This window comes from Cellulomonas sp., from assembly GCF_015234515.1.
Taxonomy (GTDB): Bacteria; Actinomycetota; Actinomycetes; order Actinomycetales; family Cellulomonadaceae; genus Cellulomonas.
The window spans coordinates 1-115,343 of record NZ_JADGMY010000011.1; the positions used below are offsets into that span (position 1 = coordinate 1).

Annotated in this window: 101 protein-coding genes, 1 tRNA gene and 1 pseudogene (1 of these 103 running past the window's edge); 67 read left to right on the top strand and 36 right to left on the bottom strand. The window is 74.5% G+C overall.

Features of this window, described 5'->3' with window-relative positions; translation table 11 throughout:
- Nucleotides 1–90: 90 nt before the first annotated feature.
- Nucleotides 91–810 (bottom strand): IclR family transcriptional regulator, encoded by a 720-nt coding sequence (locus IR158_RS03450; RefSeq protein WP_291809558.1) that lies wholly within the window; start codon nucleotides 808–810, stop codon nucleotides 91–93.
- A 118-nt stretch (nucleotides 811–928) separates the two neighbouring features.
- Here IR158_RS03450 and leuC point away from each other — a divergent pair, with 118 nt between their 5' ends.
- From leuC to IR158_RS03475, 5 genes are all read left to right on the top strand, one after another.
- A complete protein-coding gene (gene leuC, locus IR158_RS03455) occupies nucleotides 929–2,392 on the top strand; it encodes a 3-isopropylmalate dehydratase large subunit (RefSeq protein ID WP_227575769.1) in 1,464 nt (487 codons plus the stop codon).
- A 28-nt stretch (nucleotides 2,393–2,420) separates the two neighbouring features.
- On the top strand, nucleotides 2,421–3,089 hold the full coding sequence (gene leuD, locus IR158_RS03460) for a 3-isopropylmalate dehydratase small subunit (protein ID WP_291809565.1): 669 nt from the start codon (nucleotides 2,421–2,423) through the stop codon (nucleotides 3,087–3,089).
- Between the two features lie 154 nt (nucleotides 3,090–3,243).
- The gene (gene murA, locus IR158_RS03465) at nucleotides 3,244–4,575 is read left to right on the top strand and encodes a UDP-N-acetylglucosamine 1-carboxyvinyltransferase (protein WP_291809567.1); all 1,332 of its coding nucleotides are present in this window, start codon (nucleotides 3,244–3,246) and stop codon (nucleotides 4,573–4,575) included.
- A gap of 49 nt (nucleotides 4,576–4,624) precedes the next feature.
- Nucleotides 4,625–5,359, top strand: a complete 735-nt coding sequence (locus IR158_RS03470) for a 1-acyl-sn-glycerol-3-phosphate acyltransferase (protein ID WP_291809570.1) — start codon at nucleotides 4,625–4,627, stop codon at nucleotides 5,357–5,359.
- A complete protein-coding gene (locus tag IR158_RS03475; RefSeq protein WP_291809573.1) occupies nucleotides 5,356–6,375 on the top strand; it encodes an NAD(P)H-dependent glycerol-3-phosphate dehydrogenase in 1,020 nt (339 codons plus the stop codon). The genes IR158_RS03470 and IR158_RS03475 overlap by 4 nt, the downstream gene beginning before the upstream one ends.
- 48 nt (nucleotides 6,376–6,423) lie before the next feature.
- Here IR158_RS03475 and IR158_RS03480 read toward each other — a convergent pair whose 3' ends face one another.
- Nucleotides 6,424–7,656 (bottom strand): PLP-dependent transferase, encoded by a 1,233-nt coding sequence (locus tag IR158_RS03480; protein WP_291809575.1) that lies wholly within the window; start codon nucleotides 7,654–7,656, stop codon nucleotides 6,424–6,426.
- A 74-nt stretch (nucleotides 7,657–7,730) separates the two neighbouring features.
- Between IR158_RS03480 and IR158_RS03485 the strand changes: the two genes are divergently transcribed.
- Nucleotides 7,731–8,903: a D-alanine--D-alanine ligase family protein gene (locus tag IR158_RS03485; protein ID WP_291809578.1), complete on the top strand. Its 1,173-nt coding sequence runs from the start codon at nucleotides 7,731–7,733 to the stop codon at nucleotides 8,901–8,903.
- 10 nt (nucleotides 8,904–8,913) lie between these two features.
- Here IR158_RS03485 and IR158_RS03490 read toward each other — a convergent pair whose 3' ends face one another.
- Entirely contained in the window at nucleotides 8,914–9,387 is a 474-nt protein-coding gene (locus tag IR158_RS03490; protein ID WP_291809581.1) for a DUF3515 family protein, read from the bottom strand.
- Nucleotides 9,388–9,480: 93 nt separating this feature from the next.
- On the opposite strand from IR158_RS03490, the gene IR158_RS03495 reads away from it, so the two are divergent.
- A complete protein-coding gene (locus IR158_RS03495) occupies nucleotides 9,481–10,467 on the top strand; it encodes a thiamine-phosphate kinase (RefSeq protein WP_291809584.1) in 987 nt (328 codons plus the stop codon).
- 25 nt (nucleotides 10,468–10,492) lie between these two features.
- On the opposite strand, the gene IR158_RS03500 is transcribed toward IR158_RS03495, so the two are convergent.
- Both IR158_RS03500 and rpmB read right to left on the bottom strand, forming a co-directional pair.
- On the bottom strand, nucleotides 10,493–11,017 hold the full coding sequence (locus IR158_RS03500; protein ID WP_291809587.1) for a GNAT family N-acetyltransferase: 525 nt from the start codon (nucleotides 11,015–11,017) through the stop codon (nucleotides 10,493–10,495).
- A gap of 119 nt (nucleotides 11,018–11,136) precedes the next feature.
- On the bottom strand, nucleotides 11,137–11,328 hold the full coding sequence (rpmB, locus tag IR158_RS03505; RefSeq protein WP_046528726.1) for a 50S ribosomal protein L28: 192 nt from the start codon (nucleotides 11,326–11,328) through the stop codon (nucleotides 11,137–11,139).
- 428 nt (nucleotides 11,329–11,756) lie between these two features.
- Here rpmB and IR158_RS03510 point away from each other — a divergent pair, with 428 nt between their 5' ends.
- From IR158_RS03510 to rsmD, 5 genes are all read left to right on the top strand, one after another.
- Complete coding sequence (locus IR158_RS03510) at nucleotides 11,757–13,241, top strand: DAK2 domain-containing protein (protein ID WP_291809603.1); 1,485 nt, start codon at nucleotides 11,757–11,759, stop codon at nucleotides 13,239–13,241.
- Between the two features lie 40 nt (nucleotides 13,242–13,281).
- Nucleotides 13,282–15,486: an ATP-dependent DNA helicase RecG gene (locus IR158_RS03515; RefSeq protein ID WP_291810124.1), complete on the top strand. Its 2,205-nt coding sequence runs from the start codon at nucleotides 13,282–13,284 to the stop codon at nucleotides 15,484–15,486.
- Between the two features lie 90 nt (nucleotides 15,487–15,576).
- Nucleotides 15,577–16,263 (top strand): ABC transporter ATP-binding protein, encoded by a 687-nt coding sequence (locus IR158_RS03520; RefSeq protein WP_291809606.1) that lies wholly within the window; start codon nucleotides 15,577–15,579, stop codon nucleotides 16,261–16,263.
- Nucleotides 16,260–17,894 carry a DUF6297 family protein gene (locus IR158_RS03525; RefSeq protein WP_291809608.1) on the top strand — a complete coding sequence of 545 codons (1,635 nt, stop codon included), beginning with the start codon at nucleotides 16,260–16,262 and terminating at the stop codon, nucleotides 17,892–17,894. Before IR158_RS03520 ends, IR158_RS03525 begins: the two co-directional genes overlap by 4 nt.
- On the top strand, nucleotides 17,891–18,463 hold the full coding sequence (gene rsmD / locus IR158_RS03530) for a 16S rRNA (guanine(966)-N(2))-methyltransferase RsmD (RefSeq protein WP_291809611.1): 573 nt from the start codon (nucleotides 17,891–17,893) through the stop codon (nucleotides 18,461–18,463). The genes IR158_RS03525 and rsmD overlap by 4 nt, the downstream gene beginning before the upstream one ends.
- Nucleotides 18,464–18,484: 21 nt before the next feature.
- On the opposite strand, the gene IR158_RS03535 is transcribed toward rsmD, so the two are convergent.
- From IR158_RS03535 to IR158_RS03545, 3 genes are read right to left on the bottom strand one after another with little or no spacing between them, the layout of a single operon-like run.
- Nucleotides 18,485–19,669, bottom strand: a complete 1,185-nt coding sequence (locus IR158_RS03535; protein ID WP_291809614.1) for a SpoIIE family protein phosphatase — start codon at nucleotides 19,667–19,669, stop codon at nucleotides 18,485–18,487.
- Nucleotides 19,670–19,676: 7 nt separating this feature from the next.
- On the bottom strand, nucleotides 19,677–20,471 hold the full coding sequence (locus tag IR158_RS03540) for an alpha/beta hydrolase (protein ID WP_291809617.1): 795 nt from the start codon (nucleotides 20,469–20,471) through the stop codon (nucleotides 19,677–19,679).
- A 9-nt stretch (nucleotides 20,472–20,480) separates the two neighbouring features.
- Complete coding sequence (locus tag IR158_RS03545; protein WP_291809620.1) at nucleotides 20,481–21,452, bottom strand: DJ-1/PfpI family protein; 972 nt, start codon at nucleotides 21,450–21,452, stop codon at nucleotides 20,481–20,483.
- 70 nt (nucleotides 21,453–21,522) lie between these two features.
- Between IR158_RS03545 and IR158_RS03550 the strand changes: the two genes are divergently transcribed.
- Both IR158_RS03550 and bla read left to right on the top strand, forming a co-directional pair.
- On the top strand, nucleotides 21,523–22,203 hold the full coding sequence (locus tag IR158_RS03550) for an HD domain-containing protein (RefSeq protein ID WP_291809623.1): 681 nt from the start codon (nucleotides 21,523–21,525) through the stop codon (nucleotides 22,201–22,203).
- 99 nt (nucleotides 22,204–22,302) lie between these two features.
- The gene (gene bla, locus IR158_RS03555; RefSeq protein WP_291809626.1) at nucleotides 22,303–23,250 is read left to right on the top strand and encodes a class A beta-lactamase; all 948 of its coding nucleotides are present in this window, start codon (nucleotides 22,303–22,305) and stop codon (nucleotides 23,248–23,250) included.
- A gap of 31 nt (nucleotides 23,251–23,281) precedes the next feature.
- Here the strand turns inward: bla and IR158_RS03560 are convergent, their stop codons facing one another.
- The 3 genes from IR158_RS03560 to IR158_RS03570 are packed head-to-tail and all read right to left on the bottom strand — an operon-like array spanning nucleotide 23,282 to nucleotide 25,787.
- Nucleotides 23,282–24,511 carry a saccharopine dehydrogenase NADP-binding domain-containing protein gene (locus IR158_RS03560; RefSeq protein WP_291809629.1) on the bottom strand — a complete coding sequence of 410 codons (1,230 nt, stop codon included), beginning with the start codon at nucleotides 24,509–24,511 and terminating at the stop codon, nucleotides 23,282–23,284.
- A 4-nt stretch (nucleotides 24,512–24,515) separates the two neighbouring features.
- Nucleotides 24,516–25,136 (bottom strand): hypothetical protein, encoded by a 621-nt coding sequence (locus IR158_RS03565; protein ID WP_291809632.1) that lies wholly within the window; start codon nucleotides 25,134–25,136, stop codon nucleotides 24,516–24,518.
- A gap of 51 nt (nucleotides 25,137–25,187) precedes the next feature.
- Nucleotides 25,188–25,787, bottom strand: coding sequence for a GNAT family N-acetyltransferase (locus IR158_RS03570; protein WP_291809635.1), 600 nt, complete (start codon nucleotides 25,785–25,787; stop codon nucleotides 25,188–25,190).
- A 61-nt stretch (nucleotides 25,788–25,848) separates the two neighbouring features.
- Here IR158_RS03570 and coaD point away from each other — a divergent pair, with 61 nt between their 5' ends.
- From coaD to mutM, 6 genes are all read left to right on the top strand, one after another.
- Nucleotides 25,849–26,355, top strand: coding sequence for a pantetheine-phosphate adenylyltransferase (gene coaD / locus IR158_RS03575; protein ID WP_291809637.1), 507 nt, complete (start codon nucleotides 25,849–25,851; stop codon nucleotides 26,353–26,355).
- The gene (locus tag IR158_RS03580; protein WP_291809639.1) at nucleotides 26,352–26,852 is read left to right on the top strand and encodes a hypothetical protein; all 501 of its coding nucleotides are present in this window, start codon (nucleotides 26,352–26,354) and stop codon (nucleotides 26,850–26,852) included. The genes coaD and IR158_RS03580 overlap by 4 nt, the downstream gene beginning before the upstream one ends.
- A gap of 197 nt (nucleotides 26,853–27,049) precedes the next feature.
- Complete coding sequence (locus tag IR158_RS03585; protein WP_291809642.1) at nucleotides 27,050–27,589, top strand: DUF177 domain-containing protein; 540 nt, start codon at nucleotides 27,050–27,052, stop codon at nucleotides 27,587–27,589.
- 2 nt (nucleotides 27,590–27,591) lie between these two features.
- Nucleotides 27,592–27,789, top strand: a complete 198-nt coding sequence (gene rpmF, locus IR158_RS03590) for a 50S ribosomal protein L32 (RefSeq protein WP_291809644.1) — start codon at nucleotides 27,592–27,594, stop codon at nucleotides 27,787–27,789.
- Nucleotides 27,790–27,835: 46 nt separating this feature from the next.
- Nucleotides 27,836–28,561 carry a ribonuclease III gene (gene rnc / locus IR158_RS03595; RefSeq protein ID WP_291809646.1) on the top strand — a complete coding sequence of 242 codons (726 nt, stop codon included), beginning with the start codon at nucleotides 27,836–27,838 and terminating at the stop codon, nucleotides 28,559–28,561.
- Nucleotides 28,562–28,564: 3 nt separating this feature from the next.
- The gene (gene mutM / locus IR158_RS03600) at nucleotides 28,565–29,536 is read left to right on the top strand and encodes a bifunctional DNA-formamidopyrimidine glycosylase/DNA-(apurinic or apyrimidinic site) lyase (protein WP_291809649.1); all 972 of its coding nucleotides are present in this window, start codon (nucleotides 28,565–28,567) and stop codon (nucleotides 29,534–29,536) included.
- Between the two features lie 52 nt (nucleotides 29,537–29,588).
- On the opposite strand, the gene IR158_RS03605 is transcribed toward mutM, so the two are convergent.
- Entirely contained in the window at nucleotides 29,589–30,533 is a 945-nt protein-coding gene (locus tag IR158_RS03605) for an NAD(P)-dependent oxidoreductase (protein WP_291809652.1), read from the bottom strand.
- 85 nt (nucleotides 30,534–30,618) lie between these two features.
- On the opposite strand from IR158_RS03605, the gene IR158_RS03610 reads away from it, so the two are divergent.
- Complete coding sequence (locus tag IR158_RS03610; protein ID WP_291810126.1) at nucleotides 30,619–31,245, top strand: response regulator transcription factor; 627 nt, start codon at nucleotides 30,619–30,621, stop codon at nucleotides 31,243–31,245.
- Between the two features lie 55 nt (nucleotides 31,246–31,300).
- Here the strand turns inward: IR158_RS03610 and IR158_RS03615 are convergent, their stop codons facing one another.
- The 5 genes from IR158_RS03615 to IR158_RS03635 are packed head-to-tail and all read right to left on the bottom strand — an operon-like array spanning nucleotide 31,301 to nucleotide 39,241.
- Nucleotides 31,301–33,073, bottom strand: coding sequence for a GAF domain-containing protein (locus IR158_RS03615; protein WP_291809655.1), 1,773 nt, complete (start codon nucleotides 33,071–33,073; stop codon nucleotides 31,301–31,303).
- Complete coding sequence (cydC, locus tag IR158_RS03620; RefSeq protein WP_291809659.1) at nucleotides 33,070–34,950, bottom strand: thiol reductant ABC exporter subunit CydC; 1,881 nt, start codon at nucleotides 34,948–34,950, stop codon at nucleotides 33,070–33,072. Before cydC ends, IR158_RS03615 begins: the two co-directional genes overlap by 4 nt.
- The gene (gene cydD / locus IR158_RS03625; RefSeq protein WP_291809662.1) at nucleotides 34,947–36,638 is read right to left on the bottom strand and encodes a thiol reductant ABC exporter subunit CydD; all 1,692 of its coding nucleotides are present in this window, start codon (nucleotides 36,636–36,638) and stop codon (nucleotides 34,947–34,949) included. Before cydD ends, cydC begins: the two co-directional genes overlap by 4 nt.
- 19 nt (nucleotides 36,639–36,657) lie before the next feature.
- Complete coding sequence (gene cydB / locus IR158_RS03630; RefSeq protein WP_291809664.1) at nucleotides 36,658–37,707, bottom strand: cytochrome d ubiquinol oxidase subunit II; 1,050 nt, start codon at nucleotides 37,705–37,707, stop codon at nucleotides 36,658–36,660.
- A 10-nt stretch (nucleotides 37,708–37,717) separates the two neighbouring features.
- Nucleotides 37,718–39,241, bottom strand: coding sequence for a cytochrome ubiquinol oxidase subunit I (locus tag IR158_RS03635; protein ID WP_291809666.1), 1,524 nt, complete (start codon nucleotides 39,239–39,241; stop codon nucleotides 37,718–37,720).
- Between the two features lie 470 nt (nucleotides 39,242–39,711).
- On the opposite strand from IR158_RS03635, the gene IR158_RS03640 reads away from it, so the two are divergent.
- The 12 genes from IR158_RS03640 to IR158_RS03695 all read left to right on the top strand — a co-directional run bounded on the left by IR158_RS03640 (nucleotide 39,712) and on the right by IR158_RS03695 (nucleotide 51,655).
- On the top strand, nucleotides 39,712–43,002 hold the full coding sequence (locus tag IR158_RS03640; RefSeq protein WP_291809668.1) for an Rne/Rng family ribonuclease: 3,291 nt from the start codon (nucleotides 39,712–39,714) through the stop codon (nucleotides 43,000–43,002).
- Between the two features lie 307 nt (nucleotides 43,003–43,309).
- Entirely contained in the window at nucleotides 43,310–43,618 is a 309-nt protein-coding gene (gene rplU / locus IR158_RS03645) for a 50S ribosomal protein L21 (RefSeq protein WP_291810127.1), read from the top strand.
- A 58-nt stretch (nucleotides 43,619–43,676) separates the two neighbouring features.
- A complete protein-coding gene (gene rpmA, locus IR158_RS03650) occupies nucleotides 43,677–43,931 on the top strand; it encodes a 50S ribosomal protein L27 (protein WP_291809671.1) in 255 nt (84 codons plus the stop codon).
- Nucleotides 43,932–44,039: 108 nt separating this feature from the next.
- Entirely contained in the window at nucleotides 44,040–45,557 is a 1,518-nt protein-coding gene (gene obgE, locus IR158_RS03655; RefSeq protein WP_291809674.1) for a GTPase ObgE, read from the top strand.
- A gap of 76 nt (nucleotides 45,558–45,633) precedes the next feature.
- Nucleotides 45,634–46,782 (top strand): glutamate 5-kinase, encoded by a 1,149-nt coding sequence (proB, locus tag IR158_RS03660; RefSeq protein ID WP_291809676.1) that lies wholly within the window; start codon nucleotides 45,634–45,636, stop codon nucleotides 46,780–46,782.
- 76 nt (nucleotides 46,783–46,858) lie between these two features.
- Nucleotides 46,859–48,163, top strand: a complete 1,305-nt coding sequence (locus IR158_RS03665; protein ID WP_291809679.1) for a glutamate-5-semialdehyde dehydrogenase — start codon at nucleotides 46,859–46,861, stop codon at nucleotides 48,161–48,163.
- Nucleotides 48,164–48,284: 121 nt separating this feature from the next.
- The gene (locus IR158_RS03670) at nucleotides 48,285–48,440 is read left to right on the top strand and encodes a hypothetical protein (RefSeq protein WP_291809681.1); all 156 of its coding nucleotides are present in this window, start codon (nucleotides 48,285–48,287) and stop codon (nucleotides 48,438–48,440) included.
- 2 nt (nucleotides 48,441–48,442) lie between these two features.
- Complete coding sequence (gene nadD / locus IR158_RS03675) at nucleotides 48,443–49,060, top strand: nicotinate-nucleotide adenylyltransferase (RefSeq protein WP_291809684.1); 618 nt, start codon at nucleotides 48,443–48,445, stop codon at nucleotides 49,058–49,060.
- Nucleotides 49,061–49,991: 931 nt separating this feature from the next.
- Nucleotides 49,992–50,321 (top strand): hypothetical protein, encoded by a 330-nt coding sequence (locus IR158_RS03680; protein ID WP_291809686.1) that lies wholly within the window; start codon nucleotides 49,992–49,994, stop codon nucleotides 50,319–50,321.
- Nucleotides 50,322–50,389: 68 nt separating this feature from the next.
- Complete coding sequence (rsfS, locus tag IR158_RS03685; protein ID WP_291809689.1) at nucleotides 50,390–50,773, top strand: ribosome silencing factor; 384 nt, start codon at nucleotides 50,390–50,392, stop codon at nucleotides 50,771–50,773.
- Complete coding sequence (locus tag IR158_RS03690; protein WP_291809692.1) at nucleotides 50,770–51,468, top strand: histidine phosphatase family protein; 699 nt, start codon at nucleotides 50,770–50,772, stop codon at nucleotides 51,466–51,468. Before rsfS ends, IR158_RS03690 begins: the two co-directional genes overlap by 4 nt.
- Nucleotides 51,469–51,582: 114 nt before the next feature.
- A tRNA-Ala gene (locus tag IR158_RS03695) sits at nucleotides 51,583–51,655 on the top strand.
- Between the two features lie 67 nt (nucleotides 51,656–51,722).
- On the opposite strand, the gene IR158_RS03700 is transcribed toward IR158_RS03695, so the two are convergent.
- Nucleotides 51,723–52,343, bottom strand: a complete 621-nt coding sequence (locus tag IR158_RS03700) for an AEC family transporter (RefSeq protein ID WP_291809695.1) — start codon at nucleotides 52,341–52,343, stop codon at nucleotides 51,723–51,725.
- A gap of 658 nt (nucleotides 52,344–53,001) precedes the next feature.
- Between IR158_RS03700 and IR158_RS19325 the strand changes: the two are divergent.
- A pseudogene (locus IR158_RS19325) lies at nucleotides 53,002–53,529 on the top strand (glycoside hydrolase family 11 protein); the annotation flags it as partial.
- 439 nt (nucleotides 53,530–53,968) lie between these two features.
- On the opposite strand, the gene IR158_RS03710 reads toward IR158_RS19325, so the two are convergent.
- Nucleotides 53,969–54,205, bottom strand: a complete 237-nt coding sequence (locus IR158_RS03710) for a hypothetical protein (protein ID WP_291809708.1) — start codon at nucleotides 54,203–54,205, stop codon at nucleotides 53,969–53,971.
- Nucleotides 54,202–54,702, bottom strand: coding sequence for a MarR family transcriptional regulator (locus IR158_RS03715; protein WP_291809711.1), 501 nt, complete (start codon nucleotides 54,700–54,702; stop codon nucleotides 54,202–54,204). Before IR158_RS03715 ends, IR158_RS03710 begins: the two co-directional genes overlap by 4 nt.
- 128 nt (nucleotides 54,703–54,830) lie before the next feature.
- Between IR158_RS03715 and IR158_RS03720 the strand changes: the two genes are divergently transcribed.
- Nucleotides 54,831–57,506, top strand: a complete 2,676-nt coding sequence (locus tag IR158_RS03720) for a phosphoenolpyruvate carboxylase (RefSeq protein WP_291809714.1) — start codon at nucleotides 54,831–54,833, stop codon at nucleotides 57,504–57,506.
- 94 nt (nucleotides 57,507–57,600) lie between these two features.
- Here the strand turns inward: IR158_RS03720 and IR158_RS03725 are convergent, their stop codons facing one another.
- The 3 genes from IR158_RS03725 to IR158_RS03735 all read right to left on the bottom strand — a co-directional run bounded on the left by IR158_RS03725 (nucleotide 57,601) and on the right by IR158_RS03735 (nucleotide 60,108).
- The gene (locus IR158_RS03725) at nucleotides 57,601–59,097 is read right to left on the bottom strand and encodes an AAA family ATPase (protein WP_291809717.1); all 1,497 of its coding nucleotides are present in this window, start codon (nucleotides 59,095–59,097) and stop codon (nucleotides 57,601–57,603) included.
- Between the two features lie 76 nt (nucleotides 59,098–59,173).
- Complete coding sequence (locus IR158_RS03730) at nucleotides 59,174–59,680, bottom strand: NUDIX domain-containing protein (protein ID WP_291809720.1); 507 nt, start codon at nucleotides 59,678–59,680, stop codon at nucleotides 59,174–59,176.
- A gap of 35 nt (nucleotides 59,681–59,715) precedes the next feature.
- Nucleotides 59,716–60,108 carry a VOC family protein gene (locus tag IR158_RS03735; protein WP_291810129.1) on the bottom strand — a complete coding sequence of 131 codons (393 nt, stop codon included), beginning with the start codon at nucleotides 60,106–60,108 and terminating at the stop codon, nucleotides 59,716–59,718.
- A 119-nt stretch (nucleotides 60,109–60,227) separates the two neighbouring features.
- Between IR158_RS03735 and IR158_RS03740 the strand changes: the two genes are divergently transcribed.
- The gene (locus IR158_RS03740; protein WP_291809723.1) at nucleotides 60,228–61,250 is read left to right on the top strand and encodes a sigma-70 family RNA polymerase sigma factor; all 1,023 of its coding nucleotides are present in this window, start codon (nucleotides 60,228–60,230) and stop codon (nucleotides 61,248–61,250) included.
- A gap of 93 nt (nucleotides 61,251–61,343) precedes the next feature.
- Here the strand turns inward: IR158_RS03740 and IR158_RS03745 are convergent, their stop codons facing one another.
- Together IR158_RS03745 and IR158_RS03750 are read right to left on the bottom strand one after the other, a co-directional pair.
- Complete coding sequence (locus IR158_RS03745) at nucleotides 61,344–62,981, bottom strand: DEAD/DEAH box helicase (RefSeq protein ID WP_291809726.1); 1,638 nt, start codon at nucleotides 62,979–62,981, stop codon at nucleotides 61,344–61,346.
- A gap of 153 nt (nucleotides 62,982–63,134) precedes the next feature.
- Nucleotides 63,135–63,563 (bottom strand): alpha/beta-hydrolase family protein, encoded by a 429-nt coding sequence (locus tag IR158_RS03750; RefSeq protein ID WP_291809729.1) that lies wholly within the window; start codon nucleotides 63,561–63,563, stop codon nucleotides 63,135–63,137.
- A gap of 98 nt (nucleotides 63,564–63,661) precedes the next feature.
- Here IR158_RS03750 and IR158_RS03755 point away from each other — a divergent pair, with 98 nt between their 5' ends.
- Complete coding sequence (locus IR158_RS03755) at nucleotides 63,662–64,294, top strand: CYTH domain-containing protein (RefSeq protein WP_291809733.1); 633 nt, start codon at nucleotides 63,662–63,664, stop codon at nucleotides 64,292–64,294.
- Nucleotides 64,295–64,331: 37 nt separating this feature from the next.
- On the opposite strand, the gene IR158_RS03760 is transcribed toward IR158_RS03755, so the two are convergent.
- On the bottom strand, nucleotides 64,332–65,393 hold the full coding sequence (locus IR158_RS03760) for a glutathione S-transferase C-terminal domain-containing protein (protein ID WP_291809737.1): 1,062 nt from the start codon (nucleotides 65,391–65,393) through the stop codon (nucleotides 64,332–64,334).
- 182 nt (nucleotides 65,394–65,575) lie between these two features.
- Here IR158_RS03760 and IR158_RS03765 point away from each other — a divergent pair, with 182 nt between their 5' ends.
- From IR158_RS03765 to holA, 10 genes are all read left to right on the top strand, one after another.
- Nucleotides 65,576–67,336 (top strand): hypothetical protein, encoded by a 1,761-nt coding sequence (locus IR158_RS03765; RefSeq protein ID WP_291809741.1) that lies wholly within the window; start codon nucleotides 65,576–65,578, stop codon nucleotides 67,334–67,336.
- A gap of 43 nt (nucleotides 67,337–67,379) precedes the next feature.
- Nucleotides 67,380–68,171 (top strand): LLM class F420-dependent oxidoreductase, encoded by a 792-nt coding sequence (locus IR158_RS03770; protein WP_291809744.1) that lies wholly within the window; start codon nucleotides 67,380–67,382, stop codon nucleotides 68,169–68,171.
- Nucleotides 68,172–68,284: 113 nt separating this feature from the next.
- Nucleotides 68,285–70,315, top strand: coding sequence for a metallophosphoesterase (locus IR158_RS03775; RefSeq protein ID WP_291809747.1), 2,031 nt, complete (start codon nucleotides 68,285–68,287; stop codon nucleotides 70,313–70,315).
- 129 nt (nucleotides 70,316–70,444) lie between these two features.
- Nucleotides 70,445–72,052 (top strand): D-alanyl-D-alanine carboxypeptidase family protein, encoded by a 1,608-nt coding sequence (locus IR158_RS03780; protein WP_291809750.1) that lies wholly within the window; start codon nucleotides 70,445–70,447, stop codon nucleotides 72,050–72,052.
- 18 nt (nucleotides 72,053–72,070) lie between these two features.
- Nucleotides 72,071–72,751 (top strand): metal-dependent transcriptional regulator, encoded by a 681-nt coding sequence (locus IR158_RS03785; RefSeq protein ID WP_291809753.1) that lies wholly within the window; start codon nucleotides 72,071–72,073, stop codon nucleotides 72,749–72,751.
- Between the two features lie 147 nt (nucleotides 72,752–72,898).
- The gene (leuS, locus tag IR158_RS03790; protein WP_291809755.1) at nucleotides 72,899–75,814 is read left to right on the top strand and encodes a leucine--tRNA ligase; all 2,916 of its coding nucleotides are present in this window, start codon (nucleotides 72,899–72,901) and stop codon (nucleotides 75,812–75,814) included.
- Nucleotides 75,811–76,791 carry a DegV family protein gene (locus IR158_RS03795; RefSeq protein WP_291810130.1) on the top strand — a complete coding sequence of 327 codons (981 nt, stop codon included), beginning with the start codon at nucleotides 75,811–75,813 and terminating at the stop codon, nucleotides 76,789–76,791. The genes leuS and IR158_RS03795 overlap by 4 nt, the downstream gene beginning before the upstream one ends.
- 123 nt (nucleotides 76,792–76,914) lie before the next feature.
- Entirely contained in the window at nucleotides 76,915–77,961 is a 1,047-nt protein-coding gene (locus tag IR158_RS03800; protein ID WP_291809758.1) for a helix-hairpin-helix domain-containing protein, read from the top strand.
- On the top strand, nucleotides 77,958–79,499 hold the full coding sequence (locus tag IR158_RS03805) for a ComEC/Rec2 family competence protein (RefSeq protein ID WP_291809761.1): 1,542 nt from the start codon (nucleotides 77,958–77,960) through the stop codon (nucleotides 79,497–79,499). Before IR158_RS03800 ends, IR158_RS03805 begins: the two co-directional genes overlap by 4 nt.
- A 177-nt stretch (nucleotides 79,500–79,676) precedes the next feature.
- Nucleotides 79,677–80,603, top strand: coding sequence for a DNA polymerase III subunit delta (holA, locus tag IR158_RS03810; RefSeq protein WP_366928405.1), 927 nt, complete (start codon nucleotides 79,677–79,679; stop codon nucleotides 80,601–80,603).
- Between the two features lie 33 nt (nucleotides 80,604–80,636).
- On the opposite strand, the gene IR158_RS03815 is transcribed toward holA, so the two are convergent.
- Both IR158_RS03815 and IR158_RS03820 read right to left on the bottom strand, forming a co-directional pair.
- Nucleotides 80,637–81,257: an EAL domain-containing protein gene (locus tag IR158_RS03815; protein ID WP_291809765.1), complete on the bottom strand. Its 621-nt coding sequence runs from the start codon at nucleotides 81,255–81,257 to the stop codon at nucleotides 80,637–80,639.
- A gap of 118 nt (nucleotides 81,258–81,375) precedes the next feature.
- On the bottom strand, nucleotides 81,376–82,104 hold the full coding sequence (locus tag IR158_RS03820) for an EAL domain-containing protein (RefSeq protein WP_291809768.1): 729 nt from the start codon (nucleotides 82,102–82,104) through the stop codon (nucleotides 81,376–81,378).
- 196 nt (nucleotides 82,105–82,300) lie between these two features.
- Between IR158_RS03820 and IR158_RS03825 the strand changes: the two genes are divergently transcribed.
- Together IR158_RS03825 and IR158_RS03830 are read left to right on the top strand one after the other, a co-directional pair.
- On the top strand, nucleotides 82,301–82,426 hold the full coding sequence (locus IR158_RS03825) for a hypothetical protein (RefSeq protein ID WP_291809770.1): 126 nt from the start codon (nucleotides 82,301–82,303) through the stop codon (nucleotides 82,424–82,426).
- Nucleotides 82,427–82,585: 159 nt separating this feature from the next.
- Nucleotides 82,586–83,914 (top strand): helix-turn-helix transcriptional regulator, encoded by a 1,329-nt coding sequence (locus IR158_RS03830; RefSeq protein WP_291809772.1) that lies wholly within the window; start codon nucleotides 82,586–82,588, stop codon nucleotides 83,912–83,914.
- 107 nt (nucleotides 83,915–84,021) lie between these two features.
- On the opposite strand, the gene rpsT is transcribed toward IR158_RS03830, so the two are convergent.
- Together rpsT and IR158_RS03840 are read right to left on the bottom strand one after the other, a co-directional pair.
- On the bottom strand, nucleotides 84,022–84,282 hold the full coding sequence (rpsT, locus tag IR158_RS03835; RefSeq protein ID WP_227575704.1) for a 30S ribosomal protein S20: 261 nt from the start codon (nucleotides 84,280–84,282) through the stop codon (nucleotides 84,022–84,024).
- A gap of 144 nt (nucleotides 84,283–84,426) precedes the next feature.
- On the bottom strand, nucleotides 84,427–84,945 hold the full coding sequence (locus tag IR158_RS03840; RefSeq protein ID WP_366928406.1) for a type II toxin-antitoxin system PemK/MazF family toxin: 519 nt from the start codon (nucleotides 84,943–84,945) through the stop codon (nucleotides 84,427–84,429).
- Nucleotides 84,946–85,034: 89 nt separating this feature from the next.
- Between IR158_RS03840 and IR158_RS03845 the strand changes: the two genes are divergently transcribed.
- Genes IR158_RS03845 through IR158_RS03855 form a run of 3 tightly spaced genes read left to right on the top strand, consistent with a single transcriptional unit; the run spans nucleotide 85,035 to nucleotide 88,374 of the window.
- Nucleotides 85,035–86,615, top strand: coding sequence for a circularly permuted type 2 ATP-grasp protein (locus IR158_RS03845; protein WP_291809776.1), 1,581 nt, complete (start codon nucleotides 85,035–85,037; stop codon nucleotides 86,613–86,615).
- Nucleotides 86,609–87,538, top strand: coding sequence for an alpha-E domain-containing protein (locus IR158_RS03850; RefSeq protein ID WP_291809778.1), 930 nt, complete (start codon nucleotides 86,609–86,611; stop codon nucleotides 87,536–87,538). Before IR158_RS03845 ends, IR158_RS03850 begins: the two co-directional genes overlap by 7 nt.
- A complete protein-coding gene (locus IR158_RS03855) occupies nucleotides 87,535–88,374 on the top strand; it encodes a transglutaminase family protein (RefSeq protein WP_291809780.1) in 840 nt (279 codons plus the stop codon). The genes IR158_RS03850 and IR158_RS03855 overlap by 4 nt, the downstream gene beginning before the upstream one ends.
- On the opposite strand, the gene IR158_RS03860 is transcribed toward IR158_RS03855, so the two are convergent.
- Nucleotides 88,358–89,110: a methyltransferase gene (locus tag IR158_RS03860; protein WP_291809782.1), complete on the bottom strand. Its 753-nt coding sequence runs from the start codon at nucleotides 89,108–89,110 to the stop codon at nucleotides 88,358–88,360. The genes IR158_RS03855 and IR158_RS03860 overlap by 17 nt on opposite strands.
- Before the next feature lie 28 nt (nucleotides 89,111–89,138).
- Nucleotides 89,139–89,876 carry a maleylpyruvate isomerase family mycothiol-dependent enzyme gene (locus IR158_RS03865; RefSeq protein ID WP_291809784.1) on the bottom strand — a complete coding sequence of 246 codons (738 nt, stop codon included), beginning with the start codon at nucleotides 89,874–89,876 and terminating at the stop codon, nucleotides 89,139–89,141.
- Nucleotides 89,877–90,038: 162 nt separating this feature from the next.
- Between IR158_RS03865 and lepA the strand changes: the two genes are divergently transcribed.
- Together lepA and hemW are read left to right on the top strand one after the other, a co-directional pair.
- Nucleotides 90,039–91,934, top strand: coding sequence for a translation elongation factor 4 (lepA, locus tag IR158_RS03870; protein ID WP_291809787.1), 1,896 nt, complete (start codon nucleotides 90,039–90,041; stop codon nucleotides 91,932–91,934).
- Between the two features lie 31 nt (nucleotides 91,935–91,965).
- Nucleotides 91,966–93,204: a radical SAM family heme chaperone HemW gene (gene hemW, locus IR158_RS03875; RefSeq protein WP_291809790.1), complete on the top strand. Its 1,239-nt coding sequence runs from the start codon at nucleotides 91,966–91,968 to the stop codon at nucleotides 93,202–93,204.
- Nucleotides 93,205–93,219: 15 nt separating this feature from the next.
- On the opposite strand, the gene IR158_RS03880 is transcribed toward hemW, so the two are convergent.
- Nucleotides 93,220–93,600 carry a DUF4870 domain-containing protein gene (locus tag IR158_RS03880; protein WP_291809793.1) on the bottom strand — a complete coding sequence of 127 codons (381 nt, stop codon included), beginning with the start codon at nucleotides 93,598–93,600 and terminating at the stop codon, nucleotides 93,220–93,222.
- Complete coding sequence (locus tag IR158_RS03885; protein ID WP_291809795.1) at nucleotides 93,597–93,974, bottom strand: DUF4870 domain-containing protein; 378 nt, start codon at nucleotides 93,972–93,974, stop codon at nucleotides 93,597–93,599. The genes IR158_RS03880 and IR158_RS03885 overlap by 4 nt, the downstream gene beginning before the upstream one ends.
- Before the next feature lie 207 nt (nucleotides 93,975–94,181).
- On the opposite strand from IR158_RS03885, the gene IR158_RS03890 reads away from it, so the two are divergent.
- Nucleotides 94,182–95,150 (top strand): hypothetical protein, encoded by a 969-nt coding sequence (locus IR158_RS03890; protein WP_291809797.1) that lies wholly within the window; start codon nucleotides 94,182–94,184, stop codon nucleotides 95,148–95,150.
- A 69-nt stretch (nucleotides 95,151–95,219) separates the two neighbouring features.
- Here the strand turns inward: IR158_RS03890 and IR158_RS03895 are convergent, their stop codons facing one another.
- On the bottom strand, nucleotides 95,220–96,089 hold the full coding sequence (locus tag IR158_RS03895) for a DUF3097 domain-containing protein (RefSeq protein WP_291809799.1): 870 nt from the start codon (nucleotides 96,087–96,089) through the stop codon (nucleotides 95,220–95,222).
- Nucleotides 96,090–96,272: 183 nt separating this feature from the next.
- Between IR158_RS03895 and hrcA the strand changes: the two genes are divergently transcribed.
- The 3 genes from hrcA (at nucleotide 96,273) to IR158_RS03910 (ending at nucleotide 99,259) form a co-directional block, all read left to right on the top strand.
- The gene (hrcA, locus tag IR158_RS03900; protein WP_291809801.1) at nucleotides 96,273–97,295 is read left to right on the top strand and encodes a heat-inducible transcriptional repressor HrcA; all 1,023 of its coding nucleotides are present in this window, start codon (nucleotides 96,273–96,275) and stop codon (nucleotides 97,293–97,295) included.
- 87 nt (nucleotides 97,296–97,382) lie between these two features.
- Nucleotides 97,383–98,504 (top strand): molecular chaperone DnaJ, encoded by a 1,122-nt coding sequence (dnaJ, locus tag IR158_RS03905; protein WP_291809803.1) that lies wholly within the window; start codon nucleotides 97,383–97,385, stop codon nucleotides 98,502–98,504.
- Nucleotides 98,501–99,259 carry a 16S rRNA (uracil(1498)-N(3))-methyltransferase gene (locus IR158_RS03910; protein ID WP_291809804.1) on the top strand — a complete coding sequence of 253 codons (759 nt, stop codon included), beginning with the start codon at nucleotides 98,501–98,503 and terminating at the stop codon, nucleotides 99,257–99,259. The genes dnaJ and IR158_RS03910 overlap by 4 nt, the downstream gene beginning before the upstream one ends.
- A gap of 83 nt (nucleotides 99,260–99,342) precedes the next feature.
- On the opposite strand, the gene ppdK is transcribed toward IR158_RS03910, so the two are convergent.
- Nucleotides 99,343–102,057 carry a pyruvate, phosphate dikinase gene (gene ppdK, locus IR158_RS03915; RefSeq protein WP_291809805.1) on the bottom strand — a complete coding sequence of 905 codons (2,715 nt, stop codon included), beginning with the start codon at nucleotides 102,055–102,057 and terminating at the stop codon, nucleotides 99,343–99,345.
- Nucleotides 102,058–102,288: 231 nt separating this feature from the next.
- Here ppdK and IR158_RS03920 point away from each other — a divergent pair, with 231 nt between their 5' ends.
- From IR158_RS03920 to IR158_RS03960, 9 genes are all read left to right on the top strand, one after another.
- On the top strand, nucleotides 102,289–103,290 hold the full coding sequence (locus IR158_RS03920; RefSeq protein WP_291809807.1) for a PhoH family protein: 1,002 nt from the start codon (nucleotides 102,289–102,291) through the stop codon (nucleotides 103,288–103,290).
- Entirely contained in the window at nucleotides 103,287–103,739 is a 453-nt protein-coding gene (ybeY, locus tag IR158_RS03925; RefSeq protein WP_227575688.1) for an rRNA maturation RNase YbeY, read from the top strand. Before IR158_RS03920 ends, ybeY begins: the two co-directional genes overlap by 4 nt.
- Complete coding sequence (locus tag IR158_RS03930; protein WP_291809809.1) at nucleotides 103,736–105,115, top strand: hemolysin family protein; 1,380 nt, start codon at nucleotides 103,736–103,738, stop codon at nucleotides 105,113–105,115. The genes ybeY and IR158_RS03930 overlap by 4 nt, the downstream gene beginning before the upstream one ends.
- Entirely contained in the window at nucleotides 105,112–106,032 is a 921-nt protein-coding gene (era, locus tag IR158_RS03935; protein WP_291809810.1) for a GTPase Era, read from the top strand. Before IR158_RS03930 ends, era begins: the two co-directional genes overlap by 4 nt.
- Nucleotide 106,033: 1 nt before the next feature.
- Nucleotides 106,034–107,626 carry an alpha/beta hydrolase gene (locus tag IR158_RS03940; RefSeq protein ID WP_291809812.1) on the top strand — a complete coding sequence of 531 codons (1,593 nt, stop codon included), beginning with the start codon at nucleotides 106,034–106,036 and terminating at the stop codon, nucleotides 107,624–107,626.
- Between the two features lie 88 nt (nucleotides 107,627–107,714).
- Nucleotides 107,715–108,608, top strand: a complete 894-nt coding sequence (locus IR158_RS03945; RefSeq protein ID WP_291809814.1) for a protein phosphatase 2C domain-containing protein — start codon at nucleotides 107,715–107,717, stop codon at nucleotides 108,606–108,608.
- Nucleotides 108,605–110,062 (top strand): FHA domain-containing protein, encoded by a 1,458-nt coding sequence (locus tag IR158_RS03950; protein WP_291809816.1) that lies wholly within the window; start codon nucleotides 108,605–108,607, stop codon nucleotides 110,060–110,062. The genes IR158_RS03945 and IR158_RS03950 overlap by 4 nt, the downstream gene beginning before the upstream one ends.
- Nucleotides 110,059–111,564 (top strand): serine/threonine-protein kinase, encoded by a 1,506-nt coding sequence (locus IR158_RS03955; protein WP_291809819.1) that lies wholly within the window; start codon nucleotides 110,059–110,061, stop codon nucleotides 111,562–111,564. Before IR158_RS03950 ends, IR158_RS03955 begins: the two co-directional genes overlap by 4 nt.
- On the top strand, nucleotides 111,561–115,343 hold the 5' portion of the coding sequence (locus IR158_RS03960; RefSeq protein WP_291809822.1) for a fibronectin type III domain-containing protein. The gene runs 2,259 nt beyond the window's last position; the window shows 3,783 of its 6,042 coding nt (coding positions 1–3,783); its start codon is at nucleotides 111,561–111,563; its stop codon lies beyond the right edge, outside the window. The genes IR158_RS03955 and IR158_RS03960 overlap by 4 nt, the downstream gene beginning before the upstream one ends.

Genomic DNA, 115,343 nt, shown 5'->3' on the forward strand with positions numbered 1-115,343 from the left:
CCCGGGCGCCCGCGCAGCCCAGGACCCGACGGCGCAGCACGGAGCCCGGGGTCGGTGCGCTGCACCGGTCCCCGGGCCCGACGTGCGTGCTCAGTCCGCGGTGCGCCGCAGGACCTCGGTGAGGCGGTTCGCGGCCGAGACCACGGCCGCGGCGTGCAGGCGGCCCGGCTGCCGTGAGAGCCGCTCGAGCGGTCCGGAGACCGACACGGCAGCGACGACGCGGCCGGACGGCCCGCGGACGGGTGCGGACACCGACGCGACGCCGACCTCGCGCTCCGAGACCGACTGCGCCCAGCCCCGGCGCCGGACGCCCGACAGGATCGTCGCCGTGAACTTGGAGCCCTGCAGCCCACGGTGCAGCCGGTCGGGCTCCTCCCACGCCAGCAGCACCTGCGCGGCGGACCCGGCCTGCATGGTGAGCGTCGCGCCGACGGGGATCGAGTCGCGCAGCCCGATGGGGCGCTCGGCGGCCGCCACGCAGATCCGCTGGTCGCCCTGACGGCGGTAGAGCTGTGCGCTCTCCCCGGTGTGGTCGCGCAGGAGCGCCAGGACGGGGCCGGCGGCGGCCAGCAGCCGATCCTCCCCGGCCGCGGTCGCGAGCTCCGACAGGCGCGGCCCCAGCACGAACCTGCCCTGCAGGTCGCGCGCCACGAGACGGTGGTGCTCGAGCGCAACTGCGAGGCGATGGGCCGTCGGGCGTGCAAGATGGGTGGCGGCGACGAGCTGTGCGAGGGTCGCGGGTCCGGCCTCCAGGGCGCTCAGCACCGACGCGGCCTTGTCCAGGACGCCGACTCCGCTAGAGTTGTCCATAGGTCGATATTGGCGTCTCGAAGGCTGAGATGCAAGCCGGAGGGCACATGGCCCTCGGCGGATGGTCATCGACTCGGTGACCCGGGAGGCCCCCGCCCGGACGAGAGGAACGACGAACATGGCCGGCACGCTGGCGGAGAAGGTCTGGGAGGCGCACGTCGTGCGCCGTGGCACGGACGGTGCGCCGGACCTGCTGTACATCGACCTGCACCTGGTGCACGAGGTCACGAGCCCGCAGGCCTTCGAGGGGCTCCGCCTCGCCGGTCGGCCGGTACGTCGTCCCGACCTCACCCTCGCCACCGAGGACCACAACACGCCGACGCTCGACATCGACCTGCCGATCGCCGACCTGACCAGCCGGACACAGATCCAGACCCTGCGCAACAACGCGGCCGAGTTCGGCGTGCGGCTGCACTCGCTGGGCGACGCGGACCAGGGGATCGTGCACCAGGTGGGGCCGCAGCTGGGGCTCACGCAGCCCGGGCTGACCGTCGTCTGCGGCGACTCCCACACCTCGACGCACGGCGCGTTCGGCGCCCTCGCGTTCGGCATCGGCACGAGCGAGGTCGAGCACGTCCTCGCGACGCAGACCCTGCCGCTGGCACCGTTCAAGACCATGGCGATCACCGTCAACGGCGCGCTCCCGATCGGCGCGAGCGCGAAGGACATCATCCTGGCGATCATCGCCAAGATCGGCACCGGCGGCGGCCAGGGCTACGTCCTGGAGTACCGCGGCGAGGCCATCCGCAACCTCTCGATGGAGGGGCGGATGACGATCTGCAACATGTCGATCGAGGCCGGGGCCCGCGCGGGGATGATCGCGCCGGACGAGACCACGTTCGAGTACCTCAAGGGCCGCCCGCACGCTCCCGAGGGTGCCGACTGGGACGCGGCCGTCGAGTACTGGCGCACGCTGCGCACCGACGACGACGCGGTCTTCGACGCCGAGGTCGTGCTCGAGGCCGCCGACCTCGAGCCGTTCGTCACCTGGGGCACCAACCCCGGCCAGGGCCTGCCGCTGTCCGGCAACGTCCCGGTCCCGGAGGAGATCGCCGACGCCAACGAGCGCGTGGCCGCCGAGCGGGCGATCGAGTACATGGGCCTGGTCCCGGGACAGCCGCTGCGCGACATCAAGGTCGACACGGTCTTCATCGGCTCCTGCACCAACGGGCGCATCGAGGACCTGCGGGCCGTCGCCAAGCTCGTCAAGGACCGCAAGAAGGCCGACGACGTGCGCGTCCTCGTGGTCCCCGCCTCGGCGCGCGTGCGGCTGCAGGCCGAGGCCGAGGGGCTCGACCAGATCTTCCTCGACTTCGGTGCCGAGTGGCGCAACGCCGGCTGCTCGATGTGCCTCGGCATGAACCCCGACCAGCTCGCGCCGCAGGAGCGCTCGGCGTCGACGTCGAACCGCAACTTCGAGGGGCGCCAGGGCAAGGGTGGACGCACCCACCTCGTCTCGCCGCTCGTGGCGGCGGCCACGGCCATCCGCGGCACGCTGTCGTCCGTCGCCGACCTCGGCGCCGACGTGGCCGTGCCGGACGGCAGCCCGCTGACGCCCGACGACGCGCTGCAGACCGTCTGACGCCCCCCGAGACCCAGGTAGGAACATCATGGAGAAGTTCACCCAGCACACCGGGGTCGGCGTCCCGCTGCGTCGCAGCAACGTCGACACCGACCAGATCATCCCCGCCGTGTACCTCAAGCGGGTCACGCGCACGGGGTTCGAGGACGCCCTGTTCGCCGCCTGGCGGGGCGACCCTGCCTTCCTGCTCAACCAGGACGCCTACCGGTCCGGGTCGGTCCTCGTGGCCGGGCCCGACTTCGGCACCGGCTCGTCGCGTGAGCACGCCGTGTGGGCGCTGAAGGACTACGGCTTCCGGGTCGTGATCTCGGCACGGTTCGCGGACATCTTCCGCGGCAACTCCGGCAAGCAGGGGCTCCTCGCGGCGCAGGTCGCCCAGGAGGACGTCGAGCTGCTCTGGAAGATCCTCGAGACCAGCCCGGGCACCGAGGTGACGGTCGACCTCGCGTCCCGGACGGTGACGTGCGACGACGTCGTCGTGCCGTTCCAGGTCGACGACTACACGCGCTGGCGCCTCATGGAGGGGCTCGACGACATCGGGCTCACGCTGCAGCACGCCGACGAGATCACCGAGTTCGAGCAGCACCGGGAGTCCTGGCGTCCGGCGACGCTGCCTGCCAAGCACCTGCCGCCGGTGGCCGTCCGGCCCGCACGCCCGGTCGTGACCGTGGACCTCGGTCCGACGCGCGGCGCCTGAGCTCACCGACGCCCCTGACCTGGGGTGTCGCCGGGGGCGGGCGCGCGGTTGCGACCGGGCGCCCGCCCGCGCCGGTTGTGAGGGTTCTGCGAGGACCGCAGATCAAGACACGCAGATGGAGCGCGGGGGCCGCTCCGTGGGAGACGATGTGCACATGAGCGACCTGCTGTACGTCGACGGTGGCAACCCGCTGAGGGGCGGCATCACCGTCCGAGGGGCCAAGAACTTCGTCTCCAAGGCGATGGTCGCCGCACTCCTCGGCGAGACGCCGAGCGAGCTGCGCAACGTGCCGCAGATCCGGGACGTCGCCGTGGTGTCCGGCCTGCTCCGGCTGCACGGTGTGAAGGTCGAGATCGACGACGACGCCGGCACCATCAGCCTCGACCCGACGGACGTCGAGTCCGCACACGTGGCGGACATCGACGCGCACGCGGGGTCCAGCCGCATCCCGATCCTCTTCTGCGGCCCGCTGCTGCACCGCCTCGGGGAGGCCTTCATCCCCGACCTCGGTGGGTGCCGCATCGGCGACCGGCCGATCAACTTCCACCTCGACATCCTGCGCCAGTTCGGTGCGGTGGTGGACAAGACCGACAACGGCATCCGGATCCGCGCGCCGTACCGCCTGCAGGGCACGAAGATCGCGCTGCCGTACCCCAGCGTGGGGGCGACCGAGCAGCTGCTGCTGACCGCGGTGCGCGCCGAGGGCATCACCGAGCTGGCGAACGCGGCGATCGAGCCCGAGATCATGGATCTCATCAACGTGCTGCAGAAGATGGGCGCGATCATCTCGGTCGACACCGACCGGGTGATCCGGATCGAGGGCGTCGACCGGCTCGTGGGATTCCAGCACACGGCGCTGGCCGACCGCATCGAGGCCGCCTCCTGGGCGTCCGCCGCGCTCGCGACCGGCGGTGACGTGTACGTGCGCGGGGCCACCCAGCCGGAGATGACCACGTTCCTCAACACGTTCCGCAAGGTCGGCGGCGAGTTCGCGATCGACGACGACGGCATCCGGTTCTTCCACCCGGGCGGCGACCTGCGCTCGCTCCAGCTCGAGACCGACGTGCACCCCGGGTTCATGACCGACTGGCAGCAGCCGCTCGTCGTGGCGCTCACGCAGGCGCGTGGACTGTCGATCGTCCACGAGACCGTGTACGAGAACCGCTTCGGGTTCGTCGACGCGCTCGTCGGCATGGGGGCCACCATCCAGGTCTACAAGGAGTGCCTGGGCGGGCGACCGTGCCGCTTCGGTCAGCGCAACTTCTACCACTCGGCCGTCATCTCGGGTCCCACGCCCCTGTCGGCGGCCGAGATCGAGGTGCCCGACCTGCGGGGCGGGTTCAGCCACCTGATCGCCGCGCTCGCGGCCAAGGGCACGTCGGCGGTGCGGGGCATCAGCCTGATCGACCGCGGCTACGAGCGGTTCACCGACAAGCTCGAGGCACTCGGGGCGCAGTTCAGCCGCGAGGACACCGGGCGTCGCTGACCCGGACGGCGGACCGCGAGCGGCCCCGCCCCGGCTACCATCGGTTCCCGTGCCGTCGCCGTCGCGCTCCAACCTCGCCTACCGCAACGTCGCACGGATCGTGCGTGCGCTCCTGTTCGCGACGACCCGCCCTGACTGGCACGGTGCCGAGCACCTGCCCGCCGAGGGCGGGTTCATCGCCGTGGCCAACCACATGACCGAGGTGGACCCGCTGACGTTCGCGCACTACCTGTGGGACCACGGGCACGTGCCCCGCGTGCTGGCCAAGTCGTCGTTGTTCCGCGTGCCCGTCGTCGGACCGCTCCTGCGGGCCACGGGGCAGATCCCCGTCCACCGTGAGACCGCCGCTGCGGGGGACTCCCTGCGGTCGGCCGTCACGGCCGTCGAGGCGGGGGAGTGCGTCGCGGTCTTCCCCGAGGGGACGCTCACGCGGGACCCCGACCTGTGGCCCATGACGGGCCGCACCGGTGTGGCCCGTCTGGCGCTGACGACCCGTGCGCCCGTCGTGCCCGTCGCGCAGTGGGGCATGCAGGACCTGCTGGCGCCCTACGGCAAGGTGCTCAAGCCCTTCCCTCGCAAGAAGGCCACGGTCGTGGCGGGGCCGCCTGTCGACCTGTCCGACCTGTACGACCGGCCGCAGGACACCGCGACGCTGCGCGAGGCCACCGACCGCGTCATGTCGGCCATCACGGACCTTCTCGAGCAGGTCCGCGGCGAGCAGGCGCCCGCCGAGCGGTACGACATGCGCCGCAGGCGCGCGGCCGGCGACGAGGCGGCGGCGTGAGCGCGCAGGACGCCCCGCTGCGCGCCACGGTGCTCGGCTCCGGCAGCTGGGGGACGACGTTCGCGGCGGTCCTGGCCGACGCGGGCTGCTCGGTCACCGTGTGGGGGCGCGATGCGGCGACGGTGGAGGAGATCGCGCGCGACGGCCGCAACACGCGCTACCTGCCGGGCATCGAGCTGCCCGCCGGGGTGACGGCCACGCTCGACGCACGCGCCGCCGTGGCCGACGCCGACGTGCTCGCGGTCGCCGTCCCGTCGCAGCGGGCGCGCGAGGTCCTGGCCCCGCTCGCGGACGCGCTGCCCGCGCACGCGGTGGTCGTCTCCCTGATGAAGGGTGTCGAGCTGGACACCGACCAGCGGATGAGCGAGGTGGTGGCGCAGAGCCTGCGCATCGACGCGAGCCGTGTCGCAGTGCTGTCGGGGCCCAACCTCGCGCGGGAGATCGCGCAGCGCCAGCCGACGGCCACCGTCGTCGCGTCGACGAGCGACGCGACCGCCCAGCTCGTCGCACGTGCGTGCGCCTCCTCGTACTTCCGGCCGTACACCAACCCCGACGTCGTGGGCGTGGAGCTGTGCGGTGCCGTCAAGAACGTCATCGCGCTCGCGGTCGGGATCTCGCAGGGCCGGGGGATGGGCTTCAACACGATGGCGACCGTCATCACGCGCGGCCTGGTGGAGATCGCGCGGCTGGGGCTCGCGCTGGGGGCCGACGCGGACACGTTCCCGGGTCTCGCCGGGATGGGTGACCTCATGGCGACCTGTGCGTCCCCGGACTCGCGCAACCACACCCTCGGTGTGCACATCGGGCGCGGCATGAGCCTCGACGAGGCCGTCGTCGCGACGGGCGGCACCGCCGAGGGGGTCAAGTCGTGCCGCTCGGTGCTCGCGCTCGCGACCTCGTTGGGCGTCGAGATGCCGATCACGTCGGCGGTGGTGCAGGTGCTGCACGAGGACCTGCCGGTCGACCGCCTCGCCGGGCTCCTGCTGGCGCGCCCGCACAAGGCGGAGCGGGTCTGACCGACAGGGGCTCGGACGACGGAGCGTCAGGTCCCTCGCCCGAAGGGGTCAGACCCAGGTCGTGCGCCCCGCCGCCCGCAGTGCGCCGTCCAGGTCCGTCCACAGGTCCTCGACGTCCTCGATCCCGACGGACAGGCGCACGAGGTCCTCTGGCACGGTCGGTGACTCGGTCGCGAACCGGCGGCGGCGCTCGAGCGTCGACTCGACCCCGCCCAGGCTCGTGGCCGGCACCCACAGGGCGACCGCGTCGACGAGCGCGTCGGCACCGGCAGGGCCGCCGACGGGCCGCAGCCCGATGATCGCCCCGAAACCGTCCATCTGGGCCGCGGCACGCGCGTGGCCCGGGTCGTCCGCGAGGCCGGGGTAGCGGACCTCGACGACCTGCGGGTGGGTCGCGAGCCGGCGCGCGAGCTCGCCCGCGTTGGCCTGGGCCCGCTCGACGCGCAGGGCGAGGGTGCGCAGGCCCCGCAGCGCGAGCCACACCTCGAACGGCCCGGCGATCGCGCCGTGGGTGGTCCGGTGGGCGACGATCCGCGCGTGCAGGTCGTCGTCGTCCGTCACCGTGGCCCCGAGCACGACGTCGGAGTGCCCCGCGAGGTACTTGGTGACCGAGTGCACGACGACGTCCGCGCCCAGGGCGAGGGGTCGCTGCACCAGGGGGGTGGCGAAGGTGTTGTCGACCACGACGACCGCCCCGGCGTCGTGCGCCGCCGTGACCAGCGCAGGGACGTCCGCGACCTCGAGCATCGGGTTGGTCGGGGACTCCAGCCACAGCATCGCGGCGGGCTCGTCCTGCCCGCGCACCGCGGCGACCACCGCGTCCGTGTCCGCGACGTCGACGGCGTCGACGCGCAGCAGACCGCGCTCCGCCTGCTCGCGCAGCAGCACGAGCGTGACCTGGTACGCGTGCCGCGGCACGACGACGCGCCCGCCGACCGGCACGAGGGCCAGGACCGCGTCGATGGCCGCCATGCCGGAGGCGAACACGGTGGCGGGCGGACCGTCGACCCGCCGGGCGGTGGCGGCGTGGTCGGTGCGCTCCAGGGCGGCGAGCGCGTCCTCGAACGGCTCCCACGCAGGGGTGCCGATGCGGCCGTAGAGGTGCTCGCCGGGCGCCGGCGCGCCCTGGGAGACGAAGGTCGAGGTGAGCACCAGCGGGGGGTTGAGGCTGCCGCCGGGCACCCGGGCGGGACGTCCCGCGCTGACGGCGAGCGTGCGGGGGGACACCCCGGACGGGTGCGCGGGTCGAAGGGCCGGGGAGTCGGGCGCCGGGGTCGTCACGCGTCGCAGGGTACGCCGGACGGGACCGCTCGCGGGCGTCCGGGGGGCGACCGGGAGGGTAGGGTCTGTGCGCGATGGACGCCACGAGGATCCCCCCGGCCGACGACGGCACACCCACCCACGGTGACGGTCCCACGGCGGCTCGTCGCCCACGGGTCATGGTGCTCTTCGGGGGACGCTCCGGCGAGCACGCGATCAGCTGCGCGACCGCCGGTGGCGTGCTGCGTGCGATCGACCGGGACCGGTACGACGTCGTCGCGGTCGGGATCACGCGCGCCGGGCAGTGGGTGCTCGCGGACGACGACCCGGACCACTGGGCCATCCGCGACGGGCGGCTCCCGCAGGTCGAGGACACGTCGACGCACGTGCTGCTGCCGCAGGGCACCACCGACCGTGAGGTGCAGGTGCTGCGCGACGGGCGGCTGGAGACCCCGCTGGAGGCCGTGGACGTGGTCTTCCCGCTGCTGCACGGGCCGTTCGGCGAGGACGGCACCCTGCAGGGACTGCTCGAGCTCGCCGACGTGCGTTACGTGGGGTCCGGCGTGCTGGCGTCCGCGGTCGGCATGGACAAGCACATGATGAAGCTCGTGCTGGCCGGCTCCGGGCTGCGGATCGGTCCGTTCCGCGTGCTGCCGGCGGGTCGCACCGTGGACGCGCAGACCGTGGACACCCTCGTCGCGGAGCTCGGTCTGCCGCTGTTCGTCAAGCCCGCACGCGCCGGGTCCAGCCTGGGGATCACGCGCGTCCAGGACCCGGCCGAGCTGCCGGCGGCGATCGCCGCGGCCCGCGAGCACGATCCCAAGGTCATCGTCGAGGCGGCGCTCGTCGGCCGCGAGATCGAGTGCGGCGTCCTCGGTGGCCGCGCGGGCTCGCCCGCGCGCGCCTCCCTGCCGGGGGAGATCGTCGTGACGGACGCACGTCACGCCTTCTACGACTTCGAGGCGAAGTACCTCGACGAGGCGGGTGTGACGCTCGCCTGCCCGGCCGAGCTCGCCCCGGAGGTCGTGGCGCGCGTGCAGGACGTCGCCGTGCGGGCGTTCGAGGCCGTCGGGTGCGAGGGCCTCGCGCGCGTCGACGTGTTCGTGGGCCACGACGGTGAGGTCGTCGTCAACGAGATCAACACCATGCCCGGGTTCACGCCCTACTCGATGTACCCGCGGATGTGGGAGGTCTCGGGACTCGGCTACGACGAGCTCGTCGACGAGCTCGTCGGCCTCGCGCTCGAGCGACCCCTCGGCCTGCGCTGAGCCGTCGGCGTCACAGGCAGGAGCGCTGCTGCTCCGTCAGCGCGACGGCGGGGCCCAGCAGGTCGACGAACGCCGTCGAGCGCGTCGTCGCGACGGCCTGCGGGACCACGACCTGCACCGCGGGCTCGCGCCCGTAGGTCGTGAAGGTCCAGTCGCCGTCGTCCTCGACGACCACCCAGTCGATCGTCGGGCCCCGGGGTGTGCTCACGGACTGGCACCGTTCGGTCGTCGGCCCCAGCGGCTCGACCCCGCACCGCAGGACGACGGCCGACCGCGGGTCGCCCCACGCGGACGTCGCCTGCGCGTCGGTGTCGACCTGCTCCAGCCCCTCGCCGAGCGACCGCGGCAGGGCCAGCACGACCGAGGCGCACACGGGGTCGGTCGCGAACGGTGCGACGCTGACGGGGACGGTGGGTGCGCACGCGGACAGGACGACGAGCGCGCACGCCGCTGCGGTGGTCGCGACGGTGGGGCGGTGGAGCACGCGTCCACGCTACCCGTCGTGGAGGCGGCGCACGGCCGGGTCGTCGCGGCGCGGGTGGGCACGGCGCACGACCCGACGGTCTAGCGTGGGCGGGTGCCTGCCGAGAGCCCCGTCGTCGCCGATCTCTCCGAGCAGGACCTGCTCGACCGCATCTTCCCCCACCTGCCTGTGGGGTCCCGCACCCTCGTGCCGCCCGGTGACGACGCGGCCGTGGTGGTCGCGCCCGACGGCAGGTACGTGGTGACCTGCGACGTGCTGGTCGAGGACGTGCACTTCCGCCGCCGGTGGTCCAGCGGCGAGGACGTCGGGCGCCGTGCCGCCGCGCAGAACCTCGCGGACGTCGCCGCGATGGGAGCCCGGCCGGTGGCGCTGGTCGTCGGGCTCGTCGTGCCGGGTGGGACGCCGGTGGCGTGGGTCGAGGGGCTCGCGCGCGGGCTGGGCGACGCCTGCCGGCCGCTGGACGTCGGGGTCGTCGGGGGAGACCTGTCGGCGGGTCCGGCGATCGTCGTGTCGGTCACCGCGCACGGCGACCTCGAGGGGCGCCCACCGGTGCTGCGCAGCGGCGCGCGCGCCGGTGACGTGGTGGCGCACGCCGGCCGACGCGGCTGGTCGGCAGCCGGTCTCGCGCTGCTGAGCGCGGGGCTGCCCGAGCCGGACGCTGGTCTGACCGCCGCCTACCGGGCACCGGCACCACCCCTGGACGCGGGCCCGGCCGCGGCTCGCGCCGGGGCGACGGCGATGCTCGACGTCTCCGACGGCCTGCTGCGCGACGCCTCCCGGATCGCGCGCGCCAGCGGTGTGACCCTCCGCCTCGAGGATCCCCTCTCGGCGTTCGCCGAGGACGCCGCGCGACTCGCCGCCGCTGCCGACGTGCTGGGCGCGGACCTCACGCAGTGGCTCCTCACGGGCGGCGAGGACCACGGGCTGCTCGCGACGTTCCCCCCGGACGTGCCGCTCCCGGAGCCTTTCCGCGCGATCGGGGTGGTGTCGAGCCGCGGGGCGGACGTCGTGCTCGTCGGCGGTGAGCCGCCGCGAGCGGTCACGCCGGGCTGGGACCACTTCGGCGACCCGGGCGCCTGAGCGGGGAGAGGTCGGGCCGCGGCCGTCAGCCCCTGCGGTACCGCACCTCGAGGAGCTCGGCGCCGCCGACGGTCTCGAGGCGCTCGACGCCGTCGGGGGAGAACCCGTGGCGGCGGTAGAAGTGGCGGGCGCGGGAGTTGTCGGCCAGGACCCACAGCGACATCGGCGTCCGCTCGCCGACCTCGGCCAGGACCGTCCGGATCAGGTCGCGGGCGACACCGTGACCCCACGTGCCCGGGTCGAGGTAGATGGCGTAGATCTCACGCTCGCCGCGCCGTGCGTCCTCGTCACGGCTCGGCCCGTACGACGCGAACCCGAGGACCCGGCCGTCGGCCTCGGCGACGTAGGTGCGCACGTGCTTGTCGGGTCCCTGGGCGAGGTGCTCCGTCCAGCCCTCGACCCGGGACGCAGGCTCGAGCGAGCGCAGGTGGTCGTCGGGGACGATGCCCGCGTACGCCTCCTGCCACGACCGGACGTGCACGCCCGCGATGTCGGCAGCGTCGCGCGTCGTCGCGGGGCGGATGGTGACCTCGTCGATGTGCTCGACCATGGCGACCACCCTGCCACAGGTGCTCGGCAGCACGAAGGCCCACGAGCAGTTGCTCGTGGGCCTTCGGCGTGTCGGGCGTGCGTCGCGTCGGGTCACCCCGACGCGATGGTGCGGTGCGGTCAGACCGCGCGCTGCACCTTGCCGGCCTTGAGGCACGACGTGCACACGTTGAGGCGCTTCGGGGTGCCGGCGACGACCACCCGCACACGCTGGATGTTCGGGTTCCAACGCCGCTTCGTACGCACGTGGGAGTGCGAGATGCTGTGCCCGAAGCTCGGGCGCTTGGCGCAGACGTCGCAGTTGGCAGCCACGGTCTTCTCCTGGTTCTGTCCTGTCGCGGGCCGACGGGCGGCCCGGGGGGTCGTGCACGTGTCCCGCGCTCCTGCGCGTCGACCCGGCCCGAGGGCCAGGACCGCACGACGGTGCGTCGGAAGGGTCTGTGGGGGTGCCGGACGGTGTCCGGGCAACCGGGCAAGACTAGCCCATCGTCGGGGCAGCACCCAAATGTGGGCGGCGTGCGGCACAGTGGGCGCCGACGGTCCCGCGGGCTGTGGTCGACACCGTCGGTCGTCGATTCCGTCGGTCACAGGTTCCGTCGGTCGTCGATCCCGTCGTTCGTCGATCCCGTCGTTGCGTCGATACCGTCGTTCGTCGACCACCGCGGTCGTCGACCCACCGGCGGACGCCGCAGCACGTCACCCGCGCCGGACCGGCGCAGCGAGCGGAGAGGGAGGTGCGCGTGGAGGTCGCGGCTCGACAGGTCGTGCTCGACGGCGACGCCGTGCGCGCGTGGGCGGCCGGGGCGCTCACCGCGTGCCGGGCCGCCCGGGAGCTCATCGACGCCGTGAACGTGTTCCCCGTCCCGGACGCGGACACCGGCTCGAACGTCACGTTGACCGTCGCGGGCGGTGCGGCGGCCGTCGCAGCGGACCGTGGGCTCGACGGACCGACGGAGCTCCTGGAGACGTTCGCCCACGGTGCCGCCAGGGCCGCGCGCGGCAACTCCGGGATCATCCTGAGCCAGTGGCTCGTCGGCCTGTCGGCGGGCCTCGCGGCGGGGCCGCCGGCGGGCGGGGACGGCACGGCGGCTCTCGTCGGCGGCCTCGAGCGGGCCGCCCGTGCCGCACGGGACGCGGTGCCGGACCCCCAGGAGGGGACCGTCCTCACCATCGCCCGGGAGGTCGCGACGCACGCGCGCCGCGGCATGCGGCACACCGCGGGTTCGCCCGCCGACGTCCTTGCGGCTGCGACCGAGGCGGCCCGCGCCGACCTGGACCGACTCAGCGCGAGCCACGACGTCCTGCGTGCGGCGCGCGTGGTCGACGCAGGCGCGTGCGCGCTGCTCGTCGTGCTGGACGCGCTCGTGCACACGCTGCGCACCGGTGGGCTGGCCCTGCAGGAGGCCGACCTCGACCTCGCGTGGCTGCCCCGGGCGGGTCCGGACGTCGTCGCGGGGTGCGCGCCGGCGTCGGGTGGCGCGTACGAGGTGATGATGCTGGTCCGTGCCACCTGGCCGGGAGTCGCCGGCCTCGCCGTCGCGCTGCAGGGCGTGGGGGACGCGGTCGCCGTCGTCGACGCCGGGGGGTCGCGGCACGCGCACGTGCACTGCGACGACCCGGCCGCCGCGATCGGGCTCGTGCCCGAGGCCGCGCGGGAGCAGGTCGTGGTGCGGCGGGTCGACGAGCCGACCCCGGCCGACCGGGGGCTCGTCGTGCTCACGCCGTCGCCCGGGTTGTCGGCCTGGTACGCGACGTGCGGTGCGGTGACGCTCGTCGGCCCCGACCCCGACGTCGAGCAGGTCGCCCGTGCGGCCGTCGACACGCGCGCCGGTCGGGTCGTCGTGGTCGGCGCGGGCGTCGTGCCGGTGGCCGCTGTGCCCGCCGATCCGCGCTTCGACCTGCTGGCGACGGCAGGGGACGGCCCGGCGGCCGTCGCGTGCCTCGCCCTCGTCGCGGACCCGCAGGTCACGCCCGAGGCGGGCGGTGACGCCCTGCGACGTCTGCGCTGCGGCACGCCCGCCTGCGCCGACGAGGTGCCGGGGGTCGTGGCCGCGCTGCTCGCGGACGTGCACGGTGCGCAGGGGGTCACGCTCGTGCACGGCGTCGACGTCGACGGCGCGACAGCGCGCGCCGCGGCGGACGTCCTGCGTGCGGCGCACCCTCAGCTGGAGGTGGTCGTCGCCGGCCCGGCCGCCGGCGCCGCGTGGTGGGTGGGGGTCGACTGACGTGCTCGCCTCGGACCCGCTGACCGTCCCCCTGACGCGCATGAACGCCCGCACCGCCAAGGCGCTGGGCAAGCTCGGCCTCGAGACCTCCGGCGACCTGCTGCGGCACTACCCGCGCAGGTACGCCGAGCCCGGCACGCTCACCGACATGGCGAGCCTGCGCGTGGGCGAGCACGTGACGGTCGTGGCGGAGGTCGTGCGGACCTCGCTGCGCCCGACGGCGCAGGGGCGCGGCCTCCTGCAGTCGACCATCACCGACGGGCACAGCCGCATCGAGCTGACGTTCTTCGCGTCGCACGTCAAGAAGCTGGAGTGGCGCCAGGGGCAGCTGCGCCCGGGGCGGCGCGGGCTGTTCACCGGCGAGGTGTCGCTCTACCGGGACACGCTGCAGCTCATGCACCCGGAGTGCCGGCTGTTCGGTGCCGACGACGACGCGCACGAGGAGGACGAGGCGCTGGTCGAGGCCGGGCGGCCGATCCCCGTGTACCCGGCGGTCGCCGGGTTCGAGTCGTGGAAGGTCGCCCAGGCCGTGCGCACGGTGCTCGACCCCCTGCGTGAGGAGGACGTGCCGGACCCGGTCCCCCCGCACCTGCGGGCGCGTGACGCGCTGCCGACGCTGGTCGAGGCCCTGCGCCTGGTCCACGTGCCGCAGGACGAGGCGGACTGGCAGCGGGGTCGCGCGCGGCTGCGGTACGAGGAGGCCCTCGTGCTGCAGGCCGAGCTCGCGCGCCGCCGGGCCCGCGTCGCACGCGAGGAGGCCGTCGCGCGTCCCGCGCGTGCGGGCGGTCTGCTCGAGGCGTTCGACGCCCGGCTGCCGTTCACCCTGACCGCCGGGCAGCGCGCGGTCGGCGAGGAGATCGCCCGGGAGCTCGCGGCCCCGCGGCCCATGCAGCGCCTGCTGCAGGGGGAGGTCGGCTCGGGCAAGACCGTCGTCGCACTCCGCGCCATGCTGCAGGTCGTCGACGCCGGCGGGCAGGCGGCGCTGCTCGCGCCCACGGAGGTGCTGGCGGCGCAGCACGCCCGCACCCTGCGGGGGCTGCTGGGCGATCTCGCCGAGGGCGGGTTCCTCGGGGGCGCTGCACTGGCCACGCGTGTCGCGCTGCTGACGGGCTCACTGCCGACGGCGGCGCGGCGCGGTGCGATGCTCGACGCCGCGAGCGGGTCCGCCGGCATCGTGGTGGGCACCCACGCGCTGCTGTCGCAGGACGTGCAGTTCGCGGACCTGGGACTGGTGGTCGTCGACGAGCAGCACCGGTTCGGGGTCGAGCAGCGTGACGCGCTGCGCGCGAAGGCCGGCCGGACGCCCCACACGCTGGTCATGACGGCGACGCCCATCCCGCGGACCGTGGCCATGACGGTGTTCGGCGACCTCGAGACGTCGGTGCTCAGCGAGGTGCCCGCCGGTCGGCAGGGCATCACCACGCACGTCGTGCCCGCCGACAACCCGCGGTGGACCGACCGCACCTGGCAGCGGGTCCGTGAGGAGGTCGACGGTGGCGGGCGCGCCTACGTGGTGTGCCCGCGCATCGACGGCGACGCGGTGGCCGGCGACGCGGCGGACGAGGACGGCACGGACCTGGTGCTGGACGCCGGACCGACCGTCGGTGCCCCCGACGTGGGCGCGCGCCGGCCGCTGCGGGCGGTGCTCGACGTGGCCGAGGAGCTGCGCGCGCGCCAGGACCTCACCGGTGTGGGCGTCGGTGTCCTGCACGGTCGGCTCGCCCCCGAGGAGAAGGACCGGGCGTTCGCGGCGTTCGCGACGGGAGAGGCGCCCGTCCTCGTCTCGACGACGGTCGTCGAGGTCGGCGTCGACGTCCCCGACGCCACGGTCATGGTCGTGCTCGACGCCGACAGGTTCGGGATCTCGCAGCTGCACCAGCTGCGCGGCCGGGTCGGGCGGGGGACCCGCCCGGGCCTGTGCCTGCTGGTCAGCGCGGCGCAGCCGGGGACGGACGCCCACACACGTCTCGAGACGCTCGCGGCGACGACGGACGGCTTCGAGCTCGCCGCGCTCGACCTGGAGCTCCGGCACGAGGGCGACGTGCTGGGCGCCGCCCAGCACGGGCGCGGCAGCTCGCTGCGGCTGCTGCGGGTCACCCGGGACGCCGACGTCATCGCGCGTGCCCGCACCGACGCACGCGCCCTCGTCGAGCAGGACGGTGACCTCGAGGCGTGGCCCGCGCTGCGTGCCGCCATCGAGGCGTCGCTCGCGGGGGAGCGGGAGGAGTTCCTCGACCGGGCGTGAGCACGTGCGCGCCGACTCGGTGTGCAGGCCGGTCGCGGGGCGCCGCACCGCGGGGTCGGCCCACCACCCGACGCTGACTACCCTGGCGGCATGGCTCCCGTGGTGCGTGCTCGTGACTTGCAGGTCGGCTACGGCACGGCGCCCGTGTGCGGCCCTGTCACCTTCACGCTCGAGGCGGGGGCCGCGGTCGCGCTCGTCGGCGCCAACGGGTCCGGCAAGTCCACGGTCCTCAAGACCGTCCTCGGGCTGCTCGAGCCGCTCGGCGGGGACGTCCAGGTGCTCGGCCGCCCCGTCGACGAGCGTGAGACGTCGTTCCGGCGCGAGGTGTCCAGCGTGCTCGACGACGACGCGTACTTCCCCGCCCTGACGGTGTCCGAGCACCTGTACCTCACCGCCCGGGGCCACGGCGTGCTCGGAGCGCAGACCGAGGTCGCAGCGCTCCTCGAGGAGTTCGGCCTCGCGGACCACGCGCGGGCCACGCCCGTGTCGCTGTCCTCGGGTCAGCGCCGCCGCCTCCTGCTGGCCGCCGGGTTCGCCCGTCCCCGGTCGTTGCTCGTGCTCGACGAGCCCGAGCAGCGGCTGGACCAGCGCATGCGTGCCCGACTCGCGGATCTTCTGCGCGCCGAGCGCGACGCCGGCGGCGCCGTGCTCATCGCGACGCACGACCCCGACCTCGTCGCCGCGGTCTGCACGCGGGCCGTGCACGTCGCCGACGACGAGTCCCTGCTCCTCGAACCTGCCGACGCGGCCGACCGGATCGCCAGGGTCGCCCTGTGACCGACGTCGACGCCCTCGCGGACGACCCGGGCGACCTGCGCGACGATCCTCAGGTCGGCGACTTCGAGCTGGGCGAGGTGCCCTCCGCGCGCGAGATCCGCCGGTTCACGGCCAAGGCCGCGCAGGCCCGCGCCCGCGTCGGTGCGGGATCGTTGCTGACGGAGCTGTACACCGTGGCGGTGAGCGTCGTGCTGTCGGTGCTCATCGTGCTGGGGATCGTCCAGCAGCTCGGTGACGGGCTGCCCGACGCACCGCCGACGCTCGAGCCGGGCGGCCTCAGCCTGCCCGTGCTCGTCGCGACGATCCTGCTGGCGGCCGTCGGCGCGCTCCTGTCCACCGCCGGACGTCTCGGTCCCGTCGGCGCCGAGGGAGCGCAGGCCGCGTGGTGGTTGCCCCTGCCCGTGGACCGCCGTGGTCTGCTGCGCCCCGCCGCCGCCCGCGTCCCGCTCGTGGCGGCGCTCGCCGGGGGCGTCGTCGTGGTGGTGCTCGAGGCCGGCCTGCTGGAGCGCGGGGGCGTGGAGCTCGTCCGTGCGGGCGTGCTGGGCGCGGTGGTCGCCGCCCTCGTCGTCCTCGTGGCGGCCGCCGCGCAGTCCGGTGGAGTGCCGCGGCGCCGGACCGCGCTGGTCGGCGACCTCCTCCTCGTCGCCGCCCCCGTGCTCGCCGCCCTGGTGGTCCTGAGCGGGCGCACACCCCGCGCCCTGCCGTCGGTGACGTGGGCGGTCGTGGCGGCGGTGGTCGCCGTCGTGGTCGTGCTGGCCGTGGTCGTGGACCGCCGCCTGGGCGCGCTGCCGGGGCGCACGCTGCGCGAGGGCGGCTCCGCCGCCACCCACGCGGTCGGCGCCGTCGTGTCGCTCGACTCGCGTGAGCTGGGGCGCGCGCTGTCCGGTGGTGTGGCGGCCGCGTCCCGCCGCCGGACGTCGCGGTTGTCGACCGTCCGCGGCCCGATGACCGCGCTGGTGACGGCCGACCTGGTCGTCCTGCGCCGGTCGCTGCGGCACGTGGTGCAGATCGTCGTGGCGGCGGGCCTGCCCGTGCTGGCCACGGTGGTGCCCCAGCTCGCCGGTCCCGTCGGCATCCTGGTGACGGTGCTGCTGGGGGGCTGGATGATGTCGAGCGCGAGCGCCGAGGGTGCGCGGTGGGCCGAGATGGCGCCCGTGATCGACCGTCTGCTGCCCCTCGGGGACCGCACCGTGCGGCGGCTGCGGATGGTCGTCCCCGGGCTGGTCGCCCTGGTGTGGTCGGTCGTCGTGTTCTCCGCGGTCGGCCGCTGGGCGGGTGCGACGCAGGACTGGCTCCTGCTGGGGGTCAGCGCAGCCCCGGTGTGGGCTGCTGCCGCGGTCCGCGCCGCCTACCGGCCGGCCCCACGCTGGGACAAGCCGCTGGTCTCGACGCCCGCGGGCGCGCTGCCCATGGGGGTGCTGCAGGTGATCGCCCGCGGCCCCGATCTCGTGGCGTTCTGCCTGCTTCCCCTGTGGATCGCGATCGCACTCGGCACGGTGACGACGATCATGGTGACCGGGCAGGTCTGGCTGTCGGTCATCGCCGTGATGATCGCGTCGTCGACGGCGGAGAAGGGCTGGATGGAGCGCATGCTCGAGGAGCAGGACCAGCGCAAGGCCGGTGCCCCGTGACGCGGATCGTCGCCGGCAGCGCGGGCGGCCGTACCCTCGCGGTTCCGCCATCCGGGACGCGTCCGACGAGCGAGCGCGTGCGCGAGGCGCTGTTCTCGCGGCTGGAGCACCTCGACGCCGTCGACGGCGCACGCGTGCTCGACCTGTTCGCGGGGTCCGGGGCGCTCGGTCTGGAGGCCGTCAGCCGTGGCGCGGAGCGCGCTGTGCTCGTCGACGCCGCGCGGGGGGCCGTCGACGTGTGCCGCCGCAACGCCCGCACGCTCGGGCTCGCCGACCGCGTCGACGTCGTCGCCGACAGGGTCGACCGGTACCTCGCCCGCGTCGCCCCGGACGGGGGACCCGCGGTCGAGGCCTTCGACCTGGTGCTCCTCGACCCGCCCTACGACCTGCCCGACGACGCCCTCGCGACGGCCGTCGCCGGTGCGGCGCGCTGCACCGCACCGGGGGGCGTGGTCGTCGTCGAGCGCTCGTCGCGCGCGGCGGCGCCGACGTGGCCGCTGCCGCTCGTCGACCTCGACGACCGGCGCTACGGCGAGACCCGGGTGTGGTTCGCGGAGCACCCCGTCTGAGGGCCGCGGGCCGTGCCGACCTCACTCCACGGCGACCGTGACCACCGCGATGTCGTCGCGCGCGTCGCCACCCTGGTGGCTCATGAGGTCGGCCATGATCGCGTCGGTCACGTCGGCGGCGCACCCCCGGTGCTGGTCGACGACGGTCTCGAGGCGCTCGTTCCCGTAGAACTCCCCGCGCCGGTGCCTGCCCTCGGTGACGCCGTCCGTGAAGAGCACCAGCGCGTCGCCGGGTCGTAGGGGGACCTCGGTGTCGGTGAACGTCGGCGCCGGCAGGACCCCCAGCAGCGGGCCGTGCTGCCCGACCGTCGCGGGTCGCCGGCCGCGCCGCCGCAGCAGCGGCAGCGGGTGGCCGCCGCACGCGACCGTCGCGCTCCACCGGTGGTCGGCGCGGCGCAGCCGCGTGACGACCACCGTGCAGAAGCGGTCCGTGTCGGCACGCCGCAGCGCCTCGTCGAGCGTGCGCAGGACGTCGCTCGGGGCGTCGTGCTCCACGGACGCCGCCCGCACCGTGTACCGGGCGAGCGCCGTCACGGCGGCGGCCTCGGCGCCCTTGCCCTGGACGTCGCCGAGCACGACCACCCAGTCGTCGGTGGCGACCTGGAACACGTCGTAGAAGTCGCCGCCGACGTGCCGCCCGTCGCCGGCAGGCCGGTAGGCGGCGGCGACGTCGAGACCCGGGACGTGGGGCGGCGTCGGGGGGATCAGGGTCTGCTGGAGGGTCTGCGCGAGCTGCAGCGCGCGCGCCTCGGACTCCTGGGCGCGCCGCTTGGCCGCGAGGACCTCCTGCTCGTACCGCCGCCGCTCGGTCGCGTCGAACACCGCGGTGCGGATGACGACCGGCGCACCCTCGGCGTCGCGGTCGAGCACCGAGTTCACCAGGACGGGCAGACGGCTGCCGTCGGCGCAGACGATCTCGAGGGCGATCTCCCGGGCGGTGCCCTGCATGCGCAGCGTCGGCGCGTAGTGGGTCTCGTGGTAGATCCGCCCGCCGACGGGCAGCAGGTCGACGAACCTCCGGCGTCCCACGAGGTCCGCGCGGCGCAGCCCGGTCCAGGCCAGGAACGTCTCGTTGACCCGCACGACCAGGCCGTCCGGCGTCGTCGACAGGTAACCGCACGGTGCGCGGTCGTCCAGCAGCCCGAGGGTGTCCTGTCGCAACGCCTCCTGGAAGGCGGCGTCGGTCGCGTCCGGCGGGGTCGTCACGGCGACCTCAGCGGACGAACCCGGCGATCGCGGACGTCGTCGCGTCCGGTGCGCTGAGCTGGGGGCAGTGGCCCGTGGCGTCGAGCAGCACGAGGCGGGCGCCGGGGATCGCGTCGCGCACGTACTCGCCGACGGCGACGGGCGCGATGACGTCGTCCCTGCACTGCAGGACGAGGGTCGGCACGGTGACGTGCGGCAGGTCGGCGCGGTTGTCGGACAGGAACGTGACGTGCGCGAACCTCCGGGCGATGTCCGGGTCGGACCGGCAGAAGCTCGCCGTCAGCTCGGCGCCCAGCTCCGGGCGGTCCGGGTTGCCCATGATGACGGGCGCCGTCGCGGCCGACCAGCCCAGGTAGTTGCTGTCGAGGGAGTCGAGCAGCTCCACGATGTCCGACTGCGTGAATCCACCGGTGTAGCCGTCGTCGTCGATGTAGCGCGGCGACGGGCCGACGAGCACGAGCTTGTCGAACCGCTCGGGCTCCGCCACCGCGGCCAGGACCCCGATCGTCGCCGACACGGAGTGGCCGACGAGGACGACGTCGTGCAGGTCGAGCTCGCGCAGGATGGTCAGGACGTCGTCGGCGTACCCCTGCAGGGAACCGTGCCGCACCGGGTCGTACGCGGACGCGTCCGAGCCGCCGGCACCGACGTGGTCGAAGGTCACGACCGTGAACGCGTCCTCGAAGCGCGGCGCGACGTGGCGCCACATGTTCTGGTCGCAGCCGAAGCCGTGCGCGAAGACGAGCGGCTGCGCCCCCGCAGCCCCGGAGACGTGGATGTCGTGCCGGTCGACGACGCTCACCCGTCGAGGCTAACCGCCTCCGGACGGTGCCGCCGGTGCGCCGAACGAGCGCCGGTACGCCGTCGGCGTCGTCCCCAGGTGCCGACGGGTGTGCAGGCGCAGGTTGTCGCCCGTGCCGAGCCCGGTGCGCCGGGCGACCTCCTCGACCGGCATCGTCGGGTCGGCCTCGAGCAGCTCGCGCGCGCGGTGGACCCGCTGCTCGCTGAGCCAACGGAGCGGCGAGGTCCCCGTCTCGTCGCGCCAGCGGCGCTGGAGCGTGCGTGTCGAGACGTGGGCGTGGTGGGCGAGGGCGTCCAGCGTCATCGCCTCACCCAGGTGCTCGAGCGCCCAGGCCCGGGTGTCGGCGAGCGAGCCCCCGGCGACGTCAGGCACCGGTGCCGCGACGAACTGCGCCTGACCGCCCTCCCGGTGGGCGGCGACGACGAGCCGCCGTGCGACCTCCCGTGCCGTCCGGGCGCCGTGGTCACGGCGGACGACGTGCAGGCACAGGTCGATCCCGGCCGCCATGCCGGCCGACGTGAGCACGTCCCCCTCGTCGACGAACAGCACGTCGCGCTCGACGACGACGGCCGGGTGGCGCGCCACGAGCTCGTCCGTGTGCCGCCAGTGCGTCGTCGCGCGGCGACCGTCGAGCACCCCTGCGGCCGCGAGGGCGAACGCGCCGGTGCAGATGGACACGAGGCGGACGCCGCGGTCGTGCGCCGCGCGCAGCAGCTCGAGGGCCGGGCCCGGAGGCGGCGCCCAGGTGGGCCAGAAGCCCGGGACGACGACGGTCCGAGCCGCCGCGAGCGCCTCGGGCCCGGCGTGCGGGGTCACGCCGTAGCCCGAGCTCGTGGTCACCGGCGCGCCGTCCGCGGTCACGAGCTGCACGGAGTACGGCGCGTCGGTGCCCGCGAACACCTCGAGCGGGATGGTCATGTCGAACGCGACCACACCGGGCAGCGCGAGGACGGCGACACGGTGGCGCTGCGGCTGGCCCATGGCGCGATCCTACGGACGTACGGCGTTCACGACACTGGTCCGCGGTGCGCGAGGGCGCCACGATCGAGCCATGACGACGCCTGCCGCACTCCCGCCGGCCCTGGACGACCTGCTCGACGCCGGCCGTCTGGTCCTCCCGCCCGGCGACGTCCCGCGCGCGGCGCTCGCGCTCGCGCGGGACCTCGAGCCCGACTACCTGCTGCACCACAGCGTGCGCAGCTGGGTCCTCGCACGGGTCGCGGCCGCGGAGCGGGGGTGGCAGCAGGGCGACTTCGACGACGTAGCGCTGTTCGTCGCGTGCGTCCTGCACGACACCGGGCTGCACCTCCCCTCACGCGCTGACCGGCGCTTCGAGGTCGAGGGCGCCGACCTCGCGCGGTCCTTCGTGATCTCCCAGGGACTGCCGACGAGCACGGCCGAGACCGTGTGGGATGCCGTCGCCCTGCACACGTCGGTCGGCATCGCCGAGCACAAGCAGGCAGAGGTCGCACTCGCGCGCGCGGGCATCGCCATGGACTTCGGGTTCGGCGCGGACGCCGTCCCGGACGCCCTGGCGGCGGTGCTCACCACGGAGCTGCCCCGCCTGGACCTGACGCGCCGGATCGTCGACGCGATCGTGGCGCACGCCGCCGGCAGCGACGTGCGCGCGCCCGCCGCGAGCCTGCCGGGCCTGCTCGTGCGTGAGCGGCGCGAGCCACCGCACGTGACGTCGATGGAGCGCGCGGCCGCGGCGGGGCGCTGGGGCGTCTGACGTCCGCGGCGGGGGTGGTGCTCCGGCACCGGTTCGACCGTCGCACGGGACCCGAGCCCGCGTGGGCGGATGTCGGTGGCCTGCCGCAGCATGGTCGCCATGCTCAGCACGTCGATCACGAACCGTGTCCTCGTCGTCCTCGCCACCGCGGGCATCGCCGTGACCGCGGGGTGCGGTGCCCCGTCGCGGGAGGCACCGACGGCGGTCCCCGCGACGAGCAGCGCCCCGGTCCCGACGACCACGCCGTCGCCGACCGCCACGGAGGTGCCGCTCGAGCTCGAGGAGCTCGAGGCCCGCTACGACGCCCGCCTCGGCGTCCACGCCGTCGACACCGGCACCGGGGCCGCGGTCGCGTGGCGCCCCGACGAGCGGTTCGCGTACGCGTCGACGATCAAGGCGCTCGCGGCCGGCGCCGTCCTCGACCTCGTCGGCGTCGACGGTCTCGCCCGCGAGGTGCCGGTCCGGGCCGAGTACATCGTGACGTACTCGCCGGTCACCGAGACGCGTGTGGGCGGCACGATGACGCTCGCCGAGGTGGCGGAGGCGGCCGTCACACGCAGCGACAACGCCGCAGGCAACCTGCTCTTCGAGGCGCTCGGCGGCCCGGCGGCGCTCGACGAGGCGCTCGCGGCCCTCGGCGACGACGTGACCGTCGTCGCCCGCACCGAGCCCGACCTCAACGAGGCGACGCCGGGCGACGAGCGCGACACGACGACACCGCGGGTCCTGGCCGCGGACCTGCGCGAGTACGTCCTGGGGACCACGCTGACCGATGACGAGCGTGCCGTCCTGACCGCCTGGCTCACCGGCACGCAGACCGGCGACACCCTGGTGCGCGCCCAGCTCCCGGCCGACTGGGTGGTCGGTGACAAGTCCGGCACCGGGGGGTTCGGCACCCGGAACGACGTCGCGGTCGTGTGGCCGACGGACGGTCCGCCGATCGTCGTCGCCGTCATGTCCGACCGCGCGGACCGCGACGCCGAGCCCGACGACGCCCTCGTCGCCGCGTCGGCGGCCGCCGCGGTCGCAGCCCTCGGGCGGTCCTGACGTCGCGCCTCGTCCGCCGTTCCCCGAAGGCTCAGCGCACGGACGCCACGTACCGGTGACCGGCTGCCCGGAGCCGGGCGACCAGCACGTCGCCGACGCCCGTCGCGGGCGTGAGCGACCCCGCACGGTCCGGGAGCCGGTCGCCGTCGAGCGCCAGCGCCAGCGCCGCCTCCCCGAGCATCACGGCCGTCGCGGAGTAGCCGGGGTCGCCCCGGCCGGCGGCCAGCGCGCGGTAGTGCCGACCGGTCGTGGTCACCGCGTGGAGGTCCATGCGGAACCACCCGGCGCGTCGGGTCTCGGCGTCCGGGCCCGTGCCCGGGGCCGGCAGCACGCGGTCGAGGAGCGCACGGGTCGGCGGCACCGCGAGCGCCGCGAGCGCGAGCGGCAGACCGACCGTCAGCCCGGCGGCCCTGGCCGCCCCGCGCAGCCCGGAGCCGGTCGCGGCCACCTCCTGGTAGCGCAGCTCGCGGCCGTACGCCCAGCCCTGCAGCGCGTTCGACCGCCGCACCACGCGCGTGTTGAACGACCCCATCGGCGACGTCGCGACCCAGCGGCCGTCGACCGTGCGACCGGGCGCCGGGGTGTCCGAGGGCTGGGGCACGTCCGGCTCGGCGGCGCGGTCCGGGCTCAGTGAGAAGGGGTCGGCGAGCAGGCGGCGGACGGCCGGGTCCCGCCCGGCCAGCTCGGCGATGCCGCGCACCGACGCGACGGTGCCGCCGCTGACCCCACCGCGCGCGCTCGCGACCAGGCGGACCCGGCCCAGCGAACCGGCGTCGTCCGCCGCGACCTGCCGGTGCAGCACGAGGACGGCGAGGTCGGACGGGACGGCGTCGTACCCGCACGCGTGGACGAGACGCGCCCCGGTCGCGTGGGCCACCTCGTCGTGCGCGTCGGCTGCCTGCCGGACGAACGGCACCTCGCCCGTCAGGTCGGCGTAGTGGGTCCCGGCGCGGGCGCAGGCCTCGACGACCGGGAGCCCGCGCTGCAGGTACGGGCCCACGGTGCTGACCAGGACGCGCGTCGCCGCCGCCAGCGCACGCAGGGAGGGGGCGTCCGCGGTGTCCGCGACCAGGACCGGCCACGCGTGGGCGCGCTCGGGCAGGGTCGCCCGCATCCGCACCAGCCTCTCGCGGGACCGCCCGGCCAGCGCGATGCCGGTCCCGGCAGGGGCGTGCCGTGCGAGGTGCTCGCACAGGAGCGTCCCGACGAACCCGGTCGCCCCGAGGACGACGACGTCGTGCTCGCGTGCGGTGCCGACCATGCGGTCAGGTTGTCGCTGCCCGCGGGGGAGTGCAACCGCGGGCCCTGTCGGCGGTCGTCGCGACGAAGCGGTCCAGCACGGCGACCCAGCGCTCACGGGCCTCGTCCCTCGCCTCCGGCGTGGGCAGTCCGGTCTGCGTCGCGACGAGCGAGGCCGTGGTGCCGCGGCGTGGCTCGCTCGTCACGGCGACGGGCCACCCCTCGCGCGACCGGGCGCGCCACGTGATCCGCCGTTCGGTGCCGCTGACGCGCGGCTCGCCCACGATGCAGCTGCGCACCTCGTCGTCCTCGACGGCGAACCGCGTCCACGCCGCCATGAGGTCGGCCATGTCCCACGGTGTCGCTCGGCTCACGCTGGTCTGGAACGTGCCGTCCGACCGTTGGCCGGGCAGGCGCCGGCCGATGTGCTGCTCGTACGCGACGGTGACGGACTGGGCCCACCACGCGGCGGAGGGCGTCGTGCCCTCGAGCTCGGCGGTCACACGTGCGGCGATCGCGCCGTGATCGAGGTGCTCGGCACCGCACGACCCGAGAAGCTCGAGCCACGCGTCCCAGGTCCGGCCCGTCGCCCGTTCGACCTGCTCGATCCGGTGGTGCGTCATCGTGGTCCCTCCTGCGTCGAGCATGCGCTCTGCACACGGGGACGCACCACCCGGCCGGTCGCCCGCGGCGCCCGCTCAGCCGTGCAGCACGGTGAGCAGGGGCCCGTCGTCGCCGAGCACGTGGCTGCCTGCCGTCGAGAAGCCGTGCCGCTCGTAGAACGGCACGTTGCGGGGATCCGTCGTCCCGAGCCACGGCGTCCCGGCGGCGGCGCCCAGGGCGTCGATCCCGTGGTCGAGCAGCTCGCCGCCCCGACCGCGCGACTGGTGCGCCGGGTGCACCGCGAGGTAGTTGAGGTAAGGACCCGGGGCCGCCGGGGCGAGGGCGGCCGCACCGCCCAGCGCCCCGAGCACCTGCGTCGCCCTCTCCGGGCCGACGAGGGCGCGCAGCACGCCGGCGGGTGACGGCAGCGGCGACGCGGCCGGAGCGGCGACGTCCGCACCCGGCAGCCGCCACGCCGCGAGCGCGACCGGGACGTCGTCGACCGTCAGGATGTCGACCCGGCCCGCCGCGAGGTAGCGCTCGAGGGACGGACCGAGCCAGGCCGCGCACGCGTCGGCCCGCGTGTCGTCGTCCGGCAGCACCCAGCGCATCAGCGGGTTGTCGCGGTAGGCCAGCGCGCACACCGTGCGCAGGACCGGCAGGTCGGCGCACGTCGCGGGGCGGACGTGGCTCACAGCGGAACGCTAGCGCGTCACCGTCGGGTCCGGCAGGGGCCGGTGACGTAGGTTGGCGTCCGTGAGCACCGCCGTCTGCCCGGGGTCGTTCGACCCGATCACGCTGGGTCACGTGGACGTCGTCCGGCGCGCCCGGTCGATGTTCGACGAGGTCGTCGTGGCCGTGGCGCACAACGCCTCCAAGCGGTCGCTGCTGCCCCCCGACGAACGGGTCCGGCTGGCGGCGGACGCGCTGGCGGGGTGCGAGGGCGTGCGGGTCGTCTCGACGGACGGGCTGCTCGTCGACCTCGTGCGGGACGTCGGGGCGTGCGCGGTGGTCAAGGGGCTGCGCAGCGGTGCGGACCTGGACGCGGAGCTCGCGATGGCACTGATGAACCGGCACCTGTCCGGCGTGGAGACGGTCTTCGTCCTGGGCGACCCGGCTCGCGCGCACATCGCGTCGTCCCTGGTCAAGGACGTGGCACGGCACGGTGGACCGATCGACGACATGGTGACGCCCGAGGTGGCGGCAGCGGTGCGACAGGCACTGGCGCCGTCCCGGGGCGTCGGGGGAGAGGACGGACGATGACCGAGCACGTGGACGACGGCGTGGAACGGACGGAAGGCGTCGGCGGCGTGCTCGACGCGCTCGAGGACGCGGTGACGCAGGCACGGGCGATGCCCATGTCCTCGTCCGTCCTGGTGAACCGGGCGGAGATCCTGGAGCTGGTCGACCAAGTGCGCGCGGCGCTGCCCTCCCAGCTGCACCAGGCCGACGAGGTCCTGGCCGACGCGGACGCCGCGCGGGCCGCGGCGCAGGCGGAGGCCGAGGCGGTCCTGGCCCGTGCACGGAGCCGTGCGGCCGCGCTCGTGGAGCAGGAGAGCGTCGTGACGGCGGCGCAGTCCCGGGCCGCCGAGATCCTCGCCGAGGCGCAGGAGACGGCCGAGGCGCTGCGCCGGGACGCGGACGACTACTGCGACCGTCGCCTGGCGGACTTCGAGATCGACCTGGGCAAGGTCCTGTCGCAGGTGCAGGCAGGACGCGCGAAGCTCGCGGGTCGGCTGGTCCCGGGCGAGGGCGTGTAGCGGCCGTGGCCGCGGCGGGCGCCGTCGGTTTGGGACAGCGCACCGCGTGCCGTAGAGTTCTCGGTTGGTCCTGCCGGTCGTGGCGTGGACCGAGCCGTCATTGCCGCAACTAGGTGCCGCGCGCCCGCGCACGGTGCCACCTGGAACGAGGGGAACGGACCGTGCGCCCAACCCACCTCGATCCCAGCTCGCCGTTCGTGCTCGAGACACACGAGCTCGGCCGACGTCCGGGATCGATGCGGACGGTGCAGCGGACCGTCGCGGCACCCGACGAGCTCGGTAGCGGCATGATCGGCATCCCTGCCGGGAGCGACCTGGAGCTGGATCTTCGGCTCGAGGCGGTCATGGAAGGGGTCCTGGTCTCCGGATCGATCCGCGGCGAAGCCGTCGGGGAGTGCGTGAGGTGCCTGGAGCGGGTGGTCGAGCCAGTCGACGCACCGCTGCAGGAGCTGTACGTGTACCCCGAGCGTGCCGACGCAGCGGCGGCGAGCGGTGACGAGGACGAGGACGTGCGTGAGCTGGAGGGCGACCTGGTCGACCTCGAGCCCGCGCTGCGAGACGCGGTCGTGCCTGCGCTGCCCTTCCGGCCCCTGTGCCGGGTGGACTGCCCGGGCCTGTGCTCGGAGTGCGGGGCGCGGCTCGCCGACGACCCGGACCACGCGCATGAGACGATCGACCCCCGGTGGGCGGCCCTCGGCGGCCTGCAGGGCACTGACGACGAGAAGAGAGAGAGCTGACCGTGGCGGTTCCGAAGCGCAAGATGTCGCGCAGCAACACCCGTGCGCGTCGGTCGCAGTGGAAGACCACTGCCACGACGCTCACCAGCTGCCCCCAGTGCAAGTCGCAGACGCGGCCGCACATCGCGTGCCCCTCGTGCGGTGCGTACAACGGCCGTCGCTACGTCGAGGCCGTGCGCAGCGAGCACGAGACCGTCTGACCCTCGCGGTGGCGATGACCGGCAGATCCGTTCCGACCGGCGTCGCATGAGCACGGCAGCGGACACGCTCCTGGAGAAGCTCGGGGTCCCCCTGGACCCCGAGCTTCTCGTGCTCGCGCTGACGCACCGCTCGTTCGCCCACGAGGCCGGCGGCATCCCCACCAACGAGCGCCTCGAGTTCCTGGGCGACACGGTCCTGGGGCTCGTCGTGACCGAGCACCTCTATCGCACGCACCCCGACAACTCCGAGGGTGACCTGGCGAAGATGCGTGCGGCGACCGTGTCGCAGCGTGCCCTGGCGCAGGTCGCGCGGACGCTCGACCTCGGCAGCTACGTGCTGCTGGGCAAGGGTGAGCTCGCCACCGGCGGCAGGGACAAGGACTCGATCCTGTCGGACACGCTGGAGGCCGTCTTCGGCGCCGTCTACCTCGCGCACGGACTCGAGACGGCACGCGTCCTCGTCGACCGGCTCGTCCGGCCCACCCTCACCGCCGCCGCCGGGCTGGGCGCCGGGCTCGACTGGAAGACGTCGCTCCAGGAGCTGTCCGCCGCGCTCGGTCTCGGTGCGCCGTACTACGAGGTCACGGGCGAGGGCCCGGACCACGCCCGCACGTTCACGGCCCACGCCGTCGTCGGTGGCGAGATCCGCGGCTCGGGCACCGGCCCCGCCAAGAAGATCGCCGAGCAGGAGGCGGCGTCCGCCGCCTGGGCCGCGCTGAGCGCGCTGCGCGACACCGCGACGGACGAGGTCCCCTCGGGCGACGCGGGCTGACGCGTGCCCGAGCTCCCCGAGGTGGAGACGGTCCGCGACGGGCTCGCGCGGCACGTCCTGGGCCGGACCGTCGTCGACGTGGACGTGCGGCGCGACTACTCGGTGCGCCGCCACGAGGCCGGCCCGCTCGACTTCGCGGCGCGCCTGACCGGGCGACGGCTGGAGGCCGCGGTGCGGCGCGGCAAGTTCCTGTGGCTCCTGCTGGACGAGGGCGCCGGGAGGGGTGACGACGCCCTGCTGGCGCACCTCGGCATGAGCGGGCAGCTGCTCGTCCGCGGTGCCCACCTCGCCGACGCGGGGGCCTCCGGGGGCACCACGGACGTGGTCGTCGCGCCGGGATCGGTCGGCTGGGTCGAGCACCCGCACCTGCGGGTCCGGCTCGGGCTCGACGACGGCTCCGCGCTCGACTTCGTCGACCAGCGGACGTTCGGCCACCTGTCCGTCCCCGACCTGGTCCCGACGCCGGACGGTGCGCCCGGCGGCCTCGGCTCCGCGCGGCAGGCGCTGCCGGTGCCGGTCGCCCACATCGCGCGGGACCTGCTGGACCCGGCGCTGGACCGGCGCGCGGTCGTCACCGCCATGCGGGCACGACGCACGGAGGTGAAGCGTGCGCTGCTCGACCAGACGCTCGTCTCCGGCGTCGGCAACATCTACGCCGACGAGGCGCTGTGGCGGGCGCGGCTGCACGGGGCCCGGCCCACGGCGGCGCTGCGCGCCACGGACGTCGAACGGCTGCTCGACGCCGCGGCCGAGGTCATGACCCAGGCGCTCGAGCAGGGCGGCACGAGCTTCGACGCGCTGTACGTCGACGTCAACGGGGCGTCCGGCTACTTCGACCGGTCCCTGGCCGTGTACGGGCAGGACGGCCGGCCCTGCCCCCGGTGCGGGACCCCCGTACGTCGCGACGCGTTCGCCAACCGCTCGTCGTTCACCTGCCCCCGGTGCCAGCCGCGTCCGCGGCCCCGCCGCGCCTGACGGTCCGGTCGGTCGGTGCCCGACCAGCCGCCCGGCGCGCGGGGACCAGGCGTCAGCGCGGCACGACGTTGCGCAGGGGAGTGCCCGCGAGGAAGCGCCCGACGTTGTCGGCGACGAGCGACTCCCAGCCGACCGGGCGGCCGCCTGCCGCGTGCGGGCTGACCAGGACGCGGGGCTCGTCCCAGAGCGGCGAGGACGCGGGCAGGGGCTCTGTGGCGAACACGTCGAGGGCTGCGCCGGCGATGCCACCGGTCCGCAGCGCGTCCACGAGCGCGTCCTCGTCCAGCGTGGACCCGCGACCGGCGTTGACGACGAGCGCGCGTCGCGGCAGCAGGCCCAGCACGTCCCGCCCGATGGCGTGGTGGGTCGTCTCGAGCGCCGGCAGGAGCCCCACGAGCACGTCCGTGCGGGGCAGGACGTCCGGCAGGCCCTGCGGGGTGACGACGGGGAACCCGTACCGGTCCCCGGCGGTCGTGGCGACGCCCGTGACGTGCGCACCGAGCCCCACGAGCAGCGGCGCGAGGCGCGCGGCGATCGAGCCGAATCCCCAGACCGTGACGTTGGCGTCGATCAGCGTGGTCACGCGGTCAGAGGTGTGCAGCGGCTGCAGGCCACCCAGCTCGTCCGCCCAGCGGTGACCTGACTGGGCCTGCACCATCGCGGGCACCGACCGCACGGACGCGAGCAGGAGGGCCAGCACGTGCTCGGCGACCGTTGCGTCATGCAGTCCGCGTCCGTTCGTCACCACCACGTCGGGGGCGAAGCCCGCGGCGAGCACGGCGTCGGGCCCGGCGGCCAACGTCTGGACCCAGCGGGCGTGCGGTGTCGCCACCGCGAGCTCGGCGAGGCGGTCGGCGGGGTTGCCCCACACGACGACCGCGTCGGCGTGCGCCGCCTCCGGCGGGGGCGGGGCTGTCACGTCGTAGCGGACGGCGGTGACGCCCGACGGCAGCGTGGGCGCGCCGTCGACGGTCGTCGGGAGCAGGATCAGGGTCATGGGTCGATACGATGCCACGGTGTCAGCCACGAGCCAGTCCACGCCGACGCCCCCCGGGGGCGGTCGGCCAGGGTCCATCTCCGTCATGATCGTCGACGACCACGAGGTCGTCCGCCGCGGGATAGCCGAGGTCGTCGAGCGCACGGACGGCATGACCGTCGTCGCGGAGGCGGGCTCGGTGGCCGACGGCGTCCGTCGCGCCACGCTGGTGCGGCCCCAGGTGCTGCTGGTGGACCTGCAGCTGCCCGACGGCACGGGCATCGACCTGATGAAGGCGGTGCGCGAGACGCTGCCCGACGCGCGTGCGATCGTCCTGACGTCGTTCGACGACGACGACGCCCTCGCCCAGGCCCTGGACGCCGGCGCGGCCGCCTACCTGCTCAAGAGCGTGCGCGGAGCCGAGATCACCGACGTGATCCGCGCCGTGGCCGCCGGACGCACGCTCCTGGACGACCGGACCGTCGCGCGTCGCCGGGCCGGGCACGAGGACCCCACCGAGTCGCTGACGCCGAGCGAGCTGCGTGTCCTCGACCTGATCGGTGAGGGCATGTCCAACCGCGAGATCGCCGAGCGGCTGGGCGTCGCGGAGAAGACCGTGAAGAACCACATCACGTCGCTGCTGTCGAAGATGGGGCTGCAGCGCCGCACGCAGGTGGCGGCGTGGGTCGCGTCGCGCAAGAACTCCGGCTGGCGCGCCGAGCCCGGGCACTGAGGTCGCGCGGTGTGGTGCACGCGTCGCGCACCACACCGGCACCGCCGGCGACGGCTCAGCCGAGCGGGGCCTGCCAGGTCAGCAGGGAGCCCTTGCCGCTGGGGGCCGCACCCAGGCTGAACGTGCCCCCGTGCTGACGGGCCCGCGACGCGAGGTTGCCGGTGCCCGAGCTGCGCTCACGCTCTGCCGGCAGGCCCGCACCGTCGTCCTCGACGTCGACCTCGACGGACCCGGTCGGTCCCGAGCCGCGGACCGCGACGCGCACGCTCACCGACGAGGCGTGCGCGTGCCGGGCGGCATTGGCCAGGCCCTCCCGGACGACCGCGACGACGTCGTCGGTGAGCTCCTGCTCGAGACGCTCGTCGATCCGGTCCTCGGCCTCGCCGTCACCGGGTGACAGGTCCTCGCCGTCCAGCGAGAGGACCAGCGACGGCGCGAACCCGAGCCCCGTGCGGGCCAGCGACGTCTCACGACGCAGCCTCTCGACCAGACCGGTCGCCGCGTCGGGGTCGCGCAGCGCGTAGACGATCTGGCGGATCTCACGCACCGAGCTGTCGACGTTGTCGAGGGCATCCTCGACGATGCTCATGAGCTCCTGCGGGTCGACGCCCCGGGCCGCACGCCGACGCACCGTCTCCAGCTGCATGCCCGTGGCGAACAGCTGCTGGATCGCCAGGTCGTGCAGGTCGCGCGCGATGCGCTCGCGCTCGTCGAGCAGCGCGGCGACGTCCTGCGCGTGCCTGGCCTCGGCGAGGACGTACGCGAGCGCCGCCTGCGCCGCGAACGACTCGGCGGTCGCGAGGTCGCTCTCGTCGAACGGGATGGCACCGATGCGCCGCATCAGCACCAGGACCCCCACGCCGCGTCCGGAGGAGTGCAGCGGCGCGAACATCGCCGGCCCGAAGGCACGCATCTCGTCGAGCTTGACGGTGCGGGACGCCGACAGCGACGGCGTGAGCAGGCCGTGCCCCTCCTCGAGCACGGTCCAGGCACGGCCGCCGCGGGGCATGACCAGGCCGGTGAGCTCCGCGGCGCGGTACCCGTCGGCGAGCTCGATGAACAGCTCCCCGCCCATCCCCGGCAGCGCGAGTGCCGCGGTGTCCGCACCCGCGACCTCCCGCGCGGTGCGGGCGACGTGCTCCAGGGCGGACTCCTCGTCCACGCCCTCCAGGAGCATCGTGGTGATGTCCTGACCGGCACGCAGCCAGTGCTCGCGCCGCTCGGACTCGGCGTACAGCTGCGCGTTGGCGATGGCCACCCCTGCCGCCGCGGCGAGTGCCAGGACCATGTGCTCGTCCCGGGTGGTGAACGTCCCACCGCCCTGCTTCTCGGACAGGTAGAGCTGGCCGTAGACGTGCTCGCCCACCTTCACCGACGCGCCGAGGAAGGACCCCATCGGCGGGTGGTGCGCGGGCCAGCCCTGGAACGACGGGTGCTGGGTGAGGTCGTCGAGGCGCAGGACGCCGTCCACGGGGATCTGCCCGAGCACACCCTGGGCGTGCGGGGGGTGGCGCATCGCCCGCGCGACGGCCGTCGGGACACCCGTGTAGACGAACGTGGTGGACGTGCCGGTGTCGTCGAGGACGTTGATGGCCGCGAACCGGGCGGACGTGAGCTCGGCGCTGACCTGGACGAACCGGTCGAGCACGGCCGGCAGCTCGAGGTGTCCCGCGACCGCCAGCATCGCCCCGAGCAGGTCGGTCAGCGCGTCACCGGTGAGGGGCGCGGGGTCCGGTGCGGTGTCGACGATGACGCCCCGTTCGAACGGCGCCCCCGCGACCGGCAGCCGTCCGGCGACCTCACGCATCTCGCCTCGGTGCTCGCTCACGACGTCTCCTGCTCCTCGGCCTGCACGGCCTCACCGTAGCCCGGCACGTCCGCCGTCAGGTCCTCGTGGGTGCCGCGCGCCGCCACACGTCCGCCGGCGAGCCACAGCACCTCGTCCGCCGCGGCGAGCGGCGCGAGGCGGTGGCTGACCACCAGGACGCCGCGCGCGGTGCCGTGCCGCGTCGCCGGTGCGTGCCACAGCTCGTCGAGGACGGCGTCCGCGGTGCGCGGGTCGAGGTGCTCGGCAGGTTCGTCGACCAGCAGCAGGGGTGCGTCGGACACGAGCGCGCGGGCCAGCAGGAGGCGGCGGCGCTCCCCGCCGGACACAGTGCGCGCGTCGGACCCGACGACCGTGTCGAGGCCCTCGGGCAGATCGTCGAGCCACGGCCCCAGGCCGACCCGGCGCAGCGCGTCCGTCGCCTCGGCGGGCGTCACGTCGCCGCGGGCCACGCGCAGGTTCTCCAGGACGGAGGTGCCGAACACGTGGGCGTCCTCGCCCGTCATGACGACGTCGCCCGCCATGTGCCCGCCGTCCGCGCTCCCGAGGGCGACCCCGTCGAGCGTCACGGTCCCCGCGACGGGAGGCAGCAGACCCGCGAGCGTCAGCAGGAGCGTCGTCTTGCCCTCCCCGCTGGGTCCGGCGACGGCCAGGCGCCTGCCGGGCGCGAGCGTGAGGTCGACGTCCGTCACAGCCGGCACGCGACCCGGCCAGCCGCAGGCGAGGCCGGTCGCGACGAGGACCGGGCCTCGGGGGCGGGCGGTCGTGGTGTCGCCGGCGACGGTCGACGGGGTGCTGCTGGACAGGGTGCTGCCGGACGGGGTGCTGCCGGACGGGGTGCTGCGCACGGCGGTCCTGGGCTGCGCGGGTCCGGCGCTGTCGACGAGGGCCAGGACGCGAGCCGCGGCGGCCCGCGAGCGCTGCACCTGCACGGCGGCCGCCGGCAGCAGGGACGTCGCCTCGAAGGCGGCGAGCGGTGTCAGCACGATGACCGCCAGCTCGACCGGGGTGAGCAGACGCGCGGCGACGGCCGGCACACCGGTCACGAGTGCGGCGACCACGGCCACGCCGACCGCGAGCTGGCCGATGGCCGCCGCGAGCGCCGTGGGCCGAGCGCCGGCGTCCGTCGCGCGTGCGAGGTCGGTGTCGGCCGCGTGCAGCGCGTCGAGCTCGCCCCGCAACCGACCGGAGACCGCGAGCGGGCCGGCGTCGTCGAGCACACCGAGCGCCGTCGCGCTCATGCGCGCCCGCGCCTGCACGCCGCGCTCCTCCGCCGTGCGGGCCCCGCGTGCCGCGAGCCACGGCGCGAGGACGCCCGCGGCCAGCAGGCAGACCGCGAGGGCGAGCCCCGCAGGCGGCCAGAACAGCGCCATGGCGATCGACGTGCCGGTCCCGAGCGTGACCGCCACGGCGGCCGGCAGCAGGCCGCGGACCACGACGTCGCCGACGGCGTCGACGTCGGCGCCGACGCGCGCGAGCAGGTCACCGCGGCGCACCGAGAGCAGGGCCTGGGGCGACCCGGCGGCGAGGCGTTCGTAGAGCGTCACCCGCAGGTCGGCCATGCCGCGCAGGGCGATGTCGTGCGACACCAGGCGCTCGAGGTAGCGCATCAGCCCGCGTCCGATGCCGAAGGTCCGGACCGCGACGGTCGCGACCGACAGCTCGAGGACCGGAGGCATCTGCGAGGCGCGCGCGATGAGCCACGCGGCCACGGCCGCGAGCGCGACCGCGGACCCGAGCGCGAGGGTCCCGAGCAGGACCGCCAGGGCGGCGCGCCGCGGGTCGACGTCGAGCAGCCGGACGGCGCGTCGCAGCGTGCCGCGAGGCGGAGGGGCCGGGGCGGCCGCGGCCGGCGCGGGGGACCGCAGGGACGCGCTCATCGCCGCACCTCGTCGGCGGCGAGGGGTGCGCCGTGGGCTGCGGCGTCAGGCGCCGACGTGACGTGCACGACGTCGTCCGCGCGGCTCGCGAGCGACTCCCGGTGGGCGACGAGGAGCACGGCGCAGCCGGCGTCACGCAGCGCCTCGAGGGTCGCGAGCACGACCTGCTCGCCCGCCGCGTCGAGGTGTGCCGTCGGCTCGTCGAGCACGACGACGGGGCTGGGCCGCAGCAGGGCGCGCGTGAGCGCGAGGCGCTGCCGCTGGCCCACGCTCAGCCCGGTCCCGCCACCGCCCAGCGCCGTTCCCCAGCCGTCCGGGAGCGACGCGACGACCGTGTCGAGACCGGTGAGCGCGGCCGCGCGGTCGCGCTCCGCACGCGTGGTCGCCCCGAGGACCTCCTCGACCGTCCCCGGCTCCAGCACGGGCCGTTGCGGCAGCCACGTCACCTGACGCCAGTAGTCGTGCACGTCGACGTCGGCCAGGTCCGTCGCCGTGCCGTCGGCGGCGACCAGCGCGACGTGCCCCACGTCCGGCGGGAGGAGGCCGAGGAGCACCTCGACCGTGGTGGACTTCCCCGCCCCCGAGGGTCCGACGAGCGCGACGACACGCCCCGGGACGAGGTCGATGTCCACGGGCGCCGGTGCCCAGCCGCCCCGGGAGCGCACCGCCACGCCACGCGCGCGCACCGTCCCGCGCGTGAGGTCCGGCGCAGGTCGTGTCCCTGCCTCCGCGACGGGCACCTCCAGCACCGCGAACGCGCGGTCCGCCGCCGCGACACCGTCGGCCGAGGCGTGGAAGTGCGCGCCGACCTGACGCAGCGGCTGGAAGACCTCGGGTGCGAGCACCAGCACGGCGAGCCCGGTGACGAGGTCGACGTGGCCGTAGACGAGCCGCAGGCCGACGCCGACCGCCACGAGCGCGACCGCGAGCGTGGTCAGCAGCTCGAGCACCATGCCGGACAGGAAGGCGATCCGCAGGGTGCCCATGGTGGCGCGCCGGTGCGCGTCCCCGAGCTCGCGGACCCGCGCGGCCGGCCCGCGCTCCCGGCCGAACGCCCGCAGCGTCGACAGGCCGGCGAGCAGGTCGAGCACCTGGGCGCCGAGCCGCTGCATCGTCGCGAGCCCGCGCTCCGAGCGGCCCTGCGTCATGACGCCCACGAGCCACATGAACAGTGGCACCAGCGGCACGGTGCCGGCCAGGATCGCGGCCGAGACCCAGTCCAGACCGAGCACGACGAGCAGCGTCGCGGGGGTCAGCGTGGCGGCGAGCACGAGCTGCGGCAGGTACCGCACGAAGTACGGCTCGAGGGCGTCGAGGCCGCGTGTCGCCAGCGTCACGAGGCCGGCGCCGTCGGCGGGCGCGGCGCGCCGGGGACCGACGGCCGCGGCGTGCGCGACCACACGCTCGCGGAGCTCGGCGACGGCCCGCGTCGCGGAACGGTGCGCGTAGCGCTCCTGGACGCCGGCGGTCAGCGCGCGGAGCACGACGACGACGACGAGCCAGCCCGCCAGCGGGGCGACCTGCGCGAGCGAGGCCCCGTCGGCGACGGCCGATCCCAGCGCGTGCGCGAGGAGCAGCGCCTGCGCCACGACGAGCGCGCCGGTGAGCAGGCCGAGCGCGACCGTCAGGGCGAGGTACCCGCGTGCGGACCGCGCGTACCGCAGGAGCCGGGGATCGAGAGGCTTCACGCCGTCCAGCAGACCACGGTCAGGACCGCGAGACGACGCGGGCGAAGGTCAGGCCGGTCGCCTCGGGGATGTGCTCGATCGTCAGGCGCTTGCGGAAGACCCAGTAGGTCCAGCCCTGGTAGAGCAGCACGACCGGGGTGAGGATCGCGGCGACCCACGTCATGACGGTCAGCGTGTAGTCGGTGGACGAGGCGTTGTCGACCGTCAGGGAGTTCGCGGGGTCGAACGCGGGCATGACGTCGGGGAACATCGAGCCGAAGATCAGCACGACCGCGGCGACGATGGCGACGGCCGACGCGGCGAACGCGACGCCCTCACGACGCAGCCGGGTGGCGGCGACGACCAGGACGAGCGCAGCGGCGGCGACCAGCACGGCCGCCCACGTCCAGCCCTTGCCGCTGTACGCCAGCTGGGCCCACACGGCCCACACGCCGGCGACGACGAGGGTCACGACGGAGCTGCGTGCGGCGAACGCCCCGGCGCGCTCACGCATCTCGCCGTCGACCTTCATCGCCAGGAAGACCGCACCGTGGGTGAGGAAGATGCTGAGCGTCACGACCCCGCCGAGCAGGGCGAACGGGGACAGCAGCGCGAAGAAGCCACCGACGTACTGGTGGTTCGCGTCGAGCTCGACACCCCGCACCAGGTTGGCGAACGCGACGCCCCAGAGCAGTGCGGGGAGGAACGAGCCGAAGATCAGCGCGCGGTCCGCCCAGCCCCGCCAGACGTGGGAGTCGATCTTGCCGCGCCACTCGAACGCGACGACGCGCACGATGAGGGCGATGAGGATGAGGAACAGCGGGAGGTAGAAGCCGGAGAACAGCGTGGCGTACCACTCGGGGAAGGCCGCGAAGGTCGCGCCGCCCGCGGTCAGGAGCCACACCTCGTTGCCGTCCCAGACGGGACCGATGGTGTTGATCATCAGCCGGCGCTCCTTCTCCCGGCGGGCCTTGTCGCCCCGGGGCAGGATCGCGAGCAGCATGCCGACACCGAAGTCGAACCCCTCGAGCACGAGGTAGCCGGTCCAGAGCACGGCGATGAGGAGGAACCAGACGACGGGGAGGTCCATGGCGGGCTCCTCAGTAGGCGAAGGACAGCGGACGGTCGATGCCGTCGGTGTCGTCGGCGGGTGGGTTGGCCTCGGGGCTGGGGTCGTGCTCGGTGTCCGCGACGCCCTCGACGGCGTACCGCTTCATCAGCCGGAACCAGACCACCATGAGCACGCCGTACAGCAGCGTGAAGCCGATCATCGAGAACAGGACCATGCCGGGGCTCACGACCTCGCTGACGCCGCGTGCGGTCAGCAGCCACACGCCGTCGACGCCGGACGCGTCCGGGTTGGGGGCGACCACCCACGGCTGACGGCCCATCTCGGTGAAGATCCAGCCGAACGCGGACGCGAGGAACGGTGTGGCGATGGCCGCGAGCCCGAGCCGCCCGAACCACACGTTGCCGGTGACGGAGCCCTTGCGGCGCAGCAGCCACAGCGCGGCGAGGGACAGGGCGGCCGAGCCGGCGCCGAACCCGATCATCAGGCGGAAGGACCAGTAGGTCACCGCGAGGTTCGGGTAGAAGCGCGTGTCCTCGTCGATGCCGGACGAGACGCCGTTGGCCTCGTCCCACTCGGTGATCCAGTCCCGGTACTGCTCCTGCAGCTCGTTCACGCCGCGGATGGGTGCGTCGAAGTCGTTCGTCGCGAGGAACGAGGTGAGGCCGGGGACCTCGAGGAGGTGCCGCACGCCCTCGCAGTCGTTCGTGAAGTCGCCGATCGCCAGGATCGAGAACGGTGCACCCTCCTGCGAGACGCACAGGCCCTCGGCTGCGGCCATCTTGGCGGGCTGCTGCTGGAACATGAGCTTGGCCTGCCAGTCGCCGGACAGTGCGACGCCGGCGCCGGAGACGAGCATCGTGACCAGCCCGAGGACGACCGCCGGCCGGTAGACGTCGCGCGCCTTGTCGACCTGGCCCGAGCGCACCAGGCGCACCATCCACCAGGCGGCGATGCCCGCGACGAACGTGCCGGCGGTGAGGAACGCGGCCGCGATCGTGTGCGGGAACGCGGCCAGGAGCGTCGGGTTGGTGAGGACCGCGACGATGTCGGTCATCTCCGCACGGCCGGACTCCATGTTGAAGGTGGTGCCCACCGGGTGCTGCATCCACGAGTTCGCCGCGAGGATGAAGTAGGCCGAGAGGTTGGTCGCGATCGCCACCGCCCAGATGCACGCGAGGTGGATCTTCTTGGGCAGCTTGTCCCAGCCGAAGATCCACAGGCCCAGGAACGTCGACTCGACGAAGAACGCGGCGAGCGCCTCCATGGCCAGCGGCGCCCCGAAGACGTCACCGACGAATCGCGAGTACTCGGACCAGTTCATGCCGAACTGGAACTCCTGCACGATCCCGGTGGCGACGCCGATCGCGAAGTTGATCAGCAGGAGCTTGCCGAAGAACTTCGTCAGCCGCAGCCAGCGCTCGTTGCCCGTGCGGACCCAGGCGGTCTGCATGATGGCGACGAGCGGCGACAGCCCGATCGTCAGGGGGACGAAGATGAAGTGGTAGACGGTCGTGATGCCGAACTGCCAGCGGGCCAGGTCGAGGGCGTCCACGGGAGTCTCCGGGCGTGTGCGAGGGCGGGTCGTGCTGCCGGACGGGTCGCGGCGTGCGCCGCAGCGGGCGCGCACCTCGGGTGCACGTCCTTCAACGAAACGCTAGGACGAGCGTGTGCGGGCGAGGGGGACGAAGGTCCCGGGTGCTGACGACACGTCGCGAAACTCACCCACGTGCGGACGGCGGACGCGGGGTCCTGTGCGATACTCGTCACTGGTCCTGACGCCCACACCGTCGGGGCCAGTGAGCTCGCCGCAGCAGTGACCGTGCAGGCCAGCCGCCGCCCCGCCCTCGGCGGGCTCCAGCCCGGAGCCCCGAGACGGCCTGGCAGGCGATGGCGCCGGACGGGCGGCAGCCGCAACCGACGACTTCCGTCGCCGTACCGGGTCACACCGGCCGCGAGCGACGACCGACCGCCCGGGGGCGCACGTCGTGTGGGCGGGGCCACCGGTGCTCAGGAGTACGCGCTTTGTCTCCCGTGAACAGCCCCGAGAACTCCGACGCAGCGAACGCACCCGATGCCGCCGAGGCGGCTCCCCGGAAGCGTCGTCGCCGCGTCGTCCGTGACGTCGTGACACCGGGCGCCGACGCCCCCGTCGCGACGCAGGACGCCGAGACCGTACCCACCGAGCCCACCGGCGGCGGCGATTCCGTCGCACCCGAGGTGGCGCCCCAGGTGCAGGTGCCCGACGTCGAGGCGCCCGAGGAGCCCGAGCCGGTACAGGCACCTGCGCCGACCCGCGCACGCCGCTCGCGCCGCGTGACGCGCACGGTGGTGCTCGACGACGTCGCCGCTGCCCCGGTGCAGCAGACGCCCGTCCAGGACGCGCCCGTGGATGTCGAGACGCCCGACGACGAGGTGACCGCACCGGCCGAGGTCGAGGAGCCGGCGACCGACGACGATGCCTCCGTCGACGTCGCGCCCGCCGACGAGCCCGAGGCCAGCGGTGTCGCCGACGCACTGGCCGAGGACGCCGCCGAGCGCGCGCCGCGCCGGCGCCGCTCCGGTCGGCGTGGTGGCCGCACCGGCCGCTCCGCGCAGGACGCGGACGACGAGCAGCCGACCGCAGCCGACGTGCCGGCCGACGAGGCCGTCGTCGCGTCGGACAAGGAGCGGTCGGACGCGCCGCTGGACGTGCTCGCCGAGCTGGGCCCGGTGCGGACGGAGGAGCCGGTGTCGCGTACGCGCCTGGCGACGACGGCCCTGCTCTTCCAGGCACCCGACCCGGAGCCGCGCACGCGCAGGCGGCGGGCGCAGGCCTCGGCAGGCTCCCCGCAGGAGATCTCGGACGCCGCACGCACCGACGTGGACGAGGCCGCCCGGTCGGGTGCCGAGGAGTCGGGCGCGGACGCGGCCGTCGAGGCCGCCGCGGAGAGCGCCCCCGCCGAGGGTGCCGGCCGTGCGCGCCGCCGCCGCGGCGGACGGGGTCGCAAGGCCCAGGTGGAGGACGAGGCCACCGAGCCCGAGAACCAGGACGAGAGCCAGGACGAGCCGCAGCCGGACGTCGTGGAGACCGACGTGACCGACGGTGACGACGACGGTGCCGACGACGACGGTGACGACGACGGCACGTCGCCGCGTCGCCGTCGGCGTCGTGGCGGTCGAGGACGCCGGGGCCGGGCCGACGCGCCGGGCGGCGACGACACCGCCGACGAGCCTGCGGCGCAGGACGAGCCGGACACCGAGGCCGAGGCGCCGGCGAGCGAGGACGCGGGCGAGGACGACTCGACCGGGTCGAGCCGTCGTCGCCGTCGCCGTCGCCGTGGCGCTCGCGGCGAGGTCGCCGACGAGCCCCGCCGCCGTTCGAGCGGTGACGAGGTCACGGCGCTGCGGGGGTCGACGCGTCTGGAGGCCAAGCGCCAGCGCCGCCGTGAGGGGCGTGACGCGGGACGGCGTCGCCAGGTCATCACCGAGGCGGAGTTCCTTGCACGGCGTGAGGCGGTCGAGCGCGCGATGGTCGTGCGCGAGGTCGACGCGCGCACCCAGATCGCCGTCCTCGAGGACGGTGTGCTCGTCGAGCACTACGTGTCGAACCAGGCGCAGGCGTCGATGGTCGGCAACGTGTACCTGGGCCGCGTCCAGAACGTGCTGCCGAGCATGGAGGCCGCGTTCGTCGACGTCGGCAAGGGTCGCAACGCGGTCCTGTACGCGGGCGAGGTGAACTGGGACGCCGCCGGTCTGGACGGGGGGCAGCCGCGCCGCATCGAGCAGGCGCTGAAGTCCGGTGACGCGGTCCTGGTCCAGGTGACGAAGGACCCGATCGGTCACAAGGGTGCTCGGCTCACGAGCCAGATCACGCTCGCGGGCCGGTACCTCGTGTACGTGCCCGGGGGCGGCATGACGGGTATCAGCCGCAAGCTGCCCGACATCGAGCGCTCGCGCCTCAAGAAGATCCTGCGCGACCTCGTCCCCGACTCCGCCGGCGTGATCGTGCGCACCGCGGCCGAGGGCGCCACGGAGGAGGAGCTGCGCGCCGACGTCGCGCGCCTGCAGGGCCAGTGGGAGGCGATCGAGAAGAAGCGGAAGACCGCGAACGCACCGGCGCTCCTGCAGGGCGAGCCCGACATGGCGATCCGGGTCGTCCGCGACATCTTCAACGACGACTTCTCGTCGCTCGTCGTGCAGGGGGACGACGCGTGGTCGACGATCTCGACCTACGTGGGCGAGCTCGCCCCGGACCTCGCCGCGCGCATCGAGAAGTGGACGGGCACGCAGGACGTCTTCACGGTGCACCGCGTGGACGAGCAGCTCGCCAAGGGCATGGACCGCAAGGTCTGGCTGCCCTCGGGCGGTTCGCTCGTCATCGACCGCACCGAGGCGATGACCGTCGTGGACGTCAACACCGGCAAGTTCACCGGTGCGGGCGGCACTCTCGAGGAGACCGTCACACGCAACAACCTCGAGGCGGCCGAGGAGATCGTGCGTCAGCTGAGGCTGCGCGACATCGGCGGCATCATCGTCATCGACTTCATCGACATGGTGCTCGAGTCCAACCGCGACCTCGTCCTGCGCAGGCTCGTCGAGTGCCTGGGGCGTGACCGGACCAAGCACCAGGTGGCCGAGGTCACGTCGCTGGGGCTCGTGCAGATGACCCGCAAGCGTGTCGGCCAGGGTCTGGTCGAGGCGTTCAGCGAGACCTGCGAGCACTGCCACGGGCGCGGGTTCATCGTCCACACCGACCCGGTGGGCAAGGGCGGGCGTCCCGAGACGCACGCGCAGCCGGCCGCGGAGCCGGGCGAGTCCAAGCGTGCGCGACGCAAGCGCGGCTCGGCCGAGCCGGCCGGTGTGCAGCATGCGACCGTCCCGGTGCTGCCGGAGGCGCGCGAGGCGGTCAAGGCGACGCTCGCGACGATCGCGGCCGCGGCTGCCCACGCCCACGAGCAGGGGGTCGGCCCGGACGACCTGGGCACGGACCCGGGGGCGGGTGAGGGTCCCGCCGGCGACGCGTCGGTGGGCCTCGCGACGGCGCCCGACGAGACTCCCGTCGCCGGTACCAGGCGGCTGGGGACGCTCGACGTCATGGCCGAGCTGGGCACCGCAGGCGTCCAGCCTGCTGCGACAGCGGGCCCCGCGACGGCGGCAGCCGACGCGGGCGCGGTCGAGACGGACGCGCCGCTCGAGCTGCACACGGTCGCCCCCGAGGTGTTCGAGGACACCGACGGGGAGCCCGAGGCCGACGGTGGGCACGACGCCGACGGCACGCCGCAGGCGGCGAGCGACGCGGCCACGGACGGCGCTCCGGCGCCGGCCGACGGCTGACCCGTCGCGCGACCACCGTCCGACAGGGCGGTCCCGCCTCGCTCGTTTGACCGGGCGCGAGCGGGTCCGTACCCTAGAACGTCGGTGCGTCGCGCGCGTGCCGGGAGCCGTGCGTACCGGGTTCCCCGAGGATTCTCGGGGTGGGCGTACGCAGGTCCCGGTCCAGGCGCCGCGGATGACACCGCCGACGCGAACCCCTTGCCCTCGTGGCTGGGCGGTGCGCGGGTACCGGCGGGTCCGCGGCACCGACGAGCAGGACGCACGAAGCACCGATGAGCAGGTCCGACGAGCAGAGATGAGCAGCAACGTGGTGTACGCGATCGTGAAGGCTGGCGGCCGCCAGGAGAAGGTCGCCGTCGGCGACGTCGTCGTCGTCGACCGCCTCGCCGCCGGGGCGGGTTCGTCGGTCCAGCTGCCGGCGCTCCTGCTCGTCGACGGTGAGAAGGTCACCACCGACGCCGCGGCGCTGGCCAAGGTGACGGTGACGGCGGAGGTCGTGCGGGACGAGAAGGGTCCCAAGATCGACATCCTCAAGTACAAGAACAAGACCGGCTACCGCAAGCGCCAGGGTCACCGTCAGAAGCTGACCCGCCTGAAGGTCACCGGCATCAAGTGAGCCCGCGCCGCTCACGCGGCCGTCCACCCTTTCGCAGCATCCGGAGAGCAGGTCAGTCATGGCACACAAGAAGGGCGCGAGCTCCTCGCGCAACGGTCGCGACTCGAACGCCCAGCGTCTCGGCGTCAAGCGCTTCGGCGGTCAGGTCGTCAAGGCCGGCGAGATCATCGTCCGCCAGCGCGGCACGCACTTCCACCCCGGCGAGAACGTCGGCCGTGGCGGGGACGACACCCTGTTCGCGCTGACCGCCGGCTCGGTGGCGTTCGGCACGCGTCGCGGCCGCAAGGTCATCGACATCGTCGCGTCCCTCTGAGGTCGCGACACACCCCAGCTTTGCGGTCGGAGGGGCGCACCGGTCCGGTGCGCCCCTTCGGCGTATGAACGATCGAGATCTGCACCCGCAGACGAAGGAGGTCCAGCCGTGGCGACGTTCGTCGACCGTGTCGTGCTGCACGCGACCGGCGGTGACGGTGGGCACGGCTGTGCATCCATCCACCGCGAGAAGTTCAAGCCGCTCGCCGGCCCCGACGGCGGCAACGGCGGCAACGGCGGGTCGGTGATCGTCGAGGTCGACCCGCAGGTCACCACGCTGCTGCCGTTCCACCACCAGCCGCACCGGCGCGCCGCGTCGGGCACCCAGGGGATGGGGGACCACCGCAGCGGTTCGACCGCGGAGGACCTCGTCCTGCCCGTCCCGGACGGCACGGTCGTCAAGTCGCCCGACGGCACGGTCCTCGCGGACCTGGTCGGTGCGGGCTCGCGGTACGTCGTCGCAGCAGGCGGTCGCGGGGGCCTCGGCAACGCGGCGCTCGCGTCGCCGCGCCGCAAGGCGCCCGGGTTCGCCCTCCTCGGCGAGCCGGGCGACGAGGCCCAGGTCGTCCTCGAGCTCAAGACCATCGCCGACGTCGCCCTGGTCGGCTTCCCCTCCGCGGGCAAGTCGAGCCTCGTCGCGGCCATCTCCGCGGCGCGGCCGAAGATCGCCGACTACCCGTTCACGACGCTCGTGCCGAACCTCGGGGTCGTCCAGGCCGGTGACTTCCGCTACACGGTGGCTGACGTGCCCGGGCTCATCCCCGGGGCGTCGCAGGGCAAGGGGCTCGGTCTGGAGTTCCTGCGGCACATCGAGCGGTGCGCGGTCGTCGTCCACGTGCTCGACTGCGCCACGCTGGAGTCGGGGCGGGACCCGGTCTCCGACCTCGACGTGATCGAGGCAGAGCTCGCCGCGTACTCCGAGGACCTCGAGGTCGCTGCGGGCGGCGTGCCGCTCGTCGAGCGTCCCCGCGTCGTCGTCCTCAACAAGATCGACGTGCCCGAGGCGCGCGAGCTGGCCGACCTGGTCCGCGCGGAGCTCGAGGGGCGCGGCCTGCCCGTGTTCGAGATCTCCGCCGCCAGCCACGAGGGCCTGCGCACGCTGACGTTCGCGCTCGCCGAGCGGGTCGTGGCCGCACGCCGGGCCGCCCCGGCCCCCGAGGCGACGCGGGTCGTGCTGCGTCCGCGCGCCGTCGACGACTCGGGCTTCACGGTCAAGCGCCGCGAGGGCGGCGGTCAGGTGTGGTTCTCGATCCGCGGCGAGAAGCCCGAGCGGTGGGTGCGCCAGACCGACTTCGCGAACGACGAGGCCGTCGGGTACCTCGCGGACCGGCTCGCGCGGGCCGGCGTCGAGGACGCCCTCTACAAGGCCGGTGCCGTCGCGGGCGACGAGGTGCGCATCGGACCGGACGAGAACTCGGTCGTGTTCGACTGGGAGCCCACGCTGCTGACCGGGTCGGAGCTGCTCGGCGGGCCCCGCGGCAGCGACGTCCGGCTCGAGGACCGGTCGCGGCCCACGCGCGGCCAGAAGCGTCGCGAGTACACCGAGCGCATGGACGCCAAGGCGGCCGCGCGTGCCGAGATGTGGACGGAGCGCGAGCAGGGCGTCTGGACGGACCCGGACTCCTGACGACAGCCTCCCGGACGTGCCCGAGGCGCGTCCGGGAGCCGGTCGCTGCACGAAGCGGCCCACGGGGCGAGGCATCATGGGTGCCGTGAGTGCCGCCGCCCTGTCGGGACGTGACCAGCTGCCCGTCGCGGGCCGCATCGTCGTCAAGGTCGGTTCGTCGTCCCTGACGACGACTGACGGGCACCTCGACCCGCAGCGGCTCGCCGCCGTGGTCGACCTGCTCGCGGCGCGCCGCGCCGCCGGCACGCAGGTGGTGCTGGTGTCCTCGGGTGCCATCGCGGCGGGCATCGGCCCGCTCGGTCTGGCCGCGCGGCCGCGGGACCTCGCCACGCAGCAGGCGGCGGCGTCCGTGGGCCAGGGCCTGCTCGTGGCCCACTACACGCGGGCGTTCGCGGCCCACGGCACGACGGTCGCCCAGGTGCTCCTCACGGCCGAGGACACCTGGCGTCGCGGGCAGTACCGCAACGCGCACCGCGCGCTGACCCGGCTGCTCGACCTGGGCGTCGTGCCCATCATCAACGAGAACGACGCCGTGGCGACCGACGAGATCCGCTTCGGCGACAACGACCGGCTCGCGGCGCTCGTCTCCCACCTGGTCCACGCCGACGCGCTCGTGCTCCTCACGGACGTCGACGCGCTGTACACGGGCCCGCCCTCGCGGCCGGGGTCCGAGCGCATCGGGGAGGTGCGCACGCTGGGCGAGATCGAGGGGATCGACGTCACGGCGCGCGGCAGTGCGGTGGGCACGGGCGGCATGGTCACCAAGCTGGAGTCGGTGGCCATCGCGACGCAGTCGGGCATCCCCGTGCTCCTCACGTCCGTGGCGCACGCCGCGGCAGGGCTGACGGGTGCCGACGTCGGCACGTGGTTCGCCGCGACGGGACGCCGGCGCTCGATCCGCCTCCTGTGGCTGGCGCACGCCGCGCGGACACGGGGCCGGCTCGTGCTCGACGAGGGCGCCGTGCGTGCGGTCGTCGAGCGGCGCACGTCGCTGCTGCCCGCCGGGGTCACGGGTGTCGAGGGCGCGTTCGAGGCAGGCGACCCCGTCGAGCTGGTCGACCCGGCGGGCGAGGTCGTCGCCCGCGGCCTCGTCGCCTACGGCGCCGAGGAGGTGCCGCAGCTGCTGGGGCGCAGCACGGGGGAGCTCCGCGCGGCGCTGGGTCCGGGGTACGACCGTGAGCTCGTGCACCGCGACGACCTCGTCCTCGTGCGTCGACGCCGCTGAGCGGCCACCCGGCGCGACCCGGCCCGAGGCGCGGACGGTCGCCGTCCCGCGCCGGTGCGCGGCTAACCTGGACGGCATGACCACGTCGCTGGAGCAGTCGACGCCCGCCGTCCTGGACGACCCCGAGGTCGCCGTCCTCGCCGTCGCGCGTCGCGCGCGGGAGGCGTCGCGCGCGCTCGCGACCGCGACCCGTGCCACGAAGGACGCCGCCCTGCGCGCGCTCGCCGATGCGCTCGTCGCCGCCACGGACCGGGTCCTGGCCGCGAACGCCCTGGACCTGGAGCGGGGACGCGCCAACGGCATGTCGCCCGGGCTGCTCGACCGCCTCGCGCTGAGCCCCGAGCGCGTCGCCGCGATCGCCGACGCCCTGCGCGAGCTCGCGGCGCTGCCCGACCCGGTGGGCGAGGTGGTGCGTGGCTCCACCTTGCCCAACGGGCTGCGGCTGCAGCAGCTGCGGGTGCCGATGGGCGTGGTCGGGATGATCTACGAGGCCCGCCCCAACGTCACGGTCGACGCCGCCGGACTCGCGCTGAAGAGCGGCAACGCGGTGATCCTGCGCGGCGGGTCTGCGGCCGCGAGCAGCAACGCGGTCGTCGTGGAGGTCCTCGCGGACGCCCTCGTCGCCCAGGGGCTGCCCGGTGACCTGGTCCAGTCGGTGGACGCGTGGGGGAGGCCCGGCGCGGTCGCGCTGATGCACGCGCGCGGCCTGGTCGACGTGCTGGTGCCGCGCGGCGGCGCCGACCTCATCGCGACCGTCGTGCGGGAGGCAACGGTCCCGGTGATCGAGACGGGGGTCGGCAACTGCCACCTGTACGTGGACGCGAGCGCCGACCAGGCCGACGCCCTGGCCATCCTCCTCAACTCCAAGACGCAGCGCGTCGGGGTGTGCAACGCGGTGGAGACGCTGCTGGTGCACCGCCAGGTCGCCGACACGTTCCTGCCGTCCGCGCTCGCGGCGCTCACGCAGGCGGGGGTGACGGTGCACGGCGACGACGCGACGCTGCGTCATGCTCCGCAGGGCTCGACGACCGCCCCGGCGACGGACGCGGACTGGGGTACCGAGTACCTCTCCCTGGACCTCGCGGTGCGTGTGGTCGACGGTCTGGACGCGGCGATCGAGCACGTGCGGCGGTGGTCGACCGGTCACACGGAGGCGATCGTCACGCAGGACCTGCGCGCGGCCGAGCGGTTCGTCGCGGAGGTCGACGCCGCCGCGGTGATCGTCAACGCCTCGACGCGGTTCACCGACGGCGGCCAGTTCGGCCTCGGTGCGGAGATCGGCATCTCCACCCAGAAGCTGCACGCGCGCGGTCCGATGGGCCTGGCCGAGCTCACGACGACCAAGTGGGTCGTCCACGGCGACGGCCACGTGCGCCCCTGACCGGCCCGTGGCGTGGTCCGCGCTCCCAGGGCGGCGTGCGAGACTGGGTCGTTGCGGCACCGGGGGAGCGACGCCAGCCGCGACCACGGAAGAGACCGAAGAGGACCAGCAGGAGGACGATGTGCACGCCACCCTGATCGCCGCAGCCGAGACGGCCGCCGAACACTCCGATGCGCTGCCGTTCGCGCCCGCCGTCTTCGGCGTCGGCGCCTTCGCGGGGCTCGTGGCGATGCTGCTGGTCACGTATGCCTTCCGGTCCGTCGGGACGCGCCACTGACGGTGCCGGCCACCGGAGAGGTCCCCATTCGCCCACGCCTCGGTGTGATGGGCGGCACGTTCGACCCCGTGCACCACGGGCACCTGGTGGCCGCCAGCGAGGTCGCCGCCCGGTTCGACCTCGACGAGGTCGTGTTCGTCCCCACGGGCAACCCCACGTTCAAGCAGCACATCGACGTGTCGCCCGCCGAGCACCGCTACCTCATGACGGTGATCGCGACCGCGTCGAACCCCCGGTTCACGGTGAGCCGCGTGGACATCGACCGCGCGGGACTGACCTTCACGGTCGACACCCTCCGTGACCTCAAGAACGAGCGTCCGGACGCCGACCTCTTCTTCATCACCGGTGCGGACGCCATCGCGCAGATCCTGACGTGGAAGGATGCTGCGGAGCTGTTCGACATGGCGCGGTTCGTGGCAGTCACCCGTCCGGGCCACGCGTTGTCGGTGGACGGCCTGCCCGCCGGGCGGGTCGACGTGCTGGAGGTCCCCGCCCTGGCGATCTCCTCGTCCGACGTCCGTGCGCGTGCGCGTGCAGGGGCGCCGGTGTGGTACCTCGTCCCGGACGGGGTTGTCCAGTACATCGCCAAGCACAGGTTGTATCGAGGTCGTCATGAGTGAACCCGGAGAGCGCCGTCGCCGTCGTGAGATGGAGCGTGCGGCCCAGGACGGTGGGCAGGCCCCTGGCGGCCCGCCCTCCCCGCCCGCGGGGGACGACGCGGCGCCGAGCTCGCGTCGTGCCATGCGCAGCAGGTTGGTGACGCCACCGGCCGGCACCACGTCGGCAGGGCCGACGGGCACACCGGCATGGTCGTCCGCAGCCGGGCAGCAGCCGGCGCGACCCGGGCCGGTCTCGGCGGGCCCCGCGATGCCCGGGCCGGTCTCGTCAGGCCCCGGTGCGTCGGGGCCGGCCGCCGGTGACGGCTCACGGTCGCGGCGGTCGTTCCGCGACTCCGCGCTCGATCCGACGTCCGCGCCGCGCGCCGCGACGCCCCGTCCGGCGCCGGCCCCGTCGGCGCAGCAGCGGTCCGCTTCCGCTCCCGCGCCGCGGCCCGCACCGGCTCCCTCAGCCGGTGCGCCCGCCTGGGGCGCGAGGGGAGCGGCCGCGGCCGACCCGCGCACGACGTCCCGGCCTGCGGCCGCGCAGCCCGCGCCGGACCCGGCCTGGGGCCAGCGGTCGGCGCCCGGTGCGGCACCCCGCCCTGGCGACGGCTCCGGCTGGCGTCGCGAGAGCGCGCCCGCGTCCGGTGGGCCCAGCTGGGCGGGCGGAGCGGCGGCTGCTCCTGCCACGCCGCCGCGCACGTCCGCGTGGGGTGCAGGGACGGCGGCGGCACCGCCGGCGCCCGTGCCCACGCCGACACCCGCACCCTCGGCGTGGACGCCCGCGACCCCCGCGAGCGCGCCGTCACAGCCGCCCGCTGCGCCGTCGGTGACGTCGTTCCGGGCGGAGCCGCCGGCGGCCGCCCCGCAGCAGGCGAGCGCCGGGCCGGCTCTCTGGACCCCTGGTGGTCCACCGGCCGCCGCGGCCCCGTCCCAGCCGGACGTGGCAGGCGTGTCCGCTCCCGCGGCGGAGCGGCCGGCCGATGCCTGGCCGCGGACGCCCGACGCGACGACCGCCGACGAGAAGCCCGCTCCGCCGTGGGCCACCGCGCGGTCCGCCGGCGCGACGCACGACGACGACCTGGACGACGAGGACGACGACGAACCGTCGCGACGCCTGCACCCCTACACCTGGTTGCACGTGCTCGTCCTGGCCGTCGTGGCGTTCGTGCTCGGCTTCCTCATCATGCTGCTCGTCATCCAGACGCGCCCCGACGGTGGCGGGGCCGAGGCGCAGGCTGCGCCCGCGTTCACCACCGCCGTCGTGGCCGGACCCGCCTGACGTCTCCCGCAATCCCTGCGGCGTCGCACCATCCGGTCGACGCCGTCCCCCGAACACGAGGAGCCCACGTGCCCGCGAGCACCCGCGCGATCGAGCTGGCCCATGCGGCCGCACGCGCCGCATCGAATCTCAAGGCGCAGGAGATCATCGCGCTCGACGTGAGCGAGCAGCTCGTCCTGACCGACGTCTTCCTCATCGCCTCCGGCACCAACGAGCGGCAGGTCGGCGGCATCGTCGACGCCGTCGAGGAGGCGTTGCACCACCTGGGCGCCAAGCCGGTGCGTCGCGAGGGCAAGGCGCAGGGGCGGTGGGTCCTCATCGACTTCGGCGAGATCGTGGTGCACGTGCAGCACGCCGAGGACCGCGTCTACTACGCGCTCGAGCGGCTCTGGAAGGACTGCCCGCTCATCGAGCTGCCCCCGGAGGAGCGAGGCGAGCAGGCGGACGCGTGACGCAGCGGCTGCTGCTCTGGCGGCACGCCCGCACGGCGTACAACTCGCAGGCGCGGCTGCAGGGGCAGATCGACATCCCGCTGGACGAGGTGGGCCACTGGCAGGCCCGGACGTCGGCGGCCCGGCTGGCGGTCCGGCACCGGCCGGCGCGCATCGTGGCGTCCGACCTGACACGAGCCGTGGAGACGGCGACGTACCTGAGCCGCGCGCTCGACGTCCCCGTCGAGGTCGACCCCCGGCTGCGCGAGCGGGCCTTCGGTGCCTGGGAGGGCCTGACCGGTCAGGAGATCGAGGTCGGCTGGCCGGGGGAGTTCACCGCGTGGCGTGCGGGTGGTGACCCGGCCGGGGTCGGCGCCGAGTCCCGCGCCGACGTGGCCGCACGCGTGTCCGCGGCCGTGCTGGACCAGGTCGCGCGCACGCCCGGCCGCGGCGACGTCGTCATCGTGTCCCACGGCGCGGCACTGGGGTCCCTCGTGGCGGAGCTGCTCGGCCAGGCCCCCGCATGGCGTGGCCTGGTCGGCATGCACAACGCCCACTGGGCGGAGATGACGACGTCGGGCCCGGCCGTGGAGCCCGCCTGGCGGCTGCTCGGCTACAACATCGGGCCGACCGACGCGTCGTCCGACTGGAACGCCGGGCCCGACCCGGAGCCGGCGGAGCGGGACGCGGACGACGCGACCCGTGACCCGGACTGACGACGCGTCGCACGTCACACCGCGATCGGGGGGACGCGATTGGCGCTTCGCCGCTCGTTCGTCCTAGACTCACCGGGCGCCCTTCGGGGCGACTGAGGTCCGGCAACGGGCAACGGGGCTGTGGCGCAGCTGGTAGCGCACCTGCATGGCATGCAGGGGGTCAGGGGTTCGAGTCCCCTCAGCTCCACCCGAGACGACGACCTGCGAATCGCAGGTCGTCGTTTTGCTGTTCCGCTACGTCACGACACCGCCGGTCAGGCCGCGACGAGCGTGACCATCAGGGGCGTCGTGAGCGCCGACAGGGCGGTCGAGAGCACCAGGCTCGCGGCGACCGGTCCCTGCAGCGACTCGAAGCGGTTCGCCATGAGGTAGACGTTCGTCCCCACGCTGACGGAGGCGAGCAGTGTCACGACCTGCGTCTCGAGCGGCGGGAGCCCCAGCGCGACGGCGAGCCCCCAGACGACGAGCGGGCACGCCACGAGCTTGAGGATGGTGATGCCCGTGCTCACCTGCCACCGGGATCGCACGTCGTGCTGCACGAGGCCGGCGCCGAGCGCCACCAGAGCGAGGGGGATGGCTGCGCCCGCGAGCTGCCGGAGCGGTTCGTCGAGGACCGTGGGCAGCGAGGCGCCGGTGAGCCCGAACGCGGTTCCGGCGAGGATGCCGGCGATGACGGGGTTCGTCGGGACGCTGCGCACGGTGCCTGCGGGCGCGGACCGCGAGACGGCGCCGTGTCGCGCCCACTCCACCGAGGCTGTGACGAGGGTCCACAGCACGAGCGAGTTGAAGACCAGGACGAGCGCCACGGAGGGCAGGGCGTCCTCCCCGAGCAGTGCCGCGGCGAGCGGGAGACCCAGCAGGACGTTGTTCGACAAGATCCCGCCCAGCGCGAATCGCCTGTTCGACCCGGTCCAGGTCGAGGCGCGAGGCGATGACACGGCCGACGACGAAGACGACCAGGCACCCGCCGAAGAAGGCCACGAGCAGGCGTGCGTCGACCGGCGGAGCCTCGGACAGTGCCGCCATCTGGCGGAAGAGAAGGGGATCGTTTCGTCTCGTATCGCGAACATGGCTCGGGCGAGAGGCCGCAGCGCGCCGGTTTGCCGCTCTCCCCAGGAGCCCGGCGCCGCAGCCGTCGCTCGCACCGACGTGCCGCGCCTTCACACGCACTCGGCGTGGCACCGAGCGCGCGGGTGCTGTAAGCCCACCACTTGACTCCTGTGTCATGACCTTGCACACTCGCCGGGCGGCTGCGGCCCGTCGGCGGGAGCCGTCGGCCCCGGCCGCCCGGAAGGCGCGGGCTGCCGGTCCCGATGTGGGGGCACGGCGGACTTCCGAGGACGTTCGACCTTTCGCACGAAGGAGTGCTTCATGTCCTCTGTCCCCACGCGCACCGCGGTCCGGACGCGCCGTCCGGTCCGCTCGCTGATCGGCGCTGTCGCCGCCGGCGCGCTCCTGGCAGGCGGTGTCGCCGTCGCGGCGCCCGCCATGGCCGCCACGATCAACAGCAACCAGACCGGCACGAGCGGCGGGTACTGGTTCTCGTTCTGGACCGACAGCCCCGGCACCGTCTCGGCCGGCATGAACGACGGCGGCAACTACACGACGAACTGGCAGAACACCGGCAACTTCGTCATCGGCAAGGGCTGGTCCAAGGGCGACAGCTCGAAGGTCGTGAGCTACTCCGGTCAGTTCAATCCCTCGGGCAACGCGTACCTGACGCTGTACGGGTGGACCAACGGTCCGCTGATCGAGTACTACATCGTCGACTCGTGGGGCACGTACCGCCCGACCGGCACCCACAAGGGGACCGTCACGAGTGACGGCGGCACGTACGACATCTACGAGACGACGCGCGTCAACGCCCCCTCGATCGAGGGCAACAGCTCGACGTTCAAGCAGTTCTGGTCGGTCCGGCAGTCCAAGCGCGTGGGCGGCACCATCACCGCCGGCAACCACTTCTCCGCGTGGGCGTCCAAGGGCATGCAGCTGGGCAACCACAACTACATGATCCTGGCGACCGAGGGCTACCAGTCCTCCGGCAGCTCGAACATCACGATGTCGACGGGGTCGGGTGGCGGTGGCAACACCGGGGGCGGCAACACCGGCGGTGGCAACACCGGCGGTGGGAACACCGGCGGCGGCAGCACCGGCTCGTGCACCGCGACGGCGACCAAGGCCGAGAGCTGGGGTGACCGGTTCAACGTCACCTACACGGTCTCGGGCAAGTCGAACTGGTCGGTGACGGTCTACCCGAGCAACGGGCAGTCGATCCAGAACTCGTGGGGGGCCAACCGCAACGGCAACACCTTCACGCCCAACGGCTCGAACAGCTTCGGTGTGACGTACTACAAGGGCAGCAACAACGTCGACTGGACGCCCACCGGCGTCTGCTCGTAGTCCTGCCGTGCGGGGGCGTCGGGGCCACGGCCCCGGCGCCCCCGCCGCACGTCCGGGGTCGCGCGCCTGCCGTCCACCGGTCTGCCGCGAGCAGCGCGGGTCAGGTCGTGGCGTCGTCCGGCGGGCCGGCCGGGTCCTCGCTGCTCTCGCGCCCGGCGAGGAAGGCGGTCAGCGCGGGGCCGTCCGCCTCGACCCGGTCGACGACCTCGTCGCCCGTGCACGTCCACAGGCCGACCGTGACCTGCGTGCCGTCCCGGTCGAGCACGCGCCACACCGCACCGGAGTCCTCCCACCGGCGCAGGGCGTCGGCGGCGTCCGCGGCGGTGTGGGTGGTCACGCGGGCCCCACCTCGTCGAGCGGCGGCGTGAGGCGTCCGTCGGGGTCGAGGCGCTGGAGCATCGTGCGGGTGACGTCCTCGAGGCGACCGACCTGCTCGGGCGTCAGTGCGTCGAGGACGAGCTCGCGTGCGGTGGCGACATGCCCGGGTGCGGTGCGCACCACGAGGTCCCATCCCGCGTCGGTGAGGTGCGCGTTCGTCGCCCGCCGGTCGTCGGCGCAGGGCGCCCGCTCGACCAGCCCGCGGCCCTCCAGGCGCCGCACGACGTGCGAGAGCCGGGGGAGCGTGGCGTTCGTGCGCCGCGCGAGGTCCGACATGCGCAGCGTCCGGTCGGCAGCCTCGGACAGCATCGCGAGGACCTGGTACTCGAAGTGCGTGAGGCCCGCGTCGTGCTGTAGCTGGGAGTCGAGCTGGGCGGGCAGGAGCTCGGCGACGGCGACGAGGCCGAGCCAGGCGCGCAGCTCGGCGGGGGTCAGCCAGCGGGTCTCGGGGGGCACGGTGCCAGCCTATCTCCACGGTTGACGCGACAACTGGAACCGGTGCGGGACGGCTCGGCCGGGTTCCGGGCCGCCCACCCGTCGGGCACCCCGGCGGACCACGCCGGAAAGTCAACTACCTTTCTCCCGTGACTGAAGCGGAGATCGGGTCGGACGTCCCTCGCGGCGTCGTCAGCCATGAGGTACCGGAGCTCCTGCGCAACGACGTCCGGCTGCTCGGAGAGCTGCTCGGCCGCGTGCTGCGCGACGCCGGCGGCGAGGATCTGCTCGCCGACGTCGAACGGCTGCGCGAGCTGGCGATCGCCTCCCACAGCGAGCCGAACGGCCGCGCGCTGGCCGAGGCCGAGGCGCTCGTCGCCGGCTTCAGCCACGAGCGCGCCGAACAGGTGGCTCGCGCCTTCACGTGCTACTTCCACCTCGCCAACCTGGCCGAGGAGTACCACCGGGTGCGCGTGCTGCGCGACCGCGAGTCGCAGCTCTCGCCGCACGAGCTGGCCCCCGACGACTCGCTGCCCACCGCGTACCAGCAGCTGGTCGCCGAGGTGGGCGAGGAGACGGCCCGGGCCCGCCTGCGCGACCTCGAGTTCCGTCCCGTCTTCACCGCCCACCCGACCGAGGCGCGCCGGCGCGCCGTCTCCCGGTCGATCCGCCGCGTCGCGGAGCTGGTCGCGGAGCGCGACACGCTGCACATCGGCGGCACGACGCTGGCGGAGAACGAGCGGCGGCTGCTGGCCGAGATCGACACGCTGTGGCGCACGTCACCCCTGCGCGCGGAGAAGCCGACCGTCCTCGACGAGGTCGCCACGGTGCTGTCGATCTTCGACGCGACCCTCGCGGACGTCCTGCCGACGGTCTACCGCCGGCTCGACGACTGGCTCCTCGAGGACCAGGCGGGGACCACGGCACCCGTCGTCGCCCCGTTCGCTCGGCTCGGCTCGTGGATCGGCGGCGACCGGGACGGCAACCCCAACGTCACGGCCGAGGTCACGCGCGCGGCCGCAGCGATGGCGTCCGAGCACGCGCTCGACGCGCTGCTGGCCTCGGCGGGCCGCACCGCCGACGGCCTCACCCTCGACGCTGCGGGCACGCCCGCCTCGCCCGAGCTCAGTGCGCTGTGGCAGCGCCAGCGCTCCCTGTCGGATGCGATCACGTCGCGCATCGCCGGGTCCGCGCCCAACGAGCCGCACCGCCGCGCCCTGCTCGGGATCATCGAGCGGGTCGCCGCGACCCGGCGCCGGGACGCCGACCTGGCGTACGCGAGCGCCGACGAGCTCCTGACGGACCTGCGCATCGTGCAGCGCTCGCTCGAGAGCGCGGGAGCGAGGCGGGCCGCCTTCGGGGACCTGCAGCGGCTCATCTGGCAGGTGCAGACGTTCGGCTTCCACCTCGCCGAGCTCGAGATCCGCCAGCACTCCCAGGTGCACGCCGCCGCGCTCGCGGACATCGAGGCGAACGGCGTCGACGGCGACCTGCAGCCCATGACCGTCGAGGTGCTCGACACCTTCCGGGCGCTCGGCACAGTCCAGCGTCGTCTCGGCGTGGCGGCCGCGAGGCGCTACATCGTCTCGTTCACGCAGTCGCCCGAGCACCTCCCGGCCGTGTACCGCCTCGCCGACCTGGCCTTCGATGGTCCCGAGCACGCACCGGTCATCGACGCCATCCCGCTGTTCGAGACGTTCGCCGACCTGCAGAACAGCGTCGAGATCCTCGACGCCGCGCTCGAGCACCCGCGGGTGCAGGAGCGGCTGGCGGCCAACGGCCGCCGCGTCGAGGTCATGCTCGGGTACTCCGACTCCTCGAAGGACGTCGGCCCCCTGTCCGCGACGCTCGCCCTCGACGACGCGCAGCGGCGCATCGCCGAGTGGGCGCGTCGCAACGACATCGTCCTCACGCTGTTCCACGGGCGCGGGGGGGCGCTCGGACGCGGGGGCGGTCCGGCCAACCGTGCCGTCATGGCGCAGCCGCCGGGATCCGTCGACGGGCGCTTCAAGCTCACCGAGCAGGGCGAGGTCATCTTCGCGCGCTACGGGGACCCGGACATCGCCGCCCGGCACATCGAGCAGGTGACGGCGGCGACGCTGCTCGCGGACGCCCCGAGCGTCGTGCGCCGCAACGACGAGGCGGCGGGCCGGTTCGCCGACCTGGCGTCCCGCCTGGACGTCGCCTCCCGCGAGCACTTCCACGAGCTCGTGCGCGCCGACGGCTTCCCGTCCTGGTTCGCCCAGGTCACGCCCCTCGAGGAGATCGGCCTGCTGCCGATCGGCTCGCGCCCCGCACGGCGCGGGCTGTCGGTGTCGTCGCTGGAGGACCTGCGCGCGATCCCGTGGGTCTTCTCCTGGTCGCAGGCGCGCATCAACCTGGCCGGCTGGTACGGGCTGGGCACGGCGCTCGCGCAGGTCGGGGATGTCGAGGAGCTGCGCGCCGCGTACGCCGAGTGGCCGTTGTTCGCGACGATCATCGACAACGTCGAGATGTCGCTCGCCAAGACGGACGAGCGCATCGCCGCGCGCTACCTGGCACTGGGTGACCGGGACGACCTCGCGCAGCTCGTCCTCGAGGAGATGCGGCGCACGCGCGAGTGGGTGCTCGCCACGACCGGGAGCACGGGCGTCCTGTCGCGCCGCCGCATCCTCGGCCGCGCCGTGCAGCTGCGCAGCCCGTACGTCGACGCGCTGTCCCTGCTGCAGCTGCGGGCCCTGCGCGGGCTGCGGACCGGCGGGGAGCAGGCGTCGACCGACGACCTGCAGCGGCTGCTGCTGCTGACCGTCAACGGCGTCGCCGCGGGTCTGCAGAACACCGGCTGAGGCCTGACCCTGACGACGCCCCCGCACCGGTGCCAGAGCCCGGGGCGGGGGCGTCGTGCGTGCAGGCCGTGCCGCGGTCCCGTGCGCCGGCGCGTCAGCGCGCCGGGACCGTCCGCGTCGCCGCCCAGGCACGCAGGGCCGCGACCCGCTCCGCCATGACCACGGCGAGCGGACGCGTCGCACGCAGCTCGCGGAGCACGGCCGGCGCGTCCAGCTCCCCGCCGTGCGCGTGCGCCGCGTAGGTCGCCGCCACCACCGCCTGCTCGATCTCGGCACCGGAGAACCCGTCCGACGCGGCCACGAGGGGCGCAGTCTGCGCGTCGCCCAACGTCAGGCCGCGACGTGCGGCGTGCAGTCGCAGCAGCCCGGAGCGCGCGTCCGCGTCGGGCAGGTCGACGAAGAAGAGCTCGTCGAACCTCCCCTTGCGCACGAGCTCGGGCGGCAGCGCGGAGATGTCGTTGGCGGTCGCCGCGACGAAGACGCGGGAGCCACGGTCGGCCAGCCACGTCAGCAACGTCCCGAGCACGCGGCGTGCGGACCCGCCGTCGGACTCGCTGCTCGCGATGGCCTTCTCGATCTCGTCGACCCACAGCACGCACGGCGCCAGGGCGTCCGCCGCGGCCAGCGCGTCCCGCAGCCGGCGCTCGGACTCGCCGACGTACTTGTCGTGCACGCCGGCCAGGTCGAGGCGCAGGAGCGGCACACCGAGGATCGCCGCCGCCGCACGGGCCGCGAGCGACTTGCCGCACCCCTGGACGCCGAGCAGCAGCATGCCCCGTGGTGCGTCGAGGTGGGGCGCCGAGCCGTCCAGGGCGGGGCGTCGCAGCAGGAGCCACTGCACGACCCGGTCGAGGCCCACGACGTCGCCCGGCGCGACCGTGGCGTACTCGTACGACAGCACGCCGTCTGCCGCGAGCGCGTCGAAGCGGGCACGCTCGACGGCCGGCACGTCGCGCACGGTCAGCGCGCCGTCGTCGACGATCGCCCCGTGAGCCAGACGGCCGACGTCGGACCGCGACAGCCCCGCGAGCCGCTGCACGAGGAGCTCACGGGCGTGCGGCTCGACGTGCGGCATCAGGCCCGTGACGTCCGCCCAGGCGGTGACCGTGCGGTCGACGATGAGGGCGCGCTCGGCGGGTGACGGGAACGTCACCGGCACCCGCACCGCGAGGTGCTCGACCTCGCGCGGCAGGGTGAGCGTGCGCGAGACGAGCACGAGCGTGCTGCGGCGGCCGGCGGGTTGCAGCGCGACGTCCTTGAGCAGGCGCACGACGACCGGGTCGTCGAACCACGGGTGCAGGTCGAGCAGGACGTGGACGGCCGGTGCGACGCCGTCGACGATCGACCTCAGCAGGGTCGCCGGCTCGGTGTTGTGCAGCTGGGCGCCCCCGAGGTCGACGTCCATGCGCCGCAGGCCGTCCGTGACGCTCCAGCGGAAGACGGGTTGGGCTGGACGGCCTCCCGGGGGCCGCGCGGCGGCACGCAGGACGAGCTCCACGGCCTCGGCCTCGTCCTCGGTCTCCAGGGCGATGATCGGCGTGCGCGCGGACACGAGCGCCGCGAGGTCGTCGCGGGTGGGTTCGGGGTGCACGGCGGTCACGCTAGCGGCACGGGTGCGCGTCCCGACGCGTCCGGACCGGCGGGTGCGCGACTTCCACCCGCACGCCTCAGCCGGGCACCGACATGACGGCAGGCACAGGCCGGTTCGTCGCGAGCAGGTCGAGCACGAGGCGCTCGTGCGGCACCACGTCCTCGGGCAGTGCGTCCAGCGGGAACCAGCGCATCGCGGAGGTGCGGTCCGGCTCGCGCAGCGCGGGCTCACCGGTCCAGGCGGTCACCTCGAAGAAGACGTCGACGCGCTGCTCCACCTGCGGGCCTCCTCGTTGGAAGCGGTGCAGCGCGGTCAGCGGGCGCAGCGCGTCGACCTCCACGACGACGCCGGACTCCTCCGCCGCCTCGCGGACCGCGGCCTCGTGCACCGACTCACCGGGCTCCACGTGGCCGGCCAGGACGGCCCACCAGCCGTCCATGTAGCCGGTGCCGGTCCGCCGCTGCAGCAGGACTGCGTCGCCGTCCGCGTCGGACCGGCGCAGCACGACGTAGGCGGCGGCGACGAGGAGCGTGCGCCCGTGGAGGTGGTCGTCCGGGGCGTACCCGTCGGCGTGCGCTGGCATGGGCGCGAGTCTGGCACGGGGGTGCGACGCGCGGTTCACGCGCCGCCGCCGAGGTCCATGTGCAGGAGCTCCCACACGTGCCCGTCGGGGTCGCACACCGCGCGGGCGTACATCGAGCCGTCGTCCTGCGGGGGCCGAAACTCGCGCCCGCCGTGCGCGCGCGCGTCGCGGACGACCTGGTCGACCTCGGATCGGGACCCGGCGGTCAGGCAGAGCAGGACCTGCGTGCTCGCGCGGGCGTCGGCGACGGGCAGGTGCGTGAAGTCGGCGAACCTGTCGCGCTCCAGGAGCATCACGCAGATCGTGTCGGAGACCACGACGCACGCCGCGTGCTCGTCGCTGAACATCTCGTTCAGGTCCAGCCCGATGCCCGTGTAGAAGGAGCGCGACGCCGCGAGGTCGTGGACGGGGAGGTTGACGAAGATCATGCGGTCCACGGGTGCTCCTGAGGCGCAAGGGCTTGGTGATGACAACCGTTCCGACCGCCCACGAGGCTCAGGATCGTCGGGGGGTGTGCGATGTCGGTGGCCCCGGTTACGGTCGTGATGTGACGACGACCACACCCGCACAGCCGTCGGGTACCGCACCGGGTGCGGGCCCTGGAGATCTGACCGCCGACGAGTTCGCCGAGCGGCTCGCACCGATGCGGCGCGAGATCCTCGCGCACTGCTACCGCATGACGGGCTCGGTGCACGACGCGGAGGACATGCTGCAGGAGACGTACCTCAGGGCCTGGCGCGCGATGCGCGGCTTCGAGAACCGTTCGTCGCTGCGCACCTGGGTCTTCCGGATCGCGACCAACACCTGCCTGACGCATCTCGAGGGCCGGCGTCGCCGGCCGCTGCCCACGGGGATCGGTGCGCCGGCCGCCGACCCGCGGGACCAGCCACGCGAGGACCTCGGCACGCCGTGGCTCGAGCCCCTGCCCGACGCGCTGGTGTGGTCGCAGCCCGCCGCCGACCCCGCCGAGACGACGGTCCACCGCGACTCGGTCCGCCTGGCGTTCGTTGCGGCGCTGCAGCACCTCACCGCCCAGCAGCGCGCCGTGCTGCTCCTGCGCGACGTCCTCGCCTGGTCGGCGGCCGAGGTCGCCGACGCCCTGGCGCTGTCGGTCGCCGCGGTCAACTCCACACTGCAGCGGGCCCGCGCGCACATGGCGAACGTCCAGCACCTGACGCCCATGGAGCCGACCGACCCGCGCCACCGGGCACTGGTCGAGCGGTACGTCGCGGCCTTCGAGGCGTACGACGTCGCCGCCATCGTGGAGCTCCTCGCGGCCGACGTGGTCTGGGAGATGCCCCCGTTCCCCGGCTGGTACGCCGGGCCGCAGGCCGTGGGCGAGCTCATCGGCACGTGGTGCCCGGCGCAAGGTCCGGGGGACATGCGGATGGTGCCGACGTCCGCGAACGGGCTGCCGGCGTTCGCGCTGTACATGCGTAACGAGGAGGGAAGGCACGAGGCCTTCCAGGTGCAGCAGGTCACCGTCACCCAGGACGGGGTGCGGCACGTGACCGCGTGGTTCGGGGCGGAGCTGTTCGCACGTTTCGGTCTGCCGGCGCACCTGGCCTGAGCCAGCGGACGCCCCGGACGGCACCGAGCCCGGAGGTCGAGGTCCCTGATCTCTCAGGAACCCCGACCTCCGGGCTCGCTCGTGCGTGAGTGCTCAGGCGGCGGGCTTGGCGGCGCCGGACCTGCTGCGACCGCGACCGCCGCGGCGGCGGCGGGGAGCCCCCGACGGGTCGGACGGCGAGGTGCCCGCGTCGCGGCCGGCCGCCGGGCCGGTCGTGCGCTGCGGCGCCGCGGTGGTCCGCACGTCGTGGCTGCGCACGGCGTCCGGTCCGCCGGAGGTCCAGACGACAGCGGGCCCTGCGGGACGCGACGCGGCACGCGTGCCCGGACGGCGGCGTGCGCCGTCGGCCGGTGCGGCGGTCCGGGTGCTGTCCTGCGCGGCGCGGCCGGGAGCCGCCTGCCCGCGCGGTGCGTTGGACCGGCCACGCGTCGTCGCCTGGCCACGGCCCGCGCCCTGCTGGCCGCCACCGGACCGCCCGCGGCCCGCGGAGGTGGGGCGGTCGTCCGACGTCGCGGGTGCGGCCACGTACGTCGTCGGGGCGGGCGTGCCGCCGTTGTCGGCGCCGACCGTCCCGGGTGCGTCGGCGAGCTGACGCACGAGCGCGTCGCCGGGGCGCACCGAGACGGGCGTCACGGTGATGCCTGCGGCGCGGGTCATCGCCCGCACGTCGGCACGCTGCTCCGGCAGCTGGAGCGTCAGCACGGTGCCCGAGGCACCCGCGCGGGCCGTGCGACCCGAACGGTGCAGGTACGCCTTGTGCTCGGCCGGCGGGTCGACGTGCACGACCAGCTCGACCTCGTCGACGTGGATGCCACGCGCCGCGATGTCGGTTGCGACGAGCACGCGGGCCTCGCCGGAGGAGAACGCTGCGAGGTTGCGCTCGCGCGCGCCCTGACCGAGGTTGCCGTGCAGGTCGACGGCCGGGATGCCGGCCAGCGTGAGCTGCCGCGCGAGCTTCTTGGCGTGGTGCTTGGTGCGCATGAACAGGACCCGCCGGCCGGAGCCGGCCGCGAGCATCTCGACGACGGCCTTCTTGGCGGCGGCGTCGGCGACCTCGAGCACGTGGTGGGTGCTGGCGACCACGGTCTGCGCGGCGGGGTCGACGGCGTGCTCGACCGGCGTCGTCAGGTAGCGGTCGACGAGCGTGCCGACACCGTTGTCCAGCGTCGCCGAGAAGAGCAGGCGCTGGCCACGCTTCGGCGTGCGGTCCATGAGGCGGCGCACGACCGGCAGGAAGCCCAGGTCGGCCATGTGGTCGGCCTCGTCGAGCACGGTGATCTCGATGCCGTCGAGCGTCACCAGGTTCTGGCGGAGCAGGTCCTCGAGACGGCCGGGGCACGCGACGAGCACGTCGACGCCGCGGTCGAGGGCCGTGACCTGGCGCGACTGCGCGACGCCACCGAAGATCACGGCGGTGCGCAGGCCCGCGGCCTTGGCCAGCGGGGCGAACACGGCCTCGATCTGGGTCGCGAGCTCACGCGTGGGGCACAGCACCAGGGCACGGGGGCGGCGGGCACGGCGGGGCGTGCCGGACACGGCCAGGCGCGTCACGACGGGCAGGGCGAACGCGAGGGTCTTGCCCGAGCCGGTGCGGCCGCGGCCGAGCACGTCGGCGCCGCGCAGCGTGTCCGGCAGCGTCGCGGTCTGGATCGGGAAAGGGGTGGTGATCTGCTGGTCCGCGAGCGCGCGGACCAGCGCCTCGGGCACGCCGAGGTCGGTGAAGGTCGTCACAGGATGGTGCCTCTCGGGCTGTTGAAGTCGGGGTCCGCCGCACGATTCCCGGGGGGACTCCACGACGCGGGCGCGCGGTCGATCGCGCTGCCTCTCGGGACCACTGTCTCACACCCGGCGTCCGGGGCCCGGTGGGGCGCGCGTCGTCGCAGGTCAGCGCGCCGCGATCGAGCTGCCCTGCGGCTCGTCCAGCAGCGTGCGCAGCGTGGAGGTGGCCGCTGGGGTCCACCCCGCAGGGGGCGCCACGGCCGCCCACGCGTCGGCCGACTCGCCGACGTGCGTGTGCCCGTGCCCCGCCGGTGCCTGCCCGGCGACGAAGAAGTCGATCGTCACCCGGAAGAAGGCTGCCACCGGGAACCAGGCCATGTCGGGCACCTGCGCCGCGAGCGCCGGCGCGGCAGCGACCCACCGCACGAGGGGGCGCCGGCGCTCCGGCCACGGCGCACGCAGCCCGATCCGGCGTCCGCCCCACCCGACGGCGGTCCCGACCGCGTAGCCGATCGCGGCGCAGGTGCCCGCGCGGTGCGGGGTGCGTCGTCCGTGCTCCGCGGGCGGCGACGGTCCTGCCGTGCACTGTGCCACGCCACGTGCGACCGCGCGGCACGTCCCCCACGGTGTGGAGAGGGTCGGTACGGTGTGCGCAGGCGGCCGCCGGGGCCGCCGGGGCACGGACGGTGGCCATGAGCGACACGGGTAACGGCGACTTCGAGTTCGAGCGGCGGTTCCTCGCGCGCGACGTCCCGGCCGAGCTGCTCGACGCGGAGCCCGCGCTGATCGTCCAGAGCTACTACCTGGCCGACGAGGGATACGCGCTGCGGGTGCGCGCGCAGGCCTCCGCGGTCGCGGGCGTCGACGTCGGGCTCGACGAGGTGTCCCTCCTGGAGCAGTACGCCGACCGGGTCGACTTCTGCGCGGTCACCGTCAAGGGCCCGATGAACGGCGGGACCCGGTACGAGGCGGAGCGGGAGATCGACCCGCTCGTGGGCGTCCAGATGGTGCGCCGCGGGGGCGCGCGGGTCGCCAAGGTCCGGCACTCCGTGTGGCTCGGGGAGGACGGCTGGGTCGTCGACGTCTTCGCCGGTGCGAACGCGCCGCTCGTCGTCGCCGAGGTGGAGCGCGGCGGGCCGGTCACGGACCTCGCGATCCCGGACTTCTGCGTCACCGAGGTGACCGCCGATCCCCGGTTCGCCAACGACGGGCTCGCGCACGCGCCCTTCGCCACCTGGGCCGACGCCTGGCGTGCGGAGCTCGCGCAGCGGGGGCCGACGTTCCTGCCGGGCTTCGGGCACGACCACCGCATGACGGGGTTCTAGCGGCGCCACCTCCTGGCGCCCACCGACGCCTCCGCCGTCACCCGGCGCCGTGCCCCGCGGGCACGCGCTCGTCGGCGCGCACGGGGCCCGGTGCCGTGCCGTCGCCGAACGGTCGCCCGCCCAGGGCCTGGCGACCGTGCGGCGCCAGCCACCCGCCGAGCCGGGGGCCGCGCGGCACGATGCCCGACGGGTTGATGTCGCGGTGGACCTCGTAGTAGTGGCGCTTGATGTCGACGAAGTCGACCGTGTCACCGAAACCGGGGGTCTGGAACAGGTCGCGCGCGTACGCCCAGAGCACGGGGAGATCCGTGAGCCGGTCGCGGTTGCACTTGAAGTGCCCGTGGTAGACGACGTCGAACCGCACGAGCGTCGTGAACAGGCGCACGTCGGCCTCGGTGATCGTGTCGCCCACGAGGTACCGCCGGCCCGCCAGCCGCTCCTCGAGACGGTCGAGGGCCGCGAACAGCCGCGTGAACGCGCGGTCGTAGCTCTCCTGCGACCCGGCGAACCCGCACCGGTACACACCGTTGTTGACGTCGCGGTAGATCTCGTCGGACACCTCGTCGATCTGGTCGCGCAGCGCGTCGGGGTACAGGTCGGGGGCGCCCGGCCGGTGGTGCGCGGTCCACTGCGTCGACAGGTCGAGCGTGATCTGCGCGAAGTCGTTGGTGACGACCGCGCCCGAGGGCACGTCGACGATCGCGGGCACCGTGATCCCGCGCTCGTACTGCGGGTCGCGGCGCAGGTACGCGTCACGCAGCCGCTCGATCCCCAGGACCGGGTCGACCCCGCCGGGGTCGAGGTCGAAGGTCCACGAGCGCTCGTCGTGCGTGGGCCCGCAGACGCCCATCGACAGCGCGTCCTCCAGGCCGAGGAGGCGGCGCACGACGATCGCGCGGCTGGCCCACGGGCACGCGCGTGACACGACGAGTCGGTAGCGGCCGGCCTCGACGTGCCAGCCGTCGCGCCCGTCCGCCGTGATGCGGGTCGTCAGGTAACGGGTGTCACGCTCGAAGCCCGCGCCCGGTGTGCTGTAGACACCCGGCTGACCGTGCGCGCTCGTGCCGTCGGGGGCCGGCTCTGCGGGGGACTGGTCCATCGTCGGATGATGCCTCCTGGTGGGCGTTCCCGCAGGCCCCGGTACACGAATGCCTTCCCGGCACGGCCGTTCGATCCGGGATTGCACCGGTTCGTGGTACGCGGCGGGCTGCCATGTTGCCTACAGTGGCGAGCCGGCGGGAGCACGCCCGCCGACCGCTGGGGAGGGTCTGGGTCTTGCACGTGGAGCACATCGGTGGCGCGCGGCTGCGTGCGACGGCAGTGAGCGCGGCCCTCGTGGTCGCCCTGCTGGCGGGGTGCAGCTGGGGCACGGCGTCGCAGGAGCCGACCGGCTCGAGCAGTCCGACCGCGACGCCGTCGCCGACCGCGGTGAGCGCCACCCCGAGCAGCGGCTCGCCCGCGTCGGTCGTCACGGGCGAGGACGCGCACGCGGCGCTGGCGACGACGGCCGCGCTCCTCGAGGCGGCGCCCGTCGTGGTCGTGGCCCCGGCGGGTGACGTCGGCGCCGTGCTCACGGCCGCGTCGGCGGCGGTGGCGACGGGTGCGCCCGTGCTCCTCGTGGCCGGGGGCGTCGACCTCGCGCCGGAGCTCGCGCGCCTCGGCGCTCGCCACTCGCTCGTCGTCGGGGACGTGGCCCCCGGCGACCTCCCGGACGACGTCGGGACGATCGCGCTGCCCGCGGGTGCCGACGCCGACGCGCTCGCGGCGGCCACCGGCCACCGCTTCGGCGACCTCGTCACGGTGCCGCCCGGGGGTGAGAGCGCCGCCGTCCGGGCGCTCGCCGGACCGCGTCCGGCGGTCCTGGTGACGGCGGACGCAGCCGCGGACGACACCGCTGCGGACACCCCCACGACGTCGCCCGTGCCGGACGCCGCCACGCCGACAGGAGCCTCCACCGGTGCGGACGCGGGGCCGGGCTCCCTGCCGCCCACCGAGCCGGTCGTCGCCGAAGGGGTGCTCGCGCTCGCGGACGGCGTCGTGCCGCCCGCGGCCGCCGCCACGCTCCGCGCGCTCGGTGTCGAGGTCCTCGACGTGCCGGGCGGTGACCCGCGCGCGTCGTCGGCGACCGTGCAGGGGATCGCGGCCGCCGCGCCGTCGGCCGTCGTCGGGTTCGGCGAGACCTTCGGCTCGCCGGAGCAGCTGGCGGCACGCACCGCCACCGCACGCACCGGCGCCGAGCTGCCCGGCGGTGGCCAGCTCGTGTTCCCGTCCGTGGCCGGCCAGCCCGCCAAGAGGTACGTCGCGCTGTACGGGACACCCGGCTCGGGCGCGCTCGGGGTCCTGGGGGAGCAGGACGTGCCGGCGACCCTCGCGCGCGCCGAGCAGCACGCCGCGCCGTACCGGGGGCTGACCGGTGACACCGTCGTGCCCGCGGTCGAGATCATCGCGTCGATCGCGTCGGCGGGGGCGGAGGCCGACGGCACCTACTCCCGCAAGCGGTCGGTGCAGGACCTGCGGCCGCTGGTCGACGCGGCGGGGGCGGCGGGGCAGTACGTCGTGCTCGACCTGCAGCCCGGCCGCGAGGACTTCGTCACCCAGGCCCAGGCGTACGAGGAGCTGCTCGCGCTGCCGCACGTCGGCCTGGCGCTCGACCCCGAGTGGCGGCTGGCACCCGACCAGGTACACCTGCGGCAGATCGGGAGCGTCGGCATCGACGAGGTCAACGCGACCGCCGCCTGGCTCGCGCAGCTGACGCGCGAGCGGGACCTGCCGCAGAAGATGTTCGTCCTGCACCAGTTCTCGCTGCGGATGATCTCCGAGCGCGAGCGTCTCGACACGTCGCACGACGAGCTCGCGCCGCTCATCCACGTCGACGGCCAGGGGACCCAGCCGGCCAAGGCGGGTACGTGGACGGCGCTGCGCAACGGCGCCCCGCCCGTGCACTGGGGCTGGAAGAACTTCTACGACGAGGACGTGCCCATGCTCGACCCCGTCCAGACGTACCAGGTCCAGCCGGTGCCCGACCTCGTCACCTACCAGTGAGGCACGCCGCGACCAGCGGGGGACCGCGCGTTAGCGTGGGCGGGTGACCCAGAGCCCCGTGACCGGCGTGCGCGTCGGCGTCCAGCTCCAGCCCCAGCACGCCGACTACGGCCAGATCCGCGACGCGGTGCGCCGTGCCGAGGACCTCGGCGTCGACGTGGTCTTCAACTGGGACCACTTCTTCCCCTTGAACGGGGACCCGGACGGCAAGCACTTCGAGTGCTGGACGATGCTCGGGGCCTGGGCGGAGCAGACCAGCCGCGTCGAGATCGGCGCGCTCGTGACGTGCAACTCCTACCGGAACCCTGACCTGCTGGCCGACATGGCCCGCACGGTCGACCACATCAGCGGGGGCCGGCTGATCCTGGGGATCGGCGCCGGGTGGTTCGAGCGCGACTACACGGAGTACGGGTACGAGTTCGGCACGGCGGGCTCACGGATCGCGGACCTCGCGCAGGCGATGCCGCGCATCCGTGCGCGGTGGGCCGCGATGAATCCCGCACCGACGCGGGACATCCCGGTGATGATCGGCGGCGGGGGTGAGCGCAAGACGCTGCGCGTCGTGGCCGAGCACGCCGACATCTGGCACTCGTTCGGCGACGTCGACACGCTGCGGCGCAAGAGCGCGATCCTCGACGAGCACGGCGCCGCCGTCGGGCGCGACACCGCGGCGCTGGTGACGCGGTCCGTCGCGGTCGACGGGTCGGACCCCGACGAGGTCGGCGACGAGCTGCTCGCGGCCGGTGTGCGGCTGTTCACGTGCAGCGCCGACGGACCCGACTACGACCTGTCGCACGCGGCGGCGTGGGTGCGCTGGCGCGACGCGCGCGCCTGAGCGGCCCGCCGCCCGGAGGCCCTTTCCGTCCCCGTGCCCGCAGGTGGGCGCGCCGCGCCGCCGTGGCCCCACGGGCCGGATGCCTGCCCCGGCGCGTCTAGGCTCGGAGCAGGATGGCTGAACCGACGAGCGAGCTGCCGGCCCGGCGCCGGCTCGACCGCGCCGTCGACCGCGCCCTCGAGCGGGTCCGGCGCGGTGCGCGCCGCGCCCTGCGGGCCGTGCGGGCGTGGCGGCCGCGGCACGGGTGGTGGGCAGTCGTCGGTCTCGTCCTGGCCGGGGTGCTCGCGTCGCTCGTGTTCGGCGTGACGACCGCGTCGGTGCAGGCCGCGCTCGGGCCCCACGTGACCCGGTACGACGTCACCACGGACGCGACCGTCACCATCGACTTCGGGCCGCTCGGCACGCTCCAGATCGACTCGCCGCTGCCGGCCACCCTGGGGATCCGTGCAACCGTGCAGGAGATCCCGGCGAGCGTCACCGAGCTCGGGGAGGCGCGCACGCTGCAGGCGCTGAGCCAGGACCTCAACGCGTACGTGTCGTTCTTCTCCGGTCCCGCGGCCGCCGTCCAGGACGTCGCCAACGCGCTGGTCGCGAACGCGCTCCTGCGCTCGGCGGTCGCGTTCGTCGTCCTGCTGGCCGGCTGGCTGCTGCTGCGGTGGCTGCTCGGTCCCGACCGGCGGCGCGAGCTCGCGGACCGCCTCGCGGCACGGGCGCGGCCGCTGGGGGCCGGAGCGCTCGCGGTGGCCGTCGGTGCCACCGTCCTGACGTCCAGCGTCGCGCCCGGGGATCGGCCCGCGTCGCAGCCGGTGGCCTCCGCCGTGTTCGCCGGGACCCCCTTGGACGGTGCCCGGGTGACGGGCCGGCTGGGCGGTGTCATCGACACCTACGGCGCGTACGCGCTGGACGCGTGGCGCGCCAACGAGGACTTCTACCGCAGTGCCGACGATGCGCTCGTCGTCGCGTGGGAGGACTGGGAGGCCGACGAGGAACGCCTGGCGGACGAGGCCGCGGAGGAGGCGACCGCGCGCGCGGCGACCGACGGCGCGACGCCGGACGGTGCGGCGGGCGACGGCGTGTCGCCCGACGACGGGGTCGACGGTGCCGGGGCCGCCGACGGCACGGCACCCGACGGCACCGACGAGGGCGTGGACGCGGGAGCGGGCGCCGAGCCCGACGGGACGGCGGACGGCCTCACGCAGGACGCCGACGCCGCCGGCGTCGGACCGACCGTGGACCCCGTCGCCACGCCGACGGCGAGCGCCTCGCCCACGGCGGACCCCGACCCGCCGGTGGAGCCGATCGTGCTCGTCGTCGCCTCCGACCTGCACTGCAACGTCGGGATGGCCCCGTTGATCGGGACCCTCGCGCGGCTCGCCGGTGCCGACGCCGTGCTCGACGCCGGTGACACGACGATGAACGGCACCTCGGTCGAGCAGTACTGCGTCACGTCGTTCGCGCGTGCCGTCCCGCCCGGCGTGGCGCTGGTGACGTCGCCGGGCAACCACGACTCGCGCGAGACCACCGACAACTACGCCCGGGCGGGCGCGATCGTCCTGGACGGTGGGGTCGTGGAGGTCGCCGGGTTGCGGATCCTCGGGGACCGGGACCCCAACGAGACGCGGGTCGGCGCCGGTGGCACCGCCTCCGCGGCCGACGAGACGCCGGCGCAGGCGGGTAGGCGCCTGGCGGACGTCGCGTGCGACGACGGTGAGGTCGACCTGCTGCTGGTCCACTCCCCGTCGGTGGGGGACGCGGCCCTGGACGACGGCTGCGTTCCGGCGCAGGTCTCGGGTCACTACCACCGGCGCATCGGGCCCGAGCAGGTCGGCCTGGGTGTGCGGTACGTGTCGTCGAGCAGCGCCGGGGCGACGCTCAACCAGCCCACCGTCGGTCCCCTGAGGGGCGTGGCCGAGCTGACCGTCCTGCGGTTCGATCCCGAGTCGCGGCTGTTCCTCGACTACCAGGTGGTGCGCGTCGCGCCCGACGCGACCGTGAGCGTCGGACGTCCGCAGCCCTGGCCCGCGATCGTCGAGCAGCGGGACGCCGAGGACGCCGTCGGGTTCGGCCCCGTCGGGCCGGACGACCCGACGGCCTCGCCGGACGGCGCGACGGCCTCGCCGGACGGCGCGACGCCGGAGGGGTGAGTCGCGCGGCGTCGCGGATGAATTGGTCCGCAGGGGTTGTGCGTACGCGGTACGGGTGGTGGCCTGGACCGGTGCGTCCCCGCGGGCCCATGGCCGTGCCCGCGCGGGACGTGCACGGGGGGAGTGCGCGTGCGACGTCTTGCAGTCGTGGTGGTCACGGCAGGGCTGCTGCTCGCCGGTGCCGTGCCCGCGTGGGCCGGACCGGGCGAGGACGTGCTGCGCCCCGGTGAACAGCTCGCACCGGGGGAAGGGCTGCTGGCGCCGGGTGGTGGGCACGTGCTCGTCGTCCAGCCCGACGGGTCGCTGGGCCTGTACGCGCTCGACGACGTCGTGCGCTGGTCGTCGGGACGCGGGGTGGCGGGTGCGACGCTCACGGCGGACGCGACCGGGGACGTGCGGCTGGTGGCCCCCGACGGTGCGGTGCTGTGGAGCACCGCGACCGCAGGTTCCCAGGGGACGCTGCGGCTGCGGGACGACGGGGAGCTCGTCGTCGAGAGCCCGGACGGCAGCGTCGTCTGGGCCAGCGGCACGGCGGTGGTGCCGTCCACGCTCGTCGGCCCCGGGCTGCTCGACGCCGACGACGTGCTGTCCTCACCCGACGGTCGGCACATCCTGCTCGTCGACCCGGAGGCGGGCGTGCAGCTGCGCGGACCGGACGGTGTCGTGCGGTGGACACCCGGGGCCGACGCCGAGCCCGCGCCCGGGTCGGAGGCCGAGGCCGAGTCGCAGTCCTCCGCGCCGCAGGGTGCGCCACGGGCGGTGGCCCTCGAGCTCCGCGAGGACGGCAACCTCGTGGCCCTCGACGCGGACGGTGACCTCGTGTGGCGCAGCCGTACCGCAGGGAGCGGCCCGGCGTCCCTCGTGCTGCAGGACGACGGCAACCTCGTGCTGCTCGATGCAGCCGGCACGCCGGTGTGGAGCGCGGGCACGCCGATCGGCCCGTCCGCGTTGGACGTCGGTGGGGAGGTGGCCGCGGGCGCCTCGCTGGGCTCGCCCTCGGGCCACCTCGCCCTGGAGCTCGCCGCCGGTGCGCTCGTCGCCACGTGGGACGACGAACCGGTCTGGTCGTCCTCGACGGACACCGGGACGACCCTCCGGCTGCAGGAGGACGGTGACCTCGTGCTGCTCGACGCCGCGGGCACGCCCGTCTGGACGAGCGGCACGGCGGGGCACCCCGGCGTGCGCCTCGTGATGGAGGAGACGGCGGTCCTGCTCGTCACCGCGGAGGGTGAGGTGCTGTGGCAGGTGGGTGTCCCCGAGGAGCTGGTCGTCCAGAGCGTGCCGCCGACGGTCCCCACGGGTGTGCAGCCGACCGACTGCGCGCTCGTCGACGGACCCGTCGCGGAGGGCGACATCGTGCGCACCCGCAGCGGGATCCGCGTGCACCCGTGCCTCGCCGAGACCGTCGACGCCCTCGTGGACGCGGCGAAGGCCGACGGCGTCGAGCTGGGCGGCGGCGGGTGGCGCAGCCCCGAGCAGCAGATCGCGCTGCGCCGCGCGCACTGCGGCCCGACGGACGCCGACGTGTTCCAGAAGCCGGCGTCAGCGTGCTCGCCGAGCACCGCGCGGCCGGGCAGCTCCCGCCACGAGCGCGGGCTCGCGATCGACTTCACGTCGGGGGGCCGCTCGTTGACGTACGGGTCCGCGGCGTACGCGTGGCTCACGGAGCACGCCGGCGAGTACGGGCTGGAGAACCTGCCGGGGGAGGCCTGGCACTGGAGCGTCGACGGCTCCTGAGCCCTCTACGCTGGCCTCGTGTCCCAGAGCGCTGCCCCCCTGTCCGCAGTGACCCAGGACTACCTCAAGGTCATCTGGGGCGCGCAGGAGTGGTCCGACGTGCCGGTCACGACCAAGCTGCTCGCGAGCAGGCTCGGGGTCGGACCCTCGACGGTCTCGGAGACCGTCAAGCGCCTCGCCGACGCCGGGCTGGTGTCGCACCGGCCCTACGGGGCCGTGGAGCTCACCGCGGCGGGGCGTGCGCACGCGGTCGCGATGGTCCGTCGGCACCGCCTGATCGAGACCTACCTCGTCGAGAAGCTGGGCTACGGCTGGGACGAGGTGCACGACGAGGCCGAGGTCCTGGAGCACGCGGTGAGCGACCGGTTCGTCGAGCGCGTGGCCGACCTGCTGGGGCACCCGGACCGCGACCCGCACGGCGACCCGATCCCGGCGGCCGACGGCACGGTCCACCTGCCCGACGCGCGCGTCATGTGGGAGGTCGAGACGGGGGAGTACCGCGTCGCACGGATCTCCGACGCGGACCCTGAGCTGCTGCGGTACCTCGAGGGGGTCGGGCTCGTGCTCGACGCCCCGGTGACGCTGGAGGAGCGGCGCGCGGTCACCGGCGTCGTGAGCGTGCTCCCGGCCGGCCGACCCGACCGCGTGGAGCTGGGGGAGGTCGCGGCGAGCGCGATCTGGCTCGCCCCGCGCGACTGAGGGTCAGCGGCGTCGACCGGTGCCGACGATCGTGCGGGTGATCTCCCGCCCGAGCTGGGTGCCGGCCGAGCGCAGGAACGCGTCGAGCGGGGCGCTGCCCGTGCTGGGCCGGGGCGGGGGCGCCTCCGGCGTCGGTACGATTCACCGGTGAGCGATCAGTCCCCGACCCCGGCCCCCGACGACGTCCCGTTCCGCTACACCGCTGCCCTCGCGCAGGAGATCGAGCTCCGCTGGCAGGACGAGTGGGAGAAGCGCGGCACGTTCTTCACGCCCAACCCGGTCGGCCCGCTCACGGACGGTCGCGGACGCCACGCCGACCCGGCCGCCCGCCCGTTCTTCGTCATGGACATGTTCCCGTACCCGTCGGGTGCCGGGCTGCACGTCGGGCACCCGCTGGGCTACATCGCGACGGACGTCGTCGGGCGCTTCCGGCGCATGTGCGGCGACAACGTGCTGCACGCCCTGGCGTTCGACGCGTTCGGGCTGCCCGCGGAGCAGTACGCCGTGCAGACCGGCCAGCACCCGCGGGTGACGACCGAGGCGAACATCGCGATCATGCAGCGCCAGCTGCGCCGTCTGGGCCTCGCGCACGACCCGCGCCGGTCGTTCGCGACGATCGACCCGGACTACGTGCGCTGGACGCAGTGGATCTTCCTGCAGATCTTCGAGTCCTGGTACGACGAGGACGCGGTCCGACCGGACGGCGGCACCGGCCGCGCCCGTCCCGTGGCCGAGCTCGTCGAGGAGTACGCCGCCGGCACCCGCCCGCTGCCCACCGACGTCGAGGGCGTCACCGAGGGCGCGACGTGGGCCGACCTGGACGAGGCCACGCGCCGTCGCGTCGTCGACAGCCGCCGCCTGGCCTACCTGTCGCAGACGCCGGTCAACTGGGCCCCGGGCCTGGGGACCGTCCTGGCGAACGAGGAGGTCACGTCCGACGGACGCTCGGAGCGCGGCAACATGCCCGTGTTCCAGCGCAGCCTGCGCCAGTGGAACATGCGCATCACGGCGTACGCGGACCGCCTCACGGACGACCTCGAGCGGATCGACTGGCCGGAGAAGGTCAAGTCGATGCAGCGCCACTGGATCGGCCGCTCGACGGGCGCGCGCGTCCGGTTCGCGGTGCAGGGCGGCGAGGAGGTCGAGGTCTTCACGACCCGCCCCGACACCCTGTTCGGTGCGACCTTCCTCGTCGTGTCACCCGAGCACCCGCTGCTGGACGAGGTCCCCGCGGCGTGGCCCGACGGCACGTCGAGCGCCTGGACGGGCGGGCACGCCTCACCCACGGACGCCGTGGCCGACTACCGGCGGCAGGCGGCGGCCAAGACCGCCGTGGAGCGTCAGCAGGACGCCGGGCGCAAGACCGGCGTGTTCACGGGCCACCTGGCCGCCAACCCCGTGAACGGCGAGCTGCTGCCCGTCTTCACGGCGGACTACGTGCTCATGGGCTACGGCACCGGCGCGATCATGGCCGTCCCGGGCGGTGACGAGCGCGACTTCCAGTTCGCCGAGGCCTTCGGGCTGCCCGTCGTCTACACGGTCGACGCCCCCGAGGGGACGCCTCCGGGCGCCCGCACGGGTGGCGGCGCGGTCATCAACTCCTCCAACGCCGACCTCAGCCTGGACGGCCTGGAGGTCGACGAGGCGAAGGACCGCATCATCGCGTGGCTGGAGGCCAAGGGCGTCGGCGAGCGGACGGTCACGTACCGGCTGCGCGACTGGCTCTTCAGCCGGCAGCGCTACTGGGGCGAGCCGTTCCCGATCGTCTACGACGAGCACGACACGCCGATCGCACTGCCGCTGTCCGCGCTGCCGGTCGAGCTCCCCGAGGTCCCGGACTTCTCCCCGCGCACCTACGCGCCGGACGACGCGGACTCCGAGCCCGAGCCGCCGCTGGGCCGCAACACCGACTGGCTGTACGTCGAGCTGGACCTGGGTGACGGGCCCAAGCGCTACCGCCGGGACGCCAACACGATGCCCAACTGGGCCGGCTCGTGCTGGTACTACCTGCGGTACCTGGACCCGCACTCGGACGACGTGCTCGTGGACCCCGCCCTCGAGGAGTACTGGATGGGCCCGGGGCACGGTGCGCAGCCGGAGGGTTCCACCGGCGGCGTCGACCTGTACGTCGGTGGCGTCGAGCACGCCGTGCTGCACCTGCTCTACGCGCGGTTCTGGCACAAGGTCCTGTACGACCTGGGTCACGTCCGCAGCTCCGAGCCGTTCCACAAGCTGTTCAACCAGGGGTACATCCAGGCGTACGCGTACACCGACGAGCGCGGCGTGTACGTGCCCGCGGCCGAGGTCATCGAGGACGAGACGTCGCCGACCGGCTTCCGGTGGGACGGGCAGCCCGTCAACCGCGAGTACGGCAAGATCGGCAAGTCGCTGAAGAACGCCGTGTCGCCCGACGAGATGTACGAGGCGTACGGCGCCGACACGCTGCGCGTCTACGAGATGTCGATGGGTCCGTTGGACCTGTCGCGCCCGTGGGAGACGCGCGCCGTCGTGGGGGCACAGCGGTTCCTGCAGCGCCTGTGGCGCAACGTCGTGGACGAGACCACCGGCGAGGTGGTCGTGTCCGACGACGCCCCGTCGGTCGAGACGCTGCGCGTGCTGCACCGCACGATCGCCGACGTGCGCGAGGACATGGCGGCGATGCGGATCAACACCGCGATCGCCAAGCTCATCGTCCTCAACAACCACCTGACGACGCTGGAGCGCGCGCCGCGGTCGGTCGTCGAGGCCCTCGTCGTCATGACGGCTCCGGTCGCGCCGCACGTCACCGAGGAGCTGTGGGCCCGGCTCGGTCACGACGAGTCGGTCGTGCACGCGACCTTCCCGCAGGCCGACCCGCAGTACCTCGTGGAGGACACCGTGACCTGCGTGTTCCAGGTCCAGGGCAAGGTGCGAGGCCGCGCCGAGGTCGCGCCGTCCGTCGGCGACGACGAGCTGCGCGACCTCGCGCTGGCCGACGAGGGCGTCCAGCGCGCGCTCGCGGGGCGGGACGTGCGCACGGTCGTCGTGCGCGCACCGAAGCTCGTCAACGTGGTGCCGGTCTGAGCCCGGGGTCCGCGCCGCCCCGCCCGCGGGTCGCGGTCGTCACCGACTCGACGGCCGCGCTGCCCCCGGGTCTGGCTGAGGAGGTCGGCCTGCACGTCGTGCCTCTCGACGTCAGCATCGACGGTGCGTGGTACGCCGAGGGGGTCGACGTGACCCCCGCGCAGCTGCTGCACGCGCTCGAGCGCGGGGCGAAGGTCACGACGTCGCAGCCGCCGCCCTCGGCGTTCGCGGCCGCCTACGAGCGGGCCGCGGCCGCCGGTGCCCACGAGATCGTCTCGGTGCACCTGTCCGGTGACATGTCCGGGACCGTGCGGTCGGCGCGCACGGCCTCGGCCGTCAGCCCGGTGCCGGTCCGGGTCGTGGACTCGCGGACGGCGGCGCTCGGGCTCGGGCTCGCGGCCGTGGCGGCCGCCCGGCACGCCCGGACGCCGCTCGATGAGGCACCCGAGGTCCAGGCCACGCCCGACGACGGGCTGGGCGGAGCCGTCCGGCGGTGGGTGACGCGCACGGCGCACCGCGGTGGGCCGGCGCCCGTGTGGCCCGACGCCGCGCAGGTCGCGCACGTCGCGGCGGAGGCGGCCGAGAGCGCCCGCGTGTGGTTCCTCGTCGACTCGCTCGAGCACCTGCGCCGGGGCGGGCGCCTCGGGGCAGGTGCCGCCGCGCTCGGCACCGTCCTCGGGCTGCGCCCGATCCTGTCGGTGCAGGACGGTCGGCTCGTCGTGTGCGAGAAGGTCCGGACGCGCCGGGCCGCGCGCGACCGGCTGGAGCAGCTGGCGCTCGCCGAGCTCGCGGGGCGTGACTCAGCGCGTGTCGCCGTGCACCACGTCGGCCCCTCGGACGCAGCAGAGGAGGTCGCCGCCCACCTGGCGCTCGCCGCGGGTGTCCCGGTGGCCGACGTGCTGGTCGCGGACGCGGGCGCGGTTCTCGCGGCGCACGTCGGGCCCGGTCTGCTCGCCGTCGTCGTCGCGGACGTCTAGCGGCGTCACGCTGCGCGCGTGAGCTCGACGGTCAGCCGACCACAGCCCCGTCGAGCACGTGCGCCGTCCACCGGAGCGGCCATCCGTCGCGTGTCGGTGTCACGGGGCTCCTAGCGTGCCGACGTGCCCCTCGACCGCCCTCGTGTCCCTCCGGACGTCGCGCGTCGGCTCATCGCGCTCGCCGCCCACCTCGACGACGACGGGCCAGCGGCACGGTCGCACGGTGAGCGGGCCACGACGGCGCGGCAGCCGCCACCCGCGCCGGGGCACGCGCCGGAACGACAGCGCGAGGTCGCGCCGCCCCGGCCCGCGTCGGGCGCGGACACCGGCTGGACCCCACGTGCCCCCTCACCCGGCGGCAGGGCCGCGTCGGGGGCTGAGCGCGACGTCGGTCCCGCCCCTCCGACGCGGCGCGAGCCGACCGCGGTCGCGCCGGTCCGCGTCCCGCCGGTCGTCGAGCCGCTGGCCGTCGAGCCGCCGGTCGTCGAGCCGCAGGTGGAGCCCGAGACGGTCACGTGGCGCCCCAGCGTGACCTCCGCCCTGGCCGCGGCCTCGGCGTCGCGGCCCCCGGCCCCGACGGCGGCCGTCCGCTGGGCGCCCGGGTGGCGGACGGCCGGCTCGGCCGTGCTCGTGCTCGCTCTGGTCGCGGGAGGGATCGTGCTGCGTGCGGCGGCAGCTCCGCGCGGTGAGCCGGTCGTCGTCCCGACTCCCGCGGTGGCGGCGTCCGGCGCGGGCGCTCAGGAGCCGGTCGACGCGCCGGACCAGGTCGTCGTCCACGTGGTCGGCGCGGTCGCGCAGCACGCCGTGGTGCGGCTCGCTCTCGGTGCCAGGGTGGCGGACGCGATCGCTGCGGCGGGCGGGAGCACCCCCGACGCCGACCTCGCGACCGTGAACCTGGCACGCGTCCTGACCGACGGCGAACAGCTCGTCGTGCCGGTGGCGGGAGGGCCGGTCGCGACGCCGGCGGCCGCCGTCGCGGACGGGCTCGTCGACCTCAACTCCGCGTCGGCGGCGGAGCTCGAGGAGCTGCCGGGGGTCGGACCTGTGCTCGCCGCGCGCATCGTCCAGCACCGCACCGAGCAGCCGTTCACGACGGTGGACGAGCTCGACGACGTGGCGGGGATCGGGCCGGCCCTGCTCGCCGACCTCCGGACGCGGGTGCGGGTGTGACGCGCGGCCCGGCGGCTGCTGCCGTGTCGCTCGACCTGCGTCTGGTCCCGCCGGCGGTCGCAGCCTGGTGCGCGGCGCTGGTGGTCGTGCTCGCCCCGCAGGTCACGGCCCGGGTGGGAGGGGCAGCAGCGGCCCTGGTCGCCGTGGCGGCGCTCGCGGTCCTGGCCGCGGCGGTCCGGGTGGTCGCGGGCCGCGGGGTGGGAGCCGCGCGGCCCGCGGACCAGGAGGTCCCGACGCCGTGGCGCCGCGCCGTGCCGGCGACCGTGATGAGCGTCGTCACTGCGGCCGTCGTCCTGGTCTCGGGTGCCACGGCGCTGGAGGTGCGGGCGCCGGGGCACCGGGTCGCGGTCGACGGTCAGGGCACGGTGGAGATCGTCGGCCGGGTGTCCGTCGCGCCGCAGCACCTGGCCCACGACGGGGACCCGCGGGTGCGTTTCACGGTGACGGCATCCGCCGTCCGGGTCGACGGCACGTGGCGCCGCGTGCGGCTGCCGGTGGACGTCGTGGGGCCGCAGGGTGCGGCGCTCGACGCGGCCGTCCACCTGCGGGGCGTCCCCGCCCCGCCCGGACCGGGCGGCCGTGCCGCGCTGCGCGTCCGGCTCCGGGAGGAACCCGTGGTCACGGCGCCGCCCCGGGCACTGCACATGTGGGCCGAGCAGGTCCGCGACGGTGCACGGGCGGTCGCGGCGCCCATGCCGCCCGACGTCCGGGGACTGCTCCCCGCGGTGACCGTCGGAGATACCGACGCGGTCCCCTCCGACCTGGTCGCGGCGATGCGCGCCGCCGGGCTGGCGCACGTCACCGCCGTGTCGGGCGCGCACTTCGCGATCCTGGGTGCCCTGGTGCTCGCCGTCACGGCGGCCGTGGGTGCGCCGCTGCCGGCGCGGGCCGCAGCGGCGGCGACGGCGGGAGCCGCTCTCCTGCTGGTCGTCGGGCCCGAGCCCAGCGTGGTCCGCGCCGCCGTGATGGGGGCCGTCGGCCTCGTCGGGCTGCTCGCCGGGCGTCGGGCGGCCGGCCCGGCGGCGCTGTCCGGCGCCGTCGTCGTGCTGCTCGTCGCCGACCCGTGGCTCTCGCTCGACGTCGGGTTCGTGCTCTCGGTCGCCGCCACCGCCGGTCTGGTGGTGCTGGGTGGCCCCCTGGTGGCGCTGTGGGCCGCGCGGTGCGGGCGTGACCTCGCCGCGCTGCTGGCGGCGCCGGTCGCCGCCCAGCTCGGGTGCCTCCCGGTGACGCTCGCGCTGTGGCCGACGCTCGGGCCGTGGTCCGTCGCCGCGAACATCGCGGTCGTGCCCGCCGTGGCGCCGGCGACCGTGCTCGGCCTGCTCGCCGCACTGCTCGCGACGCCGTGGCCGGCAGCGGCCGACGTGGTCGCCGCGGGCGCGGGAGCCGCGTGCTGGTGGATCGCCGGCGTCGCCCGCGGAGCCGCCGGGCTGCCGGGCGCCGGGCTCGCGTGGTGGCCGGGCGTCGGGGGAGCCGCGGCGGCCGTGCTCGTCGTCCTGGGCACGGCCGTGCTGGCGCTGCGGCGGCCGCCGTCGACGTGACGTCCTGCGGCTGCGGTGCGCGACGGTGATGTGGGCGGGGCGTGGCAGGCTGGTGCCGTGGCAGCCCGCACCCCAGCACGACCGTCCCGCAGCACCTCAGGATCCGCGCGGGGCCGCGCGGGCGGTGCGTCCGCCGGGGTCCCGTGGACGCAGGCCGCACCGGCCCCCGTGGTCCTCGTGAGCGGTCCGGAGCACCTGCTGGCCGAGCGCGCGTGCGACCGCATCGTCGAGCTGGCGCGCGCGAACGACCCGGACGTCGAGGTCACGCGGGTGGACGCCGCGACCTACGCGCCGGGCGAGCTCGCCGTCCTGACGAGCCCGTCGCTGTTCGCCGAGGCCAAGGTCGTCGTCGTCGAGGGGGTCGAGCGTGCCGGGGACGCGTTGCTGGTCGACGCCGAGGCCTACCTCGCCGCGCCGGTGCCCGACGTGGTGGTGGTGCTGCGGCACGGCGGTGGGCAGCGCGGCAAGCGCCTGCTCGACGCGGCGAAGCGGGAGCAGGTCCCGACCGTCGGGTGCGAGCCGGTGCGGACCGACGCCGACAAGGCCGCGTTCGTGTCCGAGGAGCTCAAGCGGGCGGGTCGGCGCGCGGACCCGCGGGGCGTGCGCGCACTGGTGGACGCCGTGGGCTCCGACCTGCGGGAGCTCGCGGCCGCGTGCGCGCAGCTCGTCGCCGACACGACCGGCCTGATCGGTGAAGAGGCCGTGCAGCGCTACCACGGCGGTCGCGTCGAGGCCACGGGCTTCCAGGTCGCCGACGCAGCCGTCGCCGGGGACGCGGGCCGTGCGGTCGCGCTGCTCCGGCACGCCCTGGCGACGGGGCTCGACCCGGTGCCCGTCGTCGCCGCGGTCGCGGCGCGCCTGCGCACGCTGGCGAAGGTTGGTGCGGTGCGGGGCCGCGGCGCGGCCGCGGCACGTGAGCTCGGCATGGCGCCCTGGCAGGTGGACCGCGCCACGCAGGACCTGCGCAGGTGGACCCCGGAGGGTCTCGCGGTCGCCATCGCGGCCGTGGCCCAGGCCGACGCGGAGGTCAAGGGCGAGGGACGGGACCCGCGGTTCGCCGTGGAGCGGGCGGTCCTGCGGGTCGCCGGAGCAGTGGACCGCTAGGGCGGAGCGGACGCCCGACGGGCAGCCGGGCGATCAGGCGACGGCGCCGATCAGGGCCGGCCTGCCCAGCGCGTACCCCTGGAGCAGGTCGAACCGCAGTGCCAGGCACCGCTCCTGCAGCCGCTCGTCGGAGACCCGCTCGGCGACCAGCTGCGCACCGCGGGTCCGCGCCTCGTGCAGTCCGGCCTCACCGAGCCGGTCGAGGTCGCGGCAGTCCACCTTCACGAAGTCGGCGTGGCAGAGCATCGCGCGCTGGGCAGGTGACGCGGTCCAGTCGTCGAGCGCGACGCGGTAGCCGCTGTCCCGCAGCCGGGCCAGCCCCGCCATCGTGGCGGCGTCGGCGGGCACGGACTCGACCACCTCGAGGACCAGGCGTCGGTCCGCAGGCGGCAGGGGTCGCTCGCCGACCAGGAACGCGCGCGTCACGTTGACGAACACGAGGCCCGTCCCGCACGGCGTCCGGGGGCCGTAGAGCGTGTGCAGCACCGATGCGGATGCCGCGTCCTGCCGGTCAGCCGGCCAGCGGTCCACACCCGCGCTGCGCCCGGAGTGGGAGCGGTACAGGTACTCGTGGCCCAGGACGCCCCCGTCGGGGCGGCGGATGGGCTGGCGCGCGACCGGGCGGTGCGGCGTCTCGGCTCCGTGGGGTGTCACACCATGGGAGAGCGCGGTGCTGGAGGTTCATGACGCGGGTCCGCACAGACGTCACCCGTTCGGACGTCTCGGCGGAGCGGGACAGCGGTCGGTCGGCGGTGCGGGGGAGCGTCGGCGCTCAGTTGCCCACGAGACGGGCGCCTGCCCGGTCCAGCACACCCGCGCGTTCGATGAGGTTGCCCTGGAAGAGCGTGAAGCCGAGGTCGCGTGCGTGCCGCAGGACGTCCGGCGACTCGACGTACTCGGCCACGAGCATGGCGCCGAACGAGCGTGCGACGCGGACGACCGGGTGTCCTTCGACGTCGAGGTCGCGCACGTCGACCTTGACGAAGTCGACGTGGGGCAGGAGGCGGCGCTGCTCGGGGCGGTCCGTGAAGGCGGGCAGCGCGATCCGGAACCCCTGCTCCCGCAGGCGGCGCAGACCCGCCAGCGCGGCGGCGTCGACCTCGGCGTTGCTGCTGACCTCGATCACCAGGCGGTCGGGGCGGGCGGGCAGCGGCAGCTCTCCGAGGAGGTGCGCGCGGGGGCACCGGATGAACAGCAGGCGACCGTGCGCGACGTGCTCGAGGTCCGCGCGTCCGAACGTCGCACGCAGGACGTGGTCCGTGGCGCGCTCGTGCTCGGTACGACCCCAGGTGCGCGCGATCTCAGGGTGGTGCCCGGGAGACCGGTAGGAGAACTGGTAGGCGAAGGGACGTCCGTGCGCGGAGTAGATCCCCTGGCGCGCGACGAGCACCGGCTCGTGCGCGATGTGCTGCTCCCAGGCGCGTCTCAGGGCGCGCGGGATCGCCGCGTCGACCGCCGCGCCGAGCTGCGCCAGGATCGCGTCAGCACCATCCGATGTCATGGCCCCTATGACACCACAAGTCCGGACATGTGATCGTCCGGTCGCAGGGTGGAATCTGGACAAACCCGTTCGGCTCACCGGGGTGTTCGCGTGGATCCGGGTGATGTGTCACCCTGTCGGCGACGTGTCCCGACCCTGGCGGGCCGTCGGAGTGTCGTCCCCAGGGAGCCTGAAAGCCCCTTGACAGGAGAACGCCATGAAGCACCTCGCCAGCGCGATCGCCGCTCTCGCCATCGTCGGCTCGCTCGTTGTCGGCGCCCCTGCAGTGACCGCCTCCGTGTCCGTCAACGGTCCCGGCGGCTGCTGCAAGGACTACATCTGAGACGCAGTCGGGGGGTGCGGCGTGCGACATCCGTCGCGCGCCGCACCCGTCGGGGCGCGGGACGACCCGCGTTCCCGGCCACGGCCGTCGCAGCGTCGCGACGTGCCGTGCGCGACAGGGGGATGGTAATCACGGTCGTCATACGTACAATGACTTCTCATGACGACAATCGGTGACCGGGTGCGCGAGGCGCGGTTGGCTGCGGGGCTCTCCCAGACGGCCCTGGCGGGCAGCGCCTTCTCGCCCAGCTACATCTCCCTCATCGAGGCGGGGCACCGTGAACCCACGGACGCGGCCCTCGGGGTGCTCGCCGATCGGCTGGGCACCACCCTCGAGTTCCTCAAGCACGGTGAGGACGGGCCCAACGAGGCCCGCACCCGGCTCGAGCTCGACTACGCCAGGCTGGACCTCGCCAGCGGCGACGCGGGCGGTGCCGCCCACCGCATCACCGCGCTCGACCTGACGGTCGTGACCCCGGTCCTGCGCGTGGAGGCGCTGACGACGCTGGCGCGCGCCCACGAGCTCCTGGGGGAGCTCGAGACGGCCATCACGCTGCTCGAGCCGCTGCTCACCGAGACGCAGCAGCGGCCCGACCACTTGCGGGCGGCTGTCCTCACCACGGCGCTCGTCGGGTGCTACCTGGAGGCGGGCGACCTGCACCGGGCGGTGGAGGTCGGTGAGCGGACGCTGGCCGACCTGGACAGCGCGGACCTCGTCGGGACCGACGAGCACCTGCGCCTGGCCTCGACGGTGCTGTGGGCGTACGTCGAGCGCGGCGACCTGCTCTACGCCACCCACCGCGCGGCGGAGCTGGTCCGCCTGGCGGAGTCGCTCGGCACGCCGCGCGGACGGGGGAGCGTGTACTGGAACGCCGCGCTGGTGGCCGAGCAGCGCCGCGACTACGAGCTCGCGCAGCGGTACACCGAGCGGGCCCTCGCGCTGCTGTCGGAGGGTGAGCCGGATCGCGACCTCCCGCGCCTACGGGTGAACTACGCGTGGCTGCTGCTGCGTTCCGAGCCGGCCGACCCCCGTGCTGCGCTGGCGCAGATCGACAAGGCGGAGCCCGGGCTGCAGGTCGTCGGCTCGGCCCTCGACGTGGCGCGGCTCCAGGTCGAGCGGTCGCGTGCCCACCTCCTGCTCGGTGACGAGGCTGCGGCGGAGGCGGACGCGCGGGCTGCGCTGGCCGGTCTCGGCGACGCCCCTCGGCTCGAGGCGGCTGCGGCGCACATCGCGCTGGGCGACGTCCTCGATGCCCGCGGCGACCACGAGGGTGCGGCCAAGGCGTTCCAGTGGGGCGCGGACATGCTCGGCATGATGGCGGCGACCCGGCACTCGGCCGGCGTCTGGCGCGATCTGGGCGACCGGTACCTGCGGCGTGGTGACGTCGACGCGGCTGCGCGGGCGTTCGACCGTGCGCTGCGCGAGGCGGGCTTCCAGCCGTCGGTGCCGACGGGCGCCCCGCGCCAGACGTGGTCGCTCGGCGGCTGATCTGCCACCGACGTCGGAAGGGCGGTACCCCGCGGGGTACCGCCCTTCCGACATTGGTGCGGGACCTTGCGGTCCGGCGCGCGCAGGTGGAAGCTGCGCGGGGTGCCTCAGAGGCTGTTGACGGCCTTGGACAGCGCCGACTTGCGGTTGGCGGCCTGGTTGGCGTGGATCACGCCCTTGGACACCGCCTTGTCGAGCTTGCGGGCTGCGACGACGAGCGCAGTGCTCGCCGCCTCCTTGTCGCCACCGGCGACGGCCTCGCGGACGCGACGCACGTACGTCTTGAGCTCCGACTTCACTGCCTTGTTGCGCAGCCGGGCCTTCTCGTTCGTGCCGATGCGCTTGATCTGGGACTTGATGTTCGCCACGTGTGGACTCTCTTGGGTAGGTCGCCGAAGCGATCTGACAGGTCGTAGAGGGCATGCGCAGCGCCAGGACTGGGGCGTGGGGACACCCGCGGGAAAGGCCTGCGCCCGCGCCCGCCGACCCAGGCGGGCACGCAGTTCGACATGTTACCAGCCGTGCACCTGGCCGGCGGCGCGCACCACGGCGGCGTACCGGTCCGGGTCCAGGGCGGCGCCCTCGCGGCGGACCTCGACGGCGGGCAGCCGCAGCAGGCGGTCCAGACGCACCTCGCTGGGCCGACCCTGCCGGTCCCACCCGCCCGCACCGACGTCGAGCCACAGGCGCCCGCGGCGTGCCTCGTCCGCCGCGTCACGGTCGTGGTCCTTGCTCGTGAGCATCAGTCCGACGACGGTGCCGCCCTCGACGGCCACCACCAGGACGGGTCGGTCCTTGCCCCGTGCCGGGTCGTCCTCGTACGGCACCCACGTCCAGACGACCTCGCCCGGGTCGGGGCGCCCGTCGGCGCGAGGCGCGTACGCGGGGCGCAGGTCTGCACGGGTCCGGGACGACGACGCGCGGTCCCCACGTGACGACGTTCCGGCGGTCGCGGAGGCGCCGGGCCGCGACGTCGTCAGGAGCCGGCGGGCCGCGCCCCGCAGCGCCGCGCGCCAGCGTCGTTCGGTCACGGTGGCCGAGCCTAGCGTCGGCCGCGCGCCCCGGAGCGGGCCTCGCCCCACGTAACGCGGCGTTGACACAGGCCGACTAGATTCGCGCCATGGCGGACCTCTTCGACGACTACCCGGCGGGGCCCGCGTGGGACGAGATGATCGGTCCCGGGGGCGAGGTGCGCGCCGCCTACCGGCATGTGCACTCAGCCCTGGCGCAGCTCTCGGCGGGTGAGCTGCGCGCCCGCGCCGACACCCTCGCGCGCTCGTACCTCAAGCAGGGCGTGACCTTCGACTTCGCGGGCGAGGAGCGGCCGTTCCCGCTGGACGTCGTCCCGCGCGTCATGGCGGGCGACGAGTGGGACCACGTCGCTCCCGGCGTCGCGCAGCGCGTCCGGGCGCTCGAGGCGTTCCTCGCGGACGTCTACGGGCCGCAGAAGGCCATCGCCGACGGCGTGGTGCCGCGGTCGGTGGTGGTCTCCTCCCACCACTTCCACCGGGCGGCTCGCGGCATCGAACCGCCCAACGGCGTGCGCGTGCACGTCTCGGGCATCGACCTGGTCCGCGACTCCCTCGGCGGCTGGCGCGTGCTGGAGGACAACGTGCGCGTGCCGTCGGGCGTCAGCTACGTCCTGTCGAACCGGCGCGCGATGGCGCAGACCTTCCCGGAGCTGTTCGCCGCGCTGCGGATCCGGCCCGTCGTGGACTATCCCCGGCGGCTGCTCGCGGCGCTGACCGCGGCGGCACCGCACGGCGTCGACGACCCGACGGTCGTCGTCCTGACCCCGGGCGTCTTCAACTCGGCGTACTTCGAGCACACGCTGCTGGCCCGCACGATGGGCGTCGAGCTCGTCGAGGGTCGCGACCTGTACGTCTCCGGCGGCCGGGTGTGGATGCGCACGACGCAGGGACGCCGCCGGGTCGACGTCATCTACCGGCGCGTCGACGACGAGTACATCGACCCCGTGACGTTCCGCTCCGACTCGTTCCTCGGGTGCCCGGGGCTCATGACGTGCGCCCGGCTCGGCAACGTGACCATCGCGAACGCCGTCGGCAACGGCGTCGCCGACGACAAGCTGCTCTACACCTACGTGCCCGACCTCATCCGCTACCACCTGGGGGAGGAGCCGATCCTGCCCAACGTCGACACGTGGCGGCTGGAGGACCCGCAGGCGCTCGAGGAGGTCCTCGACCGGTTGCACGAGCTGGTGGTCAAGCCCGTCGACGGGTCCGGCGGCAAGGGCCTCGTGGTCGGTCCGCGGGCGACGCGTGCCGAGCTCGACGTGCTGCGGGGGCGGCTGCAGGAGGATCCGCGGGGCTGGATCGCCCAGCCCGTCGTGCAGCTGTCCACCGTGCCGACGCTCGTCGAGGACGGCCTGCGCCCCCGCCACGTCGACCTGCGACCGTTCGCGGTCAACGACGGCGACTCGGTCTACGTCCTGCCCGGCGGCCTGACGCGGGTGGCGCTCCCGGAGGGCCAGCTCATCGTCAACTCCTCGCAGGGTGGTGGGTCGAAGGACACCTGGGTGCTCGGGGGGCGCGTCCCGCGTCGCGCGCAGGCCCAGAGCCAGTCCCTGCCGCAGGCCGTGCCCAAGGACGCGTCGGTGCCGATCGACTCGAACCCCTCGGACGCGCGGGCGCAGGTCATGCAGCAGCAGCAGCAGCGGACGACGGGGGCCACGACGTGCTGAGCCGCATCGCGGAGTCGCTGTTCTGGATCGGGCGGTACGTCGAGCGCGCCGACGACACGGCCCGCCTGCTCGACGTGCACGTGCAGATCCTGCTCGAGGACCCCTGGGCGGAGGAGGACCTCGCGTGCCGGTCCCTGCTGTCCGTCATGGACCGTCCCGACCCGCCCGCCGACCTTGACGTCGGGCGCGAGCACGTGCTGGACGTCCTCGGTTACGACCGGTTCTCCCCGTCCTCGATCGCGGGGGCCCTCGTCGCGGCGCGGGAGAACGCGCGGCGGGCACGCGAGATCGTCTCGACCGAGCTCTGGGAGTGCCTCAACACCAGCTGGAACCAGCTGCCGTCGCAGATGCGGCCCGCACGGCCGCACGACTACTTCACGTGGGTGCGTGAGCGGGCGGCGATCGTCACCGGGATCGTGGAGTCGACGACGTCGCGCGACGACACGTGGCACTTCATGGTCCTGGGGCGGTCCATCGAACGGGCCGACATGACGGCGCGGCTGCTGACGACCCGCGCGCTGGCCGGGTCCGCCGGACCGAGCTGGGCCACGCTGCTGCGCTCGTGCGGCGCGCACGAGGCGTTCCTGCGGACCTACCGCGGCAACACGTCGGACGAGCGCGCGGCGGGCTTCCTGCTGCTCGACCGGCTGTTCCCCCGGTCGATCGTCTACTCGCTGAACCAGGCCGAGGCGTCGCTGTCCGCGCTCGAGCCGGTCGCCGACCGGACCACCATCGACGACGCGCGGCGCCACATCGGGCTCGTGCGGACGAACCTGGAGTACCGCCCGCTGCTCGAGATCGTCGACGCGCTCCCGCGCGAGATGGAGCTCGTGCAGCGGGCCTGCTCGGCGGCCTCCGACGCGATCCGCGCGCGGTACTTCCCGTCGGGTGCCGAGCTGACGTGGGTGGGGGAGGCGCTGTGAGCAGGCTGAGGATCGTCCACACGTCCATGTTCCGGTACACCGACCCGGTCGTGGCGTCGTACAACGAGGCACGTATGACGCCGCTGTCCCAGGCGGGGCAGACCGTCCTGGAGTCGCGGCTCGACGTCCACCCGCAGACGTGGACGCACGACTACCGCGACTACTGGGGCACGCAGGTCACGGCGTTCGAGGTGCTGGCTCCGCACCAGTCCCTCCTGCTGACGGCGGAGCACGTCGTCGAGGTCGTCGAGCGGCCCGCGCCCACGTCGTCGACCGGCTGGGACGTGCTGCACGGCCCCGAGGTCCGCGACCGGCTGGCCGAGCACCTCGCGGACACCAGCACGACCGAGGTGCCCGACGACGTCGTGGAGATCGCGCGCCGCGCGGCCGACGGCCTCGAGCCGGCCGCCGCCGCCGAGGCGGTCTGCCTCGCGCTGCGCGACGAGCTGGAGTACATCCCCGGCGTCACGACCGTCCACACCCCGGCCGCCGAGGCGTGGACCAAGCGCACCGGTGTCTGCCAGGACATGGCGCACCTCGCGCTGGGGGCGCTGCGCTCGGTCGGCATCCCCGCGCGCTACGTGTCCGGGTACCTCCACCCCGACACGTCCGGCGAGATCGGCGCGACGGTCACGGGCGAGTCGCACGCGTGGGTCGAGTGGTGGGCGGGGGAGTGGACCGGGTACGACCCGACCAACCGCGTGCGCGCCGGGGAGCAGCACGTGGTGCTCGGGCGCGGGCGCTGCTACGACGACGTGCCGCCGCTGCGCGGCATCTACGCCGGCCCGCAGACCCAGGACCTCGTCGTGCAGGTGCGGATCACGCGCGAGGCGTGAGCCGGGCGGTGAGGGTGAACGACGCCGGGAGACGCTCCGGCCGATCCGTCAGCCGGCACTCACCGGTCGCGGGGTCGTAGGTCATCAGCCCGGGCAGCGCGTCCCACGGCACGCTGTCGTGCTCGTGCAGCCCGGTGACCTCCAGGCCGGCGTCCAGCACGGCCGTGACGATCTCGCCGAGGCCGTGGTTCCACTCGACCGACAGCGGTGCGGCCACGGCCTCGTCGCCGCCCGTGTAGGTCGACGTGTCGTTCCAGTGCAGCGGCTCGGGCTGCTCGAAGTAGGGCAGCTCCAGTGCCGGCGTCGCCCTGCCGGGTGCGGTGATCCAGGACTGCTGCGACCGGTCGGGGTGCTCCTCGCCGACGACCATCCCCAGGGACGCGAGCAGGACGGGGTGCGCGTCGCGGACGAACAGCCGCCCGCCCGGCCGCAGCAGACCCGCGACGGTCTGCGCCCAGCGATCGATGCTGGGCAGCCAGCACAGCGCGCCGATGCCGGTGTACACGAGGTCGAACCGTGCCGGTCCCAGCACGTCGACCGAGCTGTAGACGTCCGAGACGACGTACTCGACGTCGGTCCCCGCGCGGGCCGCCAGATCCTGCGCGGCCGCGATCGCGTCGCCCGACAGGTCGAGGCCGGTGACCCTCGCCCCCAGCCGCGCGAGGCTCAGGGTGTCGGTCCCGAGGTGACACTGCAGGTGCACGACGTCCAGACCGTCGACGTCGAGGCGCGGCACGCACGAGGAATCTGCGCGTACGAGCAGATCAGGGAGTGAGGGAACCTCCCAGGGTCGCGAGCACCGCGGTTCGGTCGCCTGTCACCGCGAGGAGCGGGTCGTCGGGCGTCGTGCGTCCCCACAGCAGCAGGGCGAGCGAGGCGGCCGGACCGGTGACCTCGGCGACGGGCGCTGCCGGCGCGTCGTCCGCGGCGTGCACGGTCCACGTGCGGGCCGCGTCCGTCGCGACGAGCCCGACCCGCACGGGCGATGCCGCCGACCGGCCCAGCCGCACCTGGCGGGGATGCATCACGTGCACGACCTCGTCGACCGTGTCCGCCCACAGCGCTGCCGGGACGTCCAGCGGCAGCCCGCCGGCGGTGCGCAGGTCCCACAGGTGCACGAGCGTCTCGTGGACCTGCCGCCGGTGCCAGAAGCGCACGACGCCGCTGTCGTCGAGCGTCCACGCGGGTGCGTCCGGCTCGAGGGTCTCCAGGGTGGCGCGCAGCTCGGCGGCCTGCGTCGCGTAGAGCGCGTGGAGGTCGAACGGACCCCGCCCCAGCGGGGTCTCCGGGCGGCGACGTGCCTGGCCGGCCGCCCAGTGGTGGATCCGGGCGAGGTGCACGACGAGGTGGCGCACGCGCCAGCGACCGCACGCGGCGACGGGCGCCGTCGGGTCGACCTCGTCGACCGACGCGAGGAACGCGTCCTGCAGCGCGGCGAGGGTCCGCAGATCCGGGGTCGTGAGATCGGCGGCCACCGGTGCGCCGCCCACGTCGTGCGTCATGGGACCATGGTGGGGTCCGCCACCGACACCCGACAGGGTGGCGTCGGCCTCCGGGCGTCGGGATCCTGCCGACCGCGCCGGACGCCCGCGGGTGCCGGCGGCGTCCAGCGCCACCGTCGCCCGACCGTCGACCGACCCGTCCAGAAGCCGGAGAACGCCGAGTTGCCGATCCCGTCCGCCACCGCCGCCGAGGCGATCCGTCCCTCGGCGACCGCTCCCGAGCTGCTGCGCAACTTCTGCATCATCGCGCACATCGACCACGGCAAGTCGACGCTCGCCGACCGGATGCTGCAGCTGACGGGTGTCGTGGACGCGCGCGCCATGCGTGCGCAGTACCTCGACCGGATGGACATCGAGCGCGAGCGCGGCATCACGATCAAGTCGCAGGCCGTGCGCATGCCGTGGGGCGTCGCGGACGCTGCGGGCACCGTGCAGCCGTACGCGCTGAACATGATCGACACGCCCGGCCACGTCGACTTCACGTACGAGGTGTCGCGCTCGCTCGCCGCGTGCGAGGGCGCCGTGCTGCTCGTCGACGCCGCGCAGGGCATCGAGGCGCAGACGCTCGCGAACCTGTACCTCGCGATGGAGAACGACCTCCAGATCATCCCCGTGCTCAACAAGATCGACCTGCCGGCGGCGCAGCCCGAGAAGTACGCCGAGGAGCTCGCGAACCTCGTCGGTGGCGACCCGGCCGACGTCCTGAAGGTCTCGGGCAAGACCGGCGTGGGCGTCGAGGCGCTCCTCGACCGGATCGTCGAGCTCGTCCCGCCGCCCGTCGGCGACGCGGACGCCCCCGCGCGCGCCATGATCTTCGACTCGGTGTACGACACCTACCGCGGCGTCGTGACCTACGTGCGCGTGATCGACGGCCGGCTCGACCCGCGCGAGAAGATCGTCATGATGTCGACCCGCGCGACGCACGAGCTCCTCGAGATCGGCGTCACGTCGCCCGAGCCGGTGCCGACCAAGGGCCTCGGCGTCGGCGAGGTCGGGTACCTCATCACCGGGGTGAAGGACGTCCGGCAGTCGAAGGTCGGTGACACGGTCACCAACTACGCCAAGCCCGCGGCCGAGGCGCTGGGCGGCTACTCCGAGCCCAAGCCGATGGTCTTCTCCGGCCTGTACCCGATCGACGGCTCGGACTACCCGGTGCTGCGCGAGGCGCTCGACAAGCTCAAGCTCAACGACGCGGCGCTGAACTACGAGCCCGAGACGTCGGTGGCGCTCGGCTTCGGCTTCCGCGTCGGGTTCCTCGGCCTGCTGCACCTCGAGATCGTGCGCGAGCGTCTCGAGCGCGAGTTCGACCTCGACCTCATCTCGACGGCGCCGAACGTCATCTACGACGTCACGCTCGAGGACCACACCGAGATCGTCGTCACGAACCCGAGCGAGTTCCCCGCGGGCAAGATCCGCGAGGTGCGCGAGCCGATGGTCAAGGCGACGATCCTCACGCCGAGCGAGTTCGTCGGGACGATCATGGAGCTGTGCCAGGGGCGGCGCGGCGAGCTGCAGGGCATGGACTACCTGTCAGAGGAGCGCGTCGAGATGCGCTACGTCCTGCCGATGGCCGAGATCGTCTTCGACTTCTTCGACCACCTCAAGTCCAAGACGCGCGGGTACGCGAGCCTGGACTACGAGCCGGCGGGCGACCAGGCGGCCGACCTGGTCAAGGTCGACATCCTGCTGCAGGGCGAGCAGGTCGACGCGTTCAGCGCGATCGTCCACAAGGACAAGGCCTACGCCTACGGCGTCTCGATGACCGCGAAGCTCAAGGAGCTCATCCCGCGGCAGCAGTTCGAGGTGCCGATCCAGGCAGCCATCGGCTCACGGATCATCGCGCGCGAGACCATCCGGGCCATGCGCAAGGACGTCCTGGCCAAGTGCTACGGCGGCGACATCTCCCGCAAGCGCAAGCTGCTCGAGAAGCAGAAGGAGGGCAAGAAGCGCATGAAGACGATCGGTCGGGTCGACGTGCCGCAGGAGGCCTTCATCGCGGCGCTCTCGTCGGACGCCGCGGGCAGCAGCAAGGACGCGAAGGACGCGAAGAAGAAGTGACGCGGCCGTACCCGCTCGCGGGCGGCCTGCCGTGAGTCCCGCACTGCCGGAGGGCGACCCCGCACCGCCGGACGGCGCGCTGCCCGCCTCCGCCGCCCTCGGCGCGGACACCCGGCGCTTCGGCGTGTACCTGCACGTGCCGTTCTGCGCGGTGCGGTGCGGGTACTGCGACTTCAACACCTACACGGCCACCGAGCTCGGGGGTGGCGCGAGCCTCGCGGAGTACGCCGGCACCGCGGCGAGCGAGATCGCGCTCGCGGACCGCGTGCTGCGCGCGGCAGGCGTGCCCCGGCGGCCCGTCGCGACGGTGTTCGTCGGCGGGGGCACCCCGACGCTGCTGCCCGTGGACGACCTCGTGCACCTCCTCGACGGGGTACGCGCCACGTGGGGGCTGGCGCCGGGCGCCGAGGTGACGACGGAGGCGAACCCCGACTCGGTGACCCCGGACGGGCTCGCACGGCTCGCCGCGGCGGGCTTCACGCGGGTGTCGTTCGGGATGCAGTCCGCGGTGCCCCACGTGCTGCGCACCCTCGAGCGGACGCACGACCCGGCGCGCGTCCCCGACGTCGTGGGCTGGGCGCGCGACGCCGGCCTGCGGGTGTCGCTCGACCTCATCTACGGCACCCCGGGGGAGTCGCTCGACGACTGGCGGCGCTCGGTGGAGGTCGCGCTGGCGACCGGAGTCGACCACGTCAGCGCCTACGCGCTCGTCGTCGAACCGGGCACGCGGATGGCCGTGCAGGTCCGCCGCGGCGAGCTGACGCTGCCGGACGACGACGACCAGGCCGCCAAGTACGAGCTGGCGGACGACCTGCTGACCGCCGCGGGGCTGAGCTGGTACGAGGTGAGCAACTGGGCGCGGACGCCGGCGGACGCGTCCCGCCACAACCTCGGGTACTGGCGTGGCGACGACTGGTGGGGGATCGGCCCCGGGGCGCACAGCCACGTCGGCGGTGTCCGGTGGTGGAACGTCAAGCACCCCCGGGCGTACGCGGACCGGTTGGCCCGCGGGCTCAGCCCGGCGGCGGGCCGCGAGCTCGTTGCCGGTGGTACCGCGACGCTCGAGCGCGTCATGCTCGGCGTGCGGATCGCGGAAGGGCTGCCGCTGGAGGACGTGCCCCCGCAGTCCCGTGCGGCCGTGGCAGCGCTGGTCGCCGACGGGCTCGTGGACGGGGCCGCCGCCGTCGGCGCCGACGGGCCGCGGCGGGTGCTGCTCACACGGCGCGGGCGGCTCCTGGCGGACACCGTCGTGCGCGCGCTCGTCGGTTGACGGGCGCCGGGCCGCTCAGGTCACCAGGCGCAGCGTGGCCGGGTACCGGTACCACTCCCAGCGGTTGGCGGCCACGGCCGCCAGGATGCACAGCACGAGCCACGCGACCAGGACGCCGAAGAGCAGGAACGGCACGAGCCCGAGGGTCAGGACCCACACGACGGCGGACACCACGAGCGCGATCAGCGCCGTGATCTGGAAGTTGAGCGACTCCTTGGCGTGGTGCTCGAGGAAGGGCCCGCGGCCGCGGAACACGAGCCAGACCACCAGCGGCACGAGGAGACCGGGTCCCAGCAGGGGCAGCACGTGGACGAGGATGGCCCACGTGCGCTCCTCGTCGGGACGCAGCGGCGGTGCGGGCGGTGGCGGCGTCCACGCCGGGGGTGCGGCGCTCACCGGACCAGCTCGAGGCTGACGGGGTACCGGTAGGACCCGCCGCGGTAGGTGGTGGCGGCTGCGAGGAGCGACAGGACGAGCGCCACGATCCCGACGGCGACCTTGCCGACCCAGCCGACCACGCCGATGACGGGGAAGTGCTCGACGACGTGCAGCACGACCATCGCGATGAGGGCCGTGAGCTGGAAGTTCAGCGCCACGCGGGCCTCACGCGCCACGGCGTGGTCCTGGTCGCGCTGCACGAGCCAGACCACCAGCGAGGCGACCCACCCGAGGAAGAGGTAGGTCAGCACGCCCCCGAGGTGCGCCACCATGGCGAGGCTGCTGCCCTGCGTGGTGCGGGCGGGCGGGATGGACCGAGGGTCGTGGGGCACGTGCGTCTCCCGTGGTCGTCGTGGGGTGCCGTCACGACCGCGCCGCGAGGTGCGGGCCGGTGCGCCCGTGAGCGTCGCCCGCAGCGTACCGGCGCGTGCCCGTGGCCGCGTCCCCGCACGGCGAGGCGCCTTGACACCCCGCGAGACGTTTCGCTTCGCTGACCTCGGGACGTGCCCACGTCCCGCCACGCGCCCAGGAGGCCTGCAATGAGCGAGAACCCCGGCGGGACCCCGCCGCGCGACGACGACCCGAGCGTCCCGCCGCCCCCGCCCGCCTTCGGGCAGCCCTCGGGCGACGTCCCGCCCACGCCGCCGCCCGCCGAGGGTGGCTACCCGCCGCCGCCGTACGGGACACCCGGCGCCCAGCCCGGCGCGTACCCCCCGCCGGCGTACGGCGCACCCGGTGGCCAGCCGGGCTACCCGCCGCCCGCGTCGCCGTACGGGCAGCCGGGTGGCCAGCAGCCGTACGGGCAGCCGTACGCGCCGACGCCCGGCCAGGTCGACATCGGTGCCGGCTTCTCGTGGGCCTTCACCAAGTTCGGTCAGAACTGGGCGGCGTTCGTGCTGGGCGGGCTCGCCTGGTTCGTCATCATCCTGGTGGTCGGTTTCATCGGGCTGGGGCTCGTCGGCGGGGTCGCCGCCGTGACGAGCAACGCCGACGGTGTCGCCGGGACGGCCGCCGGTCTCGGTGCGTCGATCGGTATCGCGATCTTCATCGCGCTCATGGTGCTCCTGCTGGTGCTCTTCAGCGCAGCGTTCATCAAGGCGTCCCTCAAGGTGGCCGACGGGCGCCCGGTCTCGGTCGGCGACCTGTTCGACACCTCCCACGCGGGCAGCCTGCTGCTCCTCGCCCTCATCCTCGGCGGCGTCGGGCTCGTCGCGAGCTTCATCCCGATCATCGGCCAGCTCGCGTTCGTCGTCGCAGGGTTCTTCGTGTTCTACGCGGTGGTCGCGATCATCGACCGCAACGAGGGACCGATCGACGCCATCCGGACGAGCGTCGCGCTCCAGACGCGTGACCTCGGCACGGGCATCCTCGTGTACCTCCTCGTGGCGGTCGTCAGCTGGATCGGCACCGCGATCTGCGGCATCGGGGTGCTCGTGTCCCTGCCCGTGGGTGCCCTGCTCACGGTCTTCGCGTACCGGCGTCTGACGAGCGGCCAGATCGCCGCCTGACCCACCACGCAGCACGCGGGGCCCGTCCGTCGGACGGGCCCCGCGTCGCGTCGTGACCTGGTGCCGGTGTCAGGCCGTGACGAAGTCGATGAGCTCCTCGACACGTCCCAGCAGGCTGGGCTCGAGGTCCGCGTACGACCGCACCGAGCGCAGGATCCGCTGCCAGCCGCGCGCCACGTCGGCCTGTTCGTCCGCCGGCCAGCCGAGCTCACGCAGGATCCCGCGCTTCCACTCGGTGCCGCGCTCGATCGTGGGCCACGCCTGCAGCCCCACGCGCTCGGGGCGGACGGCCTGCCAGACGTCGACGTACGGGTGGCCGAGGACGCGCACCGTGCCCGCCGGGACCGTGCGCAGCGCGTCCTGGGCCAGCCGGCTCTCCTTGGAGCCCGGGACCAGGTGGTCGACGAGCACGCCCACGCGCCGGTCGGGCGTCGGCCGGAAGTCGCGCAGCGCGTCGGCCAGGTGGTCCACGCCGTCGAGCAGCTCGACGACGACGCCCTCGACCCGCAGGTCGTCGCCCCACACCTTCTCGACGAGCTCGGCGTCGTGCTTGCCCTCCACCCAGATGCGCGAACCCCGGGCCACGCGCGCGGGTGCGTCGGGCACGGCCACCGAACCCGACGCGGTGCGCGTCGGGCGCACGGGTGCGCGGCTGGTCACCGGCGCCGTGAGGACGACCGGCTGACCGTCGACCCAGAATCCGGGACCGAGCCGGAAGGTGCGGGTCCGGCCGCGCCGGTCCTCGAGCACGACCACGTGCAGACCGCCGGACTTCTCGACCCGTACGACCGCGCCGACCCACCCGGTCTCGACGTCCTCGACGACCAGACCGCGCTCGGCCGCCTGCTCGCGCGACGCGCGCGCGGGACGGTGGTGGGCGGGGCGGGAGGCGGCGCTGCTGCTCGAGAGCACGTCGCGGCCGTATCGGTCGGCGGTCACGCGGGCACTCTAGGAGGTCGTGCGCCGTCCTCCCCGGGCGACGCGCGGTGCCGCCCCGGCTCCACCGGGGGACCGCGTAGAATTGGCACTCGGTCCGGGGGAGTGCTACGTCGGGCCGCCCGCGAGGTGACCACGTGCAGGTGGTCGCACGTACGGTGTGGACCCGGGGACGGAGGGAGCGACATGAGCGACGACCGTCGGCTGGACGTGCTGCGCGCCATCGTCGAGGACTACGTCGCGACCCGCGAGCCGGTCGGGTCGCGGGCCCTCGCGGAGCGGCACGCCCTGGGGGTGTCGCCCGCGACGATCCGCAACGACATGGCCGCCCTCGAGGAGGCCGGCCTCATCGTCCAGCCCCACACCTCCGCGGGCCGCGTGCCGACCGAGCTCGGCTACCGCGAGTTCGTCGACCGGCTCTCCGGCGTGCGGGCGCTGTCCGCCGCGGAGAAGCGGGCCATCGGGACGCTGCTCGAGGAGGCCGTCGACCTCGACGACGTGATGGACCGTGCCGTGCGGCTGATCGCCCAGCTCACCCACCAGGTCGCCGTCGTGCAGTACCCGTCGCTGCGCCGCTCGGCGCTGCGGCACGTCGAGCTCGTGCCCGTCGGCGCGCGCCACCTGCTCGTCGTCATCATCACCACGACCGGCCGCGTCGAGCAGCGCACGCTCGAGCTCACCGCCGACCTCGACGAGTCCGTGGTCGCGCGGCTGCGGCTGCGGCTCAACGCCGCTGCCGTCGGCCTGCGTCTCGCCGAGCTCGACGTGGCGCTCGAGGCGCTCGCGGACGAGTTCGGGCCCGACGGCGCCGACCTGGCCAGGTCCGTGGTCGCCGTCGTCGCGGAGACCCTCGCGCAGGAGCGCGAGGAGCGCGTGATCGTCGCCGGTGCGTCGCACCTGGCCCGCAGCGCGGGGGCCGACTTCCCGCACACCATCGGGCCGGTGCTCGAGGCGCTGGAGGAGCAGGTCGTCCTGCTGCGCCTGCTCTCGGAGATGGCCGAGGACTCGGCCGGCGTGGCCGTGCGGATCGGGCGCGAGACGCAGCACGAGGGTCTCGCCGAGACCAGCATCGTCACGAGCGGCTACGGTGCCGACGGCTCGTCCGTCGCGGTCCTGGGGTCGGTCGGGCCGCTGCGGATGGACTACCCCCAGACGATGGCGGCGGTCCGAGCCGTCGCCCGGTACCTCACCAGGATCCTTGCAGGCTGACCGGTCCGCCCCGTGTCCGCGCCCCCCGGCGTGGCGCGCCGGGGCCGGGGCACCCCACGCACGAGCAGGAAGCGAGCAGCACCCCACGTGACCGACTACTACGAGATTCTCGGTGTCCAGCGGGACGCGACACCCGAGCAGATCAAGAAGGCCTACCGTCGCCTCGCCCGTGAGCACCACCCCGACGTCGCGGGCACCGACCCGGCGGCGGAGGAGCGGTTCAAGGACGTGTCGCGCGCCTACGACGTGCTCGGCAACGCCGAGAAGCGGCGCGCGTACGACATGGGCGCCGACCCCGCGTCCCCGGGCGGCGGGATGGGCGGCGGCTTCGGCTTCCAGGACATCTTCGAGACCTTCTTCGGTGCGGGTGGCGGCGCCCCGCGCGGCCCGGTGCCGCGCGCCCGTCGCGGCCAGGACGCGCTCGTGCGGCTCGACCTGGACCTCGCGGAGGCGGCGTTCGGCGCGCACCGCGAGGTGCAGGTGGACACGGCCGTGCTGTGCCCCACCTGTGGCGGCACGTGCTGCCGTCCCGGCACGTCGCCGCGCACCTGCGAGGTCTGCGGCGGACGCGGCTCCGTGCAGCGCGTCGCGCGCTCGTTCCTCGGCCAGGTCATGACGACGCAGCCGTGCGCCGCGTGCCACGGCTTCGGCACCGTCATCCCCGAGCCCTGCACCGAGTGCGCCGGCGAGGGCCGGGTGCGTTCGCGGCGCACCCTGACGGTCGACGTGCCGGCCGGCGTGGACACCGGCACGCGCATCAAGATGACCGGCCAGGGCGAGGTCGGCCCGGCCGGGGGTCCTCCGGGGGACGTCTACCTCGAGGTGCGCGAGCGCAAGCACGAGACGTTCGTCCGGCGGGGCGACGACCTGCACGCGACGCTCCAGGTGCCGATGACGGCCGCCGCCCTGGGCACGGTCGTGACCCTGGACACGCTCGACGGCCCGCAGGAGCTCGACCTGCGGCCCGGCACGCAGCCGGGCCAGGTGCTCACGCTGCGGGGCCTGGGTGTGGGCCACCTGCACGTCGGAGGTCGTGGGGACCTGCACGTGCACGTCGAGGTCCAGGTCCCGACGCCCGCGGACGACGAGCAGGCCGAGCTGCTGCGGCGCCTGGCCGTGCTGCGCGGCGAGGAGCGCCCCGAGGCGCGTCTGGCCGCGGCCAACCCCGGGATGTTCGCCAAGCTGCGCGACAAGCTCAGCGGCCGGTGAGCGCACCCGTCTTCGTCGTCGAGCCCGGCACGCTCGACGACGTGCGCGCCGGCGGCCAGTACCTGCTCGCGGGTACCGAAGGGCGGCACGCCGGCGTCGTGCAACGGCGCGGCCCCGGTGAGCGGGTCGACGTGGTCGACTGCGCAGGCGTGCGCCTGGTCGGTCGCGTGCGGGTGGCCGGCCCCGACGGTGTGACGATCGACGTCGACGACGTCGTGGTCGAGGCCGCCGCGGTCCCGCAGCTCGTGCTCGTGCAGGCCCTGGCCAAGGGCGACCGCGACGAGATGGCGATCGAGGCGGCCACCGAGGTCGGTGTCGACGTCGTCGTGCCGTGGCAGGCCGAGCGCTCCGTCGTGGTGTGGCGCGGCGAGCGCGCGCAGAAGAGCCGCGCGCGGTGGATCGGCACGGTCCGCGCCGCGACCAAGCAGTCGCGTCGTGCACGCATGCCCGTGGTCGAGCACGCGCTCGACCACGCGGGCCTCGTCGCCCGCGCGGCCGCGGTCACGGCCGCCGGTGGTGCCGTGCTCGTGCTGCACGAGTCCGCGACCGTCCCGCTGCACCAGGCCGACCTGCCGGAGACCGGCGAGGTGCTCGTGGTCGTCGGCCCGGAGGGCGGCATCAGCGACCGCGAGGTCACCGCGCTCACGGACGCCGGGGCGGTCGTCTGCCGTCTGGGACCGCACGTCCTGCGCACGTCGACCGCCGGTCCCGTCGCGCTCGCGATGCTCGCCGACCGTCTGGGCCGCTGGGGCTGAGTCTCCTCTGGGTCCGGGCGTGCGCGTGGGGGTGGTGGCGCGACGGGGGGGAAGAGGCGCCACCACCCCCACGGGTCCGCAGGTCAGCGGGAGTCGACGCTCGCGTGGTCGACCGCGGCGCGGCCGGCCTCGAGGCGTGCGACCGGCACGCGGAACGGGGAGCAGGACACGTAGTCCAGCCCGACCGCGTCGAAGAACCGGATGGACTCCGGGTCGCCGCCGTGCTCGCCGCAGACGCCGAGCGTCAGGTCGGGCCGGGTCGTGCGCCCGCGCTCCACCGCGACCTTCACGAGCTGCCCGACGCCCGTGACGTCCAGCGTCTCGAAGGGCGACACCGACAGCACGCCGTTCGCGGTGTACTGCGAGAAGAACGCGCCCTCGACGTCGTCGCGGCTGAAGCCCCACGTCGTCTGCGTCAGGTCGTTGGTGCCGAACGAGAAGAACTGGGCCTGCGTGGCGAGGCGGTCCGCCGTGAGGGCCGCGCGCGGCAGCTCGATCATGCACCCGACCGGCAGGTCGACCGTGACGCCCTGCTCGGCGCTCACGTCCGCCATGATCGTCGTCGCGCGCTCGCGGACCAGGCGCAGCTCCTGCACGGAGGCCACGAGCGGGACCATGATCTCCGCGTGCGGGTGGCCGCCGGCGGCGAGCCGCGCCGCGACCGCCTCCGCCACCGCCCGGATCTGCAGGTCGAACAGGCCCGGCACGACGAGCCCGAGCCGCACGCCGCGCAGCCCCAGCATCGGGTTGGCCTCGTGCATGCGGCGCACGGCGGCGAGCAGCGTGACGTCCCGCTCGTCGGTCTTGCCCCGCTCGGCGGCCAGGGCCACCTTCACGGACAGCTCCGTGAGGTCCGGCAGGAACTCGTGCAGCGGCGGGTCGATGAGCCGGATCGTCGTGGGGAGCCCGTCCATCGCCTCCAGCAGGTCGGTGAAGTCCTGGCGCTGCAGCGGCAGCAGCGCGTCGAGCGCCTCCTGCCGCTCGCGGTCGTCCGCCGCGAGCACGACCCGCTCGACCAGGACGCGCCGCTCGCCGAGGAACATGTGCTCGGTGCGGCACAGGCCGATGCCCTCCGCGCCGAGGTTGCGGGCGCGTCCTGCGTCCTCGGCCGTGTCGGCGTTGGCGTGCACGCGCAGTCGACGGGTCGCGTCGGCGTGCTCGAGGATCCGGTGGACCGCGCTCACGAGCTGGCGGGTCTCGTCGTCCGGTGCTTCCTCGAGCGCGACGTCCAGGCCGTCCTCGAGGTAGCGCTGCACCGGCGAGGGCACGACCGCGACGTCACCGAGGAAGACCTCGCCGGTGGTGCCGTCGATCGCGATGACGTCGCCCTCGGAGACCGTCTCGCCGCCGCGCGTGACCATCGTGCGTGCCGCGGAGTCGACGAGCAGCTCCTCGGCACCGACGACGCACGTGCGTCCCATGCCACGTGCGACGACCGCCGCGTGCGACGTCTTGCCGCCGCGTGCGGTCAGGACGCCCACGGCGGCGATCATGCCGCCCAGGTCGTCGGGGTTGGTCTCGCGGCGCACGAGGATGACGTCCTTGCCCTCGGCGGCCCACTGCTGGGCCGTGACGGGGTCGAACACGGCCATCCCGACGGCCGCGCCCGGGGAGGCCGGCATCGCCTTCGTGAGCAGCACGCGGTCCTTGCCCTCGGCGGCGAACTGCGGGAACTGCAGCTGCGAGAGCTGGGCGCCCGTGACCCGGGACAGTGCCTCGTCCATCGTGATGAGGTGCTCGTCGACCAGCTGGCACGCGATGCGGAACGCCGCGGGCGCGGTCCGCTTGCCGACGCGGGTCTGCAGCATCCACAGCTTGCCGCGCTCGATCGTGAACTCGATGTCGCACAGGTCGCGGTAGTGGGTCTCGAGGCGGCGCATGGCCTGGAGCAGCTCGGCGTGAGCCGCGGGGTCGACGTTCTCGAGGTCGGCGAGGGACAGCGTGTTGCGGATGCCCGCCACCACGTCCTCGCCCTGCGCGTTGACCAGGTAGTCCCCGAACTCGCCGGTGCGCCCCGACGCGGGGTCACGTGTGAACGCCACGCCCGTGCCGGACGTCGGCCCGAGGTTGCCGAACACCATGGTGCAGACGTTGACGGCCGTGCCGAGGTCGTCGGGGATGCGCTCCTTGCGCCGGTACAGCTGCGCGCGCTCGGTGCCCCACGAGTTGAAGACGGCCACGATCGCCATGTCGAGCTGCTCGCGCGGGTGCTGGGGGAACTCGCGCCCGGACTCCTCGCGCACGATCTGCTTGTACGTGTCGACCAGGCTGCGCAGGTCGGCGGCGTCGAGGTCCACGTCCGCGGTGACGCCGCGGGCGGCCTTCGCCTTGTCCAGCGCGTCGGCGAAGAGGTCGCCGTCGATGTCGAGCACGGTCCGGCCGAACATCTGGATGAGACGCCGGTAGGAGTCCCACGCGAAGCGCTCGTCGCCGGACAGCGCCGCCAGGCCCTGGACGGACGCGTCGTTGAGGCCGACGTTGAGGACCGTCTCCATCATCCCGGGCATCGAGAACTTCGCGCCCGAGCGCACGGAGACCAGCAGCGGCTCGTGGAAGTCGCCGAGCCGGCGGCCCAGCTGGTCCTCGAGGTGGCGCACCGCCATGGTGACCTCGACCCGCAGCTCGGGGGGCACCTCGCCCGTGCGCATGTAGGCGCGGCACGCCTCGGTCGTGATCGTGAACCCCGGCGGCACGGGCAGGCCGAGCCGGGTCATCTCGGCGAGGTTCGCACCCTTGCCGCCGAGCAGGTCCTTCTGGTCCTTGTCGCCCTCGCTGAAGTCCTTGACGTACCGAGCCATGGGGCATCCTCCGTCGCTCGCGCGAACCGAGCTCCGTTGCCCGGCGTCCTGCTCCCAGTGTTCTCCCGGCCGGACGGTCCTGCCCGGGGACGAAGGGCCCACGTCACGCCGCCGACACCCCGCGCCCCCGGCGATGGATCCGCTCACAGGCCGGGCGGAGCCGTAGGATGGCGTCGTGCCCCTCCGGAGGGCACGCGTCGAGAGAAGGAGCGCACGGCACCCGCCGAGCACATGGCCGAGTCCAGCCCCGAACCCCGCGTCCCCGAGTCCCGGCACGCGCGCGTCGAGCACCGCATCACCGTCCCGTCGGACGTGTCGATGGTCGAGCTGCTCGGGCTGCGCGACGAGGTGCTGCGCAGCATCGAGGACGGCTTCCCGACCGTCGACGTGCACGTGCGCGGCAACGAGGTGACGCTGGCGGGCCCGCCCGGTGACGTCGCCCTCGTCACGCGCCTCGTCGACGAGCTCGTCGAGATGGCCGCCGGGGGCACGCCCCTGAGCCCGGACGTCGTCGCACGGTCGGTCGTCATGCTGACCGACGCCGCGGACGCCCGCCCCGCCGACGTGCTGACGTTCAACATCCTGTCCTCGCGCGGGCGGACCATCCGGGCCAAGACGGCCGGGCAGAAGGACTACGTCGAGGCCATCGAGCGCAACACCGTCACGTTCGGCATCGGGCCGGCCGGCACGGGCAAGACGTACCTGGCGATGGCGAAGGCCGTGCAGGCGCTGCAGGCGCGCAAGGTCAACCGCATCGTGCTGACCCGGCCCGCGGTCGAGGCGGGGGAACGGCTGGGCTTCCTGCCGGGCTCCCTGGCGGACAAGATCGACCCGTACCTGCGACCGCTGTACGACGCGCTGCACGACATGGTCGACCCCGAGTCGATCCCGCGCCTCATGGAGGCCGGCACGATCGAGGTCGCACCGCTGGCGTACATGCGCGGTCGCACGCTGAACGACGCGTTCATCATCCTCGACGAGGCGCAGAACACGTCCGTCGAGCAGATGAAGATGTTCCTCACGCGCCTGGGCTTCGGGTCCAAGGTCGTCGTCACCGGTGACGTCACCCAGGTGGACCTGCCCAGCAGCACGACGTCCGGGCTGCGGGTCGTCGAGCAGATCCTGACGGGCGTCGACGACGTCGAGTTCTGCCGCCTGACCTCGTCCGACGTCGTCCGGCACCGCCTGGTCGGCGAGATCATCGACGCGTACGCGAGGTGGGACAGGTCATGAGCGTCGAGGTGAGCAACGAGTCCGGCGTCGAGGTCGACGAGGCCGAGTTCGCGGCGCTCGGGCGGTACGTGCTCGACGCGATGCACGTGCACCCGCAGGCCGACCTGTTCGTCCGGCTGGTCGACACGGCGACCATGACGGACCTGCACGTGCGCTGGATGGACGAGCCGGGACCGACCGACGTGCTGTCGTTCCCGATGGACGAGCTGCGGCCGGGCCGCGAGGGCGAGCCCGCCGGACCGGGCGTGCTGGGTGACGTCGTGCTGTGCCCGGACGTCGCCGCCACGCAGGCGCGCGCGGCGGGCCACTCGACCGCCGAGGAGATGCTGCTGCTCACCACGCACGGGATCCTCCACCTGCTCGGCTACGACCACGCCGAGCCGGACGAGGAGAAGGAGATGTTCGCCCTGCAGCGTCGCCTGCTCCTGACGTTCCTGGCCGGGCGATGAGCGGCGTCCCTGTCGCCCTGCTCGTCGCCGTCGCAGTCGTGGGGATCGTGCTGGCCGCCGCGCTGTCGGCGGGCGAGGTCGCGGTCCTGCGCGTCACGCGGGCCCGTGTCACCGAGCTCGAGACCGAACGCCCCGGCGCGGCCGCGCGCGTGCGCCGGCTCGTGGACGACCCGACCCGCGTCGCCGCCGCCGCGGCCTTCGTCCGGCTGCTGGGGGAGATGACGGCGACCGTCTGCCTCACGCTGGCCATCAGCGCCGGCAGCCTGTCGTGGTGGGCCACGGCGCTCCTCGCGATCGCCGCCTGCGCGGTCGTGGCCTTCCTGCTGGTGCGCGTCAGCCCGCGCAGCATGGGCCGGCGCCACCCCGTCGGGGTCCTCGCGAGCCTCTCGCGCCTGCTCTGGGCCGTGACCGTCCTGGCCGGTGGGGTCGGGCGCCGTGCCGACCCGTCGACGTCGACCAGCGAGCAGGACGACGCGGAGCTGCGCGACATGGTCGAGCGGGTCAGCGAGTCCGACGCGATCGAGGACAACGAGCGCGAGATGTTCCGCTCGGTGCTCGAGCTCGGTGACACCCTCACGCGCGAGGTGATGGTCCCGCGCACCGACATGATCACCACCCAGGCGGACACGCCGCTGCACAAGGTCCTGGCGCTGCTCCTGCGCTCGGGCTTCTCCCGCGTGCCCGTGGTCGGGGAGTCCGTCGACGACGTCGTCGGCGTGCTGTACCTCAAGGACATCGTCCGGCGCATCCCCGCGCGCGGTGCGGGTGCCGGGTCGAACGGCACGCACGGTGACGACGACCCCCTGGACGCGCCCGCGTCGTCGCTCGCACGTCCCGCGGTCTTCGTCCCCGAGTCCAAGCCGGTCGACCAGCTGCTCCTCGAGCTGCGCGACGGCTCGAGCCACATCGCGCTCGTCGTCGACGAGTACGGAGGGATCGCCGGGCTCGTGACCATCGAGGACGCGCTCGAGGAGATCGTCGGCGAGCTCACCGACGAGCACGACGCGAGCGCGCCGGTGGTCGAGGAGCTCGACGACGGCGGCTACCGTGTCCCGGCCCGCATGAGCCGGGACGAGCTGGGGGACCTGTTCGGCATCGACGTCGAGGACGAGGACGTGGACACCGCGGCCGGCCTGCTCGCGAAGGCGCTCGGCAAGGTGCCGCTCCCGGGCTCCGTCGGGCAGATCCACGGGCTGCGGCTCCAGGGCGAGCGCGTCGAGGGTCGGCGCAAGCGGCTCGCGACGGTCCTGGTGCACCGTGCCGAGGACCCCGACGACGACGCACCCGCCACCCCCGCCCACGGCACGACAGCCGCGGGCACCCCGGCACGCGGCACCCCCGCCGCGCGCGACCACGGCTCGGAGGCCACCCGATGACCCACCGTTCCGGCTTCGCGTGCTTCGTCGGCAGGCCCAACACCGGCAAGTCCACGCTGACCAACGCCCTCGTCGGCCAGAAGGTCGCCATCACGTCCGGGCGGCCCCAGACCACGCGCCACGTGGTGCGCGGCATCGTGCACCGCGACGACGCGCAGCTCGTGCTGGTCGACACACCGGGCCTGCACCGCCCGCGGACGCTGCTGGGGGAGCGGCTCAACGCCCTCGTCCGGGACACGCTCAGCGAGGTCGACGTCGTCGGGTTCTGCCTCCCGGCCGACGAGAAGATCGGTCCCGGCGACCGCTTCATCGCCGAGCAGCTCGCACGGCTGAACCCGCCCGGACGCCCGGGCACGCCCGTGGTCGCGGTCGTCACCAAGACCGACACGGTGCCGCGGGCGCGGCTCACCGAGCAGCTGCTCGCGGTCGACCGCCTGGGGGAGTGGGCCGACATCGTCCCGGTCTCGTCGCGCGACGGGTACCAGGTCGACGTGCTGGCGGACGTGCTCGTCGGGCACCTGCCCGAGGGGCCCGCGCTCTACCCGGAGGGGGAGCTGACCGACGAGCCCGAGCAGGTCATGGTCGCCGAGCTGGTCAGGGAGGCCGCGCTCGAAGGGGTGCACGACGAGCTGCCGCACTCGCTCGCGGTCGTCGTCGACGAGATCGTCCCGCGTGAGCAGCGCCCCGGCGCCGACGGTCGCCCGCTGCTCGACGTGCGCGTCCACCTGTTCGTCGAGCGCGACAGCCAGAAGGCGATCATCATCGGCCGCGGCGGCGCGCGGCTGCGGGACGTCGGCACGCGCGCCCGCACCCAGATCGAGGCGCTGCTCGGCGCCCGCGTGTTCCTCGACCTGCACGTGAAGGTCGCCAAGGACTGGCAGCGAGACCCCAAGCAGCTCGGCCGGCTGGGCTTCTGACGTGGGGGTCACGACCACCGGGACGCAGGAGGCGCAGGCGCAGCAGGGCCGCCGGCGCGTCCGTTCCGCGCGGCTCTCGTCGGTCTACCGGCTCGTCGCCAGCGTCGCCCTCGGCTCCCTGGTGCTCGCCGTCGTCGGTGCCGTCACCGGACCCGGCTGGAATCCCGGGCCGCTCGAGGAGGGCATCGAGGTCGCGACCGCGGATACCTCGATCGGCGGGGCACCGGAGCTCGAGGCCCACGGCGTGCGGACGGTCGACGTGTCGGTGGCGCTCGACGGCGCCACGGTCGGAGCCCGGCTCTCGCTGCCCGAGGACGTGGCCGAGCCGGGGCCGGCGGTCCTGTTCGTCCACGGTGCGGGCACGGGCCGGTCCGTCCAGGCGTTCAAGCGGCAGGCGCAGGCGCTTGCCGAGGCCGGTGTCGTCGCGATGGTGCCCGACAAGCGGCTGGACACGTACACGACACGGCACCGCGACTACGTCGCGATGGCGGCCGACTACCGCCGGTCGCTCGACCTGCTGCGTGACCGTCCCGAGGTCGACCCCGACCAGGTCGTCGTCTACGCCGAGAGCGAGGGCGGCTGGATCGCGCCCGTCATGGCGGCCGAGGACCCGAGGATCGCCGGGGTGGTGCTCGTGTCCTCACCCGTGGTGCCCGCGCGCCAGCAGGCCGCCTTCGCGGTCGACGCCTACCTGCGCAACACCGGTGTCCCGCACGCCGTGTTCCGCGCCATCCCGCGCGCCGTCGGCATGTCGATGCCCGGGGGCGGGTTCGAGTACGCCGACTTCGACGTCGCACCCTGGCAGCAGCGGATGACCCAGCCCGTGCTCGTCGCCTACGGCACCGCGGACGCCTCGATGCCCATCGTCCAGGGCGCGCTGCAGATCCGCGCCGACGTCGCGCACGCCGGCAACACGGACGTGACGATCCGCTACTACGAGGGTGCGGACCACGGCATCCGCGTCGGCGGGAGCCCGACCCCGGAGTTCCTGCGGGACCTGTCGGGGTGGGTGCTGGGCCTGCCCGGCACGGCGGGCGCCGCGCCGCAGGTCGCGGGCGCCGAGCCCACGCAGACCTACGTCGCCGGTCCGGTGCCGCAGCCGCGATGGCTCCGCGACGGGACGGCCCTGCTCGTCCTCGTCCTCGGGGTGCCGGTGCTGATGGTCCTGTGCGGCCTCGCGGTCGCCTCGACACGCGTCGTGCAGCGCACGTCGGCGCGGTCCCGCGGTGCCGACGCGCACCCACCGAACCGCTTCGCGCCCGGCATCGCGTGGCGGCTCGCCGCGCTCGCGGCCACCACGGTGGCGACGGTCGCCGCGCTCGTCTGGTACCTGCTGTCGGTCGCCCGGCTCGCGCTCGACTACGAGCGTGACGCGTGGGTCGTGCAGGGAGGCTGGCTCGGCGTGCGCCTGCTGGGGATCGGCGCGGTGCTCGTCGCCGTGCTCCTGGCACACCGGGCCTACGACGCCCGGCAGGACGGCGTGCCCCTCGCGCCGGGTGTCGTGCGACGGGTGGCGGCCGTCGGCGTACTGGGTGGATCGGCCGTCCTGCTGGTCGTCCTGGCCTACTGGGGTGTGTTCCAGCTGAACATCTGAGGGTGAACTGGACGCATGCACGTGAACCGCACGCCTCGGGTGAGGCACCATGTGCGCCGGTGGCTTCTCAGGTGGGGATGGTGGTGCAGTGCGCACGTCTTGGGGTTCGGCGACGGACCGGGGGCGCGTCCGTGAGGTGAACGAGGACGCGCTCCTCGCGTACCCCCCCGTCTTCCTCGTCGCCGACGGGATGGGTGGGCACGACGCGGGTGACCTCGCGAGCCGCATCGCCGTCGAGGAGTTCGCCCAGCTCGCCGGCCAGTCGTCGGCGTCGTCGGACGACGTGCACGCCTGCTTCGCGCGGACCTCGTCACGCATCCGGACCGAGTTCACACGGGGTCGGCAGGGCGGGACGACCGTCGCGGGTGCCGCGGTCACCGCGCACGACGGCGGCTGGTACTGGTTGGTGTTCAACGTGGGCGACTCCCGCGTCTACCGCTGCTCCGAGGGCGCCCTGGAGCAGGTGAGCGTCGACCACTCCGTGGTCCAGGAGCTGCTGGACTCCGGTGAGCTCACACCGGACGCCGCGCGCCGGCACCCCGAGCGGCACGTCCTGACGCGCGCGCTGGGGACCGGGGAGCCGCCGGAGCCCGACTACTGGCTGCTGCCCGCCGGTGCCGACGACCGGTTGCTCATCTGCACCGACGGACTGACGCGTGAGCTCAGCGACACCGAGATCGCGGACGTCCTCGCCTCCGTCGACGACCCGCAGGAGGCGTCAGCGCTGCTGGTGCAGCACGCGCTCGAGCGCGGGGGCCGCGACAACGTGAGCGCCGTCGTCGTCGACGTCGCGACGACCGTCACGCCCGAGCCGACCCACACGACCCTGCCCCGCACGGCGCCCGACCTCGGGCCGCACCTGTGGGACGAGATGCTCAACGGCGCGACCGTGCCGCGCCACGCCGCCGCCTTGCAGGACGACCCGCCCACGCCCGTCCCGCCGGCCTCCTCGCCGGTCGACGCCCAGGAGGACCCCGCATGACCGACCGTGCCCACCACGAGTACCAGGGCGGCCCGTGGACCGCCGTCGCCGGCGCCGAGCTGCTCGCGCTGGTCGAGCCGGACGCGCCGTGGCGTCTCGTCGACGGGCTGTGGGAGGTCGCACGGGGTGACGGGGACGTCCTCGGTGCCCTCGGTGTGGTCGCCGCCGACGGGTTCGCCGCCCTGCCGGCGTTCGCGCTCGTGCGCACGGACGCCGACGGCTCGGTCCACGCCGTGCTGCGCGGCCCGGTGCGCCTGCGGCTGCACGGCCTCGACGGTGCGCAGGAGGTCGCCGCCCGCGACGGGGCCGTGTGGACCGAGCACCGTGCACTGGGCGTGCAGGGGCTCGAGGTGCTCGTGGACGACGCGCCCGAGGCGACGTGGTGGCCGCTGGTCGCGGGCGTGGTGCTCGCCGGTGGTGTGCGCACGGGTGCGACGGAGGTGACCTCGGTCCTGCCCGACACCGCGACCCACGAGCAGCCGGTCGTCCCCGCCTCGGACGCGCACCAGGTCGTGCCCGAGACCCCCGCCGCCTCCACGGCGCGCCCCGAGCCGGTCGCGGTGCACGATCCGCTGGTCCTGGCCGAGCCGCTGGTCGGGCGGGAGCCGGAGCCGTTCGCGGAGCCGGAGCCGTTCGTGGAGCCGGAGCCGGAGCCGTTCGTGGAGCCGTGGCCGGTTGCCGCGCCGGAGCCCACGACCGTCGCGCCGCACGCCGGCGTGACGGAGCACGGCCTGTCCTCCTGGCCTGCTGTGCCGTCTGCCTCCGAGGTGGCGCCCTTCGACGAGGTCGCACCGGTCGAGCAGACCGCGTACGTCGAGCCGAGGACGGCCCTCGACGAGCCCGTGCCGGCCGCCGAGACCGAGGTCGGGCACGACATCCCGTGGTGGCCGCTCACGAGTTCCGGCGGGTCCGCGGCACCCGTGGCGCCCGCGCCCCCCGCGGTGGTCGCGGCCGTCGCCACGGCGGAGCCCGACGGGCTGGAGGTCGAGTCGGACGACCACGACGGCATGACGATCCTGTCGAGCGACCTCGCGCGGCTGCGCGACCGCCTGCCGGCGTGGTCGCAGGACGCGGTGCCCGGCCCGTTCCCCACGCCCGAGGTCGAGCCGCTGCCGGCCCGCATGGTGCTGTCCACCGGACTGGTCGTCGTGCTGGACCGTGCTGTCCTGCTGGGGCGCGCCCCGCAGGTCTCGCGCGTGACCAACCGCGAGCTGCCGCGGCTCGTCACCGTCCCCAGCCCGAACCAGGACATCTCGCGGACGCACGCCGAGGTGCGGGTCGAGGGCGAGCACGTCGTCGTCACCGACCTCGACTCGACCAACGGTGTGCACGTCTCGCGGCCGGGTGAGGGCGTGCGCCGGCTGCACCCGGGCGAGCCGAGCGTGGTGGGGACGGACGAGGTCGTCGACCTCGGGGACGGCGTGACGTTCACCGTGGAGCGCAGCGCGTCGTGACCGCCCGTCGTGAGGCGTCCGCGCCGCCGGACCTGCCCGGGTACGAGTACGTGCGCGTGCTCGGGCTGGGCGGGTTCGCGGACGTCTTCCTGTACCGCCAGCACCTGCCGCGCCGCGACGTCGCGGTCAAGGTGCTGCTCGCGGGCAGCCTCGACGACGACGTGCGCGAGCGGTTCCAGACCGAGGCCAACCTCATGGCCCAGCTGTCGCACCACCCGTCGATCGTCACGATCTACCACGCGGCGATCGCCGCCGACGGTCGGCCGTTCCTCGTCATGGAGTACTGCTCGCGCGTGGGCCTGGCCGAGCGCTACCGCGCCGAGCGGATGCCCGTGCCGGAGGTCCTGCGCATCGGTGTGCGCCTGGCCTCGGCCGTCGAGACGGCGCACCGCGCCGGCATCCTGCACCGGGACATCAAGCCGGCGAACGTCCTGACCACCGACTTCGGGTGGCCCGCGCTCACCGACTTCGGGATCGCCGCGACCACCGGTCCGGCGGTGCAGACGATGGGGATGTCGATCCCGTGGTCGCCCCCCGAGCTGCTGGCCGAGCGCCCGACGGGGGACGAGCGTTCCGACGTCTACGCGCTGGCCGCCACGATCTACTCGCTGCTGGCCGGTCGGACCCCGTTCGAGCTGCCGGGGGGCAACAACAGCGCGCAGCAGCTCGTGGCGCGGATCGAGCGGTCGCCGCTGCCCGCGGTCGGGCGCGAGGACGTGCCTCCCCAGCTGCAGGCGGTGCTCGAGCGGGCCATGGCCAAGCACCCGTCGCGTCGGTACGCCTCCGCGATGGCGGTCGCCCGCGCGCTGCAGGAGGTGGAGGCGGCGCTCCGGCTGCCGGTGACGCCGCTCGACCTGCCCGACGAGGCACCCGCACCGTCCGGCTTCGCGCCGACGGACGACGAGGACGCGACCCGGCTGCGCGGCATCTCGCTGCCGGCTCCGCTCCAGGTGCGCGGGGGCGACGACGAGGACGCGACCCGGGCCCGCGCGGTGGTCGTCGGACGTCCGACGCTCGTGCCTCCCGCAGCCCCGGCGCCGGTTCCCGCGCCCGCCGGCACGCCGGACGGACCCGAGGTGCGACGCGGCGGACGCGTCGGGGCCGTCGTCGCGGGCGTCGTGGTCGTGACCGCCGTGGGCGCGGTCCTCGTCGCGTCCCTGGGCGGCGCCGACCCCGTTCCGCCGGGCGTCCCGAGCGACACGTTCGCCCCGGCGCAGACCGGCCCGGCCGCAGCACCCGTCCCGGCGCCGCACTCGCTCGACGGCACCCGGGCGGCCGACGGGTCCGTGACGTTCACGTGGCAGAATCCGGACCCGCAGGACGGGGACCGGTACCTCTGGGGCGTGCTCACCGCGACCGGTGAGCCGACGCTCGTGCTCGTCGACGACGAGCGCGTCACGGTCCCCGCGGAGCAGGCGACGGGTGAGGTGTGCATCGAGGTGTCCATCGTGCGGGCGGACCGCAGCCGGTCGGCGCGCCCGGCGCAAGGGTGCGCGCCGTGACGTGGTGGGACCCCCGCACGTGGCGTCGGCGCCCCGCCACGACGGCCGCGGCGATCGTCACCGTGCCGGTCCTCGTGCTGTCGCTGGCCCTGGTCGACCGTGGCTTCCCGCTCGCGCGCGTCGACCTCAACGACGGCGGCGTGTGGCTCACGGCGACCGGCCAGTCCAGCCTGGGCCGCTACAACGTGCCGGTCGAGGAGCTCGACGGCGGGGTGGTGGCCGCCGGCCGCACGTTCGACGTGCAGCAGGACGAGGGGTGGGTGCTGCTGGTCGAGCCGAACGCGGTGTCCGTCGTCGACCCGGCGACCGTCGCGACGACCACGCAGATCGCCACGCCCGGCACGGACGTGTCGATGGCGGCAGGGCGAGTCGCTCTCGTCGACGGCGCCGGCGACGTGTGGGTCCGCCAGGTCGGCGAGCTCGACCTCCTCGACATGACGGACGGCGCGCCCGACCTGCAGCTCGGGGAGGGGGGCGCGGCGGTCGTGGCGCGCAGCGGTGCCGTGCTCGCGGTCGCGCCCGAGGACGGCGCCGTGACGCTCGTCCCGGCGACGCAGCCGGTGGTCCCCGAGCAGGTCGGGACCCTCGGTGCCGTCGAGGTCGACGCCGTGACGGCGGTCGGCGACGAGCTCGTCGTGCTGAGCGGCAGCACGGTCCGCACGCTGGCCGGCGAGGTCACGGTCGACGACACGGACCTGGTGCTCCAGCAGCCCGGCCCGGCGGCGTCGACCGTGCTCCTGTCGGGTCGTGACGCCCTGTGGGAGGTGCCGCTCGACGGCGGGACCCCGCGGCGGCACGCCACCACGGGCTCGGGCACGCCGGCGGCGCCCGTGCGTGTCGGTGACTGCGCCTACGCGGCATGGGCGTCGACGCTCGGCGCGTCGTTGCGCCTCTGTGACGGGCAGGACGCCCGGGTGGAGGACCTGGAGGGGATGCGGGCCGCGGACCGGCTGGCGTTCCGTGTGAACCGGGGCTTCGTCGTGCTCAACGAGACCGTGGGCGGGCGGGTCTGGCTGCCCCAGGAGGACACGGCCGTGCGTGTCCCCAACTGGGACGACATCGTCCCGGAGGAGGAGCCGGAAGACTCCGAGGAGGAGTCCGAGAGCGGCGAGGTCATGCAGGAGCCGGTCACCGAGTGCAGCGACCAGAGCGCTCCGCCCGTCGCCGTCGACGACGAGTTCGGTGTGCGGGCCGGCCGGACGCGCGTGCTGCCCGTGATCGACAACGACTCCTCCTCCGACTGCGGGATCCTCGTGATCTCCGAGCTCGATGCGCTGCCTGCCGACTTCGGCACCCTCGAGAAGGTCCGGGGCGGACGTGCCCTGCAGGTGCGGGTGCTCGAGGGTGCGTCGGGGACCGCCGAGGTGAAGTACACGGTGACGGACGGTCGCGGCGTCAACGCGCCGTCGACGGCGACCGTGCGCATCGCCGTGGGGGACGGCGACAACGCCCCGACGCAGCTGCGCACGTCGTCGCTCACCGTCGAGACCGGCGGTCAGCTCGTGCACGGCGTCCTCGCCGACTTCCAGGACGTCGACGGGGACGACCTGCTCCTCGTCGGGGCGGAGGCGGACCCGACCGTCGGTACGGCGCGGTTCCGGCAGGACGGGGTCCTCACGTTCACCGCCGACGGCGGCGGCCTGGGCCGCACGACCGTGCGTGTGCAGGTGTCCGACGGGACGAACGTCGTCGACGGCGAGGTCGTGGTCGACGTGCGTGCCGCCGGGTCCGTGCCGCCGCAGATCGACCCCGTCCACGCGGTGACGTACGTCGGCCAGGAGGTCGTCGTGCGTCCGCTGGACGCCGTCCGCTCGGCGTCGTCCGAGCCGCCGCGCCTCGCCGGCGTGAGCGACGTCGTCGGGGCGACGATCGTGCCCGACCTGCAGGCCGGCACGTTCGCGTTCAAGGCACCGCGGGCCGGCGCGTACTACGTGACGTTCGTCGTCACGGCGGCGCCGCAGCAGGCCACCGGCATCGCGCGGATCGACGTGCGCGAGTGGCCCGAGCAGGCGCAGCCGCCCGTCGCCGTGCGCGACCTCGCCCTGCTCCCGGCCGGCGGTGAGGTCACCGTCGACCCGCTGGCCAACGACGAGGACCCCGCCAACAACGTGCTGGTGCTGCAGACGGTGACCGCGCCGGAGGGCTCGGGGCTGCAGGTCGCGGTGCTGGAGCACCGCTACGTGCAGATCCGTGCGGACCGCACCCCCGACGGCCCCGTCGTGCTGACGTACGAGGTGTCGAACGGGTCGGCATCGGCCCGCGGCGAGATCGTGGTGCAGCCGGTGCCACCGTCCGCGTCCTCGCAGCCTCCGGTGGTGCCGAACGTCGAGGCGACCGTCCGTGCCGGTGGCGTCGTGACGATCCCCGTGCTGGCGGGCGCGTCGGACCCGGACGGCGACAAGCTGACCGTCCTGCGTGACCTCCCCGAGCCGTTGGCCGACGGCGAGGGGCTGCTGTTCGTGTCGGGCGACGTGCTGCGGTACCAGGCGCCCGGCCGTGCGCTGACGGCGCGTGCGGTCTTCGAGGTCCAGGACTCCGCAGGCAACGTCACCGCCGCGACCGTGACCCTGCGGGTGCACGAGTCCGACCCGGCGACCAAGTCGCCACCCCGACCCAAGGACGTCGAGGCGCGCGTGTTCGAGGGCGACACCGTGCGCATCCCGGTGGCCCTCGTCGGCATCGACGCCGACGGCGACGGCGTGACGCTCCTCGGCCCCGCGTCGGCCCCGACCCTGGGCCGGATCACCGAGGTCGGCCCGGACTGGCTCGAGTACGAGGCGTTCCCCGGCTCCCGGGGGACCGACACGTTCACGTACGCCGTCGAGGACTGGGTCGGCCAGCGCGCCGTCGCGACCGCGCGGGTCGGCATCGCCCCCCGGCCGTCCGGCGCGTCCGGGGTCGTCGCGGTCGACGACGCCGTCACCCTGCGGCCGGGCCAACGCGTGGAGGTCCGCGTCCTGGCCAACGACATCGACTCGACGAGCCGGGAGCTGAAGCTGGAGTCGATCGAGGTCCCCGAGGGCGTCGAGGCGACGACCCAGGGCCGGCGCATCGTCGTCACGGCGCCGTCGTCCCCGGGCGTCGTGCAGATCCAGTACCTGGTGTCGAACGACGGAGGCGGACGTGACTACGGCGTCCTGACGGTCACCGTGACCGAGGACGCACCCGTGCAGCCGCCGATCGCCCGCGACGTCCTCGTCCCCGCGATCGACACGCTCGGCAAGACGGAGGTCTCCGTCGACGTCCTGGCCGTCGCGCAGAACCCCTCCGGACCGCTGTCGGACCTCGACGTCTCGGTGCCCGCGTCGCACGCGGACGTCGCGCGCGTCACGCCCGAGGGCGACGTCGTCGTGACGCTCGTCGACCACTCGCAGACCGTCCCGTACCGGCTGGTCAACAGGACGGCGGAGGGCGCCGACGCGTACGCGTTCATCACGGTGCCTGCCCTCGGCTTCTTCCCCCCGCAGCTGCGCCCCCGCGCGCCCGAGCTGCGGGTCGCGAGCGGCGAGGAGCTGGTGATCTCGCTCGCGGAGCACGTGCAGGTGGCGCCCGGGCGGGAGCCGAAGATCGTGGACCCCACGCAGGTCGTCGCGACGCGTGCGAGCGGCGCTCCGCTCGTCAAGGACGCCGGCACCCTCGTGTTCACGTCGGCCGAGGGGTACGCCGGACCGGCGTCGATCACCGTTCCCGTCACGGACGAGACCGGGCCGTCGGACACCACGGCACGCACGTCGCTGCTGACCCTGCAGATCACGGTGTTCGCCGTGGACGACCACCCG

Coding starts and splice junctions, on each gene's coding strand:
- leuC (WP_227575769.1), top strand. CDS start 929: ATGGCCGGCACGCTGGCGGAGAAGGTCTGGGAGGCGCACGTCGTGCGC.
- IR158_RS03610 (WP_291810126.1), top strand. CDS start 30,619: ATGATCGTCGACGACCACGAGGTCGTCCGCCGCGGGATAGCCGAGGTC.
- IR158_RS03930 (WP_291809809.1), top strand. CDS start 103,736: ATGAGCGGCGTCCCTGTCGCCCTGCTCGTCGCCGTCGCAGTCGTGGGG.
- IR158_RS03760 (WP_291809737.1), bottom strand. CDS start 65,393: ATGGACCAGTCCCCCGCAGAGCCGGCCCCCGACGGCACGAGCGCGCAC.
- IR158_RS03735 (WP_291810129.1), bottom strand. CDS start 60,108: ATGATCTTCGTCAACCTCCCCGTCCACGACCTCGCGGCGTCGCGCTCC.
- IR158_RS03775 (WP_291809747.1), top strand. CDS start 68,285: ATGGCTGAACCGACGAGCGAGCTGCCGGCCCGGCGCCGGCTCGACCGC.
- IR158_RS03920 (WP_291809807.1), top strand. CDS start 102,289: ATGGCCGAGTCCAGCCCCGAACCCCGCGTCCCCGAGTCCCGGCACGCG.
- IR158_RS03730 (WP_291809720.1), bottom strand. CDS start 59,680: ATGCCAGCGCACGCCGACGGGTACGCCCCGGACGACCACCTCCACGGG.
- IR158_RS03580 (WP_291809639.1), top strand. CDS start 26,352: ATGACCGAGCACGTGGACGACGGCGTGGAACGGACGGAAGGCGTCGGC.
- IR158_RS03825 (WP_291809770.1), top strand. CDS start 82,301: ATGAAGCACCTCGCCAGCGCGATCGCCGCTCTCGCCATCGTCGGCTCG.
- IR158_RS03830 (WP_291809772.1), top strand. CDS start 82,586: ATGACGACAATCGGTGACCGGGTGCGCGAGGCGCGGTTGGCTGCGGGG.
- IR158_RS03565 (WP_291809632.1), bottom strand. CDS start 25,136: ATGCTCGACGCAGGAGGGACCACGATGACGCACCACCGGATCGAGCAG.
- rpmA (WP_291809671.1), top strand. CDS start 43,677: ATGGCACACAAGAAGGGCGCGAGCTCCTCGCGCAACGGTCGCGACTCG.
- IR158_RS03500 (WP_291809587.1), bottom strand. CDS start 11,017: ATGGTCGAGCACATCGACGAGGTCACCATCCGCCCCGCGACGACGCGC.
- bla (WP_291809626.1), top strand. CDS start 22,303: ATGCTCAGCACGTCGATCACGAACCGTGTCCTCGTCGTCCTCGCCACC.
- IR158_RS03520 (WP_291809606.1), top strand. CDS start 15,577: ATGGCTCCCGTGGTGCGTGCTCGTGACTTGCAGGTCGGCTACGGCACG.
- IR158_RS03605 (WP_291809652.1), bottom strand. CDS start 30,533: ATGACCCTGATCCTGCTCCCGACGACCGTCGACGGCGCGCCCACGCTG.
- IR158_RS03450 (WP_291809558.1), bottom strand. CDS start 810: ATGGACAACTCTAGCGGAGTCGGCGTCCTGGACAAGGCCGCGTCGGTG.
- cydC (WP_291809659.1), bottom strand. CDS start 34,950: ATGAGCGCGTCCCTGCGGTCCCCCGCGCCGGCCGCGGCCGCCCCGGCC.
- IR158_RS03550 (WP_291809623.1), top strand. CDS start 21,523: ATGACGACGCCTGCCGCACTCCCGCCGGCCCTGGACGACCTGCTCGAC.
- IR158_RS03560 (WP_291809629.1), bottom strand. CDS start 24,511: ATGGTCGGCACCGCACGCGAGCACGACGTCGTCGTCCTCGGGGCGACC.
- IR158_RS03665 (WP_291809679.1), top strand. CDS start 46,859: ATGACCACGTCGCTGGAGCAGTCGACGCCCGCCGTCCTGGACGACCCC.
- era (WP_291809810.1), top strand. CDS start 105,112: ATGACCCACCGTTCCGGCTTCGCGTGCTTCGTCGGCAGGCCCAACACC.
- leuD (WP_291809565.1), top strand. CDS start 2,421: ATGGAGAAGTTCACCCAGCACACCGGGGTCGGCGTCCCGCTGCGTCGC.
- proB (WP_291809676.1), top strand. CDS start 45,634: ATGGGTGCCGTGAGTGCCGCCGCCCTGTCGGGACGTGACCAGCTGCCC.
- ybeY (WP_227575688.1), top strand. CDS start 103,287: ATGAGCGTCGAGGTGAGCAACGAGTCCGGCGTCGAGGTCGACGAGGCC.
- rnc (WP_291809646.1), top strand. CDS start 27,836: ATGAGCACGGCAGCGGACACGCTCCTGGAGAAGCTCGGGGTCCCCCTG.
- ppdK (WP_291809805.1), bottom strand. CDS start 102,057: ATGGCTCGGTACGTCAAGGACTTCAGCGAGGGCGACAAGGACCAGAAG.
- IR158_RS03845 (WP_291809776.1), top strand. CDS start 85,035: ATGGCGGACCTCTTCGACGACTACCCGGCGGGGCCCGCGTGGGACGAG.
- IR158_RS03890 (WP_291809797.1), top strand. CDS start 94,182: ATGAGCGAGAACCCCGGCGGGACCCCGCCGCGCGACGACGACCCGAGC.
- IR158_RS03820 (WP_291809768.1), bottom strand. CDS start 82,104: ATGACATCGGATGGTGCTGACGCGATCCTGGCGCAGCTCGGCGCGGCG.
- IR158_RS03865 (WP_291809784.1), bottom strand. CDS start 89,876: ATGACGCACGACGTGGGCGGCGCACCGGTGGCCGCCGATCTCACGACC.
- IR158_RS03515 (WP_291810124.1), top strand. CDS start 13,282: ATGAACGCCCGCACCGCCAAGGCGCTGGGCAAGCTCGGCCTCGAGACC.
- IR158_RS03755 (WP_291809733.1), top strand. CDS start 63,662: ATGAGCGACACGGGTAACGGCGACTTCGAGTTCGAGCGGCGGTTCCTC.
- murA (WP_291809567.1), top strand. CDS start 3,244: ATGAGCGACCTGCTGTACGTCGACGGTGGCAACCCGCTGAGGGGCGGC.
- IR158_RS03545 (WP_291809620.1), bottom strand. CDS start 21,452: ATGGGCCAGCCGCAGCGCCACCGTGTCGCCGTCCTCGCGCTGCCCGGT.
- hrcA (WP_291809801.1), top strand. CDS start 96,273: ATGAGCGACGACCGTCGGCTGGACGTGCTGCGCGCCATCGTCGAGGAC.
- IR158_RS03950 (WP_291809816.1), top strand. CDS start 108,605: ATGACCGACCGTGCCCACCACGAGTACCAGGGCGGCCCGTGGACCGCC.
- IR158_RS03485 (WP_291809578.1), top strand. CDS start 7,731: ATGGACGCCACGAGGATCCCCCCGGCCGACGACGGCACACCCACCCAC.
- cydB (WP_291809664.1), bottom strand. CDS start 37,707: ATGGACCTCCCCGTCGTCTGGTTCCTCCTCATCGCCGTGCTCTGGACC.